The sequence below is a fragment of the Clostridium drakei genome, from assembly GCF_000633595.2.
Taxonomy (GTDB): Bacteria; Bacillota; Clostridia; order Clostridiales; family Clostridiaceae; genus Clostridium_AM; species Clostridium_AM drakei.
In genome coordinates this window covers 1-115,343 of sequence record NZ_JIBU02000048.1, presented here as the reverse complement: position 1 = coordinate 115,343, position 115,343 = coordinate 1, and the positions used below count along the sequence as shown (strand labels likewise).

Below are 115,343 nucleotides of genomic sequence, written 5' to 3'. Positions count from 1 at the left end.
ACGTCAATATCTTCTGTTGAAACTTCTATTTCTTTTTTAGTAACATTTTCGGTAGAATTCTTCTCTAAATACCCAATATATGCCGAAAGAGTGATCCTCATTAAAAATGGTGTCATAACTCGTTTAATGTTATATGCATTTTGTATTACACGTACCATCTTTGAGTACAGTTCTGAATCATTAATTCTTACCTTGAATGATGCTGGGAGAACTCCTTTGTAAGTTTCATGATACTTTTTTCTTGAAAGTCCTTTAAAATCAATCTTAGACTCATTCTCAACAAGATAATGACCTCCTCTCTCCAATATTTCAGGATTGCCAAGTCCGTCTGCATCCAGTTCTTTAGCCCTTTTAAAGAGAGAAAGTATCTCCTCTGTAGGTTTTGCTGATGCATATTTTTCGCTCATAATATAAGCTCCTTTCTTATTTTATATTTTGGAATTATTATTCTTTCTAATGTAATTTTTATTCTTAAAAAGATTATATATATAATTTTTTTTAAAATCAATAGCTTTTTTAGAAATATTATTCTTGATTTTAGAAATTTTCTTCCTGTATTAAATAAACAAAAGGCATCTTGAATCGCCTAATGCAGAACAGTATCTTATCTTTACATAAATGTAAAAATAAACTCCATTAGCAGACTATGCTAAAATCAAAACGCATTCAATTTTAGAAAAACAGCTTTCATTTTTTTATCAAGAATAGCGTTAGAGCCTGTTTAAATAGATATCAATCCATTAAAAATGTTCGTTTTATATTAAATACTGATACTTTTTGCAGTATCATTGTTAAAGTCTCGCATCACAAATTAGTTTTTGCACGGCCTGATGGGGGGAGGGGCTTTGCGAAGACTTGAAGCTTGCTACTTCTCCATCTATTACAAATAAATATTCACGATCTCCTAACTGGGCTACAAATTCAAATTTATACTCCACCATTTTTTCATCCTTACTTTTTTCAAAATAGAATCCTACATAGATATTTAAAATATAGAATATTCACAATGAATTATTAAGTATCATATAAAAAACTATGGCAAATCTTATTGTAAGATGTTACTATAATACTTGGAATAATTTTCACATAAGGGATAAGAAAGGAAGGTATTAAAAAATGGAAACATGGAATGAAGGAAACAGTGCAAAGTCCTTAAATGGTAATGCACTAAATAAAAAAATTTATGAGATATTAAAAACTCTACAGTCAAAAGGATATGTTCAAAGTTTTGTGTTTGAACCTAGATATAATTATCCTAACCATTCTTACGAGCAATTTAGCCCAGATTTTGAAATCACCCTGAAAAATGGAAATATAATAATAATCGACAACACTACTACTGCTAGACATGACAGATTCAAGCAGAAACAATGGGATGCCTATGGAACTAAAGTGCATTTTCAAGACAAGGGGAAAAATGTAGAATACTATATAGTGCTACCTGATGATGAGGAAATAGGAAATGATAATAGCAGACAAAAGGAAATTAATAACTTTATACATGAAAAGAATAAAAATAATGACCCACAATACTTTTCATGTATAAATGATATGATACAAGTTTCAGACCTTGTAAATATAATAACTAGCAGATAACAAAATAAAGAATATGGACAACCTCCATATTCTTTATTTATTATCTTAATTGTAATCTTTCTATTGCTCTATATAATTGTTTTGCTAATGCTCTAACTAATAGTACAGGAATTGCATCACCTGTCTGTTCATATTTATCTTGCTCAGGATCACTGTGGAATTTTACATATGGACCCTCCATTAAATACCAGTCAGGGAAACTTTGTAGTCTTGCAACTTCCCTTGGTGTCAACTGCCTATGTTGGAACGGATGTATCATTTCATCTAAACAGTGTGATGTTACCGTAAAACTTGGTTCATTTTCTTTCAAACGTCTATTGCGAGCAGCATATAATTTATTAGGAAAAAACTCTTTTACAACATCTTCGCTGCCTGCTGCAATTAATCTTTCCGCTGCTTTTTTCATTCCTTCACCTTGTTGTATATTTTCAAATCTTCTTATCATTTTTTCACGATGATTTAATGCTTTATGCATAGTTATTTCATTATTGTTATAATGCAAGTGTTCTGGAACATAACTATCTATACCTTCCATAAACTTCATAAAATTATAATGAGATTCTGTAATCCTTCCTTCTTGATAATCCTGTTGAAAAGTTAATTGATTCGGTAAAATATCATCACCTTCCCCACTATTTAGAACAGGAAGATTATATAAAGCCTCTTTTACAGTAACATAAGAATACTGTCTATTAGGACCATGAGTTGGAGTTGGATATTCAAATGTATTTTCTACATATCTGTTATTACAAGCAACAAGGAATACTCTTTCTCTATTCTGTGGAACTCCATAGTCTGCGGCTAAAAGTTTAATTACTTTTTTATCTTTACTCTTTAAACTAAAAGAGGTTCCTGTTTCTTCATTTACTTTTTCAAATTCTTCTAATACATTTATAAATTGACCCCCTTCCTTACCGTCCTTTTTCTTTGTGAATAAACCGAGAACATTTTCAAAAAATATAAACTTAGAATCTACTAAATGTCCTATTCTTAATAAGTTGTGGAATAAATCATTCCTATCATCTTCTTCCCTTCTTTGTCCTGCCATTGAAAAAGATTCGCAAGGAGGACCGCCTGCAACAACATCTACTGTATTAGTATTGAATTTTTTTTGTAGGATTTCCATTATTATATTATTTTCTACCTGTCTTATATCTCCATGTATTAAAACTGTCCTATCGTCTTGTCCTAAAATCTCTTCTAATCTACCTCTATTATTTAAAGCAGTTTGTAGTTCCAATATTTCTGCATTGTGATTTCTTGCATATGTTTTTACTGTCCAATCTGATATCTCAACTGCTATTAATGGTTTAAAGCCTGCATTTTTAAAACCTGTGCATAGCCCACCAGGACCTGAAAACAAATCTATATATGTATATGTTCTAGACATTCTATGACCTCCTGAAATACTAATCTTATGTAGCATTTATATTATAACGTATATGTAACTTTTTCACAATAACTCTAAGTTTACATTCTAATAAACTTTATTTATATCTTATTTTTACATAAGCAACAAAGATTGCTCGTCTCACTTCCAATCTTTGTTGCTACGAGCTAGTAAAAATCCTCTGAGGTAAAGCTCCTCAATAATCGGTGCTATAAGTGTAATAATGAAGAAGTCTACTAAAATTGCTATGATGATATAATTCTTACTAAACAGACTCAGATCTTGGTTAAAATTATACCAACTTGGAATCCAACAAAATACAGTTTTTAATAAGTAATTTGAAAGTGGCTTTAAATCAATTAAAAGTATCCCTCCTACTATAATCAATGAAAGAGAGTAAAGTATAAATACTTTAACCTTCAACTTACCTTTTAAACCTAGTATTTTAAATATATTAAAAGTTCCTTCTTCCTTCCTTGCTACATAAAATAGATATCCAAGTTCTATAGGAATTGTTGAGAAAATCATAGAAAAGCCTAATTCATACGTCATTTCTCCTTAAATTTTTGATTACCATAATATAGTAGCACTTATCGGCCCACATTCCCAGAGTAAATTAACAAGCCCACCGATAAAAAGCTATCAGTGGGCTTATTTAAAAAAGCTTGATTTATAAGGGATTCAACTTAACAATTTGGTGGTATGTACCGTGTAGAGCCATACTCATCACCTTGTTGTTCTTATATGATTGCAGCAGATGACATAATATACTCTGGAAGATCAGGTGCTATTGTGTTTTTGCCCTCTCCTGCTAAATCAAACATTGTATGTTTTTCATCTTCAGTTAATTTTTTCAAATATTATAACTTATTATTTTTTGTTTGCGTTAGTCCTAAAATAAATATTAAGATACCAATTAGCATAAATGAATGTATAAATCCATTTAACATAATTAATGTAGTTTCTTGGCTAAAAGATATTTCTTCGGAAATATACATTTTTATAAGTTTAACTGCTTCTCTAGCACATTTCATTTGTAAATTACTATCTTTCCAAGAACCTATTCTAGCTACAATTTCATCAGTGTTTATTCTTTTTTCATCTTTGTTTTGCTCATAATAAATTGTCTTATAAATTGATGTTTTACCTGCTCCATTAACTCCTGCAAATATTGTATATGTTGCCATGTTACTTACCTATAACCTTTTGTGCTTCTCTTTTAAGTACTAAATTAGAAAGCATAACATAAAAATCCTGTTCTTCTTTAGTTTTAGCTTTCCTAAATAAATCCATTAAATCACTATAAGAATAATTCAAAAATATATCATATAATTTTTCATTATAATTTTCCACTTTAACATACCTCCAAATCAATAAAAATATTTCACTTTTTCCTTGTTTATATTATATCCTATTTAAGCAGTTTCAAAAATAACTCCTTAAAACAAAAAAACTGCAAACTTACAATCATTGATTTAAAAATACAAGCTTACAGTTTAAATATCAGTTCGTGTAAATAATTTCTAATTTAGCTTTATGACATTGCCCACCGAGTGTAGTTAACAATTTGTTTTGCTAATAGCTTGAAATTCAAAAGCTTCTTTTCTTTGCATAATATCTTCAACATCTCTTTTAATTTCAATCAATACAAAATTACCACTTTCGTCTACTACAGTTAGATCACTTCTACCATTTTCTTTATTTACAACTTGCTTGCCAACCACAAGCAAAGTTTCTTCTTCGAATATAATCTCTATATTCTTCCTTAAAAATTCTTCTATATGTTCTTCTCTTAAATTTAAAGATTTAAAATTTGTACTTTCTATTTCAATCTCTTCAATTTCTATACAATCTTTCATTTTTACTGGAATTAACATATGATTTACCTACCTATTTGTTTTTTATATTTATGATTATAACCATGTAAAACCCTTCTAATCTTAATTGCTAATATCCTGAATTCCTGTAGAACGTTTTACATTTCTCTACAGGTACTTGACCCCTTTGTGAGGACATGCTTTGCTGGACTCACTTGCTACAGGCATATCAATGAGAGCAGTTAAAAACATATTCATCATAAGAGTATCGTTCATAAGATATTACCTTCTTTGAAACAAATAAATCAGGCTAAAATACCACAATTATATCAAAGTATCTCAAATTGTGTTAAAATTATGATTAATATGGCAAGTTTTTATTGAGCTCTTCATAAAAAATGTTCAACGCGGAGGAAAAATATGGATAATGTGATAATAGAGAATAGGACTATTAAAAAGCGCTTTAGATTTGAAGGAAATGATTTCTCATTGGCTAGACCAATAATGTTTGATTGCAAAAATGTCAAGTATATGGACATTCATAATGGGACAACTACTAATTTCGAGCTAAATAGCATTAAAACTCTAATTAAAATTGATATACCATTACTATTACCACTGCAAGATAGAAAAAGATATGATATAAGTTTAAACAGGTTTCAAACCTTTAAGGTATGGCACAGAATAAAGCGAAAAGGAGAAGAGAATTATTCAGCTTTAATAAAAGATCTACCAGAAGTTTTTTCGTCCTTAGAGATATTGGCAGAAGGTATTCCGTTTGAGGATCCTGGAAAAATAGAACCTCCTGGTAGTAAATTCTTAGCTACTCTTTTGTGTGAGAAAATTATCGAAAAGATATTGTACTATATAAATATAGGAAAAGAGAACAAGCTAGGCTTAGAGGATAATCTTATCAATTATGAATTACATTACTTTGAGAAGCAGAAGAATATTTTTTATAATCAACCTGATTTTTCAATTTATATTTTCTGTGATGGCATAATCAAAGTTGAGGGGGATCATTATAAACTAGAAGATACGTATGTAGATAGAAGCAACTTGTTAAAAGAACAAATAGGAATAGAGCAATTCATAATTAATACAAGCCAGACATATACTAACTTCAGGTCAAAATTAAATAATGCAATCAATTTATTTTTATACTATTGTTCTCAACATTCAAGAGCAATTTCAAAGCTAAATGAAGAAGAAATACGTGATCTATTTTTAGTAAATATAAATTCTAATTTTGGAAATGGCGAGGGTGAAGCATTTAATTTTGATGGTAAATTGGATTTCAAAATTAAAAATCCAGAAAATCAGTGTGAGTTTGCTAGTGGTGAGTTTAAGCTATGGACTGGTGAAAAGTCTTTCGATGAAATATACTATCAGGGCACTGAAAAGCATTGCTCAGGCTATGAGTCAGCTGTCTATTTAATTATAATTTCAGATCGAAAGGATATTTTGACAGTTAATAATAAGATCATTGAAAAGTTAAAATCATATGATAAAGTTTTATATGATGGGAGTAACAAACTGACCAACATTGCAATTGAAAAGTCAAAAACATATTTTTATGAAACAGCATTTAATGGCAGACTTGATAACATAAGTTTATGTATTGGAATATGTGATATTTATTATGAACCTAGGTAGCATGAACATTATAATAGAACAAAACCCTGTATGAATATCTTTAGACAGGTCTTATGTTGATTTTCAATCTAGCTTAATAATATTCGAAGGTTATGTAGTGAAAATTTAATGAACCATTAGAGCCTTATAGAGTCTCTATGCAATACTAGAATTGATCATACCTTTAAAAGTTAAGACTGAATTAAACTAATATATAATTTGGTGTGGTTTCAAGAGCGTTACAAGTATTAACAATAGTCTCAAGTTTAGAAATGGGCGTGTGTCAATAGCAAGCTCAACCTTTCAGGTTTCGTAACCACCCCTGGGGCAATGTCATCAACTTATACTTCAAATTATTTACAGTTAGAAGTTCAAATAATCCAGTTTGAACTCCTAGCTAGTTACAATATGACTTGTTGTAAATACTAAACTTGCAATTAGTAAAGATTTTAAGCATTATTAATAAACCTAAGGCTATTTTGAAGCTCAATTTAGATAAGACTTGCAATTGTAGATAAAGTTACAATGACCTTTTAGTATTTAGTGAGTTTTTATTGGCTCGGACAGTCATTCTTCTAGCATACTGTCTTTTAGGACGAATTGGTATAACATTTTTCGATATCTCTTCCATTATTTTATTCAAAATTTCACAGCGTTTTCTGTGGTTTTTTTCTAATAACATAACAACTAATGAAGTTTTTAGTTTGCCTATAAGAATATTAGTATTTACTTTATATTCATGCTTTAGATCCTTATCAGCATTGCTTTTTTCAATGATTGCATTAGCATCCTTTTTAGCTAGAGATACCATATTTGATAAATACATTGTTGCATAAAAATCTTGCTTTATTGCAATTGGTGTTTCACCACTAAAATTCTCTATTTGTAACCTACTTTTTAATTCATTATATTTTACTTCTATCCCCCAACGTCTAAAATATAGTTTTTTAAAGTCATTTACTGTAAAAGTTTTATTATATATATTTGTTATTAAGATCTCATTTGTTCCTGAATCTAATTCAAATTTAAGAACTCTAATTTTTATAATTTCCTTCTTACATTTCACTTCTACTATTTGATCTTCATCTTGTACATTAACTACTGCTTTCAAAAAAGCAGCACATACACGCATTAGATACTTTATATTCTTACTTTCTATAAAGCTAATAAAATCTTTTGAAGGATATCCTCTGTCAAATAAAATTAAATCATTATAGGAACCTAGTGATTCTAACTTATTTATCAACTCTATAGCCGATGCTCTTTCTCCCGTTCTGTAATGATCTATAGATGATGTTATAATCATATCATTCTCTACATCATATAGTCCTGTTGCTCTAGCACGAGCAACTTTTATAGTTTGATTTTCAATATAACCAAATTCTTCTCTTAATTTCTCTGTATTATTAATTTCTAATACACTTCCATCAATACTAAGCAATCTATATCCTTTATAATGTTTGAAATCAGTGTCTTTATAAAACCATTTAATTATTTCATTACTCATTTTTACAAATGCCGTAGGTTGTATTTTTTTCCTTGCTTTTGAAAATGCTTGTTTTGTAACATAAGACTTTGTTCCATCCACATTAGCAAAAAAATCATCCAATTCTATTTGAAGACTTCTCTTTACAAAATTTAAAATAAAAATTAATATGCTCTTAAATGTCATTATATTACTCCCTACTCTTGAAAAATATGTTTCCTTACTTCTTGATTCAAACAAGAATATTATATCATCAATAAGTGAGTTAGTAATTCTTATTCCTTGTAAAAAATAATTTTTTTCTTTCATTAAAAATACCTCTATAATTATTAAGTCATATCCAATAAAGAATATATTAATAATTATAGAGGTGTTTTGTTTAAAATCCTACTTTTCAATATTTTTAAAACCTTTTTCCAATTTGTGTATTTATAAGTTGATGACATTGACCCCTGGGGTCGTTACAAAAACTGGAAGTTTTTTGTTTGTTATAATAGTTGCAATAAACATTAACGAATTTGTCTTCATTTCATAGCAAACACAAACTTCCAATTTATGTAATGTTACCTGGGATACTAAATAATTCTAAAGAGTAATCACCCTTTAGTTCTTCAATAATATAGCAATTTATGGTTTTACTTAAAATTCCAAAGTCGTTATTATCAAAATTTACTTTAGTAGTTTTCTTATCATGGATGCATATCATTCTATCACTTCTTCGGCCTAACTTCAGGCAATAAAAAAACTAGCTTACTATAGGAATAATAAGCTAATTTTATATTTATCTATTTGATTCTAGAAATATTGTTCTAACTCTTCTATTGAATTCAATTCAAATATATCTGTTGCAATCAACTCTATTGTTTCTTCTGGAAGTACCTTTATTTTCTCTTTATATTCATTAGGTATTTTTTAAACTTTTTCATCAACATTTTAATTAAAAGTTCGGTTTTTCCTTCTTCTTTACCTTTTTCAATTCCTTCATTTATTAAGCTTTTACCGAGTTCAGTCATTCTCAATTTCTCCTTTCGTCGAAACACTGGGTACTTTAAAAGACAGCTTGCTCACGCTCGCTAAAGTACCCGTAAAAGTCCATTTAGGGCTTTTACCTCCTTTACTCTTTTTAAATCTTTTCCGCTTAAAAATTTACTTGCAAAAGCATATATTAGTAACAAAGATTGCTCGTTTCACTTCCAATTTTTGTTTCTATACCAAATGAAGTTTTTATGCAGTTTCTTTTCTCTTTATTATTCATTCAATCATTTACTATACTCCACACATCCTATATAATTCAATTCATTATGTCCATCTTTATAGTTTTCTTCTTTGGAATCATATTGAAAATCATATAATAATACTATTGAATTATACATATCACCATTATATTTTTCGTTTAATTTAGGTATTATCTCATAATCATTAGAAAACCCCTCTAATAAAACTTGTAAATCATTTGATCGCTTATCAATATAATCTATTTCTGAGAAATCCATATCATAATAACCAATTTGAAATTGCTTTTTAAATTCTGATGGTACAGAATCTCCATCATCAGTATATTTAATCTCCATAAATTCTCTGAAAGTCTTTTCATCGATAAAATTCCCCAACCATAATGATACCTTTCCTTCTTTTTGCATATCTATCTCTCCCTTCAATTTATTTTAGTTGTAATCCCTTAGGTAAAGATTCTATCCCTCCATCTAATCTATAATTTGCCCAATTATTTAATCTTCTTATAAATGTATCATAATCTGGTGAATTATCTATTATCTTTAATAATTCATTATGTGCAGTTGTTGAACCTCTACCTCCATGAATTCCTTTAGGATTCACAAATTTAACATCTTTGGTTAAAGTTCTTAATTCTTTAATTTGCTCTGCTGTTACATTCCAATTTTTAAACTGAGGAGTTCTTGAAACTAAATGCCATTCATGTAACCCACCTGGTTGTCTCAATTTATCCTCTATTGTCTGTCTCAACTCAGGTTCTTTCCACATTTCATCTAACTCTTCAGACGTTAAAGAATTAAAGAATTTATTAAATTCACCATTTCTTACAGATGGTATATCCTTAGATGTTAATCCGTAAGGATTACTTACCCCCTCTGTAGGTGAAACAAAAACGATCCCTGTTGATATCTTTGGTTCATTAGTATAAACAAGTTTATAGCCATACGTTTTAGTGCTAATAACTTGACCATCTTTTGTTATTATATCATCATTGGGAAGTTCTACTCCATTAAATGTAGGTGGAGAATTTTCTGTTAAAACATAAGTATAAATATATCCACCTTTTCCATAAGTTATTTGGCTAGGCAAATTAGATATCTCTTTTGACGAATATGTCTTAAGTCCCACATTAAACCCTAAAATATCACACTTAATATATTTTTCTGCTTCTTTATATGTAAATACAGTTTCTTTTATTTTCTTATATTCATCTTCTCCCAAAACAATCTTTGCATATTCTAGTATTTCCTTTTCTTCTTTCGTTAAGTACGCTGGATTCTTTAACATTAACTGCATTACTTTATTTTTATCTACTTGTCCACTTTCTGAAATAATGGACATACCTCTGATTTGGGATATTCCTTCAGTCATTCCTGATATTTTTGAAAATACTGAGCATGTATTTTCTTCCATATCTTGTACACCATTACAATATGCATTAAATGAATTATCAAACTCTGTCAAACTCGTTGTTTGGTCTCTTAGTGAACTTTGTAAATTGATAACATCACCTGCAATCGGAAATGTTGTAAAACTTAAGCTGTTTGCTAAATTTAATATTTCTACAAATTTAGAATTCATTTGTCTATAATAATTATCTGTACATTCACTAACGTTATTATTTATTGGAAACTGTCCTCCATATTGAAGTGAAATAATCCCTGTATCATCATTTGTAAGTGCTGCTCCACCTGCACTTCTTTTAATGCAATTTTCGAAGTCCTCACACCTTTTCTTTAATTGAATTGCTCTTGGCTTTTCTTCATTTTCTAAAGCATTTTTCTCATATTTTATGTCTTCTATTAACTTTGTATAAAACTCCTGCTTTTTAATATGAATTTCTATAAATTTATCTTTTGCTTCACCTGACCAACCTAAGTCAGTAAGTTCTTTAATTACTTTGTTTATGTTTTCTTTTTGTTCTTCTAAATCTTTTATTACATTTTCATATTCCCTTATTGTATTAGTTAACTCACCAATATCCAACTCAAAATCCATTTATTTTCTCCCATGTACTAATCGCTTTATCATTAATAATATATATCCAATTTTTACATTAGTATTTATAATATTACTTAATTTTAATATTTTTGTATGTACATGTCAATATTTGCTCATTTTTACTACATTATCAAAAACATTTAAGTTATTTGTACTTAGCAAAGGAATTAACAGCAAGCATAAACTTCTAGTTTTTGTTGCCAATAGCTTTATCTTAATAAATCACTTTCAATATAATTTAAATTTTTTCTGAGTACAGATGCTATATTCCAACTAATCTCTCCATTTTCAAATAACAATTGTATAACATTCCTTTCTAATTGCATTGCCTTAATATCAGCTTTTTTCTTTTCATATTTATTTATTTTTGCTAATCTAAGCCTGTTTGATATCAAATACACCCCTTGATAATATAAAATTATTTCCTTAAGCGTTTCTTCATTTTCAGATGTAATATTAGATTTAGCATATTCTATTATGTATTCAGCATTAGTGGAATGAAGTTCTTTGAGCGCTATATCCCTTAAATGCTGCTTACTTTTCTTTTTGTTTTGCATTTCTCTTAATATATCCCTAATTCTCCTTATATTAAGTATATATAGGGAGATTCTTTCCAATGTTTCTTTTACTAATAGTGAAAAGCCTTCTACAGATGATATTAATTTTATTTTATTTCTAACTTTTTTTTCATAAGCATGTGCAGTTGACTCCTCTATTTTTTCTTCCTTTAATAATTTTTTAGTATTTTCAATTTCCTTTTTATAGCATAAGATCATCCACTTCTTATATTCTTTGCTACTTCTATTCCAGTTCTTATAATAAGAATTTCCATGTTTTAATTGATTAATACGATACCTATATTCATCTATGGTAAAATGAATATATTTTTTGTTATCAATTTCTAATTTTAATTTATTTATAGTATCAATCCAAACCTTTATTTGTGCTTTATTCAAGGCTTCGGACCAATTTATGTCTTCAGTTTTATCTTTTTTAGCAAATATAGGCAATATAAAAGTTGCAATAAGAAGAGTAGCTAAAATTACTCCAACAGCCAAAAATAAAATAATTGTTCTTTGTGGAAATTCTTCTCCATTATCCAATATTAAAGGAATTGAAAGAACTGTAGCTAATGTAACTCCTCCTCTTACTCCTGAAAGTGAAGTTAAAAGAGCAGCATGAAACTTAAACTTATCTTCTTTCACATCACATTTTTCTCCCCCAAATTTATACATAAATATAACCCACAAAAATCTAATTACAAGTAAAGCCAATGTTATTAATAAAACATCTATAATAGCCATCATGTTATTTATTGAAGTTTCTTTAAAAGCAGTTTTAATTATACTAGGTAATTGTAATCCAACTATTATAAATATAAATCCATTTAGAATATATACTATAACAGACCATGTATTGGATGATACTGCATTTAATTTTGCATTTTTGGTTCTTAATCTTTTAGATGATAATGAAAATACCATTCCAGCCACAACAACAGCTAATATACCTGAAACTTTAAATACTTCTTCCGATATAATATATATTATATATGGAGTTAGAATTTGAAGTAAAATTTCAACTGTAGTGTCTTCCATTCCAAGATTTTTTATCCATCGTTCAAAGTTAATTAGAATGTGTTCTAAAACTAGTCCAGCAATAATTCCTCCAATAGACACCATTAAAAAATTAGTAGTTGCATTAAACAATGAAAATGTTCCAGTTACTGCTGCTGCTAATGCAAATTTAAAACATACAAGTCCTGATGCATCATTCATAAGGCCTTCACCTTCTATAAGATATATTATCCTCTTTGGGAGCGAAATCTTTTTTGAAAGTGCACTTACGGCAACATAATCCGTTGGTGATAAAGCTGCTGCAAGTGCAAATGCTGCTGGTAATGAAATAGCTGGTATTAACTGATTTATAAGTAATCCAACTAATATTACTGTTACAGCAACTAAAGCTAATGCCATCAAAAGTATATTTTTCTTTTGTTTCCATAATGACCTTTTATCTGCTTTTTTCCCATCGCAGAAAAGAAGCGGAGCAATGAACATTACTAAGAATGTATGTGGATCAAGCTCAATTTTGAATTCAGAATATATTATTGAAATTAATGCTCCCATTGCAATTTGTATGATAGGCACTGATAAGAATGGTATAAACCTACTTATTATATTTGAGCATAAAATAAATATTAATAGTATTAAAATATATGTAAACATATTACCCCCTTGCTTTCTTATGTAACTTGATTATTAGATCTAAATATTATGTTCTAATTATAGCATAATATTTAATTTTCCCATTAATTGGTATATTTTATTAAAAATATACTTGCTGGTTATTTCTCATATCTGTCTTATGATATAAAATGTTTATTCTAGACCTTACGTAGTTTTATATACAATCTGTAGCAAGCTCAACCTTTCAGTTTTCGCAACCACCCCTAAGTTCGTTACAAAAACTGGAAGTTTTTTTGTTTGCTAAAAGTTAATCTTAAAATCAAATATAAGAATCCTGATTTACATTGCATAAGGCATAGAAATTGTAAATTGACTTGCAAGAAGAAGCAAAATGTTGTAAATTTTACATAGATGTAATTTAAGTAGATAACATATCAAAAATTACTAAAAAATGTTTTGACAAGGATGTTATAGATAAAACTATGAAAAATTTGACTGAAGTAGCTGGAGGATTAATATGCCTAATCTTTATACACGAAATTTAGAAATTGTACATAAAGCTAAGGAAGGTAAAACATGTAGAGAATTAGCTAAAGAATATAATATATATTATTCAACAATTAGTCGCATAATTAAAAAGCATAAAAAATTTGAGGCTTACTGCAATGAGATGGACACTTTAAAAGCTAAAAATAAAATAAATGAAGAAACGAAGTTATATGATTTATGTAATCTATTAAAGTTTGATACTAGAAGTATTAAGGCTTTAGTTTATAAAAATATTAAAAGTATAGATAAGCTTTTAGCATTAAGTGAAGAAGATATTTATGCAATAAGAAGTCTTGGTAAAATGAGCCGAGAACATGTAAAAAAATGTATAATTGAATACAGAGAAAAAATGAATCAACATAATAATTTATTGGGGATAGATATTAATAATACGGAAAAAGTTACAGACAATATCGAAGAATCATCAATTGAAAAATCATTAATTGAGCCAGAAGTAAGTATAAAGGCTAATAGAGAATATATTTATAAACTTATTAGAGCTGTAGATAATGGACAAGTTGATTCAAGATTTTTAGAAAAGGAAATAAGTAAAGAATTTGATAGAATAGAAAATATAAATAAAGAATTATTAAGGACTTTGATAAATTTGCAAAAGTCTAGAAATATACCTTGGTTTGGTGAAGATAATCGGTATAAGGTAGAAATGGAATGTAGGCTGGAGGAGATTTTAAATATGTATAAATAATGACTTGTTATATTCTTCCTCCATCTCCTTCTTTTCTAGCTTCATAGCTGTATATAAAAAACTATCTACTCTTTTGAAATCACAGCTATTTCCATGGTTATCTACAAATTCTTGAATTTCATCTAGCGCCTTTATTCCTAGGTTATATGACTTTATTATATTCTCTATACTTGTATATTTCTTTAGCTCCATAGCATTACTATCAAGCTCATATTGAAGTAATGCTGTTGTTATGCAAGTACTCCCATGGCCTATTCTTGATTTCTCTAAAATAACGCAATTAATATTATTTTTACTAAAATAGTATCCTAAAATTGCTCCAGTGACTCCCCCTCCTATTATTATTACATCTGTATCATTTGGGCGATCTTGGCTTTCACCGCAAAGCTAGGGAGCTTAGAGATCCGAAAAACAAATACCCAGACATAGCAACTGAGTGCGAATGGTCCAAATAGTTTGCGGATTTGGGTTCCATCTTCTACTTGAGAATCCGTGGGTTTACGGAATGGCGCCTGCTATATTACGCTATCATAGTCAACTTGGAGGTGAGTAGTTGGGGGCCCTCCAAAACATTTATATAAAAATTTCCATTCCGGACTTAGGGTGTCAATTGCTGTGTATGTAAATTTGTCACTTTTCGCCATCGGGTGGCTCTGCTCCCCATTCATACAAATCGTGGAGAATTTTTTTTAAACTTTCACCACGAGAAGCAAAGGAATACTCAACTCGTGGTGGAACCTCGGGATATATTTTTTTGATAACTATCTTATTTTTTTCGAGTTCTTTCAAACGTAATGAAAGAGTTTTTGGACTAATTCCTTTCAGTGATTTCTGCAGTTGGGCAAATCTTTTAGTCCCACTAGAAAGCTCTCGTAAAATTAAAAGAGTCCATTTACTACCAATAACTGCAATGCTTTTTTCTAGCTGGCCAATACAATTTTCATTACTTGACTCACATTGATTACTCACAAAACTTTCCTCCAATATACTAACTATATAAAATGTAATTACTTCCTTTTTTGAAGTAATGGTATTATACTTATTGTAACACGGTGTAATAAAAATATCAAACATATGGAGGGATAACTAATGAAGGTTATTGCATTTAATGGAAGCCCACGAAAAACGTGGAACACAGCTACACTACTAAATAAGGCCCTTGAGGGTGCAGCATCACAAGGAGCCACAACCGAACTGATTCATCTTTATGATCTGAACTACAAGGGATGTATCAGCTGTTCTGCATGTAAAATCATAGGCGGAAAAAGCCATGGTAAGTGTGCAGTACGAGACGACCTGACAGAAATCTTTAGAAAAGTAGAGGAATCCGATGTCCTTATCTTCGGCTCTCCGATTTATTGGGGAAGGGTAACCGGTGAAATGGCTGCCTTTCTGGATCGTTTACTGTATCAATACCTTGAATACAATAAATCCAGTCTATCGCTTTTTCCTAAGAAAATTAATACCGGATTTATTTATACCGGGAATACGACAGAAGAAATGCTAAAAGAACTTGGTATGGATAAACACATTGAGTTTAATGATTTTGCAATGCGAATGATATTCGGAACTTCTGAGTCACTCGTTAGTTATGATACGATTCAGTTTAAAGATTACTCCAAGGTGGATGCAACTGCACATGATGTTGATGCAAAGTTCAAGAGAAAAGCAGAAATATTCCCCATTGATTGTCAAAAAGCATTTGATATGGGAGTAAGATTTGCAACTGAGGTCATTTAACTAGCAAAGAAGAATTAGATAGCGCAGTTCCATAAATTCGTGGAGCTGCTTCTTTCGCATAACATACACAAGTCTGCAACAACTCATAAATAAATCATACCACTTAATCCCATAAAGCTAAACTAATTATATTAATCAAAAAATATAATATGTTTCAGAAGGCTATACCTAATAACATAGTACAAAAGTGTTTCATTAGGTTTTAAAAAGGTTAACATCTTTATTATAAAAGATAAAGCTACCAATGCTTCATGTGCATCTCTAAATAATAAGTATTCACATTTGAACATATAAAAAAGCAGTAGAATTGACTACTGCTCTCGCTTAAATATAATCTTCAAACCCAAAATATTAACTATACTCCTTCAACTTTTATTAAACAGTCTTTCCTATAAAAAGCCATGCCATATTTTATTATGTCTTCATAGCCTTCTTCCTTCAGCTCCTCTTCATACTTCATTTTTTCTATCTGTTCAAGAGCCTTGTCGCACTTAGTAAACAGCTCCTTTGGTTTATCACATACCTTTATTTCTATAATTACTGCACGCTGAAATATAGAAAGGGGACGTATATAAATATCACTTCTACCATCTCCTGACTCCCTATTAGACTTTACTATATATCCATCAATACCTGATAACACTCCAACAACAAAGCCATGATAGAAGTTTTCATAGGCATCATTAAAACTTATGGTTTTTCTCAAAAGCCTGTTTATTTCTGTTTGAAAGACTTCCACATCTCCTTTTAATACTGAGGTATACACTTTTGATAAATCTTCTGCTTTTATCTTAGCATTAAACCATTTTAAAACCTTTTCTCTGAAAATATATTTTATTTCTTCATTTGGTATTTTAAGCTTCAAATATTTTACTTTTGTTCTTTCATCAATTCTTTCATCTATTTTCTTAAAATAGCCAGTAAAGAACATAAAATTATACAAATTATCCATAGTATCATATACTTCATCATAGGTTATATCTTCGTGAATTGGTTTTTCTATGGTTTTTCCTTCAATTAATGTTTCTATTTCTGCCTTTGTTTCATCATCTGCTTTTTCTATAAGACTTTTTACTATACTGTTTGAGCTGGTATTTGCCCAATAAGATGACGGAAATACATTTATATTGGCAAGTAAATCATATATAAATTTTATAACACTCCAGGGATTATAGACATTAATATTTCCAAATATATATCCATTGTACCACTCTTTTATTAATGAATATTTTTCTTCCATATTATAATATTTAGTAAGCTCTTTAACTTCATTATCAGAGAAGCCAAAATACTCTGCATATCTATCATTTAATATTGAAATTATATTTAAATTATTTAATCCTGTAAAAATACTTTCTCTAGAAATACGCAAGCATCCCGTAATCACTGAAAACTCCAAGGAGGAGTTAGTCTTTAAGGCTGATTCAAAAAGTGATCTTATTAATTTGATCATCCTATCATAAAACCCTTCAAAAAAGGCATTTTCAAGGGGTACATCATATTCGTCTATTAATATTATTACTTTTTTATTATGGTATTTTTCTAAGCACTCACTTAAAAAATATAAAGCATCAATATAATCTCCTTCTTCTCCCTGCTCCTTTAGGATTTTTAAGTATCGTTCCTTTTCATGCTTTAATTCCTGATGTTCTAAAATATATTCATGTCTCTTGTATTCTTCTGCTATCCTTCTTCTAATAGAAATATAGGCAAGCTCAAAGGTTGGCTGCTTTGCAGATTTTAAGGATAAATTAATTACAGGATACTTCCCCATATGAGAGGTATATTTTTCTCCCGCATTCATTATATTTAAACCTTCAAAAAGGTAACTATTATCTTTTTTGCTGTCTTCAAAAAAATATTGAAGCATACTCATGTTTAAGGTTTTTCCAAACCTTCTTGGTCTTGTAAATAAATTAACATCCGTTTTATTATCTAACAAATCTTTTATAAGCAAAGTTTTATCAATAAAGTAATATCCTCTAGTTATTAACTTTTCAAAATTATCTATACCTATTGGCAGTGGTTTAAATTCCATTTCATCACTTCCATTTCATTTTTATCTTTAGTTCTATTATAACCTAAATTACACTATGCTAAAATAATCTTCTCCACAGCCACTTTCACAGGCTGTTTTTATGAAGTGAAGTTTCCTGATTATTATACAAGATTAAAAGTATTAGAAGAACAAGCTAAGGCCTATTGGTCAAATCACTAGGGTATTTATAGAAAGTAAACTGGCAAAGCTGCCTATTGATAATAATTTTTAATATAATTTATCCATTCATTATATATATCTTCATCAGATTTTCCAAATACCTTTTCATAATCTTCAGTTTTAATTATCATCATTAATTTTTCCCATCCATATTTTTTATCTATATACTCTATATAAGTATTAGCAAAAGTATAACCTCCCATTTTTGAAAATTTCACTGAATTACTAGTTTTGATTTCTGAAAAAGTTGGAATATGCCTATTGTAGGTATATTTTTTGTAAAAAGGTTCTGCATTGGATAAATATAAAGCCATTCCTTCAGTTAACCATAATCTGATATGTGGATTTATTATGCTTACGTAGGCATGAACCATTTCATGTAAAGCAGCTTGCTTATTATCATCATAGTCATGAACCTTTCCTGGATTTGCAGGCGATGTCAGTATAACATTCGTTCCTATATTGTCACCAATATACCAGTCTAACCCTAACATTGTCCCTATTAGCCCATATTTTTTCATTTGCATTGTAGACTGATGATCATAAATATAAATATTAATATTTTCCTTTTCACTAAATCCTAATTTTTTAGCTAATTCACCAGCTCTTGCATTAGCTAACTGAAAAACATCCTTAGCTGCCGACTCTTCATCTTCATAATAAACATTCACCCATTTCCCTTCAATAATATGCATATTTGATGTTTTTAATCTAAGAGTTGGAATAAGATTAATAAAAATAAGTAATGCGGCTATCACAAAAATAATTCCAAATACTTTAACTGATTTATTTCTTTTCATTTCTTTTTCCTCATTTCTTCTTCATTTTCTATAGAATAACTAAAATATCATTCATAAAAAAGTAACCAGAGTCATTATTTCATATGACTCTGGTCATGTTTAATTATTAAGAAAATATTTTTGCAAGCTTTAAGGCTAACATAGTCCTATCCTTTATTCCTGTTTTATCATAAATAGTACTTATATAATTTTTTACTGTACCTTCAGAAATATATAGGAATTCTGCTATTTGAGAATTTGTATATCCATCAGAAAGCAACTGACAAATCTCTATTTCTCTTTCGGTTAAATTTTTTAATAAGTCAACGTTATGATATTTGTTTTTATCTGTATTTTCATTTGAGCATTTTGACATTATATTTGCTAATGCAGTCATTACTTTACTATCAAGCATGCTTTGGCCATTCATAACATTGAAAATTCCTTGGACAATGACTTTTGTTCCTGCATCTTTTAATAAGTATCCATCTGCCCCATGCATCACTGCCTTCACAATGTTTTCTTCATCATAAAAAGTTGTCAAAACAAGTATTTTCATCTTAGGATATGTTGTTTTTACCTTTAATATCAATTCCTGTCCCGACATTCCTTCCATGTTTAAGTCTACTAATGCTATATCTACTTGTTCTTTTTCTAAAATATCTAATGCTTCTTTTCCATCATGTGCTAATCCTGTTATTGCAAAAGATTCATTCATAGATAAGATTAACTCAAGGCTTTCCAAAAGAAGTTTTTCATCATCTACTATCAATATTCTAATTTTATTCATTCTTATCACCTGCTCTTGTTGGAATTTTTAGCATTACCAGAAGTCCTTCTTGATTTTCTATTTTTAAAATCCCACCTATAGAAATTAAGTAGCTTCTGATTTTTTTAATTCCAAATCCAGAGTCCAATAATTCCTCATAATTTCTCATACTTTGTATACCTGTTCCATTGTCCTGAACTATTATATTTATATTATTTCTATCTACATTTATAATAACAATAATAGCCGTTGCATTTCCATGCTTTACACTATTTGTAACTAGTTCCTGCAATGCTCCTATTAAGAAATCAATTCTTTCTATACAAATACTCTGCGTTTTTAATTGCTGTTCACTATAATCGATTTTGGCTCTTATTTTAATATTAAAATCCTCTTTTAATTTATCAATATTTACATTTATTAATTTCATCACATCTTCTATAGTTTGTCCATTTTCTTTTGTGTTTACCCCACGTACTGCTTTTCTAATGGCTTCAAGACTCTCACGCATTCTTATATTAGCAAATTTTATTTTTTCCATTGCTTTTTTAGAATTCTTATTGTAGACCGCTTCTGCCGCATCCAAACTCATAATCGCCGCCATTATTGTATGACCAACGCTATTATGTATATCTCTGCTTACCTGCTCCCGCTCCTCATATTTTATCTTCTGCAGAGCAATAGATTTTTCCAGTTCAAAAACCTCTTTATCTTTTATAAACTTATGGTAATTAAGCATGAGTCCAGAAGTACGATTACATAATATATAAAACAAACTTCCACAGCATAAATATTGAAGTATTCTTGGCACAGCTCCATATAGCATTATATTTTTTAATCCAGTAAAGGGTTCAACCCATGGTTCCATCAAAAAATAAAAGCTAAGTAAATGGGCTATTAATATATTAAATACTGATTCAATAATTACCACTATAAGCTGTTTCTTTCTAAAATACATAGATGCTAATATTGTTGGAATAACAAACATTAAAACTGTTTGAAAGGTCAATAATGTATAACATATTCCTGTAGAAATCACAGCACAAGTAAGTATCAAATACTTTGTCCATGCTTTCTTAAGTTCAAATATATCTACTAAAATTGTTGGCAGCAAAAGAGGAATTATAAGTAATACATTCATTTTTACCATAACATTCTGCACGGCATCAAATACATGAATTAAATTTAAAAATCCTGCTACAAAGCAAAAATATAAAACAATACGCATGGCCTTTGATACTGTTTTATTTGTCTCTATTTCATTTTTCCATAATAATTCATCCACCTGATTCATCTTATCCCTCTTGTCTATAATATTAATTGCATAAAAATATTATTAGCTTAAAAGCTTCATTTAAATATCTTAAAATTCTTCAAAATTATTTCTATAATTTTATTCAATACTTGGATATTCTTATAAAATTAACTCCATCACTTGTTAAATATGAATTATAATTAGTATAACATAAATAAAATCCCCTATAACATAGTCTTGGAGAACATAAAACACACTTCAATTTTTACTTAAAATCCTTTAAAGCCTTTGATATAACCCTATCTGCATACTATTTTCACCACTGTCTCCACGTGGTGGAGGCGAGGCACGATGGATGAAATCCACTATCGTAATAATGTAACTTTTCACCTAAACTATAATAATATATTATGTAGACAATTTTTCTAAGTATGCCAATGATATAAAATTGGATACATATACATCGCTACAATTTTTCTAAATTTATTGATATAAGATAGAGATAAAAATCCACTGTTGTAAATTAGAAGAATTATTAGTTTATGTATATAAATTACTAATTTTAAAAGGAGAATAAAAATGACATCTTTAGGCAAATGGATTCCCGTATCATCAGGTACTACTATGGGTTTTTCCAGAGTATCATTTGGTAATAATACTCTGGTTGCAATTGGTGGATATAGTCTCTGTTTTACTTCTAGTGATTATGGACAAAGTTGGAATCAAGGTGGTTCTACTGGAATTTGGGCTAGAGACATTTCATTTGGGAATGGTACTTTTGTAGCAGTTGGAACATCTGGCACAAATATTTCCATTTCTAACGATAATGGAAACACCTGGAGTGCAACAACTTCTGATGTACCTACCCAGTATTCTATCGACGGAATTACCTATGGAAAAAATATCTTTGTTGCAGGTACAGATTACGGTTATAATATTAGTTCTAGCAACGGAAATACTTGGACCCAGGGTACAAAAGTTACAAATACTATTAATAGAATTTCTTTTGGTAATGATACCTTTGTTGGAGTTGGTGCCTCAGGAGGTGTTTATACATCCCCTGACGGAAAAAACTGGAGTGAAAAAAACACTGGTGATTCTAGTGGATATACAGCAATTTGTTGGGGAAACAATACCTTTGTTATTGGTGGAGATCAAGGAAAAATATTTACATCTGTAGATAATGGAGAAACTTGGACACCTAGGTCTTCTAGAACTTCCAATGACTTACTTGAAGGAAGCTTTGGTAATGGAATATTTGTCTTAGTTGGAGATAACGGTACTATAATTACTTCTCAAGATAATGGTGTAACTTGGACCACTAGTTCTTCTGATACTTCCTATGTATTGTCTGGAGTTTCATATGTTAATAATAAGTTTATTGTAGTTGGAGATCACGGTACTATTCTTCAGTCAACCTTATATATTCCACCATCACGCGGAATTAATTTATTTATACAACAATGAATCCGTTGAATTTCTAACTCAACGGATTCAAAAATGTGTTTTAAAATTATACCTAAACAAAACTAACTTTCATGATTAATCATCAATGGTAAACTTTGAAATATCATCAAAACTGTAATCCCAATGTTTGTTAGAGTATAACTCTTTAACAATATTATTTACTTCATCCTCAGTTAAATCATAGTTAACTGTCCAAATAATATTTCTTAACCCTCTTGGAGCTACTATAAATTGTCCAGGGGGAACATTTTCAAAATTGATATTCTCATCCAATTTCTTGTTACTCAATATATTTGTCCAAAAATTATTTTTAGAAAAACTTAATTTATAATAATATGGTAAAAAATATTCTATGCCCGCTTCTCCATATTTTTCTCTAACAACAATATTAATTAGTTTTTTATTATTATAATTTATAATCTTAGAGTGAATAATTAAAGATGATATTTTATTTTTCAGTTCTTCAACATATTTCTGATTTATGTTATTGCTATTTGTAAAACTAGATAAAACAAACGAGGGCATTATATCTTCATTATTATTTAGGCAATTATATGCTAATCTACTAACTAAATATTTAATTTTTTTTAATTTTTCATGATTTACCTTTATAGCAACTAAATCTAAATTTAAGTTTTCTACAATGTTTTTTAGTATAACATTTACATCATTTTCAGTATTTGATTTGGAAATGCAGGCTATTATTTTACTATAAGGCATACCTATGAGTGGACCTCTTTCTATATAAGTAAGTATATTTTTTGTGGTATTTACCTTATTTTTACCCAATTCATATACTATTTCAATAAGGTTCATATAACACATATCAAGTACTAATATATCTATATCAACACCAGTATCAGCTTTAACAAGATTTATTGCTTTACACATTTCCGATACACCCATCATACAAGGCTTACTTTGACTTAAATCTGGAAGGGTTGCAACAAAATATGCACCATGACCCGAAAGTATAAGCATGTATTTCCTAGCCTTATAGGTATTAATTCCCCAAATGATAAAATCATATAAAGTTTTATAATCTGCCATATTAACTTTTCCTAAATCTTTAAGTAACATGGATTTATCTTTTAAAATATAGTATCTTCTTACACCTGCCCATACTTCATTATCAAAAGAAATATTGCAAGTAGGTCTTATTATCTTAACAACATCTCTCGATTCCCTTCCTATTTGCATCACTACACTTATATTAGAACTTGAACCTACTTTTTCTGCATCTAATTTTGATTCCCATATTTCTGGTTCTAGCTCGTTGTTACCATTTGCATATATAAGTATAGTCCATTCTTTTCTTTTCATATTTTAAATACCTCTCTTTAAATAATTAGTTATTTAAAGTTTTCTATAATCACTGTTAAGTAGAGTTCATTCTAAATATTTTATGAATGGAGATATTTAAATGTTACTGTTAAAAATATACTAAGTCTAATTGATAACACTGTGTATTTGGCGGAGGCAAGGGGTGTTGAACCCCTGTCCGAAACGATAATACCTAAACATCCATAAGTGTATTTCTTATTTTAACATTCCCTACACCAGGCATCCATGAACAGGATTCCATTATCTTTAGTTAATAAATAGAGATAATTAGAGTCATTAATAAATTGTTAACAATTTGTTTTATACCAAAACACATGCTGTATTTTCATATATACTATGCTAAAAAATTCGGTAAATCTTCTATCCATGTTTTAAAACTATCACAATATTCTTCAACTTCCCTTTTATCATCATAGTAATAATATACTTTTGAATCCAATGTACTTATACAAAAATAATCTCCATTTCCTATTCCATAGAATGGTATCATATTTGCATTACAATTACCATTTTTCATTTCATGATTATATATATCTTCTATTGTATCATTAAAATAATTTTAATATAGTTCTTTCCATATCGATCAATAATTCTCCTTTATAGACTAATTCTAGGCTAATAACTTTATAACTTATTGATTTTATTTTTTCTTATCTGGATTATCCTCAAAGTTATACCTACATGCTTGAAATATTGATTTTACTAGGTTTCATCTGTCCAAGTGACACCCAAATTATACCCAAATGCATCCAACTTTAACCCTAAAAAAGAAAACTTCAACAGACACCATTTCAGCATCCATTGAAGTTTTGCTATTAGCTTAAATCAACCACCAAAATGAACTTTCACTGAATATCCTATGTTTCCCATAGTAGCAGATAACAAAATCCTTTTGATGCTTATTTGTTGTTTTTAGAGTGTATTTGCTTTGTGGTAGATTGTAACTCACTGCATTATGATAATTATGCAGTATAGTATATGCCTAAATACGTATACAAGCTTTAGTAAATACTTGGTTGTGATTTCATAAATATTTTTTGTAGCTAAATTCACCAAATTTTTCAGTTATATTATTCGCTCAGCATTTTCAAAAATGCAGCAAAACTATCTGCTACTTTAATAGTAACAGGTTTGAAATCATCTGATTCTTCATGAAACCATACAGAAATAGAAGGTTTTTTATTATCCCTGAAATCTAAACATACAAAGTCACCTGCAAATAATGCTGCAAAAGGAATGATATTCGCTCCAACTAAATTTTCATCATCAGTTAGCCTTGTATCTATTTGATTCTAGAAATATTGTTCTAACTCTTCTATTGAATTCAATTCAAATATATCTGTTGCGATCAACTCTATTGTTTCTTCTGGAAGTGCCTTTATTTTCTCTTTATATTCATTAGGTATTTTTTTAAACTTTTTCATCAACATTTTAATTAAAAGTTCAGTTTTTCCTTCTTCTTTACCTTTTTCAATTCCTTCATTTATTAAGCTTTTACCGAGTTCAGTCATTCTCAATTCCTCCTTTACTCTTTCTAAATCTTTTCCGCTTAAAAATTTACTTGCAAAAGCATATAGTATTGATTCTACGTCATACTTATAGTCATTGCTTATATCTTTTACTACGTTTATAGCATTAATTATCTTGTCTACTATGCCTATCTTTCCACCCATAATAGGCGTGAATGTTAAAGATATTATATCCTGTTTTGTAATATCCTTACCCGATTTTATTTCTTCTACAATATCATTATAGATCTTATCTCCGTCTTTATCAGCCATAGATATAGAATTTACTTTGTATTCATTTATTCCTGTCTTTAAAGTATTTGCTGGATTTTTTATATTACCTGAATAAACAACATATGTAAGCACATCTTTTCCAGTCTGATGGCTCAACATTGATTCATATACTCTAAACCTTCTTAAATCTGTTTTTCCTTTATTAGTCGTCTGAAACTCAAAATGTATAAAAGTGTCATCTTCCATTAGGAAAGTGTAATCCATGAACATATTTTTAGTTTCTAGAACTACTAATTCTGTTGGCCCTAATTCCTTAACTTTTTTGTTTATACCAAAGAATTTTAATCCTTCCTCCGCAAAAATATCCATTGCTCTTTTCATAATTAAATCTTCGTAGTTTGTAGGCTTCATTAGTTCACCTTCCTAGCTTTTTATTATACCTCTATTTTAATTCATTAGTATCAATACTTCAATTAAAAGTAAATTTTTTAGCAAACATAAACCTCCAGTTTCTGTATCTTATTTTTACATAAATGCAAGCAAGCTCACCCAAGGCTTCGCAAACACCCCTGATGCCATTACAAAAATTAGAAGTTTTTTTATTCGCTATTCGTGTTGTAGTTAACAAACTTACTACAGAATTATTATGCACTTAATTATTTTTAACCTAATATTGATATTATTTATATTAAAAAAATTAAAATTGTTAAGCAGTAGGTTATTAATTTTGTATTCAGTTTAGTCATTAGATATTAGTTTAATATAATTCTAGTTGTTGTTTTTGTTCCTCTGCAATTTTTCTAAAGGGTTCAAATAAATCATGCATACTTTTAATAAATAATGGGTCACTTATTAATTCATTATCTTTATTTATTTTATCAAAAATAATATAGAAATTTTCCTGTTCATGTATTGATGATTCTGCTGATATATCATCATCATCACTTAATCTATCAATTAAATCATATAGACTTATTCTTTTTTCTATATATAGCATATAATAGTATCCAACCACAGCATCATATTGTGAAAATTCATTATTCTCATAATAACATTCTTCTATCTTTTTATCATACACTGCTGTACATAATTCATCTATGTCTTTTGCTAATGAAATTTTATATACCCATTCTTCAACATCATTATTGTTTAATATTTGTTTATCTGCCCACCCTTGCCAGTCTGATTTAGAATAATAACCACTTATAACTGCTATATATATAATTTGCTATTGTCATTTAATCACCTCTTTCATGGTGTATCAGGATGCAATCCTGGAACACCATCACCATGTTTCCATTATAATTCATATCTAGCTGCTTCTGCAGGCTCCATCATATCAACAAAAGTTTTTTCAATATTACCTACCCCTTTGAAGCTGAAACTGTAGCTACAAAAGCAAATGGTAGTAATATTTTTTACCTATTACTACCATTTTAACATCTATTCTATTTTTATTCATCTACTCACTGCATAATGATAATTATACAGTTAAGTATTTTTTTAAAATTTGTTGATATTCCTATACATTTGAAAATTTATTATTATGCATTTACATATACTATAGTTTTTTCAGTATATGTTTTATTCTTCAAGTAACTCTACACCCATTTGTGGATAAAATTTCACTCTTATTTTTTTCTCATCTTCACTATTTATAATCATGTCTCTATCACTCTTATTAATACTTACTACTTTTTTAAGTTTACAATTAAAAATAATATTTTCTTTATATGACAATGTTAGTTCAGCTAGTTGAGCATAAACATTTATAAATAGTGTAATAGAAAAACCTTGGTTATCCTTATTTGAATATATTAGCTCACCTTCTTCAATACTCCCAATACTAATTGGCTCACTATTGAATAATTCAAGCAATTCATATTCATCGTACTTTATATACATATTATCCCTCCATTATTTTGGTATTACTGTAATTACATCTCCATTTCCGTTTACAACCACTTTCACACTTTCTGTTTCATGTAGAAAAGTGTCTGGTCTGTTTCCTGGAATAGGCTTTGCATTTTTAATAGCATCTTCAATTACGCTTGGTGGTATATTTCTAGGATCTATATACTTATCAACAAATGTTGAATATCCTTTAGTCTGAGGAACTAATCCTTTTTCTTGAGCAAGTTTTGTTGCTCTTTCATACAACTCTGCCTTTACTTCTGGCGTATTCGGTGCCATTCTCTCCATAGCATGTTGAGAATAACTTCTTCCATTGATAGTTCCTCCACCAACTGACATCTCCCACTTAGCTTCAGCCGCCCCCTCTATAGGTGAAACAAAAATAATCCCTGTTGATATCTTCGGTTCATTAGTATAAGCAAGTTTATAGCCATATGTTTTAGTGCTAATAACTTGACCATCTTTTGTTATTATATCATCATTAGGAAGTTCTACTCCATTAAATGTAGGTGGAGAATTTTCTGTTAAAACATAAGTATAAATATATCCACCTTTTTCATAAGTTATTTGTTTAGGCAAATTAGATATCTCATTTGAAGAATATGTCTTAAGTCCCACATTGAATCCTAAAATATCACACTTAATATATTTTTCTGCTTCTTTATATGTAAATACAGTTTATTTTATCTTCTTATATTCATCTTCTCCCAAAACAATCTTTGCATATATTTATAATTAGCAAAGGAATTAACAGCAAGCATAAACTTCTAGTTTTTGTTTCTATTGATTTTTCGTTAAATTTCAATAATGCAACAAATCTTATTTACTATTTATAAGCTTAATTATTGATTGATTAATTATCTATAGATTTAAATAAGTTTCTCAGGAGTAAACTTAGAGGAAATCCTCTTTATCAAAACATAATCAAGTATAAAAAGTATACATCCCCCTATAAGCATTACAACTTTACTAATCAAAAGTAAGCCTGTCATTTGAGCTACTAATATAAGGATCACTGGAATGACAAGGAGACCACTTACTTGCTGTGCTTCCTGGAAGGTTTCTGACTTTGCGGATACCATAACAGTAAATACTAGCGATAATAAATTGATTGCTGGACAAATCCAAAATATTGTTATAAGCCATTTTATATCTGGAAAAATTAGTCCTCCAAAATAGACAAAGCCACCTATATTAAATATGATTCCAAAGACTATAAAGGAAACTAAAGTCACGATGTAAGAAGGTACAAAGACCCCTAAAATCTTGGCTCTAAGCAATTGTTCCATGGATATTGGTGTATAAAGCAGAGATTCCAGAGTTTTATGCTCCTTTTCCCCTACAAAACTGCTGGCTCCAATAACTCCTGAACACATTATTGGAATTATAAGAAAGTAGGATGGGAACATAAAGTTTACAGCTATTTTTATTAAGAGTTGTGCTGGAGTATAGGTTGTATATTCATAAGGCAGTTTTTTTATAAGAGGAGCCATTTTTGTGAACATATCTGAATCATTTCCAATATATTTAGCACATATTAGTATTGCTATTGGTATAACTACAACCAAAATAATAGGTACAATAGTCATAGGCATAATAACCCTTCTTGAACTTGTTATTTCATTTATATCTTTATATATCAACGCTTTTTCATTTCCACTCATATTCTAGCCACTCCTTAACTCTAAGGTTATCTCTTAGTATTTCCTTTTATATATTTAAAGTACAATTGTTCTAGTGACCATTTCTGCTGCATGGCCTCATAAATTTCTCCTCCACCTGTCAGTATGCCTTGTATCAGACTATTTACCTCTTTGTCACCTGAAATAGCTTTGCTATATATATCATTACCTTCATGGGTAAATCCAAATTCTTTAGAAACATTTCTTCCTCTAATTTTCAATTGAAGAGCCGCATTTTTCTTTGAAGCAAGCTCATCAAAGGTACCTAACCCAAGGATATCCCCATTGTTAATAAAACCATATAGTGTGCAAATATCTTCAGCATATTTTAATTGATGGGTACAGAGAAAGATTGTAACCTCGTTTTCCTCTGCAAGTTCTTTTATAAGCCTTGTAACATTCAGCGCATTTTCTGGATCTAAACCAGAAGTAGGTTCATCAAGGAATAAAATCTGAGGATTGTGAATCAGTGCTACAGCTAAGGACACTCTCTTTCTCATTCCTGTACTAAAAGACTTTACCTTTTTATTCTTTACCTCCAGTAACTCCAGCCTTTTCAATATAAAATCAGTCCGTTTATTAATGGATTTTTCATCCATTCCATGCATTTTTCCAAAGAATATTAGATTTTGCTCAGCAGTAAGGTTCTCATAGCATGATGAACTTTCCGTCATAACTCCACATAATCTATGAATCTCAAGATTATTTTCTCCTACAGGTATCCCTAAAATTTCAGCATATCCTGATGTTTTCGAAAGAATTCCATTGAGAATCCTAACTGTAGTGGTTTTCCCTGAACCATTAGGGCCAAGAAATCCAAATATCTCTCCTTTTGATATACTTAAACTTATGTTATTCAAAGCATTAGTCTGACCATCATAAGACTTTTTAAGATTTTCTATATTTATTGCATTCATTTTTTTCACCTAATTTTTCTTTTAGCTTTTTAACAAGCAAACTATACCGTTCATCTTCTCCAAGCGGTGTAAATGCAGGATTTTCAGCAACTATATCGACAAGATTTTTCTTGATTGTTATGTCATCTATCGGTGTGTTTGTTCCAATACAGTTATTATCTTCAAACCATTTATCTATATGAGTAAAATATTCATTTTCTTTAAAACTCAATGGAAATCGGATACTACAAACAGTATTCACATATTGCTCTAATGCATCTATCGCCTTTTCTTTCTTTTCTTGAATCAAATACCCTTGCGCTGCAACTATATGAATTCCAAAAACATCATTTGTCAAGATCTCTTTTAAATTAAAGCAATCAATAATCTGAATACCCTGCGAATAAATTTTTTCAAACAAAGCTGGTTCCATCATGTTTAGGGAAAGATAATTGTTTAAAAGCGTTAACGTGTTTATTATATTATTATAAATTAGTATTTGGTTCACTTCCTTTGCCTTATCAACTTTCCCTTGCATCCTATATGCATTAATCAATATAACGTCATCTCCGGTGTATGGATCTAATTTATTATCCATCAAGCAAATAACTTCTTCGCTATTCCCTAATGCCATCTCTGCCAATGCTTCCATAGTATTTGCTTTTTTTATTAAAGAAATATTCTCTGATTCATCTTTTACTCTCTTACTTAGCAATATGCATTTCTGAAAAATTTCTTCCTTACTTTCATCAGTTTTTGATAAAGTTGAATAGTTTAATAATAACTGAATCATAGAAATCAAAAAGGGAAAACAAGAATTATATTTTTTTATTAATTTATTACACTCTTCTATTACTTCCTCAAATGACTTTACTGCAAATTCATGTAAAAGCTTATTATAGATTTTTTTAATCTCTTCCTTTGTAAGTTGAGGAGAATATCCCAATAATTCATCCACTGAAATATTAAAATAAGTTGCAAGCTCAGGAAGAAGTAAAATATCCGGATAACTTAATCCAGATTCCCATTTAGACACAGAAGCTTTAGAAACCCCAATATAATCTGCTAGCTGTTCCTGTGTTATCCCCTTCTCTTTTCTCTTTTGAACAATGCATCTACCTATGTTTAACTCCTTCATATCTATCACCTCTAATAATATTTTATGCAATAGATTATCTCTCGTAAATGGATTTGTAGTTGACATTAGTAGAAAAAGTTAACCAACAGGAAACTTCATTTAGATTCCAATTGGGAACGTGACCTAAAATTCCATCCTATGCTAGTTTTTTAGATCTTCCTAGAAGCTAAGAATGAATTTCTTCTCTAATTTTAAAGGATAATAAGACATTTTAGATTTTCTAAGTCCATCAATGCCCAAGTCTTGTTCCCTATTTATTATTTCTGCATCATTAAAACATTTATCTATCAATGTTTTTGCGATAAAACTATATATACCATTTATATTTTTATCACCTTTTTCAATATGAATCACAGCAAGTTTTTCATTTAAACTTTCACCAATACTAAATGCCGCTACTTTTCCATCAACATATACTGCTACCCCCTTAAGGTTTAATAAACTCATATTATTAACTATATTCTTTATTGCCAGGAGTTCATAATACAGTTTACTATCTTGTTCATCCGTTTCCTCATACCATTTTTCAGCTGCAAGGATAACATCTTTAATTACTTTTTCATCGTTTATTTCAATTACCTCATAGCTGTAGTTCTTGGTAAAAGCGTTGTAGTGATTCTTTTTGGAATGAAGCTTTTTACCTGATAAAGTCATAAGCTTTTTTGCTTCATATAAATAATCAAAGTTATCTCTATCTTCTTTTATATAAAACCCGTTTTTTTCACTAAGCAAAACATTTAATTCTTCTATAAAGCTCTCCTCTAAATCTTTAAATAAATATTTCATATGATTTTCTTCTCTATATGCTTTTAATTCCTTTATAATCTCTCCTAGGTCTTCTCTTTTGTATCCTAAAGGTTGCATGAAATGATAGTTTCCATCAAAGTCCTTCTTTTTTAGTATAAGAGCCTGCTTATGTATGGCGTACTGAACATCACAGGCATCTTTCCAAATATATAAACTTGTAAAGGAATATTCACAACTGAAAAATTTATATGGATAAATATATTTGTCTATAATCTCTTTGTCTTCTAAACATAATTTTTTAAATATCATAAATCAACCATCTTTCTATATTAATATTTATTTTTTTGAAGATGCCTTACACATCTTAATAAATAAGCAGCCGGACAGTATCTTATTATCTCTCAATACTAAGATACTATCCGACTACTAATCATTAGCCATTTTTTGCTAGTAAACTTTCTAATTATACACCTATAACTTCTTTAACTCCTATAACTTCCTTTTTTAGAGTTTGTTCTATAATCATTTTTATAGTCATCATTGCTGAAGGGCAATTTCCACAAGCACCTTTCATTCTTACTCTTACAATTCCATCTTTATTAACATCTACAAGTTCTACATCCCCACCATCTCTTTGAAGTATTGGGCGAATTCTATCTAAGGATTTCATTACTAATTCTTTCATATTTTTAATTTCTCCTTCTATATATAGTATACAAGGTACTAAGCCCCATTGTCATGGCTATGTCTATTTACGACATTTATCTATACTTGGAAAGATACCTCATCAGATACCTTTTGATTGAACATATGATCTATTCTAGGTAAGGAAATTCCTAAAGTTTCTTTAAGCACATCTTCTATAGTATCTACAGGTATAATTGTAAGTTGCGTCTTCACTTCTTCCGGCACGTCTTTAAGGTCAATTACATTGTCCTTTGGAATTAATACTTTTGTTATACCAGCTCTTTGGGCTCCTAATAATTTTTCCTTTAAACCACCTATTGGTAGTACTGCACCTCTTAAAGTTATTTCTCCTGTCATTGCAATTTTGGAATCCACCTTAATGCCTGTGACTAAGGAAGCAAGGGCAGTAAATAATGTAATACCCGCAGATGGACCATCCTTAGGAACCGACCCTGATGGAACATGAATGTGTAAATCTCTTTCCTTAAAATTAATTGAATTCATTGGTAATCTTGACTTTAATAAGCTTAAAGAGATTCTAGCTGATTCTTTCATCACATCGCCTAATTTACCAGTTAATGTAACTTGTCCATTTCCTAACATATCAGTTGCTTCAATAAAAAGTATTTCTCCTCCAACAGGAGTCCATGCAAGCCCAGTGACAACTCCTGGTGGATTATCTAGCTCAGCCTTATCATGCCTTGAAACTTGTCTTCCTAATAAGTCCTCTAATTCCTCTATTTTAACTTTATAAGGTAATTCTACTTTATTAGATACTATTTTCTCGGAGGTTACTCTTGCTATGGCAGCCAATTGCTTTTTTAGTCCCCTAACTCCAGCTTCTAAAGTGTAATCACTAATTATTTTTTGTAACACATCATCCTCAACAACTAATTGTTCCTCTGATAATCCATGCTCTTCAAAAACTTCTGGAACTAAATGATTTTTTCCAATATGGAACTTTTCATTTATTGTATAGCTGGAGATTTGAATGACTTCCATTCTATCCAATAATGGGCCTGGAATACTTTCAAGAGAATTAGCTGTAGCAATAAAGAAAACCTCTGACAAATCATAAGGTAGATCTAAATAATGATCTGTAAAGCTGTTGTTCTGTTCTGGATCAAGCACCTCAAGTAATGCACTAGCAGGATCTCCATTATAACCAGTCATTAGCTTATCGACTTCATCTAAAACCATAACAGGATTACTTTCTCCTGCCTTTTTTATGCTTTGAATAATTCTTCCTGGCATAGCTCCAACGTAAGTTCTTCTATGTCCTCTAATTTCTGCTTCATCTCTAATTCCACCTAAACTCAAACGAATATACTTTCTGTCAAGAGCTTCTGCAATACTTTTACCTAGACTTGTCTTTCCTGTTCCAGGAGGTCCTACAAGTAATAGGATTGAACCTTTCTTGTCTTTCTTTAGCTGCATTACAGCTAAATGCTGTATTATTCTGTCCTTAACCTTGGATAGTCCATAGTGCTCATCATCTAAAATTCGTCTTGCTTCCCCTAAATTAATAGGTTTTGCTTCACTCTTTTTCCAAGGCAGTTGTACTAATAGGTCTAAGTAATTACGTATAATATTATAATCTGAACTATTAGCACTTTGAGATTGCAATTTATCTAATTCATCAAGAGCAGTATTCTTTATATCAGGTGGCATCTGCGCTTCTTCAATTTTACTTAAATAATCTTTATTCTTTTTAACACTTTCTCCCTTCCCTTCATTTAGTTCCTCTTGAATAACTTTTAATTGTTCCCTAAGCATTGATTCTCTATAATGTTTATTTGCTTTTTCAGAAACTTTCTCTGCCAGCTTAAGCTGTAATTCAAGGGTTTCTTTTTGTTTTAGAAGGTAGTCCATAAACTTTAAGCTTCTCTCCTTCAAGGATTGTGTTTCAATCAAATCATACTTTTCAACCTTTGATATTGGCATGAATTGAGATAAATGGACAATGAATGAATTTAAGTCCTTTATCTCTTCAATTACCTTCATGTATTGCTCTGACCCTTGGAATTTCTTACTTATTTCATGGGTAACTTTTTTCATATATCCTAGCATTTCTTCCTGGCTTTTTTCATTGAGATCAATATTATCAGGTGAAACATCATATTCAGCATGTATAAAATCATTTTCAATACTGAGAGTTCTTACTTCAACTCTATCTAAAACTTTAATCTTAAGCTGGTATCCCTTTTCTATTTTCTCCACTCCATCAACTTTAAAGGAAACACCTACCTTGTAAAAATCCTCTTCTTTTAGTTCTTTTTTATTAAAGTTTTGCTTTAGGGGTAATGCAATATTTGCAATATCTTCCCTTGCTAAATTTCTTAGTTCCTCTTCACTAAGCTTACTTATTCTAAGTATAAAAATTACGCCTGGCAATAAAACTGTATCAGATATAGGAATAACTATTCCTTCTTTATTGTTTTTTTCTAAATTTATCATAATATTTTTCCTTCCTTCACGAGTCTTTATAAATGAACGTTCGTTTAATTATTTATTAAGTTATAGCGAGATAATTTTGTGCTAATAGATTTAATAAAATTATCTCGCTTTAAATTTTTTTATGTTAGCAAAGCATCCTGTATAATCTCAATCATCTCTTGGAGCAATTCTGCTTTTTCCGCTTCACTTTTGTTGTTATTAATTGCAATTGCTTTTACTGGATAAAATATAATTGCTAGTAAATTATCATTATTATAATCCTTGATAATATGGTTCTTTTTCATCTCTGCTATCAAATTATTAATATTGCAAATGCCTTTTTTTTCTGAACAACCACAAGCTAATGATGGACAATTTGAAAACTGATCTACGAAGTGAAAAATTTCTTCATGTTCTTGAATATAAGTGTAATAACTTCTCACAAGTGTTTCTATAAGTTGTTGTCCTTTCATTCCTTGATGTACTCTATTTAAAATATAATTGAAAATTTCTTCTGAGTACTCGCGATAAATATGCTGCAGCATGGTTTCTTTGTTTTCATAATATATATATACCGTTGCTGGAGAAACCCCCGCCGTTTTAGCAATTTTTGAAATAGAAGTACCATGAAACCCTTGTTCAAGTATTAACTTTATTACTGCTTCTTTTATACTTTTTTCTTTTTCATCATCTTTTTTTCTCATATGACCACCTCTATCTATATTTGTATAATAAACGATCATTCATTTATTGTCAATAGTAATGGCCAAAATTATTAGCAAGTTCAGCCAAGGCTTCACAACCACACCCATGGAAGTTAACAAATTGTTACAATTTCTTTTGCTAATGCAAAGGAAAAAATTCTATCTATCATAAATTTACAATAGATAAAGCATATTTTTGAAGTACGACATAAAAACACCGTAAAATTCAGTTTGATATGCTCCCCTTAAGGTAGACAGATTAAAAAATAAAAATTTGAATATGGTCCTATAGGATTTGCAGCTTTTTCAGTTAAAATAACCTTTTTTTTCATGAATAACATCTCCTTACAGTACTTAAATTATATAAAACAAATAGATTATTTAAATCTTAAAAACAAAAGCATAATAGGTATGGTGATTATAGATAGAATGTGTGTAGCTAAAACACACTTTGAGGCTAAAATCGCATTATAATTATACTTTTCACAGAACAGCACTGTAATAGTAGCTGTTGGAATCACCTCTGCTGCTATGCAGATGTTTTTTATTAAAGGTGTCCAATTAAGGAAACTTATCATAACAAACATTATGATAGGAGCAATTATAAGCCTCATAAATGAACAAAAGTATACATCCTTATCAAATATAATTTCTTTAAATTTCATTGAAGCAACCTTCTCACCTATTATCATCATAGATAAAGGCATGGTAACAGCTCCTATATCACTAAGTGTTTGTTTTATTATGAAAGGTACTTTTATAGATAACATAAATATGAATAACCCCACTACTACAGCAATTATATTAGGATTATTTAAATACTTCTTTAGAGCAATGCCACTTGATTCATGAGAAAAAAGCCCTTCCCCATATGTCCAAAATAGTATCTGATAGGGGATTAAAAAAATTGATAAGTAGAGAACTCCAATTTGACCATAAAGTCCATATATTAAAGGCACTCCCATTGCCCCACCGTTAGGAAATATAAACATAAATTTAATTATTTGCTGTTTATCAATGTTATATTTACCTAAAACAAACTTACTAAGTAGTATGATAGCAACATGAAATATAACTGATATAATAAAAATCTCCAGCATGCTACCCAATAATTCTTTAGAATAACTTATTATAAAAGAACTTACTACTAATGCAGGTAATGCAATATTCGTTAATATGTTAGATAACCCTCTACTTAGTTCATCATTAATTAAATTCTTCTTTCCTGAAAAACAACCAACGCCCATTATCAAAGCTAAAATTGCAACTTGATTTACAATATTAATATAATTATTCAATTTATTAGCACCTTTCAAATTATAAAATAAAACTGAATGATGTGGATTTATAACTACACACCATTCTTAATTGAATTATTTATCATTATTTAATATTTTTTCATAGCAATAGAATGGTTCTTCCTTTCCTAAAAAACTCATCTCTCCAACTAAGTCATAACCACATTTTTTAAATAATGCGTTCATTTTAGTATTTATTGAATAGGTATCTGTTTTTAAATATCTTATATTGTTAGCTAAAGCTAATTCATCAACAAATTTCATTAATTCAGTACCAATTCCACTTCTTCTGTAGTTCGGATTAACTGCCATTCTATGAACAACCATACATTCTTCTTTCAATGACCAGTTTAGCCCATTATACTCAACTGGTTCTACTTTATTAATGCATACGAAAGCAACCAACTTTCCTTCTCTTTCTGCTACATATAAGTCTCCTTTTTGAATATCCTTCATAAAATCTTTTTCCTGAGGGTAATTTTCATCCCACTGCGTATTATTGTAGGTTCGCATTTCTGCAATAGTTTCCTTTATAATTTGCATAATTTCTTTTGTATCTTCAATAACTGCTTTTCTCATTATAAAATCCTCCTAAAAATTTTTTATTTCTTTCCAATCACTTTCAATATTTTCTCTCATTTTCTTAACTAATTTACTGACCAGTTCCTTTTCCTCACTGTTAAAATTCTTAAAGCAAGCCTCAATATTTCTATTTTCTTCTTCAATAATAAATGTGTATACTTCCAGTGCTTTTTCCTTTGGATAAAGTCTCCACATTCTTTTATCAATGTCATCTCTTTTTTTATCTATATACCCTGCTTCAATAAGTTTCTGTATAGCTTTTGTTGTGGTAGTTTTATCTACTTTTAAAAGGTTTGATAAATCAATTTGATTAATTCCTTGATTTTCACATATCCTTGTTAAAAATGTAAATTGACCTTTTTGTAGATTTATTTCTTTAAATTTTAGGTCGCTTATAGAATGAATGCAGCGGGACAAAGTTCCTATCTCTCTTAATATATGGCTATCTAAATCTTTAATACGACTTCACCTCTTATAAACTTAGTTGAAAGTTCAACTATATTGTATTTATAATAGCATATATTAGTTGAACTTTCAACTAGTATATGCTATATTCTTTCCCACCAAAGCTACATAATTCATAAAATCTTCTTAAACATTAAATTTTAAGAATCTGTTAGCCTTTAGTTTTATTTGACGTAAAAACAATTCGGGTATTTCCACCATACAAGTACCAAATCACTTTAATCAATATTAAAACTTTCTCTCACCAATTGCATAAACAATAACATTGCAGGACTAATCCACTTGTTCTTATGATAAGCATATATTGCTGTAATTTTAGTATCAGAGCAGCCTATCTCTAATTCTTTTAACTTACCATTTTCCAGTTCTTCTTCTACTGTAAAACGAGGCAAGAAAGAAATGCCTAAATTGCTTGCAACACATCTTTTTATTGCTTCAATGCTCCAAAGTTCAATTGTGTTATTTAAAAATATCTTGGGTAAATGATTATAAGGAACAGTATAGAGAATATATTTTCGATGCTTGTAACGATAGTAATGCAAAGGTACGAGAAATGGCGAAGTGGGCAATTCAAAAGCTGAATCTGCTTTAAGTACTTTACTTTCAATTATATATTTTATGGAGGAACAATTTTATGAACAATTTAGCAGTATTTTTCACCTATACACTTTTAACTGCATTTACACCAGGTGCAAATAAAAGTCGATCATGTTCCCAATAAATACAACATTGTAGTTACATTTATGGCACGGAAATTGTAAACCAAATTTTATCTCTTGAAATTCCTAATATATTCATAGAAGAGTGTCATAGATTAGCTGGAGAATGGTGTCTATTACTAAAAATGAGAGCGAGTACGCCAACAGATATTTCAAACTTTATTGATACTCTATGGAAAATACAGGGTATCAAAGAAACGTCTACTACTCTTGTTTTATCCACTATATTAGAAAATGGAATGCGCAAATAGTACATAAATAAATTTTGAATGGAGAAACAAAAATGGAACTTAATACAAAAAAAGAACACAGAAATGCTATTTTAGCCTATTTCGCTGTCTGTATTTTCTGGGGTTCTACCTATCTTGCAATAAGAATTGGCGTTGGTGAGCTTCCGCCAACAATTTTTGCTGGAATTAGATTTATTATTGCAGGCGGCTTAATGTTTGGATATGCTGCCTTTAAAGGACTGCCTATGCCTAAGAATTTATCAGAAATCCTAAAAATCTCTATTGTAGGAATATTTCTTCTTGTTGGCGGAAATGGAGGAGTCGTTTGGGCTGAAACCAGAGTTAGTTCGGGTATAGCATCTTTAATGGTTGCAACAGTACCACTCTTCATGGCACTTATTGAATCCTTGCTACCTTCCAAAACAAAAATTAACGTTAAGGGTTGGATAGGATTATTAATTGGTTTTGCAGGAGTTGCCTTTCTAGTACTTTCAGACTGGCATAAAGCCCCCATAGATATTATAGGCATAACCTTATTAATTGCATCAGCTTTATCCTGGGCACTAGGTTCAGTATATTCTAAAGGCTTTACTACTTCTGCATCAACTATATCAAATATTGCTATACAGATGCTTGCTGGAGGATTTTGTTTATCATTAATCGGAACTTTTTTTGGAGAATTTTCAAAAATGCATGTTACTACTAAAGGCTTAGAAGCATTATTATATCTAGTGGTTTTTGGATCCATGGTTGGTTATAGTTGCTATATTTATATATTAAAAAAATGGCCTGCTGCCAAAGCTGGTACTTATGCCTATGTAAATCCACCAGTGGCAGTAATTCTAGGTGCTATTTTTCTAGGAGAAGTTATATCATTAAAGATAGTTATAGCTACAATAATAATCTTAGCAGGAGTAATTTTAGTTCAAAGTTCAAAAACAGAAGCTATTACAAAATCTATAAAGAGTTCAGGTTACACAGCTGAAGCTGCTGAAATATCAGTAGAAAAAGTTGAAGAAATAAAAAAGAAAATAGCTAACTAAATTATAATCAGTTCAGAGGAATAGTGTAACAGCTATTCTTCTTTTTGGAGTCAGACACATGACCATGAAGTTTACAATATTTTAAAAATATAAAATGTTAAATAAGGTTTGCTACACTAAACTTTCAATACAAAATATAGTAAATTCTAATATCTTTTCATCCATAAAAAACATCATCTTATATAATATTATAACCCACCATTTCTTATATCTTTTAACAATCCTTCAAACCATTGAACATTTACTAAATGATGAGAACGTGAATTTTCTAACATTTTTTTAAAATAAGTAGGGATACTCTCATTATGCCCAAGAGATTGATCTAATAAAAAAATTTTCTGTTTAGTTTGTTCGATTTGCATTTCTATTAGTTTTGTTAGCCCCTCACCTTTATATTCATTAGCAAATAGCATTGCTGCATAAAAAGATAAATTTATATATTCTGTCTTAGAACCATACTTATACATCAATTTTTCAAATTCTTTGTTCCCTAGTTCAGTGATAATATAATTATGTGTATCTCTAATATTGTCTACTTGGTCAACTTTTTTAATATATTGTTTTTCTTCTAATTGTTGAAGATTATAATAGAATGACCCTTTAGTGAAATTTACTATATATTTATAGTGTCTCTCTTCCATTAAGGCTAATAATTCGTATCCATAAGAACCTGGGTTTTGTTTTAATAAACCTAAAATTAGTAATGGTATCAAAAAAACACCTCCTTTATATTATTCATCAAAATTATGCTAATAGTTATTCCATAATTATAAAGTTTAACCATTGTTGATTTGTATGAGTTGAGATTCAAATTCATCATATGATATTTTTCCTAATGCAAAATCCATACTCTTTACATATATCTTTTCTATTTTGGTATGTGTTCTAGCATGATTAAGATTTATCAACTCATTTTCATTAATTAATGGCTTCAATACATGTTGCTTATTAGAAAAGGCTTCAAAATATCGTAAACCAAATTTTCTCTGAGAAATTGCATCAATATGAATACCATCAGGATTAGAAGTTAAACCTGATGCTGTAACAAAGTAACAATTATCTTGTTCAAAAGCAAACTTTTGTAACTCTTCATTAATAAATTTATATTCAGTGCAGTGTTTTCCAAATCCTTCTTTGCCTAAAAAATCTCCTAAACCTCCAATGATGATGGGGATATCTGGAGCATTCAACTCCTTTCTAAGAGCCTGAATAATTAAAAGTAATTTTTTGTAATAGACTTTGTAGTTACCATTAATACTATCATTTTCTCCCTGATGCCATAGAATTCCTGTTAACTCACTACTTTGCATAGCAAATTTAGCTTCAGTTATTGCATGTCTAAAAAGTACTTCGTCTACAGCCCATTCATCCAGTGAGCTTCCACCTTCAGCACAAGGAATTAAGCCAATAGTATCTTCTTGATTTTTATGACACCATGCATCTGCAAATGAACTAGCCAGACTTATTCCTGAAACAGGACGGTCATAATTGATGGGCTCAGTCATCATTTGCCATCTGCCATTACGCAACATTTGTATTCTTTCATTATAAATCGGTGTTACTTCATGAATAAAACCTCTTCCTGCCATATTTGACTGTCCTAACATTAAAAACGATTTAACCATTTTTTTATCCTTTCTTTTTTAAACATTAATTCATTACTTCAGTAGATTTTCCTATATATCAAAAACTACTAAATTTATTACTAGTCTAATTAGACTAACAACACTTAATTATTATAGTCTAATTAGACTATTTGTCAACTACTCGTTTAAGGATATCATCTCCATTACTTTTGTCTTTCCATTTAGTCATTTTTCCTTTGCCTTATTTAGAAATTCCTCAACAATTTTAGCAAGCTCAACCTTTCAGGTTTCGCAAAAACACGCAGTGCTTTTGCTCTGCGTGTAAAATCATTAAATATTATCTTAGTTCTATATGAATTTCTTTTCCTAGTCCTTTTGCAAGCTTACTTAAAAAATCTAAAGAAGGATTGTAGTTTCCACTTTCAAGCCTGCTAATATTTGATTTTTGAGTTCCTATTCTAGAAGCTAATTCTTCTTGTGTTAAATTTAATTCTCTTCTTGCTTTTATCACCTCAGAAATCAACTCATATCGAGGCTTTAGCTTATTATATTCTTCTTTAAATTCGCTATCCTGCATAAGCTCTTCTTTGATAACAGAGAAATCAACACTTGCTTTACTCATTTTCACACCTCTTTTCAAAATCTTCCTTATATCCTTTTGCTTTTTCAAGTTCTAATTTTGGCGTTTTATCTGTCTTTTTAAGGAATCCATTCAGCAATACAAAAGTATCTCTATGATAAGTGAAGTAAAATATTCTTGATGCATCTGATCCTAATTTTATTCTTAATTCATATATTCCCTTGTATTGTTCCCCTTTAATAGGTTTTACATAAGGCTCTTTTAAATAAATGCCATGTTCTTGTAAAAGTTCTATTTCACTATATGCTTTTGCTCTCATTTTAGGTGAAAGTGATGATAAAAATTCCATTACAGGAATGTTACCATTTTCTCTTTGGTAGAATTCAACCGTTGCCAAAACCTTATAAAACCTTATAAAGCTTGTTTAATTCCCTGTTCAACGTGTCCGATTTTGTATCTCAAAAGAATATACTACTTTCGTTTGATATAACACTCCAAGGGCTTAAATTCCCATACAACGCATGGTACATATTAGTAGTATCGTTCAAGTGATTAAACTACTAATTCATATCTGCTTAGATTAATACTTGCATTATAATCTCTATCTATAACACAACCACATTCCTCACAGATATATGTCCTTTCAGATAATGAAAGCTTTAGTTTTACATGACCACACTCACTACAGGTCTTTGATGATGGATACCATTTATCAGCTTCAACAAATTCAATTCCATTAAATTCACATTTATATTGAAGTTGTCTTTTAAATTCATACAACCCTTGCTGTGCTATAGCTTTCGATAAATGCTTATTTTTCATCATTCCTTTAATATTAAGTGTTTCCATAACAACTCTTGATGGTTTGGTTTTCACTATCTTATTCGTTGATTGGTGACTATGATTACTTCTTATATCAGCTAATTTTCTATAAAGTAATTTAATCTGCTTTTCCATTTTTATAATATTACTTGTTTTGACAAACTTACTCCCTTCTTTATTTTTTAGGTATTTGCAAGATACCCTACGCTGTAATCTACGTAGCCTTTTTTCAAGTTTCTTAACTTTTTTAGTTTTATTAATATTTTTAAATATCATTCCATTAGAACATATAGCTAAATCTTTTACTCCAACATCTATACCAATTGATTCATCAGTTAATTCAATTACTGGTGGTTCTGTTTCTATCCCTACAGATATATACCAATACTTACCGTCAAAACTTACTCTTGGATTAGAATACTTAACACCCATTGGTATTTGCTCTGCTGTTTTAACCCAACCTACTTTTTCAATTAAAACTATATTAGGCTTAACTTTTAGCTTTATATTGTCATTATAGAATGATGGTTTAGACTTTCTTCTACTTTTAAATCTTGGCTTATCTGCTAATCCTTTAAAGAACCTTTTAAAAGCTTCACATCCATCTTTAACAGCTTGTTTTGCCACATTATTAGATACTCCACTCAGCCATTTGTATTCTTCTGTTTTCTTTAAGATAGTTAATTCTTTTCTTAAATCACCATCAAATATAAATTTTCCACCATTTCTATAATTTTCTTCTTGTCTTGCTAAAGTCCAGTTATAAATAAATCTTGCTGTACCAACAGATTGCCATAGTTTTTGTTCCTGCTCTATACTTGGAATAATTCTAACTTTTTTCGCCAGTATCATTCTCTAACAACTCCTTAATCATTTTCTTTACTTTATTGGCTCTCTTCCCTTGAAGTCTACAGCTAAAAACTGTAACAATTTGAATTAAATCTTCAACTAATTCCTGTTCTTCTGTTTTTTCAGTATTGTCTATAATTTCAATAGTTGTTCCATATTTATTGCATAGATTTTCTATGATTTCAAAACCAAACCTTAATAATCTATCTTTATATAGAATTACTACCTTTTCAACCTCTGAATTAGTTATTAAGTCTATTAGTTGATTTAACCCTTTTTTATTGTAATTAATTCCACTTCCTATGTCTTGAATAATTTCAAATTGATAACCTTTAGCATACATATATGTTTTAACATTCTCAATTTGTCTTTCTAAATCGTCTTTTTGCTTGTGAGAACTAACTCTACAATATCCAATTACTTTTTTGTTTAAGTTATTTTCTTGCTTTAACCCTAAAAAATGATTAAGTTGTTCTTGTGAATAATACCTGTATCCATTTTGTTCTACTCTTATAGATTTTAATGTTCCTACTTTATCCCAGTTTCTTAATGTTTTAGTTGTTTTACCAATAGCTTTAGCAAAGTCACCTATTGAATAATATTTCAACAGAATCACCTCCTAAAACTATTATACTATACATTGTAATAATAATATATACTTTTCTAATGTTTTCTAATGTTTTATTTGCTATTTATTAACCTCTTCAATACTCCCAATACTAATTGGCTCACTATTGAATAATTCAAGCAATTCATATTCATCGTACTTTATATACATATTCATGAATTTAATTTCTAACCTCCCCCACTTAAGTTGATAATGAATAAGTATTTTTTAGTAAAAATTTAGATATGCACTCCTTACAATAAATTATCTATTTAGATCTCAGCTTCATTTAATCTATCAATATAGTCACTTTGTTTTTCTACTCACTATTTCATTTTTCTTTTCCATGTTAAACCTCCAATAATAGTATTATACATTACTTATCTAAACTACTCTCTATCAGGTTTGCTCTGCATTTCCAATAAGCTGATCTGAAATTATTGTATTGCTTATTTAAAACCTCATCACTTCTAAAACTTGCTCTTTTTAAATTACTTCTTATTTTTCTTATTTTTTTAATTTCTTCTAAAGATTTATTTCTCAAAGGAGTCAAATCTTTTATTACATTTTTACTGCTTTATTAAAAAACATTTAATTTATCTCTAATTACCAAAGGACATTCATAGTAAGCATTAATTTACAATAGATAAACCATATATTTGAAGTGCAACGTAAAAACACCCCAAAATTCAAATTCATGAATAATGCGGTGTCTAATTAGTTGTTCATTTTTTTCAGTTGTTGCGTTAAATAAGAAGAATGTGAATTAAAAATTATTGTCAAAATAATTATCTTTCTCTACCTTACAAATTCGTATCATATATTTTGAATACCACATCTTTTTTCCCATTTCCTTTGCTTTCATATGCGAATTATTATCTTTCCATTCATTAATACTATCTAAAGAATCCCAGTATGATATTGTCACTCCAAAGCCCTCTTCATTTCTGACACTTTCTACTCCTAAGAATCCCTTTTGCTTAGAAACAATATCAACTAAATTGTCAGAAACTTTTTCATATTCGTTATCAATTGAAGTTCTTATAGAAGTAAAAATAACTGCATAATAAGGTGTTTTAGGTGTTTCTATTATTTTGTTCACGTAAATTCCTCCATTAAAAATTTAATAGTATTTATAATTAAAGTGTAATATTTAATAATAATATTTCAGTGCTTTTCTAATAATTACTTGATATAGTTATCCGATGACTACCCACTCTAATACCCCCTCTTCTCAAAGAGGGAGTAAAGAGCGGCTACGTCCCTGGATTCGTTCAACTAAGAATCAGGTGGGGTTTGAAACCCCATCAGATTCAAGTTTCCACTTCATCGTGAAAATATTTTATTAGCTGCTTCGTAAGAAAAATCATGATTAAGTAATTTTGAAATTTTGTTGTCACCCTGTATCTCCTGTACAGATTCTATCAGGCTCGAATAAGCTTTTCTAACTGAAGAAGAACCCAGGCTTAATCGTCTAACTTCCAACTGTTCCAAATCTTCCAAATTGCTTGTTATAGGTGTGGCAAGAACATTAATTGGTGCAGGAATATTTTCTACTAATTTTGAAATTATGCTTTCTTCAATTGCACCAGGAACAAAAACGCAGTCAGCACCTGATTTATGGAAAGCATTGCCCCTTTCAATTGCAATAGATAACCTTTCCTCACTTTTTCCTGCTTTAATAAAAAACACACAAGTTCTGGCATTAATAACAAAAGGAATGCCTAACTTCTCCTTAAGTTTGGATATGGCTTGAATTTTTTTAATTTGAATATCTAGATCTTCTAGATAAGGAGTTTTAGCAGAATAGCCATCTTCAATGTTGATTCCAACTGCTCCAGCTTTAATAATCTTAGTTACATTTTCTACTATTCCATCAATTGTGCTCGCATAGCCTAATTCAATATCTACACTTACAGGGATAGATACTCTTTCAGTTATTCGCTTTACTGTTTGAACAATATATTCAAAATCAATTTTTTCTCCATCAGGATATCCTAGACTATAAGCAAATCCAGCACTTGTTGTTCCAATTGCCAGAAAATTAGACTTTTCATATATAACTGCACTACCAACATCCCACGCATTAGGAAGTATAAACATTTTATTGCCATGGTGAAGTTCTTGAAATTGTTTTGCTAAGTGTAATTGCTTTGTATTATTCATATTTACCTCATTTCATAAATATTTTTGTTATCTATAGAATTTGCAATTTTGTTATTAATAAACTTATTACTTGTACAAGCAATATAAACTATTATATACTATGAATATATCAATATTCATCGATATATGAAATTATAGGAGGTATTTATGACTGGAAATCCACAAATATCACAATTAGCAGAAATTTTAGCTGATAAATCACGCTCTACTATTCTTATGGTAATGATGGATGGTGAATTTCACACTGTTAATGAGTTAGCTAAGACCGCTGGAATTAAACCTCATACTGCTTCTTATCATTTAGCAAAACTTACTGAATTACAATGGGTAGCTATGGAAAAGCACGGGCGATTTCACTATTATCAAATAATTAATAAAGAACTGGCTAAGATGCTTGAAAGCTTTCTCCAGATGTCTCCTTTAAAATCTCCAAGATCATTAAATCAAAGTATTGAAAATCAGATGCTATATTCAGGTAGAATTTGCTATGATCATTTAGCAGGAAAAATAGGAGTACAACTTACTAACTGGTTACTTAAAAAAAATTACATCATAAAATCAGAATCTGGTTGGAGCTTAAGTATTGAAGGAGAGAAATTTTTTGAGTCTAATGGAGTAAATATTGAACTCTTAAAAAAAGGAAAAAGATGTTACTGCCGAATGTGTTTAGATTGGAGTGAGAGAAAGCATCATGTAGCTGGTAGTGTAGGAAAAGCCCTAATGAATATGTTTTTTAATAATCAATGGATAGAGCGTACAGGAACTAGTAGAGCTATTAAGTTAACAATTAAAGGTAAAGAACAACTGTCCAAAAATGGTATATAGAATTTTAAATACAAATCCCATAAAAATAAGAAACTATTCAACAATAACTACGGGTTTCATCTGTCCAAGTGACACCCAAGCTATGTCCAGCTGTATCTAAGTTTGACCTTGAAAAATGAAACTCCAACAGACATTACGGCATCCATTGGAGTTTTGCTATTAGCTTGAATCAGACACCAAAAGGAGTCTTTGCTGAATCACCTATGTTTCATATAGCAGCCAGCATTAGAACCTTCTTTGGGTGGCTATTTGCAGTTTTTAGAGTGTATTTTTCATTTTGTAGTTAGTTTTTATTATTTTTTAATTTTGTTAATTATATTATTTATACCTTCAAATAATGCATCTCTAACTACTTCAGTATAATTACTATAATCCTCATTCTTCTCTACTATTATATCCATCACTTGCTTTAATTTTCCCTCAACAATAATAGTTAATCCTTGTACCTTTTCACCAGTTTTATCATTTTCAAATTTCTCATTTAGTATAGTTACTACATTTTCATCGCTCATACTATCAACTCCTTATCCATTATATCAAAAATAAATTATTATTAAACTCATCTATCCATTCAATCCAAGGTGCTGGTAATTCATAAGAATTACCTGGAGTTGTTTGGTCAACTATTTTTCGTACTGTACCTCCTTGATTTAGTGGAGCTGAAGGCTGTGTAAACATTGGTCAGAATGAAAATATCCGGCTAAAATTTTTTGACTTAGCTGATTTGCTAATTGCAAATAAATAGGATCATTATCATGGAAAACCCATGTTGTATTTTCTGACATTCTCAGATAATATGTGGAATTACAACGAAAACCAAAATGCCCACAAGGTACAAACTATTCACTCCAAGAGAAACCTTTGTGTCCGTATCTCTTAAACGCTTTTTGGCGAACAGAAACAGCGCGTAGCAAAAGCTAATCGCGACAAAGATAAAATAGCCAATGAGCAAGACAGTTGCGTTAGGGTTATCAGGCTTCCAAAAGAAAACAACCGTCAGTGGGACAAAAATAGTAATCAAAGCAATCGTGCTTAAAACTTTATCTTTCATATGGTGTATCACCTCTTTCATTTAATTTCTAATTTGATGGATCGGTAAACCCATCTCCATCTATGACGATGTAGTTGCCAACGGGCAGTTCAATCGTTTCAGAATAGTCACCAGTGCTTTCAATCAGAGTTTGAGGGTCATCCGACCCAGATTACAGAGCTAATTTAGCTGTTCCATCCATAATATTCAGCTTACAAGTGATCTTAATTTCATTTTCTGCTTCATGGTCAATGGAAGTTCCTCCAAAGACCAATTTCCGATCAATTTGCCATCACCAGCCTCTTGGATGGCATGTTTGCATGTGTCGATAATTTCATCTTTTGAACAGCCCGCAAGAATTCCCATAGCCAAGAGGACAACCACTGCAGCCATAAAAAGCAACCTTTTCATTGAAATTGCCAACCTTTCCTTGCTTGTATATAAGTCATCGACCTTTTTGCCCTTGTCTGAGGAACATACCGGCTGTTTTGCGCTTTTTACGCTTGGAAGCTGCTTGCGGTGGATTTGTGAATATTACAATCGCAATTGTAAGCAAAATCATGACGGCCAAAGATACCATGGACAAAGTGAGATTTCCGGGTTCGGAAGTGTTCATGAATGTTTCCGTGTCAAATCTCATAACCGTCAGTCCAGACAATATTGGATACATACTGCGCATCGTAGCATTTTTGATAAACATGGCGCTATACCCGAATAGAAAGGATACGATAACGCCGCCCATGAAAATCCCCGGCTTCCTGCTTGTAAAAGCGATGATGGGCAGAATTGCAGTGTATGTTAAAGCCGCTGTTCCTAACATCTGCAAAAGCCCAGTGAATAGAACTGCAGCACTAAGCCCTGTAATACCGAACAGTAATCCCACAACCAGCGTTACTGCATAGCTATATAACCCGAACAGTACACTTAAGATTCCCATTGCCAGTAGTTTTCCTAACAACAGGCGCTTAAAGGTTATCGGAATGGTCAAAATGATTTTTAAAGTATTATCTGTGTATTCCCTGTTGATTAAATAGCCACCAATCAAGGTGAAAATTACAGGCATGAAAATCGTTGCACTATTCCATATGGTACTGTTAAAGAGAGCGGAAAAATCAAATTTCTGTATTGTGACTTCCGGAGTGGCAACTGCTTGCGTGAATACAGACAAAATTGCAGGAATAGTCATGCCGATAAGGCCAATGAGCAAAATATGAAATCGCTTTAATTTTAAAAATTCGGTTTTTATAATACGAAGCACTAAAGATACCCCCTTTCTTCAAATTTCTCTGCGTCGATATATGCGAATCATCAAATAAATGCAGACTGCCGCTTCCAACAAAAGCACGCCAAAACATACAGATGCCGGTGCAAAGTATTGGCTAAAACGATTGTAAAACTCTGTCTGAATTTCACCGGCGGGCGTGTAAAATTGGTATAGCCATCGAAAGATCATGGGGATGGGCATAAGCGTTCCGGCATTAACCCCTAAAGGCTGCATCATAATCGCATCACTAAAATGCATGATATAATTTAACAGTGTGTAAAAGAACACAATAATCACCGAGAGGATGTAGCTTTTGTTGAACCAAAGAACCAGCACAATGCAAGGAAGAGCAGCCACCCACATGAGTACCCCTGTCGATGCTGTAAGCGAAAACTGAAAAACAAAATTATGGAGCGGAATATTTTGAAAAACAGCAATGGCTGTGCCGACTGCAAATCCCATTAATTGAAATGCGATTGAAAAAAGCAGCAGAACCAATAGCTTTACAACAACCAATTGCTTTTTTGATACTGGAATGCAAAGCAGATTTTTTAATGTGTCATTGTCCTGCTCCACAAAAAACAGGTTAGCCGCCAAAATAATCAGCAGGGGCATTAAAAGCAAAAAAGCATTGTCTTCTCTTACTCCGGATTGTATACTTGTAAAGTTGGAATCTGACAATAATACCGCATTGAAAAGAGGAAAAATGAAAGCTGCTAGTATTCCAAAGAAAAACATTTTCTTTCTTTTGAATTTTTTAAATTCACTAAGAAGCAGGTTATGCAATGCCCTCACCTCCTGTTATACGCTTGAAGTAATCCTCCAAAGTATCTTCACAAGTGTGGGCTTCCGATACCTCCAATCCGTTTTCAATAAAAGTACGGTTTAATGCAGCCACAGACAAATTGTTATCGTACAGGCGTAAGCTGTGATCATTTTCCACTATAAAGTTTTTTACACCAAAGTTTCTCTCCATGATTCTGGCTGCCTGCGCTGTGTCAGTAACAACAAAATGAATGTATTTGCCGTTCTTTTCTTCCAGCTCAGCAAGGCTTTCTTCCTCCAGTAATACACCGTGGTTAATGATTCCAATGTCATCCACCAACAGGGAGATTTCTGAAAGAATATGGCTGGAAATTAAAATGGTTTTTCCTTTCACATCGCACAGCTCACGAATAAACGAACGCACCTCGGCAATCCCGATTGGATCAAGCCCATTGATCGGCTCATCCAAAATTAGCAGCTCTGGATCGTGCATAATGGCAAGAGCAATGGCCAAGCGCTGCTTCATACCAAGGGAGTACTGAGAAAACAGCTTTTTATCTCCGTATGGCAGTCCCACAACCTCTAATGCGATTTGAACAGCATTACGCTTAGAAACACCTCTAAGCTGCGCAAAGATTTTCAGGTTTTCTGTACCTGTCAAATTTGGATAAAATCCCGGTGCTTCAATTAAACTACCAATTCGGGGCAAGATTTTCTTCTCGTTTCCCTGAATATTTTTGCCGAAAATCTGAACCTCTCCAGAAGTAGGTGTAGTCAGATTCAGCAACATTTTCATGGTCGTGGTTTTTCCTGCTCCATTTCGTCCAAGCAGACCATAGATGCGGCCTTTTTTTACATGGATATTCAAGTTAGCAACGCTTTTCTGCTCCCCATATTGTTTTGTAAGATTTTTTGTTTCAATTATAAAATCACTCAAGCTAAAAACCTCCTTTTCTTGTTTAAATAAGTCTATCACGCCAACCTTGCATTAACCTTGCATTAACCTTGCACTAACCTTGCAATTGCGTAAAAAGAAATCCCTGCCTGCGGCAGGGATACTTTCACTTAATCAGTGTTAGAAAGACAGTAAAAACAGTATATTGATTTGGCTCACTTTGAACAGTAATTCTGCTGTTCATTTTTCCAACTATCTGCCGAACAATGGACAGTCCCAATCCGCTTCCCTTATCAGAACGACCCTTATCGCATTTATACAGCCTTTCAAAGATATTCTGTAAATCAGCTTTCTCAATCCCAATTCCATTGTCCGATATGCGAATTTCAATTTCTGTTTCTTTTTGTACCATTTCAATTTTGATCTGTGTGGCTTGACTGTGGTTAATGACGTTTTGCACCAAATTGTTGATGATGCGAGCATATCCGTCTAAATCTACTTTTGCAAACAGCGGTCTTTCTGGAATTTCTATTTCATAAACCAAATGATTTTCCTCAAAAATGGGGATCCAATCTTTCAGAATATATCGTGTCTGTTCCGCAATCTCCACCTGCTCTATGGATAAGGCAAATTCACTAGAATTCAATTTGAACCAGTCAAATAGAATATCAATATAATCTTTTAGATCATACGCTTTCCGTCTTGCAATTTCAATATAATCCTCTCGCTCTTTTTCAACAACCACACCTCTGTGAACTGCATCCAAATAACCAATCAGGGTGGTAAGCGGCGTTCTTACATCATGAGAAAGACTGGTCATAAGCTGACGATTGGTTTCGTCCGCTGCTCTGAGTTGCGAGAGCTGTTCTTCATAACGATAAACAATTTCATTCATTTTATAAGAAAGGTCTGCGGTCAACTCATTATTGGGGGCAAGGATTTTTCGGTTACCGTTTCCAGCCTGAATATCATTAAGAGCATCCGTCATATCCTGCAACTGCCTTTTGACACCAATCATTTTTGCTAAGCAGACAATACCGAAAAGGAGGGCAAGACAAAATAATATGCCTAAAGTCACATAAAGAATCATCTCCTACACCTCTTTGTTGAAACGATAACCGATTCCTTTTACCGTTTGGATATAAAATGGTGTGCCGGAATCGGGTTCGATCTTTTTACGGAGGCGGCTAATAATAGCCATAATGTTGCTGTCATCATAAACGTAAGACTCACCCCAAACTTCCTCATAAATCTGTTGCTTAGTCAGAATTCTTCCTTGGTTTTTGGCGCAGAACAGCAAAAGGTCAAATTCTTTTGGCGGTAATTCAAATGTACCGTTCTGTGTGGTTACGCTCCGGCTATCTAAGTCTATGGTCAGCCCTTGGTAGGACAGCGGATGTGAATGCTCTCCCGTCAGATTGAAACGTGTGTATCGGCGTATCAGAGAAACAACACGGGCAATCAATTCATCCATATCAAAGGGCTTTGTCAGATAGTCATCTGCACCAGAGCGAAGCCCACAAACTTTTGATGTATTGTCATTTTTAGAAGTCAGCATGAGAATGGGAATACTGCTTTGTTGGCGTATTTTCTCCATTGTCTGAAAGCCATCCATTCCTGGCATCATCACATCCAAAAGGATGAGCTGGTAGTCATTTTTTTGGAGCATGGTCACCCCATCTACGCCAGAAAAGCAGCTATCTGCATCTATATTTTCAGGCGCCACACTCTGCTTTATCAAAGCACATAATTCCTTATTATCATCTATAATTAAAATTCTATTTGTCATGATTATTCCTCCTGTATCTATTATCTTCTGGCTTGATAACATATTTAGGAATAAGCCACGTATTCCCCATCTTTAACTGCTCACTCAATCCGACCAGCAGTACAATAGTGAAGCACCATTCTGTCAGTAATACCCCCATTTAGCAACAACTTCTTTTGTTGTTATATAGTCCGCACTCATTCCCTCCAATATATTTATTATATTTCTTTTGTTCGAAGTGTACAAGGATATATAGCAGTTTTAAAGTATGATTGTCTTTGTTTGTTTCTGAAAATGAGGCAATAAAATCATAGACAAAGTCGAGCTTCATTTCTTGGAATTCTTTGCCCAAGTAAATATAGTTGATTTTGAAATACCATGACACCTTGATACTAATGAGACGTTTCCTACTTCTTTTACTTCTATTGTTCTTCAAGTTCCCCTGCCTTGATAATCAACAACCTTACCATTAGTTAGTGATTCTATCACTAAGTCCTGGATTTTATCTTGTTGTACGCCTTTTTTTGCAAAATCGTTGGCATGGTCTAAAATATGTTGCATTCCTGCTTTAGAATTACCATTTTCAATTCAAACTATAATTTTCCATCGGCAGTTTTAGTTACAGCTACTACATCATCTGGACTATATTTAACCCCACTACTTGCAAGTTCATCCAAAGCTTCACAACCATCCCATGGGTCGTTAATAAATTGTTACAATATTGTTTTGGTAATACAAAAGAAAAAACTCAACATTTCTATTGAGCAATTTCATTGGTTGCGGTGAGGCACGGTGAAAGAAACCCACTTAGAAAATAATCACACAAACCAATACTACACCGAAGGCTATATAAAGCCCACTGATCACAGTAGATATAATTACAACAAGACTACGGGTTTCTTTTTTACGAATAAGTGTAACAGAAATAAGAAACGCTGCAAGTAAGCATAACATGTTCACAAGAACAACAATTTGTTGGAGAGGATACCCAAGGTTGATTTTCAGCAGAACAGGCAGCATCCCTGCGAATGGGACAAGGTTTAAAACCAGACCAACAATATCAAGTGTCTTTTTCTTTGATTTCATAATGATTTTCCTCCTTAAAGTTTTACGATTAAAGGGCAACGACGTCTTTCTTCTTTAGATATCCAATAGACAATAGAATAAACAGGACTGTATAGATGAGGCTGACTATCATAATAGAAATTACATCTCCCACCGGAACACTGACGGCATCCGTAGCGCCGACACCGAGAATCAGCAGCGAGTTTGGAAATAACTTTCCAATTCCCAGTGCATATAAAGCCAAGCCGAAAATGCAACAACCAAGGCTAATTCCAATGGGAATTGCAAAGCTCCTAATCCACGTGGAAAGGAAAAGTTGCATAGCTGCCACAGAGATAGCTGCAATCCATCCACAAATTAGCCATTGCACAGCCATCCCCACAGGAAACGCACTTGTAAAGTGGAATAGAAATTTGCCTACACCCCAATAAAGGAACAGTAAAAAAATCTGCACTGTAAATCCGATGGCCACAAGTACCATTAACTTTGACATAAAAATCACTCTTACTGGAATTGGCGCTGTCATTAGTGAATTCCAGTTGTAGTTTGTGTGCTCCATCCGCCAAAGATAAGCAGCACAAATGGCAAGCAGAATCGGATAAAAAAAGTACCCATAAAACAGAGCCACCTGTGTCCACAAAGCCTGCCAGTCTGGCATAGACAAAGCAGCACGATTAGCATTGAAATTTCCTGCTCCGATTAGGACTCCGAGAATTGGAAGCCCTATGCAGGGCAAAAGTATTTTAGAACGTCTGAGTTTCAGACATTCGGCACTGATTGCATGAACTAACATAAATATTCACCTCAACTTTCTGCTTTTGCAAATTGTCTGCGACCAATATAATAAAAAATTACAGCCATAATTAAAGCAATTAGTGTGGGAATTACTGATACAGGCAATTGCTTAATTTCTCCGGTATCTGCAAATGTGGCCGGAGCTAGACTAACATAATATCCCCAAATAAAAATATAACGGACGGCAGATGGAAGGAACATGCTAATCAGCCCTAAAAAACCACCCAACATCCCAACTGCCATAGCAACCAACTGATTCTCAACAGTCATAGAAATCCATTGCTGAATCAAAATGATAACAGCACTTATGGCAAGTGAGCCAATAAAGTAATTCAAAAAGGCAGGGATATGAAATTTTTCTGCGATATGCATGGATGAACCGTATGCAACCAGATAAACGGATTCCAGCACCTGCGCAATGCTAACCAACAGGAATACGCTTAAAAACTTCGCCTTCCAAATAGATTCCCGCCTTTCAGCAGAACTTTCAAGCAGCCTCCAAGTGTTTCCTTTGTGTTCCATATCATTGACACGACAGACTGCTACGGCAATCATGACAGAGAAAAGTAATCCTTTCACCATGGTAACAATCATAATCAAAGCTTCCCATACAGCCTCAGAGGAATCAGATGCTAAAGGAAGAATCAGCCTTCTTAAAGGGAATGTGCACCAAGCCAGTTCCATAAACAGGAGAAACAAGATTGTTAGGAAAATGCCCCTGTGCCGCATCTTGAAAAACTCCAATGACAGATATTTCATTATAAAGTCACCACCTTTCCTGTAAATTCAAGGAATACATCCTCCAAACTGCGCTGGTGTTCCTCCACACGGTATACCTGAACGTAATTCTCACACAGCGACTGTACCGCTTGCCCAATTGCTTCATTATCCAAGTATGGTAACAACAGCCCCTTTTCCGTTAAATTCGGTCCATATTGTTTCAGAAGATTTACCGCTCTGCAATTATTGCTGGTACATAGCAATAGTTTAGGCTGCCGCTGCTGATTCAAATCACTCATCTTTCCCTGAAAAACCAATTTTCCCTGATTAATAATACCGATTGCTGTGGCCATCTGATCAATCTCGCTGAGTAAATGGCTGGAAACCATTACGGTCATGTCGTATTTCTTTGGAAGTTCCTGGATCAATTCGCGAATTTCTTCGATTCCGGCAGGATCGAGGCCATTAGTCGGCTCATCTAATATGAGCAGTTTTGGGAATCGAGCCAGCGCCATGGCAATTCCCAGTCGCTGCTTCATACCCAATGAATAATGCTTTACCTTTTTATTCATTTGCTTTTCCATTCTAACGATATGAACTGCCTCATCAATATTTTTTTGCGGCAAATCAAGCAGCCGACGAAGAACCTCCATATTTTCTCTCCCAGTTAAATGCCCATAATAAGAGGGTGATTCAATCAGGGAACCTACATTCTTTAAAATGTTGATGCGGTTTTCCTGCGTAAAAGGCATCCCAAGAATGTGAACACTCCCAGCTGTTGGATGAGCCAACCCAAGAAGCATTTTCATAGTGGTGGACTTGCCTGCTCCATTTGGTCCTAAAAAGCCATAAACCTCCTTTGGAAGAATTTTAAGATCGAGATCTTTTACTCGATAGGTACCTCCATACTCTTTGGAAAGTCCTTCAGTTTGAATAACAGCATTCATGTTTTCCATTTTGTTCGCTCCTTTCTTATATTTCCTATCATACTATACCAACCTTACAATAACCTTCTCTCTACTTGACTTCTCTTCGACTTTTACTTGACTTTTACTTGACTTTTTTAGTTGCACACTTGACATAAAAAAAATGATGATACAATGTAAATATAGAATATTACAAAGGAGTGTGCCAAAATGGAATATAATTATTATAAAAATAAGAAAATATTGATTGTAGATGACGAACCTGACTTGTTGGAGTTAGTATCCTCCACCTTAAAAGAAGATGGCTATCTTAATGTTGATATAGCATCTACCGTTAAAGAGGCTCGTAAAAAACTAAAGGACAATCCTCCAGATGCAGCAGTACTTGATGTAATGCTCCCAGATGGAAATGGCTTTGATCTCTGTAATGAAATTATGAAGGTGAGGGACATCCCAATTCTATTCCTGACAGCCCGTGGAGAAGCTGAGGATCGATTTCAGGGTCTTGGCATGGGTGCCGACGATTACATCACAAAGCCGTTTTTTCCAAAAGAATTGACGCTGAGGCTATCTGCTGTTTTACGGCGTTGTTACAAAGAAGATGATCCTATGGTTCTGATTGAGTCCGGTGAGATTGATTTTACAAAGGCTATTGTTATTAAAGAAGGTGAAGAAATCCCACTGACAGCCAAAGAATGTGCAATTCTGGATATACTGTACCGCAATGCAGGCCGAATCGTCACTATTGATACATTGTGTCAAGCAGTCTGGGGTGACAATTATTTTGGCTATGAAAGTGCACTAATGGCTCATATTCGTCGCATTCGTGAGAAGATTGAAATGAATCCCTCTTCTCCAGTGACGCTTCTGACTGTTAAGGGGCTTGGTTATAGGCTAATTATGAAAGAAGGAAGATAAATGGATCAATTAAGGAAACTAATCAAAAAATTTACATTGTCATTGTTGGTTGGTGTTGTGGTATTGCTCTTATTCAATTCCATCTTGTACTCTTTTTATATCAACACTGTAGTAAACAACTTATTCAAGCCTTCCATTCAAACGACACTCAAGGAAACATCAGCGGCGCTTAAAAATGAAAACGGGATATTTCAGCTTTCCAGTTATATGCAGCAGACTCTCTCTAAAGGAAACATCTGGGCGATGCTTTTAGATAACCGCACTGGTAACATCCTCTGGAAAAATAACCTGCCTTTGGAAATGCCACAAAGTTTCACTATAACGGATGTTGCCAAGTTCTCCAGAGGATACCTTAAAGATTATCCAGTTTTTGTCTGGGAACATCCAGGCGGCCTATTGGTGCTCGGTTATCCCAAGGGCAGCTGTGCTAAACAGCTTTCCAATGCAACGCCAATTCAGGTATACCGTTCCGCGCCCATTGGGCTTGCACTGATGCTTGTATGTGATGCGTTGCTTCTGTTTCTGCTTTACTATTTCGCTCAATCCCGCACTTTAAAAGCAATTAAACCTTTAGTAGATGGGATTGACGCTTTAGCTGAAGGACAAACCGTATCTATTGCAGAAAAAGAGCCATTCATACAACTAACGGAGAAAGTTAATCAGGTATCAGAACGTCTCAGAAAGAAAGAAACGGCGCGGGCCAACTGGATTTCCGGTGTCTCTCATGATATTCGGACGCCGCTCTCTGTTATTTTAGGATATGCCATCAAACTAAAGGAAAACACATCACTGCCTGAGCAGGCAAGGAAGCAGGCAGCTCACATTCAGTTTCACGGGGAGCGTATCAGCAATCTGGTCAATGACCTAAATCTCACTTCTAAACTGGAATACAATATGCAGCCTCTTCATATGAGAAAAATTTATGTAATAAGGCTGCTCAGACAAATGACAGTGGATTTCCTAAACCGAAATCTTGATGACAAATACGATATTGACTGTAATGTAGAAGGGGTTCCTCCTGATCTATCTGTTGTTGGCGACCTATCCTTGTTGCAGCGAGCACTAGAAAACATTATCTCAAATAGTATTCTGCATAATTCTAATGGGTGTCATATCTGGCTGTCAGCTAAGAGCCTACCGAATCAAGTGGAGCTGATTATATCGGACAACGGCATCGGCATTACAGACGAACAGTTAAAGAAACTCCAGACACAGCCCCATTATATGATGTGCGATAGCAGTACTCACGAACAACGGCATGGCCTCGGCCTGCTGATTGTCAAGCAGATTGTTCAGTCCCATCATGGAGAAATATCTATTGGCCGAAGTGCAGACGATGGGTTTGAGATTAAAATAATATTGCCGGTGAAAGCGATGTGATGGAGCTACCCTCCCCCAACAAAAACATAACTACCTATAAACTGCTTTTTTATCAACAATTAGGAACTAATAATTCTTAATTGTTGTTTTTTTATATTTAATATTAAAAGCAAAGATTGCTCACTTCACTTCCAGTTTATATTGCTAAATTGTTAAACTTTTTTATTCTTAATTATCAAAATTTACTTCAGTAGCTTTCTTATTATAGATGCGTATCATTCTATCACTTCTTCAACCTAACTTCAGGCAATAAAAAACTAGCTTACTATAGGCATAATAAGCTAATTTTATATTTATCTATTCTACCCACTCTAAGCCATTTTATGGATTATTAATATTCAATGGTTTAAGTAAACTTTCATCAAAGGCATCATTGTTTTGTTCTTCAATACTTACCCTAGCATAGCCTATTTTCATACTATGACCTCACTTAGATACTACCAAAAATATTACGCTAGGGTCATTTTAAACTTTGTTTTTGGTATTCTAATTGTGTTGCTTAGGTATTCTACCCTCACAAGGTACACCTATCTGACATTTTCCACAACCATATCTAGGCTTATATTTTTCAGCTGTTTTATCCAAAAACTTAGAGCATATCGTATGATCTTTACCATTTTCTATAGATATTGCATTGACTGGACATTTTTTTACACATGCACCACACATTGAACAATACTCATAGATATTTTCATACTCTCTTTTCTGAGGCGACAAATATAATTCTGTGATAATACTGCCAAATCTTCCAGCTACACCTTTTGAGGTTATAAGACCTTTAGAAAGTCCAAATGTTCCAAGACCACATACAAAAGCTACGTGTCTTTCAGACCAATTGCTTGTAAATGATACTTCTAGGTTTGGTGAATCCGTATTAGCCCAAAACCTTTCATCCAAAGCAGGCACTACACTATTATATCCCGCATTTATCAATTCTGATTTCAGATATATACATAACTTATTTATAAAAGCTTGACCTTCAATACGTGCATGCAACCATTCTTCAGAAGGCCATGATTTTTCCCTTCCATTTCCCTTTTTCACGGCTTCACTAAAGGGCAAAAAAAAGGAGATAACAGTCTTTGACTGTGGTAGCCATTCTTTTGGACTTAAGAAGTGTTTCCCAATTGCAGAGGTTTCTTTTAATAATGTAAAATACTCATCATCTGAAGCACCAAATGCAAAAATTGGTGCTTCAAAAATCTTCATTCCCACAACATTTTCAGAAATGGCAATTTCATTTGTTATATAATTGTCTTTTGAGTTTTCAACAAAGTCTGATGCTATTTTTATTAGATACTGTTTATTCATTTTGACCCTCCTCATATATATTCATTCAAATTATAATGAAGGAGAATAACCAGATAGAAACTACATATAATTCATGTACTATTTTCAAATTTCTCATAAAAATACCTTCTAAATATAATTTTAAATGAACTTATGATATAATTATATAACAAAATTATTTGGATGGTTATAGAAGTAGTATCTTTAATTTTATTCCCCAAAAATAACCACCAAGCCATTAATTAATAATAGACTCGGTGGAATTTCTTGATAAATTATGAAACGAATTAAAAACTAGCAAAATAATCTTTATCATAAAGTATAACAAAATCAATATCACTATCCTCCCTTTGATACTCAGTACCATATGAACCTATTATCCATGCTCCCAAAACATTAGGCTGCTCACTAAAGTATTTTTTTAAGCTTTCTATTTTATTCTCTATATTTAGCACAGTATCACCTCCAGACCATTTTTTATTTTCCTAAACCTTCATTAATGTATACAATTCTTTTATTTATATCAATTCCTTCTTATGTTTTATTTTTTTCTGTTAACAGTGGAATTTTGAGAGTCTGTATGCCGAATTTAATTAAATTCCTTTTATTTGATCTTTAGAACTTATTACTACACGCCAAGTGAAGATAGCTAATATAGGGCAAACCACGATAATAATACCGAGGGCAATGACCATGTTCTGGAATGAAAAAGTTGTAACTGCCATTCCCACAACCGCCATCATATTAAAGCTCATGTTCATTACTGAAGATGAAGATCCTACATCTTTTGGATTTTGAGACAGTATCAAATTGGTTGCATACGGCCTTACAAAATTACTAATTAAATAGAACACAAAGACTAAACAGCAGAATATAACAGGTGAAAATGATCCTAATATAATCATTACTATACCTGATAGTACACAAATACTACAGCTTATATAGATGAGTTTTCTTTTGTCAGAGTTTGCGAAGAATTTAATATATATTGCAGGGCCTAGCATTGAAAGCAGTGATGCAACAGCATGGAAGTAACTGTATGTCTGTTCCGTGCAGCCAAATTGCTTAATATAAATATATGAAGATAAATTTATATAAGCAAATATTGGAAGGAATAACAGTGAGAAAGTTAGGACGATCCAAGTAAAGGATTTGTTTTTCAATACCACTTTCAGCTGCCCGAAAGTACTTATAATACTTCCGGTAAAGCGTTCTTCTTCATATACTGTTTCTGTGTACATCAGCGTCAGAATAAAACCAATGATGCCAAAAATCAGTAAGACAAGGAAAATTCCTCTCCAACTTATAAAATACAATATCCATGAACCAATAATGGGAGCAAAAACAGGAGCTAATCCGGATAAAGTTTGTGCAATAGCCAGAACTGTTTCTTTTGTTTTTCCTACAAAGCAATCGTTGATCATGGCAAAGGAAATTGCAGTAATAGATGCGGCGCCAATACCCTGTAATACGCGGGCAAGCAATAAGATATAAATGTTCCATGCTGCAGCGCAAAACAATGTAGATATACTAAATAGTACAAAACCCACGATCATAGGTTTTTTTCGTCCATATTTATCGCTAAGAGGACCCCATATCAACATTCCTAATGCGTATACAAAGAAGAAAATAGTTACAGTTGATTTTACAAGTGCATCGGTACCTCCTGCCAAATTGTTTCCCATTGAAGGCATTGCAGGTAAATACATATCGGTGGCTAGCGGTATAGCCATATCCATTAAAATGATAAAGATGATCATTCCTGTGACACCTAATTTATTTTGTGGGCGATTTAAAGAAAATTTCTGTTTTGTTTCTGTCATTTTGATACTCCTTTATAGTTTTTCTATTTGCTGGCGGAAACAATCTGCATGTTTTTTCATCAAACGAATATATGTGTTGATTTCTTCCCTTGTCCAAGTATCAAATGTTCGAAGTTCAGCTTCGAATAGCCTTGCTACCGTTTGATTTGTATAGTCTTTTCCTTTTTCGGTAAGGATTATTTTTTTGAAGCGACCCATATACTGTTCCAAATAGAGGATGTCATCGGCCTCTAAGGCACGAATTGCGGAGTTAATTGTTTGTTTAGTTATGCCTGATTTTTTGTAGACATCACTAAGTAAACATTCACCTCCAGCATCATAAATACTATACAATACAATAGATCTGCTATCTGAAATACCAAGTTTTAAAGATGACTGATGATACAGCGCTTTCATTTCAGTAGTCAAATAATTGATTTGATGTGTGTCATTGATTTTTTCTTGATTCATTTTCCACCTCCAAGTACGAAATCGTACTTTTTAATGATAGTATGAAATCGTACTATTGTCAACCTAAATTTGCCGTGACAATAAAATTACTACAAAGGATTTGTTCTCCTACGACTTCAACAATAATGGATTTATGACATGGATTAAGGAACGCAATAGAAATACGATCACGGATTTTGCAGGACTAGTTATAACTTATGCGTATGATACAATCGGATATTTAAGCATAGTTACTAATCCGATGGAAAAGACCACAAGCTTCTCCTGCTATGTGAACAAGTTTTACATAGCATTCATTTGATTTTGATGAGACCGTTTCAATGTTTGTGTAAACATCCTAGTTGGTGTAAGATAACTACATCACCCAGGAAATTTTTAAAATGGCAAGAAGAAATGAAAGTACAGAGGACAAAAGAAGGCGAGAATTAGCAAACATAAGCTTCCAGTTTCTGTAACGACCCCTGGGGTACTTGGGTGAGGAGGAGATTATACCTCCATTTAGGAAGTTGCAACTTATTTACTATGGAAGCATACATTATAATTATGACATTTATAACATTGGAGGTTATGGTATGTGTACCGCTATTACATTACAATCTATGAAAGGTGAGAATTTTTTTGGAAGAACCATGGATTTTTCCCGTCCCATTGAACCTGGAGTTTATATAATACCCAAAGATTACAAATGGCATAGCCTTACAACGACAAAAAAATACATTGATAACTATAGCTTTATCTGTATCGGTCAAGAAACTGATGGAATGTTAGGTTGTTTCGATGGTGTAAATGAACGAGGATTTTCTGGTGCAGTCTTATACTTTTCAGGTTATGCTTATTATGATTTACCCATAAAGGATAAAGAGCAGATTGCTTCACTAGATTTTCTACATTATATTTTAGGACGTTGTGGTTCCGTGGATGATTTAAAGCCTTTATTAGAAAACATCCGTATCGTAGGTATAGAAGATCCAGTTACCAAAAAAGCTGCTCCTTTACATTGGATTGCTACTGATAAAAGTGGCAAATGTGTTGTTATTGAACAAACTAAAACAGGTCTTGAAATAATTGATAATCCCATAGGTGTCATGGCGAATAGTCCTGATTTTAACTGGCATATGACCAATCTAAGAAATTATATGAATGTATCAATTAATCAACAAAAGAAAGCTTGTTGGGGAAATGTATCATTAACCCCTTTTGGTCAGGGTGCAGGAAGCATACATCTCCCAGGAGGCTTCACATCTCCTGAGCGTTTCGTCCGCACAGCATTTCTAAAAACACATGTAACAGTTCCCAAAAACCGCTCCGAAACACTTATGACATGCTTTCATATTATGAACAGCGTTTTTATTCCTAAAGGTATTGTCTTAACTGATAAAGGAACCGCTGATTATACAAAATATATTGCTTTTATAAACACTAATACATGTGAATACTATTTTAAAACTTATGAGAATGATCAAATCATAAGGGCAAGTCTCTGGGATTATTATATGCAAAGTACGCAGCCAATCTTTCTTGGAAGCATTGTATTCCCTGTATAATTTGAACGTAGTTAGTTGTATAAACTCTACTTTAAAAAAGCATAATAACATATTTATACAATTCCCTCAACAGTAAAATCCTTTAATTGCATTTAGCTCGCCACCCTATAGAAAGAGATTCTCCAAGAAGTGTATCCTTGCAGAACCTCTTTCTATATTTTTAGCAACAAAAGATTCCGCTGTTTGCTATACATGCAGCAAGACGATGTTCAAAGGCTGCTGCTCGTGGTGCCAGGTATCCTCCAAAGCTTTCACCCCATAGAACTATCTTTTCTGGATCTACTTCTTCATTCGCAAGGAGGTAATCTACAGCAGGGGTGACAATAGCTTCATAGTCATATCTGAAATATAAATGCTGCTTTTTAACAACTTCACCTTGTCCAGGACCTTCTATGGCAAGACAGTTCATTCCGTGTTCAAGGGCTGTCATTGCTAATCCATAGAATTCTTCCTTTGTACCGTCAAATCCTGTTAAAAGTATCAAAACTGGCTTTGGCTCATTTGTATCATTTAACTGATAATAATGGGCAGGCAGAGTTGTACCTTCATACGGTACCATAACAGACTTAATTACTGGGTGATTAAGTTCCATAACCTTCCAATAGCACAGTTAAAGTCATTGAACATTTTTTCGGCAACTACTTCTGCTCTTTTTTCAAAGTCAGGTTTTACGCTTGATTCCGCAACGTAGGTCCCAACAACGGTAGTTTTGAATTTATTTCCTTTATTTATATCAAAAGCACGTCTGAATATTGTTTGAATACAATCTGCATTGTTAGCTTCTTCACCTCCGCAAGTAACTAGTTCTGCTGAAAGTTTGCCTTTTAACAGATCCTTATTCATTAGACTGAAGTGTCTGTCCATAATTGGTTTAATTTGACCAGACATGCCATAGCAGAAAAGCGGTGTTGCATATATTACACCATCTGCAGCAATTAGTTTCTTAGATAACATATCCCAATCATCCTTTTGAGGACAGCCATGTTCTGAACTTTTACGTCTGCAGGCATAACATTCTTGGCAGTTGTTAATGTTTATATCGATGGCATTAATTCTCTCAATTTCATGTCCAGCTTTTCTCATATGATCTTCGAATAGTGACAATGTAAAAGCAGTTTTTCCGTTTTTCTTTGGACTTCCCATAATAGTTATAAATTTCATTTTTATTCTCCTTAAAAATCTTTTTTAATTCTAGTCAATGCGTTGTCTAAAATTAATATATGTCTTTAAAAATATTTTGTCAACCCCTTGTCTATATGTGATATAATATTTTTATTAACTATATTAATTGGGAGGATTGAAATTGGATAACAAGGATTTTAACGAACTACAATTTATAATGGATCAGACATATGCTAGTCTCATGGCGGTTTCAAACAAACTTCAAACTGCAGGTGACAGTTACTCCGATGATCTAACAAGCAAGCAGTTTATGACACTCATAGCAATACTTCATATACCTAAAGGTGATGCTACAATCATAAATATAGCAGGTAAATTGGGCACGACTAAGCAGAATGCAGCAAGAATTATCAAAAGCCTTGAGAAAAAAAAATATATTTCAGTAATGCCATCAGAAAAGGATAAAAGAGCGGTTAATGTAGTATTTACAGAAGCAGGCATCCGTTCTCTTTCAAAAAATGGAAAGGATGCTAAGAAAAATTTTATGGTTGATATATTTAAAGATTTTAAGAAAGAAGAATTGGAAGCACTATGTAAACTTTTAAAAAAGCTATATAGTTATGATGGTGTTCCAATGGATGGGTTTGAAGAAAGAATGAAAATCCCGAATATTTCTGATGAAGTGTTAGAATAATTGACCGACATATTAAAAAGTTCACGTCTATAAGCCTCACTTATTTATGATACGCTTCACCATAAATAATCCTAAACTTTAAACAATTTATTTATATTCTTTGTAGATATTTATGAGTTCAGCGAATTTCTAAATGAGGTTTTTCATTTTATTCTTATGTATATGTTCTACAAAATTATGGTATAATTTTAAAGTAAAAATTAGAAATTCCGCAGTAGATGGCTGCGGGGGTTTTGAATATTTTATCCCCCACTTGAATAAAGTGGGTGGATATTAGCAATGCTAGCGATCGGATAAAATGTGTTTCAATAATTTATATTATTAGATTAATTTTACAACATAATCATTTTGTATATAACTTAAAGATTAAGGTCAAATTTCTTGGTCTTGATATAGAAATTAAAAGCAAAGAAAAAAGTGCTCCATCCAACAAAGATTAGCACTTTTTCTTCTTAACATATTTAGTTAAAATCCAATAGCCTGTGAATATATAGCTCTATTAAATCTAATTATATCTTGGTTCACATCACCTAGGGATATTTATAAGCGCAGCAAACTTCTATGCTTGTTTTATTTCCTCTAAATATTGAATCATCTCATTAACTGACTCATCATAAGTCAAAAAACCATGCCCCTCTAAATTTAAGCAAACATGCTTTACATTATTTTTGTTCTTGCTATTTTGTCCTAGCATATTACTCATTTTTTTACTTGGCCAGTACCTGTCATTTTCCGAAGAAAGAAGAAATATCTTTCCTTTATAATTATCAATATTTATCAATGCTTCTTGATTAAAGTTTTTCTCTATAGATTTTTCATGAATTTTACAAAAATATTGATTCTTTGTATCTTCAATATCATCTTCATCAAATTCAAACTTGATGTATGGCAGCTCCTTATTATTAAAAGACCATGAAGATTTAGGCGGTACCTGTGACATGCTGTAAAGATCATTTGGTAACCCTTGAAATACATAACAGCTAGCTACACAAGCAATAGTAACTGCCGACTCCATATACTTAGTCAATAATAATGCCGCTTCTCCACCTTTAGAGCATCCAATAAAAATCACCTTATTATCAGCTACTTTATAATTTTCTTTAATATAATTAGCAGCATTTATAAAGTATTCTAATGGAACATTTTCTAGAGATTCAGAAAGTCCAGGAACTCCGTAATATGCTAATCGTAAAACATTATAATCAGGTATTAAATAATCCATTAATTTTTCACTTACGAGTGGAAGTCCAGGCCTGCTTCCTGCTATAATAACAACTAACGGTTTCCCTTCATTTTCATAAAAATCACCATAAATCTCTTTAGTTCTATATTCTTTCATAACATCCATCTCCTTAAATTTAATAAAATTATTAATTGTTTCAAATGCAAAAAACTATTTTTCTTTTCATTTGTTTTATCAAATTTTTTCATGCTCTCATATTTCTATTTGATTTATACATTTATTTATCTCTTCATATGTAAAATCAATGTTAAGTGCTTTTAGGTGATATGTACACAAGGAAAATATTATATCTTTCAAATCATTAGTAAGCTTTTCATTAAGCCAATATGTAATAACACCAAATATACTTTGTGTAAGTAAAACCGAAGTTACATTAACATCATAAATATTTAAGGAATGCTGTTTTTTTAAATGTTCTAATATCTGCCTTAAATATACATTTGTTCTATCTAATATCTCCCAACGTTTCTTTTCAAATGCTTCATTTATTCCCATAGACTTCACGAATAATATCTTGGATAAATTTTTATTTTTTGCATATATGTTAATTACATATGCCATTGCCAAAGTAAACTTTTGAGAAATGCTATCATCCTTATTCATAGAAACTTCAGAAGCTGCCTTTAGACTCATGTTAGAAATTTCTTCATAAATTTGCTCCAAAACCTCTTCTTTATCATTAAAATAATTATAAAAGGTTCCTACTGCTACATTAGCTTCATCTGTTATATTTTTTATAGAAGCTTCAATGTATCCTTTCTCTGAAAAAATTTTTGCAGCTGCTTCAAGAATATTGTTTCTTTTTAAAGAGCTTTTGCTAGAATTAGTATCCTTCATTATATTTCTCTCCTCGTATAAACTTTATTGAATTTGAATTCAAATTCATTTTATTCTTTTTTATATTATGTGTCAATATATTTTTTAAATGTAGTTTGTCCATATCCATTTAATTAAACTTTAGGAAATAAAATAGATATAAAGCAACCCTCCAAACTTTGCGAGCTTGAAGGGTTATAAGCAATTGAAACATATTTTGAGTAATCATCAAATAGTTTTTTTATAGATTTCTAAAAAACTACTCTTCTCTATTTTTAATTATTTTTATCCATGAAATGATAGTATCAAGAACTAATTTAGGATTTCCAGTATTACAATGACTTGCTGCATTCTCTTTCTCAGTAAACATTCTATATGTTAATGATTTTACATTTTTAAGACTATCAATAGCATCTTTATATTTTTCTATACGTATTAAATGATCTTTTTCAGCACCTAGTAACATAAAATCCTGTGTGATCTTATCCGCAACATCCCTATATTCATATTTATTTGCTGCAAGCATATAATCATAAGGGTTATTTACTCCCATATTATAAAAACCATGATGCATTGACCAATCTATTAAAGGTTCCTTCTTCATCTGTTTATACATTATATTATTTATAGTATCTTTATCATTTTGTCTTAGTAATTTTGTTAAAGTCTCTTTTTCTTTTGTAGGAACAGCGTCAAGAAGTAGTTCAAGCATGTTAACACATACACTCCAAGCTACAACTCTTTTTATTCGGTTTTCAAACGCCGCCGCCCTTGGTGCCAGAATAGCCCCCATGGATATTCCTATTATTGTCACATCACTTAAATTATAATAATCTAGTAAAGCTTTTACAGGCCTTTCCCATTCAATTGAAAATTTAATTCCCTGTTTCCTTAAGGGATTTCCCTGACCTGGACCTTCAAATAGATATACTTCAAATCCATTTTCTCTAAGATACAATAATGAAGGAAAGAATTCTTCCATATAGGAATCAAATCCGCCATGTATTAGAATTGTGTCTATACACTCCCCTTCAGGTACGGCATGTATTACTGGAAGATACCCTTGATCATATGGAACATGGTGAAACTTTAATATTCCAGATTGAAACAGTTCATCATGATATTTATAAAACAATTCTATTGACTTATCATATGTTTTTATTTTATCTGGATTACCGTCATACATAAAAAATTCTGTCATTCTGAAATAGGCAATAGCATCTTTTATTCTGTCTTCCTTTAAAGCTTTTTCAGCAAGAGCCATCATTTCTTTTTCCCATGCTTTAATATCAGTTATTTTTTTAGCAAGTTCTAAAATTTCATCAAGATTCCCATTACTTACGTTGTAGGTTCGGTTTAATTGATAATTGAAATTAGGATTAGCATGTAATTGATATTCACCTAAATTGAACTCAACATTATTTTTCATATTAACCATCCTTCCTTTCGTTGTACTCAAAATACAAAATAAAATCTATTATAATCCGACTATTTATCTCTTTTCACAATTTAAGATAAATAAATTTCCTCGTATCATAATCAATACTTTTTACAAAGGTTATTTTTGTATTATATCTTTTGTCAACTTATTAGCTACTTCCTTAGCTCTATCATTAAAATCAGGTGCTTCGCTTAATGGAATAGTATATTTCCCAATTAAATTGCATTTTAGCACATTTCTCATTGATCTATCGAAAATCTCCTTTGCAAGATCTGCATTTCCTTCTTCACTACCCATGCATGTAATTAAAAGAACAACCTTCTTTCCCTCAATTGATGATGTATGGCTTGGAGAACCAAAATTTATTGTAAGACAATAATGCCTGTCAATAAAAGTCTTTAACTGTGAGGTGAAATCATAACAGTAAATAGGAGAAGCATATACAACAGCATCTGCCGATATCATTCGTTTAAATATCGATACCGCATCATCTTTCAAAATACATCCAGGCCCATCGTTATTTGCCATGCAAGCATAACATCCGATGCATCCTTTAATAATATGGTCACTAAGTTGCACCCTTTCTACCTCGTGTCCCTGTGAAATAAGATTTCCTTCGAGCATGTCAAGAGCTTTCGCAGTTTTGCCATTTCTTTTCGGACTTCCCAAAATTGTTATTACTTTCATAAAAAACTTCCTTCCAATCATTATATTCTATTTTTTTTAGCAAATTGTATTCTTCCAAAATTAAATTTAATTACATTCTTTGGACAAACATCAGCGCATTTACCACATAAAATGCACTCATAGTTTTCCATTTTGTTGCAATTAACCATATTGTTAACATCAAGACTCATTGGACATTCGCTATTACATTTTTTACAATTAATACATTTATCTTTTTCAGATTTAATTCTTACTGAAGGAATATTAAAAAAGTTACTAATTTTTCTTCCAATAATCATAAATGGACTCATCCAGCATAAATAATGGCAATTTGCTCTTTTACCAAAAATTATAGAGTTAAGAAAAAATAATAAAATTACAATATAGTATGGAATATACATATATATATTGCTTACTGAAATTCCATGATCCATTGCAAAAAAATAATCTGCTCTTTTATATCCACCTGCCAATAATGCCACAGTTACTATTGTAATCATCCACGGAACCCATATAAAAAATTTAATATAATCAAGCTTGCCAGTTTTAGGATTCTTATTATTTACTTTAAATAATATTTCCTGCATAGCACCACAAGGACACAACCAGCCACAAAATACTCGTCCAAACAATAATGAAAAAAGGAAAAACATTGAGAATATAACAGCACTTGCAGTAATCAGCCCCTTTGAAGCGCCCCATATAATAAGAAAAGGAGAAAAATAAAATTGTGTAATTGGGAATAATAAAAAAGATATTATTAAAAAGGCATTTCTTACATTTTGTCTTCGTATCATTACAAATCCTCCCTAATCATTTATCTTATTTAATAAGTCATTACAATATTTTACTATGTACTTATAGTAACCAAGTCCAAATAAAAATGTAGAAAATTGATAAACATCGAATTGCTCTTTAACTTGATTTTCATATTTTCCAAAAGTGCTTATAAAAGATTCAACTTCTTTAATAAAAAATTTTAAATGTGTTATGGCCTTTTCCTTGGGCAAAAACTTGAAGAAAAATATCTTTATAAGGTGATCTGGCTTTGTCCTCGAAAATTCCACTGGCAGTTCAAGCCAATTCAAAAACTCTGATTTTCCTAACTCAGTTATAGCATATAACTTTTTATACTTCCCTCCTTCAACAATTTCCCGTAAACTTATAAAACACTTAGCTTCCATTCTTTTCAAAGCAGGATATATGCTTCCATAACCTGCATCAAAAAAGTTTGATGTACTTTCAGTCATTTTTTGTTTTAAATCATATCCACTCATTTCACCGCTCATTAAAAAACCAAGAATAATATACTCTAACATTTTTTACCTCCATATGTACTTACGATATATATCGAAACGATATATATATTATAGATATATATTAACTCGTTATAACTATATTGTCAACATATAGAAATTGTTCATCCCACAGCATGGATTTTACCAAGGAAGCTTTTAATAAAGCACTAATCCTTATGAAGGAAGAAATACAAGACGAGAGGGCTGACGAACTATTCTACGATTACTTGATTAGTGCAACCCCTACTCAAGAAGAAAAAGATATTATTACATCCATAAGAAATTATGAAAGAAATATTATAAGTATTGACACTTTGAATTCTAATTGTTAAACTATAAATAGTTAGAGCTCTAATATAATTTCAGGAGGAATTTGAATGACTGATTCTAGATACTCTATAAAAACACCATATTCACAATTAATAAGAAGTATTGCGATAAAAATGAAACTCAGTTCTGATGAAAAAGTAAAAAAATTAGGATTAAATTCTGGGCAAGGACGCATGATAGGTTATATTTATGAACATCAAGACAATGGTATTATTCAAAAAGATTTGGCACGAGCATTTCAACGTACAGAAGCAAGCATTACAAGTATGCTTCAAGGGCTAGAGAAAAAAGGATATATAGAAAGAAGAATACCTAAAGAGAATGAGAGACTAAAATATATATATGTATTGCCTAAAGGTGCCGAATTGATAGAGGATTTTAATAAATCAGTGCTTGAGGAAGAGGAAAATATTATTGCAAGCTTGACTGAACAAGAAAAAGAGACGTTGTTAGCTTTGCTATTGAAAGTAGATAGAAATTTATAAGTTATTAATATAATAACTTATACTCAAAAACTTAGAATTCTAATAGTATGAATTCTAATAATATTTATTGTGGAGGATGAAATTATGAAACAAAAATTTTCAAACGAATATTATTTAGAAAATGCACCAATTACTAAGGCAATTGCACACTTATCTATTCCTATGATGATTGGTATGTCAGTAGGTACAATATATAACGTTATTAATGCTTTTTTTATTGGACTATTAAACAATACAGATATGTTAACTGCTATTACTTTAGGACTACCAATCTTCACTATATTGATGGCTTTTGGAAATATGTTAGGAGCTGGAGGAGGAACATTTATAACTCGTCTTGTTGCAAAGCAAAATATAGAGAAAGCTAAGAAGATAGCAGGATATACTTTTTATAGTAGTATTATCATAGGAATTTTGCTTGGAATAATCTTAATACTATCCCTTACTCCCATTGTTAAGATTATGGGGGCAGATACTTCTGCTATTATTAATTATACAAGAAGGTATTCTTTAACTATGTTTATTGGTGGTTTTGCAATTGTAATGAACTTTGCATTGGAGCAAGTTGTGAGAGCAGAAGGAGCATCAAAAGAATCAATGTTCGGAATGGTTGTAAGTACAATTTTTAGTCTTATCTTTGACCCATTATTTATACTACTATTTAAATTTAATGTTGTAGGTGTAGCATTATCAATGATTTTAGCTAATATAGCTTCATCTATTTACTATGTTTACTACTTGGAAACAAAAAGTGAGAATTTAAAAGGATTCATTAAGAATTTTAATATTTCTCTTAAAGATAAAATAGAGATATATAAAATTGGGGTTTCTGAATTGTTCCTAGCTGGTTTTCTAATTATTACAACTCTTCTTTTAAATAACTATTCAATTAGATATGGAGAAAGTGTAGTAGCTAGTTTTGGGATTGCTTTGAGAATTGTGCAAGTACCAGAATTTCTTGCAATGGGACTGGCACTAGGAATTATTCCTTTAATTGCATATAATTTTTCTAATGAAAACTTTAAGAGATTAAAGGACAGTATAAAACAATCAGCTTTATGGATTTTGGGATTATCAGGCGGGTTTATTACTTTAGTTTATATTTTTAGAAATGTAATTATTCATCTGTTTTCTAATGATGCAGCAGTATTAAGTGTTGGGGTTTATATCATTGTTGCCATGCTTATTTCCGCATTTTTCAATGGATTTACAACATTATTTATAGGAATTTTTCAAGCATCAGGTCAAGGAACACCATCAACAATTATGTCAATTACACAAGGAATTCTTTTTATTCCTGTCATAATAATATTGAATAATTTATTTGGATTACACGGTGTTATATGGTCTATGACCATTACGGAAATAATTACCTTTTTAACTGGAGTAATACTATATATTATTTTTAATAGTAAACTAAAGGAGAATAATGTATAATTTAGTATGTAATTTTTTTGTATTACGACGCAAAAACACCACAAAATTCAATTTTGAATAATGCAGTGTTTTTTGCAAATTGTTCGTTTTTTCAGTTGTTGCGTCAAATGAGAAAGATGCGACACATCTTTTTTAGGTGACAGAGGATAGTGGACAGTATACGATTAGCCCGCAAAAACTATCATTTTGAATTAATTTTACCTAAAAGTAATAAATCAAAATATTTACCTTCTATAAAATCTTCATCCTTTTGTCTCCCCTCCAATTGATACCCATTCTTTTCTAATATTCTAATAGAACTAATGTTAGCATCAGTTACTCTAGCATTAATCCTATGAAGATTAAGTGAATCAAACGCAAAATCAGTAATCAATGCAACACTTTCAGTGCCATATCCCTTTCCCCAATGCCCTCTACTAAAAACATATCCAATTTCAGCATGATTTGATTCTTTATTAAAATTGAAAAGCATAACTGTTCCTATTATTTCCTGAGTTGATTTCAAAACAACAGATGCATATAAATGCGTGCCTGCTAGTTCACGATTTATCATCATTTCAACATGGTTATGAGTTTCATCTAAGTTATGCATCAAATTCCAACCTATAAAACGTTTAACTTCCTTATCTGATGCATAGCTATGTATTTCTTGTGTATCATCTAAACTCAATGCCTTAAAATATACATTTTTACCTTCCAATGTGTGAAATAAACTTGAGTTCATCCTTTTTCCCCCTTAACTTTTAATTTCTACGGTTAAATAATTATGAATATGTCGGCTTAATTTACAATTGTTATTTAGTTCATGTGAAAATTATACCATGATATCTAACTATATTCAGTAATTTGCAGAAAATATAGGTATTTTTGACACTGCATTATTCGATTTTCAAAGACCATCGTTCGCATTTTTAGTTTAGAAAGTTACATCGCATTTTTTTCAAAATAGGTTTCATCTGTCCAAGTGAAATCCAAACTATGTCCATCTGTATATAAATTTCATCTTCACTACAATACATGTTAGGAATCTTTAATTCTTCCTCATAATCTAAAAATCTTCCAGTCATCTCACATAACTTACCCAATTCATAACTTTCATCTGAACTTAGCTCATCATAATCTACTTCCAAATCATAAATTCTTGTAAATCCTCTACAGAATATCTTTAAAAGTCAATAACCTTATATCAAAAAAACGCACTGAATTTCAGTGCGGTGATTATGCATCATAGGTTTAAATGGTAGAAACAAAGCGCAGCCTTTGAAATCCATCAAAAATCTTATCTTTGTCCTTGTTCAACTTATAATACTAAGCTTCCATCTTTATTAAACTTCTTTGTTATTAAATAGTACAGTAGAATTGATGTAGTTGTATCAAATTTACTTTATGTAATATTACAATACTGGAGGTAGTGATAGAGTATCTACCCTGTCACTACTCCTATAACCCTATAGATTTAATCTTCAGCTTTATAAAAACTACTAATTATAGTATATCCTAATATTATACTAAATATTATATAAACAAACATACTATTTCCATATAATGATAAAAATAAAAAGCAGAAACTGGATTAACTTCAGTTACTGCCTTTACTTTTGCTTACTATCTGCAATAAATGTAGATTTCTTTTTTAAGCACTGTGAGCATAAACCCTCAAAAACTATGCTTTGCTCTGTAAGATAAAATCCATAATTATTGCTGATTCTATCATTGAAAATACTTATAAAATCATCTTTTATATCTATAATAGCTCCACACTCTTTACATATAAAATGATGCTTATGTTCACTTTTGCTTAAAACCATCTCATAACGAGTTATATTATCGCCAAAGGTTAATTTTCTCACTATTCCAAATTGATATAGTAATTCTAAAGTCCTATAGACTGTAGATACACCAGTATCCGGATTTTTAATTCTAACATAATCATAAAGCTCTTCAACACTTAAGTGGTTATCTTTATTATCAAATAAAACTTGTAGTATAATCTTACGTTGATGAGTAAGAGTAATACCTGCTGCTTTTAATTGTTCATATATGCTATCTAAATAGTCATTCACAATATCATCTCCTATATGATTTCATGAATTCATTATAAAATTCCTATTTAAAATTACTTTAAAAATTTTATAAAAATTTTATAAAATATTTAATAAATCTTCCTTTCATTTAATTCTCCTTAATCAGTCATTTTCTTTAATTCATCAAACTTGGTAAGTATAATATCCATTTCATTACTTACTTTAGAAAAGTCACTTCTAGCTTGTTGCACATCATTTAACCTATCCTTTAATTTTTCTATTTCAATACTTCCTTCCTCTGTCAAAGAATATATCTTTTTCAATGTATCATTCATACTCAAGACTAATTCTTTTGTTCCAATAGAAAGCTTTTTAACTTCATCTGCAACTACTGAAAAACCTCTGCCAGCATCGCCTGCCCTTGCAGCTTCTATTGATGCATTAAGTGCCAACAAATTAGTTCTAGATGCAACATCATTTATTTTTGATGAAATATTTTCTATAAATTTTGTATGAGTTAAAAGCTCTTCAAAAGTTGCAATAAAACTGTTCATTGCCTCTCCTCTGCTAGCTACTTCCTCTGAAAAACTTATATTTTCTTTTGTTTCATTTAACAAATTGGATATAGTTTCAATACATTCTTTAACCTGTGTTTCTCCATTATTTATTGTGCTGTTATTCTTTTGCATAATCCCATTCTCCTCCTTAAATTTCACTTATCAAATCATCTAGAAAACTATTTATAATGTTTAATCCTTCTTTATCATATTTACTTAATATTTTAATAAATTTTTCACGTTCAGCTTTATGGAGCATTTCGTGTATTTCAAATACTTCTTTTCCTTGTGCTGTCAGTGCATAATAAATTTCTTTTTTATTATTTTCCAAATGATTTCCTTTTATTAACTCTTTCTTTAACAGCTTATTAGTAATCTTAGATATGGCACCTTTCGTCATATTTAATTCCTTTGCTATAAATGTTGCATTAATCAATTGATTTTTTCCAATACAATCAATTACGTGAATTTCTGAAAACATTAACCCCATATCATAAAGCTCTTTGTGTTTATATTTGATTAACAAGTCCTTTATTTCATCATCATGACTATTTAATGAATTACTTATATGTTCAAAGGCTGATATAAACTTATTCATTGTTAAATCTATCTCAAATTTTACATTTTCTGTTTTCATGATCATAATCTCCTTTTAAAATTAATTTCTTTGGAAATAATCACATTATACCTTATATTACTAATCTATTCAATATTATTTTTCAAAAATAGTTTACCAGGAAATAATATTATGATATTATTTCCTGGTAAATTAAATAGTGACTTGACAAAAGTGTATGGCAGCCATATACTATTATCATGAATAAATTTGTAGATAACAAACATCAAATTGCAGATAATTCTTTGAAGTTAGCACTTGCCTTAGTTGATCTGGATAAAAAGACTCGCAACTACAAAACAGATGTGCCGATTTTTTACTCTGAAATACATGTAATAATGACTATTGCTGAGCATCCCGGCATTCATGTGGGTGGCCTAGCTGATATTCTAGGAGTAACAAAAGGATCTGTTTCGGAAATTCTCAAAAAGCTAGAGAGAAAGGGTCTGGTTTTAAAGGAAGTTGATGATCTTAATCTATCTAGATATTCATTGAGTCTGACTGAAAAGGGTAAAAAAGCTCATAGCAACCATATGCACTATCATGATGTTGTAAACAGTATGGTTGAAGATGAACTACAAAATGCCTCCGAACATGAATTAGAATTTTTATCAAACTTTTTGTCATCCTTGATGAACAAGGTTAAATTTTTCAGTGAAAATTTTGATGAATCAAGTGATTCTTAGACTCAGGTGGAGTTCTCTTGTAACGAATACCTCTCTTCATCTAAGTCTTAGAAGAACTTATCCAGGTGCATAAAGTAGCTATCTACAACTTAAGTAGAGAGACAAAACCTATGATTTTGTGCGAATCACTTACTCCTTCAATAATAGGAGAAGGAGTTTCATATAAGAAAAAGGGAGTATTAATAATGGTAGCTGTGGAATAAAATTTTTAAGCAAGAGTATGGTAACCATACACTTTTCGTATATAATTAAGTTAGGAGGTGCTAACCATCAAAAATAAAAAATCATCAAAGTTATATATGGTTTGTGATAATAGTGAAGTGAATGAGAGAAGGTATAAACAAATACTTGAAGCTAATAAAAGAGCTTTGTGGGCTATTTATAATTCTTTAGCCTCATACGTTCCCTTTGGCTTTTATCCCTATGAATACCCAATATTTGAGCAATTCAATCCTTCCAATAACAAGTTGGAAAATAACAAAATTGATAAACTATTAAAAAAACAAGATAAATAAATAATTGTATCCAATAGTATGGCAACCATACACTTTTATCTGCAATTAATTTAGGAGGTGCTAACATCAAAAAGAACAAACCACCAAATCCATATCTGGATTCTGATAATAGCGAAGTAATTAAGCGTAAATATAAAATACTTGAAGCCGATGGAAGAAGTTTATGGGCAATCTGTACTGCTTTAGCCGCATGTGTTCTCTTTGGTTTTTATCCATATGAATACTCAATATTTGAGCAAATCCATCCTTTTAATAATAAGTTTGAAAATAATGAAATTGATAAACTCCTAAAAAAGCAAGATGAATAAACAATTGCGTCAAAGTGTATGGTATCCATACACTTTTTACCTATGATTAATGTAAGGAAGAACTATATCAATTAAGCAACAAACACGAAAATAGTCTAGATTTATATTCCAAAAGATATATCAATAATACTGATAACCGAATTTAAATTTTATTATTTTTCTGTTCATTAGTAATATACTACAAATCTTATTAATTCCACATGGACGTAAAATATTGCCCTTAATATACAATTATTCTAAACTATTCATGTACAATTCAATAGATGTTGTATATGGGCAACTGGTATCGCTATCCCTTTAAGAAGGGAGGTGATACATATGTACGAAATGTTTATAGTGGTTTTTGCTGCTCTATCATTTTTGGTAGCTTTGATAAATTTAATTATGGTACTTATAGATAAAATAAAAAGGTAGCCCACCGCCGCAATTGGTATGGCTACTTTTTTTATAAGTTTAAGCTTTATCGGTTGCCTAAGCAACTAGAATTGTATACTACAGGATATTACCAGTACCCTGTTTTTATTATGTTCATTTACTACCTCAATTATAACATAGTATAAAATATCATGCACAATATTTTATACAAAATTCAAGTAAAATTTGCACAAAATATTTATTATGTTGCTGTTTTCAATAATGAAAATGCTTCATATAAAGTTCTCTCTTCTCTTATGGTTTCGAATTGAAGTATACTGAATTCCTTTTTAAATTGATTTAAATATAATTAGTATAGAGTTTTTTGACTAGACCTTAAATCTTTCTACTAACACTCTTAATTCTTCTGAAATTGTAGCTAAGCTCTCTCCTGCTTTGGCAATTTCCTCAATTGTAGTAACTTGTTCTTGCACAGCTGATGACGCTTGTTCTGTTCCAGCAGCATTCTCTTCAGAAATTGCAGATAAATTTTGAGTTACCTCAATGATTTTGTTTTTATTTTCTGTCATCTGTCTGGCAGAATTATTAAGTTTATTAACTACAGTTTTTATAGAATCTATGGCTTCTGCTATTCCTTCAAATTTTCCTTCAGTTTCTCCAACACTAGAAGCTTGCTCCTCAATTATCTGCTTAGTCTGTTGCATCAAATCAACTGCATTTTGTGATTTTATCTTTAACTCAGTTATTACTGTTTTAATGTCATTTGTAAAGTTATTTGATTGTTCTGCAAGCTTTCTTATTTCATCAGCAACAACTGCAAAACCTTTACCTGCTTCTCCAGCTCTTGCAGCTTCTATTGCCGCATTTAAAGCTAAAAGATTTGTCTGGTCTGCGATACTTTGAATCATAGTACTAGCATTTTCAATTTTTTCTGCACTTTCATTGTTACTCATGATAATATGATAAACATTGTTTGCGGAATCATTATTTTTCTCAGTTTTTTCAACAAGTTCTTTCAAAATTGAAAAGCCTTCTGATTTTTGCCTTTCAATTTCAACTGCTGCAACATTCAATTCCTCAATATAATTTAAATCTTCTTCTAATAAATTACCTAAATCTTCTACATTATGAGCTGCCATTTGAGTATCTTTAGCTTGATCAGTAGCTCCTTTTGCAATTTCCTCAATAGCCTTACTTACTTCATTTGATGCAGTAGCTGCTTGTTCAGAAGTAGCAGTTAATTCTTCCGATGAAGCTGCAACCTTTTCTGTTGAATCCGAAGTTTTCATGATGAATTCTGATACATTCTCTCTCATACTTACAAAGGCTCTCACCATATCTCCTACTTCATCTTTTCTGTTTAAGTATTTTAGTGCATCTGACTTTTCATTTACTGAAAAATCCAAATTAGCAAAATCTTGTACTCTCTTTGTTACTGCTAAGATAGGCTTTGTTATACTGCTGGAAAGAAAATTAAATAAAATAATTGCCAGTATTAACATGACCACTGCAGAAACTATCATTGTATTTACTATTGCTTTTGCACCAGATCCCAACTCTTTTTCTGTCATAAATGATGCTAATACCCAATCAGTTCCTTCAACTTTATAGGGATTAACAATATACTTTTCGCCATCAACAACAACATCAAATGATTTTATGTCTTTAGCTAGAAGCTTATCTAATCCATTAATGCCGACTTCTCCAACCTTTTTAAAATTGTTTTTAGGATTTTTCCCATCTGCCATTATTAAACCATTACTATGTACAATCATTGAATATCCTGTTTTACCAATTTTCATTTTATTCAACATATCGCTAATATTAGTTTGCTGTACATCGATTCCTATGGCACCTATAACTTTTCCATTTTTATCAGTAAATGTACGAGCATTACTTGTAAGTAGTTGTGACTTATAACTGTACGGAGCTGTTCTAATAACACTTTCCTTTTTATTCATTGAATCATTAAACCAAGGTCTTTTTGAAGGATCAAATCCTGCTGGCAGACTCTCTTCTGGCCATTGTATATATCCTCCATCTTGTGTTCCTAAATATACATAGCTTGTACCTTTATGGCTATTTGCATATTGCTCGAATACTTTATAAATTTCCTGTTCAACTCCTGCCTTAGCTGAAGGTTTCATTGGAGTGTCTTGAGTTGTATTTTTATAAGTTGTAATACTATTATCAGCTGTCATTATCACAGGATTTGTTGCTAACATACCAATATTTTTGTCAATTTGATCATAAAAAATGTTAATTGCTTGAGAAACGACCTTCATTTGCTCGTTAGAATTAGTAAAATAATCTTCATAAGACTTTTTATTAATTTGATAGATTAGAATACTAGTAATACTTACTAAAGTTATCAAAAGAACTATTATTGAAGATAGTAAAATCCTCCCCTTTATTCCAATAGCCTTTTTATTCATAAATATCAGCTCCCTTCTTTCACTAAGTCTTTATATCCCATCATTTTTTGTTTTATTTTCTATATTAAATTAATTCAGACAACTAAAGTCATAAAATTCAAGAACCTAAAGAAATGCTTAAGGATAGTCAATATATTTCAACTAAAGTAAGTGCATACTTATATTATTATTTAAAATTATAATGTCGATATTTGTCTTTGTCAATCTAAATAATGTATTTTTCTGAATTTTCTTTTATTTTTTATAAAAAAATGAAATATGCTTTTATAGGATTAGATGTATTTTTAATTTTCAGCTTCTTCCTACTTGGTACCTTATATGCAATTCATCATATTTTGAATATGTATAGTTCAATATATTTCTAGTAACTTGACAAATAGAAACTAAAGGCATAAAATTTAGTTAGAATTCTTACTTTAAGTATTCTGACTATCTGAAAGGTGATGTTTATGGCAAAAGATGAATTTCAAGAAATACACGACTTATTATTTAAAACTATCGGCTTATTCCATTCAAAATTTATTCGTAAATTTTGCACTGAAAGCCCAAATCATCCGGAACTTAAAAAAAATCATACTGCAATCATTGGGTTCCTTTATCAGTATAAGGTTCTTACTGCAACAGAAATTTCCAAGATGCTTAATATAGAAAAAGGCAGCTTAACTACCTTGATTGATCAATTAGAAGAATTAGATATTGTTATTCGCTGCAATGATGCAAATGACCGACGAAAGACACTTATATCTCTCACAGATACTGGGATAAAGGAAATGGAAAGTATTATGAAAATCTCCGTTTACCGTATGAGCGAAATTCTAAATGCTGCAAATCCTAATGAACTAGCAAAATTTACTGACAGTCTCAAATATGCTGTAAAATTTATGCAAAAATTTTAAGAAGGTGAATTAAAAATGAATAGCACAAATGAACTTAGAAATGGAAAAATTAGTACTTTATTATGGAAGTTTTCATGGCCAGCTGTTATAGCTATGCTGGTAAATTCTATGTATAACATTATTGATCGTATATTTGTAGGTCGTGGTGTTGGCTCACTTGCCATTGCAGCCACAACTGTAGCCTTTCCAATTATGCTTATTCTTATGGCAGTATCTGCATTAATTGGAGTTGGCGCTACATCACTTATTTCCATTAGGTTAGGTGAGAAAAGACCAGAAGAAGCTAATAAAATAGCTGGAAATGCTACAGTATTGTTGGTTTTATTACCTCTTTGTATCAGCATTATTTATTTTCTTTTTAGCACTCCTATTTTAACTTTCTTTGGTGCAAGTGCTGAGGTTTTGCCTTATGCTAAAGCTTTTACCAACATTATAATGATGGCATCATCCTTAGGCTCTATAAGCATGGGAATGGTTAATTTTATTAGAGCTGAAGGTAATCCTAGGATGTCTATGTATACTCAAGTAATCGGAACCATTATCAATGTAATCTTAAATTATATTTTCGTTATGAAATTAGGTTTTGGAATTAGGGGTTCTGCCCTTGCAACTGTCTGTGGTCAGATATTTTCATCTATTTGGGTATTAACTTATTTTCTATTTGGCCCTAGTATTGTAAAAATAAAGTTAAAAAATCTAAAGTTGCAGAAAAACTTAGTTATTAGCATTATGTCTATTGGTTTCGCTCCTTTTGCAATGCAATTAGCTAATAGTCTTCAAAATACTATCTTGAATAAAGCATTGATGAGTTATGGTGGAGATATGGCACTATCCGCTATGGGTATTGTTGGAAGTATAGCTACATTGATGTTTATGCCTATTCTTGGTATTAGTCAAGGTGCTCAGCCAATCATTGGCTTTAATTATGGTGCCAAGGAATTTTCCAGAGTAAAAGAAGCCCTGAAAAAAGCAGTTATTGTTGGTATAATTATAGCAACATTCAGTACTGTAGTAGTTCATTTATGGCCTACTCAAATTGCCAATATGTTCATTAATAATAATCCTAAGCTGACTCAATTAACTGCTCACGCAATTTGTATATTCTTTTTTATGTTTCCTGTGGCTGGTTTTCAAATTGTCTGTTCCCAGTACTTTCAGGCAGTTGGCAAACCAATTCAATCCACAATTCTGGGGTTATCCAGACAATTGTTCTTATTGGTCCCACTATTATTGATATTACCCCACTTTTGGGGCATTGAAGGTATTTGGAGAACTCCACCTATAGCAGATATTCTGGCTTCTCTTATAACTGGAATTGTTGTGTTTTTTGAAATGAAACATATAAAAGAGAAAGAGAATGAGAATGAAAAAGAACAGCTTCAAAGCAGTACCTTTGATAGCGCTATTGGTGAGAAATAACTCAACTTTCGCAGTTTAGGCACATTGCTACGTAAGGGTGCAGTGGAAGTTTGAGTTTCAACTTTTATTCCATGATATATTATAAGGGTGTACTCACGGCTAAATGTTTTAATTATTCTAAAGCTCGAAATTTTTGAAAACCTAAGAACTTTGTCAAACTCGGTTCCCTCAAACAGGACTAAACTTCTAAGGCTTTCAAAAATTTTAAGCTAAGAATAATACTAAAACAATTTAGCTAATGTGAGTACACCCTTATAATATATCACTGCATAAAAGTTGAAATTCAAACTAGCAAATTCAAGTGTACGCACTTAATTGCATTGTTATAGGTAATTTTATAAGCCACAATCATATTTATAACTATAATTTATAACACATAAAATTAAGGCGGAACTTGCTATTAGTCTAATATGTCTAATTTAAAAGTCAGTTGTTTTTTATTTTATAGAAGTACCTTAAAATAGATTTATTATTTAGGTTATTGAAAAATATACAGGTATTATGAAAGCTACGCTTTTTATTTAGAGCCATATTAGAAAGTAATATATATACGTAATGCACTAAGAAGTAACTTTCAACTGTATGGAGACTGATATATGCTGTGAAGTGAGTTTTTCTTCACAGCATATATCATCCGGAATACAGTTGAAAGTTACTTCGCTTACATACGCTTGTGTGTCATAATTTTTAAACTGGGAAAGTTGAGTAATTAAATTATTATACCTTCAAAATGATCCATTTCATGTTGAATTATTTGTGCTGTAAATCCAGTAAACACTTGCTTTTGATTCTTAAAATTTCTATCAAAATACTCCACCTCTATCATTTCATATCTTTTTGTTTTTCTAACACCAATTAAAGATAAACAACTCTCTTCTGTTTCATATGGCTTTTCCTTCTTTAATATAACTGGATTTATCATAGGCACAATAATGTTCGCTGTAGTAAATACCAATATGCGCTTTTTTACCCCAATCATATTACCAGCCAGTCCAACACAACACTGTAAATTTGCCCTTAATGTATCCATTAAATCATCAACTACTACCATATCATTTTTAGTTGCATTTTCAGATTTTTGTCCTAAAAACAATACATCTTTTACAATTGGTCTTATCATATTTACACCTCAACTATATATTTTATTTTTATATTCAATTATTCTCTTATATCATCTTTCTTCTTATTTCATTCAAGATTATTATACATTTCATCCCTATTTTCATAATGGTATTGACCACTTCGTTTTGTACAAAACCTAATAAATTCTTCATCTTCATTGGCAATTGTCCAAAGTAATTTATGGGCTTAAGAGAAATCACCTCAAGAATTATATTCTATATAATTCTTGGTGGTCCTTTATATCTAAGTAAAACATTGTTCTTATTGTATAATTATGTTAAACTGTTTACATACAATTCAATATAGTTGGGTGGGCTACTGGTATCATTCATCCCTCTTTGAAGGGAGGTGGTACTTATAAGTAATGATGTATTAGCGTTATTATTTCAAGCAGGTTTGTTCTTAATAGCACTGTTAACACTAATAGTGCTGCTTATAGAAAAAATCTCAAAAAAATAGTAGCCCCGTGCAAGTGGATACTACTATTTTTAAACTTAAATTTAGTAATGCCAGTTGCCTAAGCAACTAGAATTGTATACTTCAGGGTGCTCTAACACCCTGTTTTTATTATATCTATTCTTAGTTCAATTATACAATACATATTATTAAAGTCAATATAGAATATTATATATACAATTAATTTATAATATTCTATATTTAATTATTTGTTATTCTTCTTGTAATACTTTTAGTTAAATTTTTATTGTTACTCCTACTATTTCTTTTGCTTCCGCATCATTTCAAGTTCTAAATTGATTTTCTCTACTATGGAACAACCCATCTGAACCTAATAATTACTTCCAGTCTTTGTAAGGGGCTGCCTCCATACAAAAACTGGAACAGCTTTTGTTGAAATATTTTAAAACAATAGGTAAAAATACGTATTCCATTTATCATTGCATAAACATTGCTTTAAAAACACTCGTCTTATTTTAATGGTAAAAATTAATTTTCAAACTATATTTTATATAAACAGAGTATTAAGTAAAGAAGGTGAAAAACAACAAACTTTTTAAGGGTTTACAGTTATTCCAAGTGGTAAAACACCTACTGGAATAGTAGCTATGACAATATTGTTAGTTCCATCAATTACTGAGACATTGCTACTTGCATTATTAGATACATAAATTTGATTTGTTGCCGAATTCACACCTATACTACTTGGTTCACTACCCACTTCTATAGTAGCTATAACAACATTAGAAAGCCCACTAATAACTGAAACATTCCTACCACCATAATTCCCTGCATAAATTATATTGGTTGTAGAATTCACCGCTACGCCTCTTGGTTGAATACCTACTGTCACATAAGTTATCACATTATTGATAGTTCCATCAATTACTGAAATATTATAACTGCCCCAATTTGCTACGTAAATTTGATTCGTTAATGGATTCACACATACGCCTCTTGGTTGAGTACCTACTGATATAGTAGCCATAACAATATTACTGTTTCCGTCAATTATTGAAATATTGTTATCTCCATAGTTTGCTACATAGATTTTATTTACTGAAGGATTCACACTTATAGCATATGGTTTGTTCCCTACTGTTATAGAATTTAAAATGCTATTACTCTTTCCATCAATTACCAATACCTTATTTCTATAATAGTTTGTCACATAAATTTTATTTGTTACTGAATTTGCACTTATAGCATATGGTGTATAACCTGCTGCTGGAGAAGTTACGACAATATTGGTATTTCCATCAATTATTGAAATATTGTTACTAATATAGTTCGCTACATAAATTCCATTTGTTGCCGAATTCATACTCACACCCATTGGTGAATTACCCACTACTACTGAAGACACGACAGTATTTGTATTTCCATCAATTATAGAGAGTTCACCACTGCCCCAGTTTGATACATAAATCCTATTAACAGAAAAACTTGCTCTAGCAGGTCCAGTTGAGCCTACTGGACCTGTGGGTCCCATTGCTCCAGTTGCTCCGGATGGCCCTGTGTATCCCATTGCTCCAGTTGGTCCGTCTGGGCCTGTAGCTCCCATTACTCCGGTTACTCCTATTGGGCCTGTGGGTCCCATTGCTCCGGTTGGTCCGTCTGGGCCTGTAGCTCCCATTACTCCGGTTGCTCCTATTTGGCCTGTGGGTCCAATTGCCCCAGTTGCTCCGGATGGACCTGTAGCTCCGATTACTCCTGTTGGACCTGTGCGTCCCATTGCTCCAGTTGCCCCTATTGAACCCTTGCTTCCAGTTGGTCCCACTGGACCTGTGGGACCTATTGCTCCAGTCACTCCAACTGGGCCTGTAAATCCCATTGCTCCGGTTGGTCCCACTAAACCTGTAGCTCCTATTACTCCAGTTGCTCCTTTTGGACCTATGGGTCCCATTACTCCAGTCGCTCCGACTGGACCTGTGGCGCCGATTACTCCTGTTACTCCTATTGAGCCTGTAGCCCCAATTACTCCGGTTGCTCCTTTTGGACCTGTAGGTCCCATTACTCCAGTCGCTCCGACTGGACCTGTGACACCAATTACTCCTGTTACTCCCATTGAGCCTGTAGCCCCAATTACTCCGGTTGCTCCTTTTGGACCTGTGGGTCCCATTACTCCAGTCGCTCCGACTGGACCCGTGACACCAATTACTCCTGTTACTCCTATTGGACCTGTAACTCCGATTACTCCAGTTGCTCCTTTTGGACCTGTGGGTCCCATTACTCCAGTCGCTCCGACCGGACCTGTGGCACCAATTACTCCTGTTACTCCTATTGGGCCCGTGGCTCCCATTGCTCCAGTTGCCCCTACTGGGCCTGTTGGCCCTTCTGTGCTATATTCTATTGCTATTGCAGGTCTTTGCTCCATGTTTGCCCATTTTGATGACCTATAACCTATTATAGTATCAAATAAATTTTCCATTCCAATTAAAGTTATTCCATTATTAGCAATTATATTGTAAAACCATTTGACAACTATGCTTGTTATATCTATGCTAATAAATTGATTAATGTTACCATCTATTACATTGATAAAATGCGACGTGAAACTTATTTCCGGTGCATTATTCCAGATAACTGTTTTTTCTGAAAAGTCACTTGTATTTATATATACGCTGATACGCTGCGGTGACTTAAATATATTAGCTTCATCTTTCCTATAGACAAACAATTCTAAAACAGCTCTTTGTATAATACTTCCTGATGGAATTACATTGTCTAAATTAAATTTTAATAAGCTTCTGTACATATCTTGAGTTTGGTTATAGTTTCCAGTGAACAAAACTTCTGAGTCATTAAAGTTTGTAGTTTTGTAATACTGTGATATATATACATCATCTGTAGGATTTACTTTTGCAATTGGCATACAATCCTCTCCTATTTTTATTTAAATCTATGTTTACAATTTATTGCACTATAGTCTATAAAAGTTTTTAAATACTTTTTATAATCTATTATATAATCTTTTATAAAAGCATGTGTACACTATATATTTGATATTACTTATTAATTCAACTTTCCCACATGCAAAATTTTAAATTAGTATAATAAAAATAATATGACACAACTTTTTTAGTTGATAAGCAAGAATGAAGAGTATTAAATAATTATACATGTGTTAAATTCACATCAAAGCAGCCAATTCATACTATAAATAAAGTAAATAATTTTCTAAAGGTGTGGTTTTCAATGATTACAATTAGCCTTTGCATGATTGTAAAAAATGAATCTATAAACTTAAAAAACTGTTTGGATTCCATAAAAAATCTTGCGGATGAAATAATAATTGTAGACACAGGTTCCACAGATAATACAGTAGAAATAGCTAAAGATTATTCTGATAAAGTATTTTTCTTTGAATGGATTGATAATTTTGCTGCTGCAAGAAACTTTTCTTTTTCTAAGGCATCAATGGATTATATACTATGGCTTGATGCAGACGATATATTACTTCCAGAAAGCAGTGAGAAATTATATCATTTGAAGCACTCTCTTTCTCCTTCTATAGATGCTGTATCCATGCAGTATAACTGTGATTTTGATGATTATGGAAATGTTGCTTTGACTGTGCGACGTACAAGACTAGTAAAAAGATCGAAGAATTATCAATGGGATGGTGTTGTACACGAAGATTTACTAATAAAAAGTTCTGTCTTTTATGACAGCGATATAGTAGTAACCCATAGAAAAATTAAAGGTACCACTAATCCTGACCGAAATCTTAAAATTTATGAAAAGTTGTTGTTAAGCGGCAAGGAATTTACTTTACGTGATGCACTGCACTATGCTATAGAACTCCATCATCACAAATCATACCAAAAAGCCACAGAATATTATCTAAAATTTTTAGAGATGAATGACATTACAGCAGATGACTGTGTATATGTTTGTTCCAAGCTAGCTGATTGTTATTATCAGTTGGGAGATCGAAAAAAAGAGCGAGAATATATATTTAGGTCTTTTGATTATGATTCTCCACGTCCAGAGTTTTGCTGTCGTTTAGGTTATGCATTTTTAGAAAAAAGTCAGTTTTCTCAAGCTGCGTTCTGGTACAATCTTGCTATTCAATTACCTAAACTAAATAATAATTGGGTAATTCAAAATCAAATTAGCAGTACATGGTTGCCTCATATACAGCTCGGTCTTTGCTATTATGAAATGGGTGAATATGAGAAATCTTACTATCACAATAAGACAGCACTATCTTATAGACCCAATGACCAGGATATCATAAACAATATGAAACTTTTAGAAGAATTACTAGCTAAGAAATAAATTGTACCTGCATTTTTCAAAAATACAGGTACACTCTTTTTTTATCTATTTGAATCAAGTAAATTCATATTGAGATTATTAAACAAGTTATTATGGTAACTTCTATTAACTTGCTTTTGTAAATTTGCTTTCTTAATATCTTGTTCAGCTACTTGTGCTAACATTCTATCCTCTGTTTTTATTTGTTCCTTAATTCTCTTTAACCTTTTCTCTAATAATTCCTCAAATCTAGTTATAAATGATGTGCTGTTTTTTGAAGATGAATTGTCAGTTGCAACGCCACCAGCACTGCACATATCACCATTTGAATCAATATAAGTACCAAGACTTGTCATTTTTTTGCCATCCATTTTAGCTCTATTTTTCAACCAATTTAAAGCCATAGGTTCATCACCAAGGTTTTTCTCAAGTTCTGCTGCAACTTTTGGGTCCTTTGCTGCTTTTTTTAGATAAGCTGGATCAATTGTAATGGGTTGATTATCTATATTAGTACTTGTTGCTATCATTGTTCCCTTTGAAAAATGACCAACCATGATGTTTAAGCTTGGAAATTTAGTACAAAGGTTTTTATAATATTCGTCTACAGAATTGCCTGTAGTTTTAGATGTTGAGTTAGAATTAGTAACTGATTTTGAAGCATCAGTTTTTGTATTAATATTGGGTTGATTATAATTGTTTAAACCATAATTAGTATTCAGTCCTAAAGACATAAAAATTCCACCTTTCTAAAATATATTTTTAAAGTTTTTTTAACATTACTGTCACATTAAATACTGTATTTTTTATTTCAATATCTATATCACCAAAGTATTTTCGAGCTACTGTTTGTACATTTTTTAAACCAATACCGTGAATGGATTTATCTGATTTACTTGAAACTGGAAGTTTAGTAGTATTGTCAAATTTAATTTGTGATTGAAAGCTATTTTTTACATCTATAAAAAATAAATTTTTCTTTTTGCTCGAGGTTATGACAATAAAAGATTTTGATTTCAATGATTGTTTTGTGCAGGCATCTAAGGCATTTTCAAGCACATTACTCAAGATAATGCTTATATCAAATACATCCAATTGAAAGCTTGAGGGAAAGGTAAAATCTGATTCAAATAAAATATTATTCTTCAAAGCTTTTCTATAGAAATCATTTATTATTACATCTGTTACGGAGTTCCCAGTTCTAAATTTGAAATCAAGCTTATTTACAGTATTTGAAATGTCGCTAAAGTATTTTTCCACTTCATTATATTTACCTTCTGTAATTAACCATTTTAAATTATTTATATGGTTTCTCATGTCATGTTTTATGCCACGAATACCATTGTACATTTGTTGTATCTGATTAGTATAATTTTGGAGATCCAATACCTGATGTTCTAGAATTACTTTATTTCTCTTTTCCTCATTCAAACTTATCATATTTTGGAATAGTACCGTTGTACCAGCAATTCCCATAAGAGATACTATTCCTATAGCAGGAATTAAAAAAATAAAAGAAGGATATTTATCATAAAGAAAATCTTTTGAATTATTATTAAATGTAGTAAATATTATTTTAAATATCATAAAACTCATAAACTGTGCTGATAAAGCAGGCATAATCAAAAACAAAATTTCTTTTATATTAAAATCATAGTTTTTATATGTGAATTTTTTAGTTATGTAAACTATTGAAGCATACATTAATATAAAAAATAGTAATAAAAATATAATTCCTATTATAATTTGAATATCCTCCATTAATGCAAAATAGTATTTAATTAATAAATGATAGTTTTGAAAATAATTTACACCAATAAGCTTAAAAGAGTTTTTTTGCAAAAAATAAAATATACTATAGGAGGTCAAAAGACATAATTCTTTAATTGCATAAAATGTAACAATTAAAAATACTTTTATAGGAACATTTGTATCATATACTATAGAAATAATACCAAACATTAGGACCATACCAAGTAAATCTATAAGTATATTATCTGGGCTAGGGTATATCCAAAAAAACATAACGCTATATATAAAATAAACAATAGGAATAATTATATCTCTTTGCCTTCTAATTTTATCTTTTAAAAAGTTGTGTAGAAAATAATATAGAAAAATTGCACTAATTAAATATTTTACATTACTTAAAACTTCAAGTACTATTTTTAGTAAAAATTGATCCAAATCTATATCACCTCTGTTTTTAAATAACGAATATAATTTTTTACAAAATCGTTATATTTATGTTGTGATATTATAAGCTTAATGCCATTTTCAAGTGTAATACTTGAAGTATCATATTCCATAATATAAGCCATATTTACGATATATCCACGATGGCATCGAAAAAAGGTACTGCCAAGTTGAGATTCTACGTCATCCATTTTAGCATAATATTCTTTAGTATCATTTTGGGTATACAAAATCACCTTTCGTCTATTACTTTCTACATAGTAAATTTCCTTAAGAAAAACTTTTTTATAAGTTGTCCCAATTTTTATAAGTATATATTTGTTAGATTTTTCATTTGATTTTTTATACTCTAATACTGCATTCTTAAATACTTCAATAAATTTGCTGTTATCTATTGGCTTTAGAAGATAATGAAATGCATGTACATCAAAAGCTTCATATACATACCTATCAAATCCAGTTACAAATATTAATATGGATCTGCAGAATTCATTTTCATTGTTTCTAATTTTTTTTGCAGTAGTTATACCATCTAAATTATCCATTTCAATATCTAGAAATATTATGTCATGTTTTATTTTTGATTTAGATAGATCCTTACCTGAAATGTATTCTTTAACATCACATGAAATTTTCTGTGATAGTATTAATGATTTTATGTAATCTCTTGTGCTTTTTTCATCATCACAAATCGCTATATTTAACATTGTTTTCATGCACTCCTCTAGTGCACTATCGAAGCAAAAAATATATACTTTAACAAAATGTAACAAATTAACGTTTTTTTGTAACGAAATTCTTCATGAAGTGATTCTTAAATAAACAGATTGGAGTATTAGGAGTGATAGGGCTTGATAAATGCATCCCTTAATGCCTGTATACGTTGCAATTACCAAATTCATTAAATATAATAAAATTACAATATGTAGTTTCGATATTGATACAACTATATATTGTAATTTTATTTATAGTATTATAAAGATAGAATAACTTTTTTTGGGGGGATATTATGACATTAGGTGGAGCAGTTCTATTTGTATCTATATTTTCTTTAACGTTATTAATGGTTGATTATGCACTTTACAACGATATTAAAAATATCAATCGTGATTTACATTCCTTGTCAGATAGAATAAAGATAGTGTTTTTTATACTAGTAAATGTGGTATTTGTTGGATTAATAATAGAAGTTATACTTATATATTATAAAATAGACTTCTTTAAATAATATTTTTGTATTATAATACGTTTATGTACAAAACCCTAACTTCTTTTTGAGAATATGCTTTATGAACTCACTTACTACAAACGTGTGTCAGAAGAAATCCTAAAGATGAAGACCACAAGAACTATTTTTGTTGTTCCACATATTCTACAATCATATTAAATCCTGTAGGAGTTTTCTTTACATCTTTCATTATCGTGACATCATTCTCTAATAGAAAATCCTTAAATTCTGTTATAGAGTCAACAATAAATGTTGCCTTTGTGTTTTTAAAAGACTCCAATACTTCATCTGTACCGCAAATAATTAAAATACTTCCCACTTGTACTAATTCCAAATGAAACTGCTTATGCTTAAATCTCATACTACATTTTTCATCTAGTAAGCTTTCATAAAATGCTACTGTCTGATCCATATCATTTACATAAATCCGCTCTAAAATTTGTTTAACTTTCATTTTCGTTTCTCCTTCAATTTTTAAATAAGTCTTTATATTTTTAGGTGACATATTTCATTATCAAGTGTAAATCCCCAGACTATTTGCCCATTATATTCAAATTTGCATTAGATGCCTGCGCCTTTGCAGAATGCTTGATTTCTCCATTCAGCTTTATTGCTAAAATCCCCATGATGATAATCGTTATTATGTCAGCAATCGGTTGAGCAGCTATAACTCCATTTAGTCCCATAAATTTTGGCAGCATCAAAATTATCGGAATAAAGAATATAGCCTGACGCCCTGCACAAAGTACCCAACCACCTAACGGTTTACCAAGTGCCATAAAGAGCATACAATAAATTGCTTCTATACCATAAAAAATGAATGTGATGATATTGATACGAAGAGCAAATGATCCTATTTCTATAACTGATTCATCGTTCGTTGTAAATAAAGAAACGACCGGCTGGGGAAACAAAATCATAAGTAGCGTCATTAAAGCACAAAAAATGGTAGTCCATTTCACTGCAATGTTTGTTGCACTTCCTAACCGATCATATTGTCCTGCGCCATAATTATACCCGGCAACTGGCTGAAAGCCTTTTGCAAAACCAAATACCGCATAGATGCCCATAGATATCACACGGGTTACGATTCCCATAGCAGCAATGACAGAATCACCATAAGGCTGTGCAGCCATATTTGTTAAGCTAATAGCAACACTGGTTGCAAGCTGAAAAACAAGAATTCCAATTCCAACTTTAAAAATTTCCTTGAAGATTGTACTTTCAATACGGATTTCTCTTAGAGAAAAGCTAAAGATACTTTTTTTCTTCAATATGTAAAACAAATACATAATTGAGGTAACAATTTGAGCAACCGCCGTTGCCACACCAGCCCCTATAATTCCCATATGCAGACCAAAAATGAAAGTCGGAGCAAAGATGACATTTAATCCGGCACCAAGCAGCATCGCAGTCATTGAAACCTTAACCGCTCCCTCACTTGAAGCAATATTGTTCATGGTAACATTAAATATGTTAAAAACTGAGCTGGCTACATAGATAATGGCATATTGTTTTGCATAGGGAAAAATTGTTTCCGTTGCACCTAAACCCCATAATACTTTATCTAAGAAACACTCTAACAAAATGATTACAGTAACACCGATAAAAAGGCTTGAATAAAGAGCGGTTGAAGCTACATGAGTTGCATCCTCATTTTTTCTCTCCCCCAATAGTCTGGAGATATACGCCGCTGCACCGCCACCAAACATGACTGCTATACCAACAATTGCTTGTCCAAGAGGGAAAGCAATAGATATTGCCCCCATTTCGCTTGTTCCTAATTCTCCAACAAAGTAGGCATCAATCAGATTGTAAAACCCTGTTACCAGCATACCAATCATTGTTGGCAATCCCATTTTTAATAATAACTGTGGGATTGCGGATTCCCTTAGCATTGTTATACGTTCTTCCTTGTTCATAATAAAAATCTCCTTCAATTTATAATTTGTATATCAATTGTACCCTTACTGTTCCGAGTGTAAGGATGCAATTACAAGATTCAGCTATGTCTACATTTTTAACCTCATGCGATTACTTATAAAGCAGTAAAATTGTTTTGATGTAATCTTATCCTGACTGGTGTAATTTCAAAAATATATTCACCTCCTCATGAATGAATAACTTTATTCATTCATATAATAAATCTTTATGTTGAAAAAGTCAATGAATGAATTTATTCAATAGACTATCAATAAAAAATGTACATAATAGCCAATAAACTTTTCATGTACATCTTCTTTCACTTATATTTAGTCTACCTTAATTCCTAAAACACGTACTAGCATATCTTGTGTAAAATCAAAAAAGGATTTCATATACTCTTTCGCATTTTCCGCTGGCATTTCTGCGTGGAAAGTGTGTATCAGACCTGAAATCAAAAACTGAGCAGTTCTGGGAGCATTGCTGCAACTAAAAGTATTTTCTCTCATCCCCTGTTCTATAATCGGTATCATTACAGTCATCCATTGATAGGCTACATCATCCAGCAGAATCGCCCTAATGCTTGACCCCTCATTATATCTTGATTCAAACTCATGGTGATTAACCGAAAAATCAAACATGCGATTTATGACAAGATTCAATTTTTCAATTGCTGGGATATCCTGTGATATTGGAATTCTCATTTGTTCTACCGCTTGTATTGCATAATATTCTGAGGTTGCTGCAAAGATTTCAGTTTTAGATTTAAAATAGCGGTAGCATAAACCAGGAGATACATTCATCCTTTCAGCGATATCTTGAATTGTTGTATTTTCATAACCTTTTTCGGAAAACATCTCTAATGCTGTTTCAACAATTTCCTGACGGCGTTCATCCGGTTCTTTTGATATACGTATTTTACGGGAACGATCACTCTGGTTTCCTGAGAATTTATTTTTAGACAATGCCATATTTTTGCCTCCGTTTAAAATCATTTTACGAGTGAATGAATATATTCATTATCATCTATTTTTGATTTTTTGTCAAGGCAACAATAAATATCTACTTTTTTATTTCATGTCCAATCATAATAATTAATTTATTACAAGTTAATTATTATGATTTAATCATAATATCTGGAGTCGGAACCAGCGTTTTTATTTTTCCGATATTTCGTTTTAGCTTTGTTACATTGAATGGTTTACCATGCGCCGGGTAAATAATCCTTGAACAATTCAAGATCAATTTGTTCCAACTATTATAATATTCATCCAGATTTTCAATTCCTATCGTCATATACTTGGCTCCTAAAATGTTTACAATTGGGTGGTTCATTACAGAATCGCCACAAAAGCAGTTTCCATCATCAACAACTAATGATATATCTCCTTTTGTATGACCCGGAGTGTATACAATCTTTCCATCCATTCCTAATTTTTTTAATATACTAGTATTATCTCCCTCAACAATAATATCTGTATCTCTAGTTTTATACACTGGAAAAGTACTTGTCCAACTTGATTTTAATTTTTTACGCATAATCATAAGAAAGCGTACTCTCTTATTGGGAACTCCTCTTTTTTCATTTCTTAGCAAATCGACATTTTTGCCTGTTTTTAAAGCTTCCGATGCATACTTGTGCATTATAATACGAATATTATTATTTTTTTCTACCAAGAAATTTATTAAACCGCTGTGATCATTATGATGGTGTGTTAAAAAAAGATAATTAATATCTTTAATGTTTATAGAATTTTTATGTAATTCCTGCTCGAAAACAGTTAAATCGCTTTCATATCCAGTATCAACAAGTAAATATCCATTTTTAATTTTTAATAAGTAGCAATTTGTTGCAGATAATTTAAGACATATTATATCCATAGGTAATTCACTCCTCTTCTAATTTTGATAAAAGCTCTTTTAATGATGATATGTTTGATTTAAAAGATCCTAAATCCTCAGAATTTAATTTTGAAAACATTATTGTAAAATAGCTATGTAGCTTTTTCACATAACTTTCAACAAATTCATCACCTACATTACTTAATTTGATAAAAATAATTCTACGATCATGTGAAGCATTTACACGTTTTACATAGCCCAATTTTTCAAGCTTATCAATTAATAATGTTACATTTGGCTTTGTAACTTGTATCTTCTCACTTAGTTCACTCATAGGGATCTCATTGTTTATTTTTAGCAATCGCAAAATTGCTGCATGTGATCTTACAAGCCCAAATTCTTTTAAATATTCATCAATTTTTGCATACGCTTTTCTAGTTAAATCGTGTACAATAAAAGATACATCTTCAATTAGATTTTCCATTTCGTTGTTTGTCATAGTAATCCTCCTGTTAAAAAACAATCTATTGGTTCATTAATTAATAGTTAAGTGCTTAACTATTAATTAATGTATCACTTTCTTTTAATAAAGTCAAGTTACTATTATTAAATAAATTTCTTAGAGTGAGTTCTTTACCATTAACAGCGAAATGCTCTTGTCACCGTTTTCTCGCCACCGCTGCTCCTTGTATTGTTCCTCATTGCATTTATGTTATGGTTTCAAATCATAATCAATAAAATTTAGAGATTTTCTGTGCTGCCTATGGCTATTTCTCACTTAAATACCAACAGCCGCCATCCCAACCAGTACTTTTTTCTCTCTCACCTCCATATCCCTACCGCTTAACTTTTGCAGCAGAAATTCAGAAACGATATTTCCATCCTTCATAAACAGAACCCTATCAGCCCTAGCCGCAACTTTTGCATCGTGGGTAACAAGCAATATGGCTGTGCCTTCTTTGTTGATGTCCACCAACAGCTCCATGATTTCCTCCGCCGACTTTGAGTTAAGTGCTCCAGTGGGCTCATCAGCAAAGAGAATATCAGGCTCATTCATTAATGAACGGCATATTCCAGTTCTCTGGAGCTGACCACCTGAAACCTCCATAATATCCCTGTTTTCAAGCCCCAAAATACCCGTTTTTTTCATCAGGTTTTTTGCTCTTTGTGTAAGCTTCACTATATCCTTTTTGCCTTTATGCACAGTGGGGAGGATGATATTATCCAAAAGATTTAAGTTCTTTAGCATGGTAGGCTGTTGAAAGACAAATCCCATTTTTGTTCGGCGAACATCCGCAAGCTCATTTTCGCTAAGTTTACATATCTCAGTATCACCAAATTTCACTGATCCACTTGTAATTTCATCCATACCGCTGAGTGCAAACAGCAGTGTTGATTTCCCAGAACCAGAGGGCCCCATTATGGCAACAAATTCGCCTTTTGCTATTTCAATATTTACTCCATTCAACACCTTAGCCTGCTCACCAGCTTTTCCAAAAATTTTCACAATATTTTTACCTGTAATAATGCTATTCATAATATCAAGCCTCCTTAATATACTCTGAAATTTTTAATGTCTGAATACCGGAAACACCCAGCATAGTGCCAACAACAACGCAGCTCGCAATTAGCAAAGGTGAAACAAAATATACAAACCACGGGTTTACTGCAAACTGGAAGGTTGTTGCGCCAAAGGAAGAAATGATTGCCACCCCAACAAGCTCTCCCAGTGTATGTGCTAGAATCGTTCCGATGATTACGCCCAATGCCATCACAGTAATTGAGCGCGTAAGGTACTGCTTCCGAATATCCACACCAGTAAAGCCCATTGACTTCAGTATAGTAATAGGATAACGGTCTTTCACCACCAGCATCTTCATAAACAACACTGTGACCAATAGTGTGCTCAGAGTGGTTGCCCCAATAGCAACAATTGAAACCATTTTTATGGCATCCCGTATAGAGCCGAGCATCTGTCCAATACTTTCGTCGATACCAGTAACTTTAGCGAAGGAAAACTGTTTCCTGTACTGCGATATTGCCACCTCTATATTCTGACGATCACGAAATTTGACTGCAATACCTACGCTCAGAACATCTCCGTTATTTGTGTGAAAAATAGCTTGTGCCGTTCGACCACCATTGGTGACATCAGAGTAAATCCCACAAACCGTCAGATGTTTTTCTACACCATCAATAATTAAAACGATTTCATCTCCAACAGTTTTTTCGAGGTCTTTAGCATTGAGGACAGAGATGGCAAGTTCTGATTCAGCTTGTGGGGCACGTCCATTAGAGTAAGTAATAGGAAATTTAGAATAGTCACCAGATGCCACTCTTAGCTTCTCTATTCTTCCATCATCTGCTTTCCGATCTAGCATCATGCTGGTAAACAAAGTATACTTTTCAATATTCTTATCCTTTTTCAGCATATCAACAACTTCCGCCGTCTTCTCCATAACGTCCTGCACCTGTGTTCGCATCACTCCGATATTAACATCGCAAATTCCCATGCCCATGTAGGTAATGAAACTTTCTTTAGAAATAGTATTGCTAATATTTTGAGGCACAATCATAATAAACGATGAAATTACCAATACCATCAGCATAGTAACGTATATCTTTTTCCGGGAAATAACATCCTTGATTCCCAAAAAAATATTTTTAGAAAAGAGCCTATTATTACTAAGTTTAAATGTTCTGACCGCTTTCGATTTTTCCTGAGGAGCACCAAATCGCACTGCTTGCGCTGCAGATATTTTACGGAAGCACTGCAACACGCTGTTCACATACAGCATGACAACCACGCAGATTACCATAGCCCCCAAAAGTCCGCAGATCAAGCCAGTCAATGGGCTGCCGCTTTCTCCCATGTAGAGGCGAATATTTTTCATAAAAAACGTTTGGATGGGTAATGATGCCAGAAATCCCAGCACGCAAGCCGCACCTGCTATAGCACCATATTTCGCAAGATAGAGTTTTTTAATCTGCGATACCCTCATCCCAACAGCCTTCAATATGCCTATTTCCTTATAATCCTCCTCGATTTTAGCCAGTAACGTAAAACGGATGCACAAAAATGCCACAATGATAACAAGAATGGCTATCAACACCAACACGGCAATCATAATCCCGTCTGTAATGCCGTTTATCATCTTCACTTGGGTATAAGTAATAGCAGGCGGGCCGTTTGCCGGAAGCCCTGCATGGAGATAGGCTGCCTCGAAAACCGGGAATGAAATTCCTTTTACCAATCGGAACTCAATAAGGTGTTCTAACTTTCCAAACTCACGGACTCTTTCAAAATCAGCTTGGCTCACAAGAAACCGCTTAGAGCTTACCATAGATGCATTCATAACAGAATCTCGCAAAAATCCCGCTACAGTAAAGGAAACACCATGTATTTTCACTCTATTGCCAATTGCCACATTTCCTTCCTTCATGTAATAGATGGGGACATAGATTTGGCCGTTGGCAGGATGGATGACTTCACCATTTAAGTTAAGGAGAAAGTCGAATTTCTTACTTTGCACTGAAAGGCCGTTATCCTGTACGCTTTTGGCAAGAGAATCGTTTCCAATGACAATATTCGCACCCTCAATGTTAAGGAACTCCAACACCTGATAATCCTCTACACTTTCATTGGCAGCAGCGAAGCTTTGCAACTGACCCATATCTACGTTGCCTGTGTGCATCTGCATAAAGTGAAGTGACTTTGCTGAAAGAATCATATTTTCCATAGCGCCAAACAGGTTTACTGTAAGTGATAAAGATAAAGAAGTAAGCATGGCCGCAATGAGTATAAATGTTGCAATGGTGGCGGTAATCAACTTACTTTTGCGTATATCGTTTTTAATAATTTTTTGATACATATCCATCCCTCCATCTTTTTGTATCCTTAAATTTGGGGAAAACTTAAGACAAACATCTTTGTATAGGGATAAGGTGCATCCAATAGCATAACCTGGCCAGAATGCTGTTCCATCACCTTTTTAACAATAGCAAGTCCAAGTCCAGTTCCACTGCTGGTACTTCTTGAATCACTGCCAGATACAAAAGGTTCGAACAGATTCCCAACGATGGCTTCAGGGATAGCCACTCCGTTATCAGCAATTTGTATCTCGATACCATCGGGCTCATTCGTAATTCCCACAGACAATAGACTGCCCAACGGATTATGGCGAATTGCGTTAGTCAACAAATTCCCAATAGCGCGGTTGATTTCTAATGAATCCACCATGAAGAATATAGGTTTGTCCGGTAACCGCAGCTCCAATTTCATCTGCCTGCTTTCCATTTCACCAAACAAAGTGGCACAAGACACACGAAGTAGTTCTACAAGGTCACCTTTCGCAAAATTCATCTGGTATTGTGGTGTACCCAACTTTGAATAGGAAAGTAACTGGTCAATTAATTTGTTCATCTGTGCAGATTTCGTTTTAATTGCCATATGGTATTCTCTTTGCTTCTCCGGTTCCTCCACCATACCGCTTTCTAAAGCCCCAGCGTATCCATAAATTGTTGTCATGGGAGTTTTCAAGTCATGGGCAATGTGAGAAAAAAGCTGCATCCTTTCATTTTCCATTAGCATTCGCTTTTCTTCGGAGTCTTTCAGCTTTCGTGCCATAAAATTGAAAGCATCTCGCATTTCCTCAAATTCCGTTTCTGTTTCAAAGTCCAGTATAGTGTCTAAATGGCCAGCAGTGACCTCCTTGAAACCTTCTTGCATTTTCTCCACAGGCTCCATGATTTTCCTGCTGATTCCACGCCCAAAAAGAACAATACCTATAAAATATACCGCAACTGTGATAAGATTCCAGAAAATCGAAAGTATGATTTGCAATTTTTTTGTCTCTTTAGCCAAAGGAGAAAACGCTAGTTCCGAGAAGTTCATCCCGTTATTTAATGTAAACAGACTAAATAGAAGCTCTAATATCAGAAGCGTCAATGCAATTCCTATGGTATATCTTATAAAACTGCGCATGATAACTTTTTTGAAACTACATTTTTTCTTCATGTACGCACCTCCAGGCGATACCCTAATCCCCGTACAGTTCCGATGAATACCTCACCATCTCCTGGAAGTTTGCTTCGCAACTTGCTAATAGCTACCATCACTGTATTGTCGTCCACCATGGCTGTCTCCTGCCATGCAGCTTCATAAATCTGTTGTTTGGTGTATACACGTCCAGGACTTTGCATAAATAACTTCATTATATTAAATTCCGTGGCAGTAAGAGGGATTATTCTGCTTCCAAATCTAAGAGTACAAGCACAAACATCCATACACAATTCACCTGCTGTTAGTAAAGCTGCTTGAGAATCCACCGCACACCCGTCATAACGGCGTAATTGAGCTTTGATTCTGGCAGTGACCTCTAATGGGTCAAAAGGCTTTGTCACATAATCGTCCGCACCAAGGTCAAGTCCCAATATTTTCTCATGATTTTCCGTTTTGGCACTCACGATAATAATAGGAATATTGCTATGTTCTCTCAAACTTTTCATAAGCTGATAACCGTTAAGCTCTGGCATCATAATGTCAATAACAGCCAAATCAATCCGTTCAGATGCTGCTTGTTTAAGCGCTTCCAATCCATTTTCAGCCTGTATAACACAAAATCCTTCCTTTTCTATATACAATCGCATAAGCTCACGAATTTCTTTCTCGTCATCTACAATAAGAATATTTTTCTTCATGATTTCCCTCCCCTATTCTTGCTCCTCATAACTTCGAGCTGTAACTTCATTATAATTACCATACCTTTCAGTTAAACATGGTCAACCTTAACATTATCTTAAGATTTCTTCTACAATCACATTTATGGATATGTTCTCAAATCCCTTTAATACAGAGCTGTCCAGTATTTACCTATTAGATCAATATCATTATATTTTAATTCACTTAGAGGGTCAACGAAAGATTTAATGCTTAATTTGCGCTGGTTCGTGATCCCATTATTTCTTACCATAATCCTATTAACTTCTCCATGAAAAAAGAGCTAAGATTTTACTCTCAGCTCTGGTTTTTGTTTAATGTTTATTTCTTCTATTTTTTAGACAATATCTTTGGTTTCTGAATACTCTTTCATTACCAATTGCCTTTTAGCCCCTATTATAGACTCTTTTATATATTTCTATTCCTCCGATTATGACGAATATAAATAATATAATATAGAGGTTTTTATAAAAAATAAAATTATAGTTTAAAATTTCTGAACCAAGCATTTTAATAGCTACAAATCTGACAAGAAATAAACCTACTATAACAATAAAAAAAGGATGGCTTTTATTTATGTTATTAATTTTGAAGTTAATCTTTTCGCTTATAGGAATATATACTTTCTCATAACTTTTATTTTTAAAAAACGGAAGAATAAATAAAGAAACCGCACTTCCAAGTATAAACTGGTCTACTGTAATACTTGCTGGAAGAGAATAGTTCTTAATTAAATTCCCTAATACCATCATCATTAAAATTAACATAAGGGATACCATATATTTTTGTATGTAATTAAATACTTTATAAATTATATTTCTACTATTGTTAAACTCCTGAATAATTGATTCGCAAAATGCCTCATAATCCTTACCGATGAATATATCAATAGATTTATCCTCTGCTTGTGCTTGTAACATCATATCCATAATTTGTTGTAAAACTTCTTCTTTTTCATTTTGAGTTAAATTACTATCTTTAATATAAGAAGTTATATTTCTATACAAACATAAATTTTTCTCATTGAATTTTTTTTGCTCTCTTATTCTAATTTTTCTTAACTTCATTCCAGAAAACATTATCTATCCCTCCAATACATTATCAATATTTTTCTTTATTTTATCCCAAGATAATATGAAGTCTTTTAATTCTACAACACCTTCCTCTGTGAGATAATAATACTTTCTCATTGGTCCTAAAGATGATTTTTTCATAATAGAGTATAATAGTTTTTTCTTTTCTAATCTTATAAGTATAGGATATACACTACTCTCCGAAATAGCTTCAAACCCATAATCTATTAACCTTTCACATATCTCATAACCATATGTCTCCTCTTTATTTACTATTTTAAGAATACATCCTTCAAGTAGTCCTTTTAATATTTGAGTATCATTAGCCACTAAATCACCTACTTTGTATTACGTAATAGTTGTTAATTACATAATATATCTACTACTACGTATTGTCAAGTAGTATTTATTCGATCGCTACCATTGCTAATACCACAACTTTTTTTATATGAAACTCCACCTGAGTCTAAGAATCACTTAATTTCGGACATAAAAAAAGACCAACCAAACTCCCTCATTCTCCGATAAAATCAGAGAAATCATTGGCATTGTTCTTGCAAAAAAAGCCTGCTGACTTCAATACTTTTCTGCTTGAAATGTAAACCGCAGGCTATTAAATAAAACAAGGCAGCACATATCTTTTTTAGGCAAAGAAAATAACAAAAACAAAGCGAGAGTTGACCGTGGAAAAAACGACACCGCTTGAAGTTGAAGTGCAAAATTTTATCGCAAAATGTAAACAGTAAACATAGTTAAAAGAAGTGTGACAGCTTAAAGCAATCCTACTCTTTTATAACAACGCTCATTAGTGATTTTTGGGGTTTTTATAGTATGTTCTTCACCTTTATTACCCACGATTAAGGCTTGACAAAACAGATTAACCGCGTTATACTGAACATGTTCAGAACATATTCAGTATAAAGGAGGTGTTTTGTTTTTAATACTGCCTATTCATTTCATTTTGAGTACAGTACCAACCGTCATAGTTGTTGTCCGTGTAGCATTAGCTTTATTTTCATCCTGTATTCTCTTACTTACCAAATATCATGATGCAAACCGTAAAGGCTTGTTCAGCTATGTTGACGGGAAGTTTTTTATTCGCTATACTGAGCATGTTTTGAACTAAAAACAACTGAAATATGGAGGTATTGAGAATGGCTAAGAAAGAGCAGGATGCAAGGAATCGGATTATCCGAGCAGCAATAGAAATTTTGAATGAAGTTTCAGATATAGAAAAGATAACCGTTCGACAAATCGCTGAGCGAGCGAATGTTGGAGTTGGCTCAATAAATTATCATTTTAATTCTAAAGATAATTTGTTAAGCATGGCTGTTGGCGATGTCTTAGCAAAAATGGCTACGGGCTTTTTAGAAGATAAGCCTAACTTAACTCTAAACCCAGTTCAAAAATTAAAGGGTATGCTAAAGGCATTATGCAATGTTGCTACCTCAAACAATAATCTTATTCGATTCATGTTAACACAAGGAATACTAAACGGAGATATGCAAACTCCACTTTATTTAACCCCTATTCTCAAAGAAATTTTTGGTGAGGAAAAAGAAGAAATCAAATTGCGAATTATTGCATTACAGATTCTGCACCCTATCCAAATTGCTGGAATATCTCCGGCTGCATTCCGTATATACAGTGGCATTGACTTGTATGATACTGAAGATAGAAACAAATTTATTGATATGTTGATTGATAACTTGATCAGCTAAAGAAAGGAGAATTTCTAAATGAAGATGGCAACTATGATTAGTTCAGTAATAACACTCTTACTTATGTTGTCAACTATGATTTGTGGCTTATGGCTGAAATCAGGTCAACCCGGTTCCATTAACTTTCACATAAATTGTGGTATAGCATCGTTTGCTTTTTGCTTTGTTACTTTGATATTATTGGTTGTTACCCTGCAGAATATAAAGAAAGGAAAATAAACCATGTCAACACTGATTTTATACTCGACTAAGTCTGGTGCAAGCCAAGAGTGTGCGGAGCTATTGGCGAATAAAATAACAGACTGTGTGGTTTGCGATATTAAGAATTCAACACTCAAAATTGAGTCCTTTGATACAATAATCATTGGTTCTGGTGTGCGTATGGGAAAACTCTATAAGCCAGTTATTAGTTTTATTCGTGAAAACACTACCTTGCTATTATCAAAGCAGTTTGCCATTTATCTATGTAATGCGTATCCCAATACATTTCAAAAGGTGATAGAAAAAAATATACCGCAAGAACTTATTAAACACTCAATTTGTATAAAGTCCTTTGGTGGTAAGCCACCCTTTACATCTCCGCAAAATTCAGACTGGATAATGAAAGTAAATATTGATACCTTTGTCAATGAAGTAACCCATATTGTATGATATCATGGATAGTAAGGAGGTTGTAGCGAGTATTGACAAGTAGCTACTATGCCCAATATGCAATAGTAAAATGCTATAAAACGCAGAGCCGATAACGTATGAGGTAGACACTCCCGGTTATTAGCTCTGTTTTTTATTCTTTGGGTTGGCTTTCCAATGCAGCTTTCACAATTGCTTTGATAATCTCCATTGACCGTTCATCGCAGTTGTAGATCATACGGATAAGGTCTTCTATCTCGGTATCCTTGCCGGTCTTGTCAGGATAGAAAATTAAATCCGAATTAATTGCTAATGGTCGAATTATCTTGTATAGCACTCGGACATAAAAAAGAGCCAAGTTTCTGCTCTCAGCTCTAGTTTTTTTGTTTGATTTTTAGTTTGTGCATAATTCCGAGATCACTTTAGCGGATTCGTTAGATTTATCATGATTTAATTGTTTAATACATTTACTTACTTAGTTTAACCACAGTTTCAACATGGGCAGTATGTGGAAACATATCCATAATCTTAACCTTCTCAACCTTGTAACCAGCTTCTATAAGGCCTTTTAAGTCCGTAACCAAAGTTTTAGGATTGCAGGATACGTAAACTATATCAGGAGCATTAAACTTTATAACATAATCTAAAGCCACTGGATGAACTCCTGGTCTTGGTGGGTCTAATATTATTACATCTGGTTTTTCAGTTACAGTTTTTATAACCTTAGCCACATCACCAGCTATAAATTCACAGTTGTTTAAACCATTTAATTTAGAATTTTCATTTGCAGCTTTAACAGCCTCTTCTATAAGTTCAATACCTAGAACCTTTTTAGCATTAGGCGCTACTATCTGACCAATGGTACCAGTACCACAATAAAGGTCAAAAACCACCTTTGAAGAAGCATCTCCTAAAAATTCCTTAACTATGCTATATAACTTTTCTGCACCTTTTGAATTAGTTTGAAAAAAGGATTCTGGAGCTATTTTAAATTTAAGGCCCATAAGTTCCTCAATTATATAATCTCTGCCATAAAGTACTTTTATCTCATCTGCCTGAACCACATCTGAAAAACTATCATTTATAGTGTGTAGAATTCCTTTTAAATCTCCAGCATAAGTTAAATTTAAAAGACTTTCTTTAAATTCTTCTAAATTGAAGTCTATCTGTGATGTCGTTACTAAATTTACTAATATTTCACCTGTATTTTTACCTTTTCTTATTACTAAGTTTCTTAGATATCCTTCTCTTTTCATAACTCTATAATAGTGAAGTGGATTTTTTCTAAAATAATTTACTGTAAAATCCAAAATTTTTCTAAAATCTTCATCTACTATTTTGCAATTATCCACATTAACTATTCCAAAACTTTTTCCTTTTATATGCATTCCAAGGGTTAGTTCTCCGCCCTTTTCTTCATCTCCAAATGTAAATTCCATCTTATTTCTATACTCAAATTCTTCAGGACTTGTTTCTATTCCTAAGAATTCATAATTCTCAATACCTGCATTATGAAAAAGATCTAATACTTGCTTATGTTTTAATTCAAGCTGTTTTTCATAAGGCAGAAATTGAGTTGTACATCCACCACATAAATTAAAATGAGGACATGATGGCTCCACTGCATAATTTACATTTTCTATTACTTCTAATAATTTTGCTTCTGCTGTATCTTTTCTCTTCTTAGTAATTCTAGCTAGTACCTTTTGTCCTGGAATTCCATTCTTAATAAGTACCTTTGTACCATCCTGAACTGCCACTCCAGTGCCAGGGAATTGAGTTTCTTCTATGTAAAATTCGTATTCCTTGCCTTTTTTCAATTCTTATTCTTTCCTTTCTTGAACTTCCTTTTTACTTAGTTTCTGTCCTAAAGTTTCTTTTACTTTTGTATTTTCCATTATCACTGGATATAAAATCAATAATACTATCATAAATATTATGAAAAATCCTTTGTAATCTACAATATAATATCCAAATATAAGTCTTAATATAAGATCCAGCAAACCTACACCTGCAATTGAAACAACTCCTACTACTACTGTGTCTACAAGACTTGCTTTTAAACAATTACAACTGAATTTTGTATGAGGTTTTTCAACTTCATTTACTGCAACGCTCTTATCTTCAGCAACAACCACATCTGTTTCTTCTGATTTATATGCTAATGCTTTAGCTTCTTCTAGTACTTTAGCTTCTTCTGCTAATTTTGCTTCTTCTGCCGCTTTAGCTGCTGCCAATTTTGCTTCTTCTTGTTCTATTAATTTTTTTTGTTCTTCTTTGTTTTTATTTTTAAGCTCTTCCAAAAATTGTTTTTTCGCTTCTACTTCATCTATCAACATTTCTTCTTTAATCTCTTCTTTATTCTCATCCATTTTTTTATTCCTCCTAAAAAATTCTGTTTCTGTAACAAGTATATTATGCTATACTATTCTCTTTATGTAAATAGCTATTTTACTAAATGGAAAATATATAACTTAACATTTTTATTTTTATTTAATAAAATTCCAAAATATTTACACATTAACAATAAAGCCTTATAATAACATTTGTAAATAAATTTAAACCCCTTTTAATTATAATACAATTTTGTCTAAATGGAACTCTATTTATAACTATTAAATTTTTTGAAACAATTTGTTAATATATTATTTTAAAATTATACACATATTAGTTCTATAATCATTCATAATGTGTTTTACGCTTCGGAGGAAATGAAATGGAAAAAGCAAAAGTACTTATTAGTACATATATAGATGTAATATTATTTATAATTTTGGTATGTGCAAAATCACTCATATATGGAAGACAGTTAGAATCTGGATACTTTTCATATACTTCATTACTTTACCCAATATTCGCCTCTGTTATAATCCTTGTATCATTTTCTTTAATTTTAAACAGTAAAGCTCGTACTAAATTTCTATACATATGCAATTTAATCATAACTATTTTTTTTATAAGTGATTTAAATTATTTTAGATATTTTAAAGATGTAATATCAATACCTGTGCTTATAAATGGCTTTCAACTTGGCGCAGTAAAATCCAGTGTAAGCAGCATTATAAAGTTCACTGACTTTTTTTATGCTTTAGATCTCATATTTATACCTATAATAATTAATAAATATAAATCTGAAAAAGCTGAAATTACGAATAAGCTTTCAAAAATATTAATTTTTTCAGTATTATTAATTCTAGGCATAATTATAGATACACATAACTTTTATTTTCTCTCAAAAGATCAACCAAAACTTTTAACTACCATGTACAACAAAGTATATATAACAAAAAAATTAGGAAGTATTAATTATCACTATTTAGATTTTTATAATTTTGTTTCCTTTAATATAAGTCGAAAATCTCCTGTATCTAAATCAGAAAAAACAGCTATACAAACTTTTTTTCAAGATAACTCTTCCCATAACAATAATTTAAATGGAACTGCAAAAGGTAAAAATCTAATCATGATTCAAGTTGAAGCCCTTCAGGAATTTGTTATTAACTCCAAAATAGATGGAAAAGAAATCACTCCAAATTTAAACAAATGGATAAAACGAAGTGAATACTTCAATAATTTTTATTATCAAATATCTGCTGGAGGAACCTCTGATGCTGAATTTATGACTAACAACTCCTTATACCCAGCTTCATCTGGTGCTGCATATTTTTTGTACTGCGGCAATGAATTTAATGCTATGCCTAAAAGTTTTAAAGACTCTGGTTATAATACAGCTGCATTTCATGGATTCAGAGAAAGCTTTTGGAATAGAAATGTAGTATATAAAAAATTTGGGTTTGATAATTTCTATGGTGAAAAAAGCTATAATATTGATGAAAATGTTGGATTAGGTTTAAGCGACAAATCTTTTCTAAATCAATCTATAGATAAAATAGAAAAAATGAATAAACCATACTATTCATTTTTAATAACCTTAAGCAGTCATTTTCCTTATGATGATGTTGATAATTATGGTAATTTTAATGTAGGATCTTTTGAAGGTTCTCTTTTTGGAGATTATTTAAAATCCATACATTATACAGATGAACAATTAGGAGTGTTCTTTGATAAATTAGAAGAGAAAGGAATTCTAAAAGATTCTGTTGTAGTACTATATGGTGACCATTATGCCATTCCTAAAGAACATGAACAAGAATTATGTAAATTTTTAAATAAAAGCTCTCTATCAGATATAGAATGGTTGAAACTTCAAAAAGTTCCAATGATGATTCATTTTCCTGATGAATCCATTAAGGGAGTAAACACTATATATAGTGGTCAAATGGACATATATCCTACAATGGCTAACCTTTTTAGTTTATCTGATAAAAGTTTTATGGGAAAAGATCTTTTTAATTCTTCACAAGGAAATATTATATTTAGAGACGGTTCTTTTATATATAATAACTATTATTACGTTAGCCAAAAAAATTCTTACTATAATATGTCTACAAATCAAGAAATTGATGAAACTGATTCTCTAAAAAAGAAGAAAGAAGATGTATTAAATCAGCTCCAATATTCGGATGAAATATTAAAGCATAATTTGCTAAAAAAATTTAAATCCAATTAATATAATTTTTAGCAATCATGCTTGATATCTTTGCACAAGCTAATCCTAAAATTGCTCCTACAAGTACATCTGAAGGATAATGAACAAATAAGTATAATCTTGAAAAAGCAATTAAGCTTGCTAATAATAGGGCATATAAACCATACTTCTTTAAATTAATCATTAAAACCCCTGCTGCTGCAAAGCTAGCAGCCGTATGTCCTGAAGGAAATGAATAGGACTTAGGAATTTTTACAAGCATTTTCATTGTAGGAACATCTACACATGGTCTTGTTCTTTGAACAACATGCTTTATTATTCCTTCTCCTAAAATAGTAACTAATATTAAACTCAATGCCATGATCATTCCAACTTTTTTATATTTATTACTTATTAAAAGTAGTATGGTTATGATCACCCAAACTAATCCTCCACTTCCTAAGGACGTTATTACAGGCATTACTTTGTTCATTAATGCTGTATGCATTTTTTCTTGTATAAAGATTAATATATTTATATCTATGTCTTGTATTAAATTCATGCTTAAAATATTCCTTTCATAAGTTAAACAACGTATTACACTATATACATTGTACATGCAATGATACATAATTGTAATAAGATTCATAGTAAATAATTTGTAAATTATTATCTACATTGAATTTAAAGCTTTTATATTAGTTAGAATAATTTATTATAGATAGCATGATTAACTATAAAATATATTTATTATAGTTATAATTGTAATAAATACTTTACAACTGTAAATATTTTTTTACAGTTTAACTAACAAAACGGTTTAAAACGTTTACACAAATTATTATGGTTATATTATTTTATTAAAATTCAAGCTATTTCAACTTTTAAATATATTGGCATAATAAATGCTATTATAAATTAGTATGTCAACGCTTGCATAAAAGCATAAAAGGGAGGTATTTAAAATAATGAATGAAAAAAAAGGCAATGCTCTAGCTCTACTACCGTTAGGTGTATTTATGGTTCTATTTCTTGGTGTATCAATTATAATGAAGGATTTTTATAAAATGCCTGTAATTGTAGCATTAATAATTGCATCCACTATAGCCATACTTCAAAACAGAAAAGTACCTGTAGAATTAAAAGTTGAAAGATTTTGTAGAGGTGCTGGAGACTCTAGCATAATACTTATGTGCTTAATTTTTATTTTAGCAGGTGCTTTTGCTGAAGTCAGCAAAGCTATGGGCGCTGTAGATTCTACTGTAAATTTAGGACTATCTGTTTTCCCACCTAGCTTCATGGTTGCTGGTATTTTTATAATTGGTTCTTTTTTATCTATGTCACTTGGAACTTCTGTTGGAACAATAGTAACTCTATCACCTATTGCAGTTGGAATATCACAAAAAACAGGTTTGCCTATAGGATTTTTAATTGCTGCTGTAGTTAGTGGTGCTATGTTTGGTGACGGTCTATCTATGATATCAAATTCTACTGTAGCTGCTACTAAAACTCAAGATTGTGAAATGGTAGATAAATTTAAAGCTAACTTTAAGATAGTTCTTCCCCCAGCTATTATAACATTACTTATATATGCATTTTTAACTTTTGGTATGAACATTAATCATTCAGGAGATTATAGTTATCAATTTATTAAAATATTACCTTACATAGCCGTACTTGGAGTAGCTTTAACTGGCTTCAATGTAGTATTAGTACTAGTTGGCGGTATTGTACTTGCATCAATAATAGGACTTATTTATGGATCTTTTGATATATTCACAGTATTTCAGCTTTGTGCAAAGGGTATTGCAGGTATGGAAGACATATCTATGATATCTATATTAATTGGAGGTATTGGTGAATTAATAAAATTCAACGGTGGAATAGACTATTTATTAAATATGATACGAAAAAGAGTTCATTCTAGAAAAGGTGCCGAATTTGGTATAGGAGTATTGGTTAGCTTGGTAGATTTATGTACTGCTAATAATACCGTTTCTATAGTTATAGTTGGTTCTCTAGCTAAAGATTTATCTGAAAGTTATGGCGTAGATAAAAGAAAAACTGCCAGTCTTTTAGACACTTTTGCTTGCTTTATACAAGGCTGTATACCTTATGGAGCTCAACTTTTAGTTGCTTCTAGTCTTGCAGCAATTTCACCATTCTTGATAATGAAGTATCTTTGTTATCCGTATCTTTTAGGCATAGCATCAATATTTGCTATAATACTTGGAGTACCGAAATTTAAAACTCCAGCTAAAAGTGCATTAAAACTAGAAGATGAAGATCCTTCTATTGGTGCTTAACAATACATAAATTATATACTTTTTACTTATAAGCACTGAACTTTTTCAGTTTAAAAATATTGCAAAATAACTTTTTTAGTTAATAAAAATGAAGAGTTAATAGTTAATGTAGGTTTTTTATGACAGTAAAAAATCATCTTTCGCTATTAACTCTTAATTATTAGTTCTTACCGTGTTAAGATTCACTTGATTAAAGCTATTACTCTGTTCATTAATGCTGTATGCATTTTTTCTTGTATAAATATTAATGCATTCATATCTATGTTTCGTATTAATTCATGCTTTAAATAACCTAGTCAAAATAAAAGCATTAAATTCCATGAAATACATATAATTTTTTATAATACCTCTTATCTTTATTATAAAATATAATTATTATACTAATAATTGAATGTAATAAGTGATATTATATATCTGCTGCATTAAAACATGCAAAAATATAAAGGGAGGTATTCAAATTAATGAAAGAGAAAAAAGGTAATGCTATGGCATTATTGCCATTAGTTATATTCATGCTGCTATTTCTTGGTGTTTCAATTATAATGAAAGATTTTTATAAAATGCCTGTAATTGTAGCATTAATAATTGCATCCACTATAGCTATACTTCAAAACAGAAAAATACCTATAGAATTAAAAGTTGAGAGATTTTGCAGGGGTGCTGGAGATTCTAGTATTATACTGATGTGCTTAATTTTTATTTTAGCAGGCGCTTTTGCTGAAGTCAGCAAAGCTATGGGAGCTGTAGATTCTACTGTAAATTTAGGACTAGCTGTTTTTCCACCTAGTTTTATGGTAGCTGGTATATTTGTAATTGGTTCTTTTTTATCCATGTCACTTGGAACTTCTGTTGGAACAATAGTAACTCTATCACCTATTGCAGTTGGAATATCACAAAAAACAGGTCTTCCTATAGCCTTTTTAATTGCTGCTGTAGTAAGTGGTGCTATGTTTGGTGATGGTTTATCTATGATATCAAATTCTACTGTAGCCGCTACTAAAACTCAAGATTGTGAAATGGTAGATAAATTTAAAGCTAACTTTAAAATAGTGCTTCCTGCAGCTATTTTAACATTACTTATATATTCATTTCTAACTTTTGGTATGCATATTAATCACTCAGGACCTTATAATTATCAATTTATTAAAATACTGCCTTACATAGCTGTATTTGGTGTAGCCTTAACAGGCTTTAATGTAGTGTTAGTATTAATTGGAGGTATTGTACTTGCATCTACAATTGGTCTTATTTATGGATCTTTTGATATATTTACAGTATTTCAGCTTTGTGCCAAAGGCATTGCAGGTATGGAAGATATATCCATGATATCTATATTAATTGGAGGTATTGGTGAATTAATAAAATTCAATGGCGGAATAGATTATTTATTAAATACAATACAAAAAAGAGTTCATTCTAGGCGAGGTGCTGAATTTGGTATAGGATTATTAGTTAGTTTAGTAAATTTATGTACTGCTAATAATACAGTTTCTATAATTATAGTTGGTTCTCTAGCTAAAGATTTATCTGAAAGCTATGGAGTAGATAGAAGAAAAACTGCTAGTCTTTTAGATACTTTTGCTTGTTTTATACAAGGCTGTATACCTTATGGAGCCCAACTTTTAGTCGCCTCTGGTCTTGCAGCAATTTCACCATTCTTGATAATGAAATATCTTTGTTATCCGTATCTTTTAGGCATAGCATCAATACTTGCTATAATATTTGGAGTACCAAAATTTAAAACTCCAGCTAAAAGTGCGTTAAAACTAGAAGATGAAGATTCCTCCATCGGAGCTTAAGAATACATAAATTATATACTTTTTAATTATAATCACTCAACTTTTTCAGTTTAAAAATTATGCGATGTAAGGATGCATTGGAAGTTTGGATTTTAACTTTCATTCCGTGATATATGATAAGGGTGTCATCACGGCTAAATGTTTTAATTATTCTAAAGTTCGAAATTTTTGAAATCCTAAGAACTTTGTCAAACTCGGTTCCCTCAAACAGGACTAAAGTTCTAAGGTTTTCAAAAATTTTGAACTAAGAATAATATTAAAACAATTTAGCTAATGTGATGACACCCTTATCATATATCACTGCATAAAAGTTAAAATTCAAACTAGTCACTTCAAGTGTATGCATCTAATTGAACTGTTATAGGTAATTTTAATAAGCCCAAATTATATTTACCTATAATGCATTATATGTACACGTAATGTACTGAGAAGTAACTTTCAACTGTATGGAGACTGATATATGCTGTGAAGGAAGATTCGAACGAATTTTAGAAGTTCTTTGCTTGAGATATTGAAAAATATCGTAATTTTTGCCAGGAAGGCAAAAGCTCCGAAAGCGACAGGACGTCGCATTTGAGGAGGTAGATATTCTTCAATATCTCAAGCATTAGAACTTCTTAATGAAGTGAGTTTTCCTTCACAGCATATATCA

119 protein-coding genes and 3 pseudogenes (1 of these 122 running past the window's edge) are annotated in these 115,343 nt (G+C 31.5%); 28 read left to right on the top strand and 94 right to left on the bottom strand.

The genetic code is table 11. The features are described from left to right. On the bottom strand, nt 1-407 hold the 5' portion of the coding sequence (locus EG57_RS0220705; RefSeq protein WP_032078997.1) for a hypothetical protein. 88 nt of this gene lie to the left of the window's left edge; only the first 407 of its 495 coding nucleotides appear in the window; it begins with the start codon at nt 405-407; its stop codon lies beyond the left edge, outside the window. A 709-nt stretch (nt 408-1,116) separates the two neighbouring features. On the opposite strand from EG57_RS0220705, the gene EG57_RS0220700 reads away from it, so the two are divergent. Beyond that, complete coding sequence (locus EG57_RS0220700) at nt 1,117-1,596, top strand: hypothetical protein (RefSeq protein ID WP_032078996.1); 480 nt, start codon at nt 1,117-1,119, stop codon at nt 1,594-1,596. A 40-nt stretch (nt 1,597-1,636) separates the two neighbouring features. On the opposite strand, the gene EG57_RS0220695 is transcribed toward EG57_RS0220700, so the two are convergent. The 5 genes and pseudogenes from EG57_RS0220695 to EG57_RS0220680 form a co-directional block, all read right to left on the bottom strand. Continuing rightward, nucleotides 1,637-2,986, bottom strand: a complete 1,350-nt coding sequence (locus tag EG57_RS0220695; protein ID WP_032078995.1) for a DNA cytosine methyltransferase — start codon at nt 2,984-2,986, stop codon at nt 1,637-1,639. A 141-nt stretch (nt 2,987-3,127) separates the two neighbouring features. Then, nucleotides 3,128-3,538: a hypothetical protein gene (locus tag EG57_RS0220690; protein WP_242859894.1), complete on the bottom strand. Its 411-nt coding sequence runs from the start codon at nt 3,536-3,538 to the stop codon at nt 3,128-3,130. A gap of 401 nt (nt 3,539-3,939) precedes the next feature. After that, nucleotides 3,940-4,173 (bottom strand): annotated as a pseudogene (locus EG57_RS0220685) (ATP-binding cassette domain-containing protein); the annotation flags it as partial. A 1-nt stretch (nt 4,174) separates the two neighbouring features. Further along, entirely contained in the window at nt 4,175-4,339 is a 165-nt protein-coding gene (locus EG57_RS26830; protein WP_007060949.1) for a hypothetical protein, read from the bottom strand. A gap of 206 nt (nt 4,340-4,545) precedes the next feature. Further along, nucleotides 4,546-4,863: a PDDEXK family nuclease gene (locus EG57_RS0220680; RefSeq protein WP_032078994.1), complete on the bottom strand. Its 318-nt coding sequence runs from the start codon at nt 4,861-4,863 to the stop codon at nt 4,546-4,548. Nucleotides 4,864-5,223: 360 nt separating this feature from the next. Between EG57_RS0220680 and EG57_RS0220675 the strand changes: the two genes are divergently transcribed. Beyond that, nucleotides 5,224-6,459, top strand: a complete 1,236-nt coding sequence (locus EG57_RS0220675; RefSeq protein ID WP_032078993.1) for a hypothetical protein — start codon at nt 5,224-5,226, stop codon at nt 6,457-6,459. A gap of 499 nt (nt 6,460-6,958) precedes the next feature. Here the strand turns inward: EG57_RS0220675 and EG57_RS0220670 are convergent, their stop codons facing one another. From EG57_RS0220670 to EG57_RS0220645, 5 genes are all read right to left on the bottom strand, one after another. Then, a complete protein-coding gene (locus tag EG57_RS0220670) occupies nt 6,959-8,233 on the bottom strand; it encodes an IS4 family transposase (protein ID WP_032078992.1) in 1,275 nt (424 codons plus the stop codon). 572 nt (nt 8,234-8,805) lie between these two features. Beyond that, nucleotides 8,806-8,937, bottom strand: a complete 132-nt coding sequence (locus tag EG57_RS27350) for a hypothetical protein (RefSeq protein ID WP_278246488.1) — start codon at nt 8,935-8,937, stop codon at nt 8,806-8,808. A 246-nt stretch (nt 8,938-9,183) separates the two neighbouring features. Then, a complete protein-coding gene (locus EG57_RS0220660; protein ID WP_032078991.1) occupies nt 9,184-9,564 on the bottom strand; it encodes an immunity 22 family protein in 381 nt (126 codons plus the stop codon). Between the two features lie 19 nt (nt 9,565-9,583). After that, nucleotides 9,584-11,155 carry a hypothetical protein gene (locus tag EG57_RS26825; RefSeq protein WP_200880589.1) on the bottom strand — a complete coding sequence of 524 codons (1,572 nt, stop codon included), beginning with the start codon at nt 11,153-11,155 and terminating at the stop codon, nt 9,584-9,586. A gap of 212 nt (nt 11,156-11,367) precedes the next feature. Beyond that, nucleotides 11,368-13,386, bottom strand: a complete 2,019-nt coding sequence (locus tag EG57_RS0220645; protein ID WP_032078990.1) for a Na+/H+ antiporter — start codon at nt 13,384-13,386, stop codon at nt 11,368-11,370. Between the two features lie 478 nt (nt 13,387-13,864). Between EG57_RS0220645 and EG57_RS0220640 the strand changes: the two genes are divergently transcribed. After that, nucleotides 13,865-14,602, top strand: coding sequence for a helix-turn-helix domain-containing protein (locus EG57_RS0220640; protein ID WP_032078989.1), 738 nt, complete (start codon nt 13,865-13,867; stop codon nt 14,600-14,602). Nucleotides 14,603-14,611: 9 nt separating this feature from the next. Here EG57_RS0220640 and EG57_RS26035 read toward each other — a convergent pair. Further along, nucleotides 14,612-14,959 (bottom strand): annotated as a pseudogene (locus EG57_RS26035) (FAD-dependent oxidoreductase); the annotation flags it as partial. Nucleotides 14,960-15,232: 273 nt separating this feature from the next. After that, a complete protein-coding gene (locus tag EG57_RS0220630; protein ID WP_032078987.1) occupies nt 15,233-15,571 on the bottom strand; it encodes a winged helix-turn-helix transcriptional regulator in 339 nt (112 codons plus the stop codon). 120 nt (nt 15,572-15,691) lie between these two features. Here EG57_RS0220630 and EG57_RS0220625 point away from each other — a divergent pair, with 120 nt between their 5' ends. Further along, nucleotides 15,692-16,342: a flavodoxin family protein gene (locus EG57_RS0220625; RefSeq protein WP_032078986.1), complete on the top strand. Its 651-nt coding sequence runs from the start codon at nt 15,692-15,694 to the stop codon at nt 16,340-16,342. A gap of 355 nt (nt 16,343-16,697) precedes the next feature. Here the strand turns inward: EG57_RS0220625 and EG57_RS0220620 are convergent, their stop codons facing one another. The 4 genes from EG57_RS0220620 to EG57_RS0220605 all read right to left on the bottom strand — a co-directional run bounded on the left by EG57_RS0220620 (nt 16,698) and on the right by EG57_RS0220605 (nt 21,402). Then, nucleotides 16,698-18,380, bottom strand: coding sequence for an AAA family ATPase (locus tag EG57_RS0220620; RefSeq protein WP_032078985.1), 1,683 nt, complete (start codon nt 18,378-18,380; stop codon nt 16,698-16,700). Between the two features lie 212 nt (nt 18,381-18,592). Next, complete coding sequence (locus EG57_RS0220615; protein ID WP_032078984.1) at nt 18,593-19,360, bottom strand: hypothetical protein; 768 nt, start codon at nt 19,358-19,360, stop codon at nt 18,593-18,595. 106 nt (nt 19,361-19,466) lie between these two features. After that, entirely contained in the window at nt 19,467-20,129 is a 663-nt protein-coding gene (locus EG57_RS0220610) for a response regulator (RefSeq protein ID WP_032078983.1), read from the bottom strand. Then, a complete protein-coding gene (locus EG57_RS0220605) occupies nt 20,122-21,402 on the bottom strand; it encodes a sensor histidine kinase (RefSeq protein WP_032078982.1) in 1,281 nt (426 codons plus the stop codon). Before EG57_RS0220605 ends, EG57_RS0220610 begins: the two co-directional genes overlap by 8 nt. Before the next feature lie 540 nt (nt 21,403-21,942). Here EG57_RS0220605 and EG57_RS0220600 point away from each other — a divergent pair. Next, the gene (locus EG57_RS0220600; protein ID WP_052038025.1) at nt 21,943-22,830 is read left to right on the top strand and encodes a WD40/YVTN/BNR-like repeat-containing protein; all 888 of its coding nucleotides are present in this window, start codon (nt 21,943-21,945) and stop codon (nt 22,828-22,830) included. A 75-nt stretch (nt 22,831-22,905) separates the two neighbouring features. Here EG57_RS0220600 and EG57_RS0220595 read toward each other — a convergent pair whose 3' ends face one another. The 18 genes from EG57_RS0220595 to EG57_RS26020 form a co-directional block, all read right to left on the bottom strand. Next, nucleotides 22,906-24,153 carry a clostripain-related cysteine peptidase gene (locus tag EG57_RS0220595; RefSeq protein WP_032078981.1) on the bottom strand — a complete coding sequence of 416 codons (1,248 nt, stop codon included), beginning with the start codon at nt 24,151-24,153 and terminating at the stop codon, nt 22,906-22,908. 355 nt (nt 24,154-24,508) lie between these two features. Further along, complete coding sequence (locus EG57_RS25245) at nt 24,509-24,715, bottom strand: SMI1/KNR4 family protein (protein WP_278246489.1); 207 nt, start codon at nt 24,713-24,715, stop codon at nt 24,509-24,511. 529 nt (nt 24,716-25,244) lie between these two features. After that, nucleotides 25,245-25,460, bottom strand: coding sequence for an SMI1/KNR4 family protein (locus EG57_RS26030; protein WP_084572289.1), 216 nt, complete (start codon nt 25,458-25,460; stop codon nt 25,245-25,247). Between the two features lie 6 nt (nt 25,461-25,466). Continuing rightward, a complete protein-coding gene (locus tag EG57_RS0220585) occupies nt 25,467-26,327 on the bottom strand; it encodes a DUF4351 domain-containing protein (RefSeq protein WP_052038024.1) in 861 nt (286 codons plus the stop codon). Nucleotides 26,328-26,673: 346 nt separating this feature from the next. Further along, nucleotides 26,674-26,994 (bottom strand): hypothetical protein, encoded by a 321-nt coding sequence (locus tag EG57_RS0220580; RefSeq protein WP_032078980.1) that lies wholly within the window; start codon nt 26,992-26,994, stop codon nt 26,674-26,676. Nucleotides 26,995-27,500: 506 nt separating this feature from the next. After that, nucleotides 27,501-27,821, bottom strand: coding sequence for a hypothetical protein (locus tag EG57_RS0220575; RefSeq protein ID WP_032078979.1), 321 nt, complete (start codon nt 27,819-27,821; stop codon nt 27,501-27,503). A gap of 12 nt (nt 27,822-27,833) precedes the next feature. After that, nucleotides 27,834-28,448 carry a hypothetical protein gene (locus EG57_RS26820; RefSeq protein ID WP_084572276.1) on the bottom strand — a complete coding sequence of 205 codons (615 nt, stop codon included), beginning with the start codon at nt 28,446-28,448 and terminating at the stop codon, nt 27,834-27,836. Nucleotides 28,449-28,699: 251 nt separating this feature from the next. After that, the gene (locus tag EG57_RS0220565) at nt 28,700-29,494 is read right to left on the bottom strand and encodes an ABC transporter permease subunit (RefSeq protein WP_032078978.1); all 795 of its coding nucleotides are present in this window, start codon (nt 29,492-29,494) and stop codon (nt 28,700-28,702) included. Between the two features lie 26 nt (nt 29,495-29,520). Next, the gene (locus EG57_RS0220560) at nt 29,521-30,429 is read right to left on the bottom strand and encodes an ABC transporter ATP-binding protein (RefSeq protein ID WP_032078977.1); all 909 of its coding nucleotides are present in this window, start codon (nt 30,427-30,429) and stop codon (nt 29,521-29,523) included. After that, a complete protein-coding gene (locus EG57_RS0220555) occupies nt 30,401-31,546 on the bottom strand; it encodes a helix-turn-helix domain-containing protein (RefSeq protein ID WP_029160345.1) in 1,146 nt (381 codons plus the stop codon). Before EG57_RS0220555 ends, EG57_RS0220560 begins: the two co-directional genes overlap by 29 nt. Before the next feature lie 159 nt (nt 31,547-31,705). After that, nucleotides 31,706-32,602, bottom strand: a complete 897-nt coding sequence (locus tag EG57_RS0220550; protein ID WP_032078976.1) for a DUF2156 domain-containing protein — start codon at nt 32,600-32,602, stop codon at nt 31,706-31,708. 154 nt (nt 32,603-32,756) lie between these two features. After that, a complete protein-coding gene (locus EG57_RS0220545) occupies nt 32,757-32,978 on the bottom strand; it encodes a NifU family protein (protein WP_032078975.1) in 222 nt (73 codons plus the stop codon). 80 nt (nt 32,979-33,058) lie between these two features. After that, nucleotides 33,059-35,437, bottom strand: a complete 2,379-nt coding sequence (gene lon / locus EG57_RS0220540) for an endopeptidase La (protein ID WP_032078974.1) — start codon at nt 35,435-35,437, stop codon at nt 33,059-33,061. Between the two features lie 119 nt (nt 35,438-35,556). Continuing rightward, on the bottom strand, nt 35,557-36,120 hold the full coding sequence (locus EG57_RS0220535) for a TetR/AcrR family transcriptional regulator (protein ID WP_029160349.1): 564 nt from the start codon (nt 36,118-36,120) through the stop codon (nt 35,557-35,559). A 377-nt stretch (nt 36,121-36,497) separates the two neighbouring features. Then, nucleotides 36,498-37,418: an AEC family transporter gene (locus EG57_RS0220530; RefSeq protein WP_032078973.1), complete on the bottom strand. Its 921-nt coding sequence runs from the start codon at nt 37,416-37,418 to the stop codon at nt 36,498-36,500. A gap of 75 nt (nt 37,419-37,493) precedes the next feature. Continuing rightward, nucleotides 37,494-37,997, bottom strand: coding sequence for a GNAT family N-acetyltransferase (locus EG57_RS0220525; protein ID WP_108849435.1), 504 nt, complete (start codon nt 37,995-37,997; stop codon nt 37,494-37,496). Nucleotides 37,998-38,009: 12 nt separating this feature from the next. Beyond that, on the bottom strand, nt 38,010-38,417 hold the full coding sequence (locus EG57_RS0220520) for a MarR family winged helix-turn-helix transcriptional regulator (RefSeq protein WP_349675072.1): 408 nt from the start codon (nt 38,415-38,417) through the stop codon (nt 38,010-38,012). Between the two features lie 266 nt (nt 38,418-38,683). Beyond that, complete coding sequence (locus tag EG57_RS26020) at nt 38,684-39,007, bottom strand: LysR substrate-binding domain-containing protein (protein ID WP_242859904.1); 324 nt, start codon at nt 39,005-39,007, stop codon at nt 38,684-38,686. Nucleotides 39,008-39,186: 179 nt separating this feature from the next. On the opposite strand from EG57_RS26020, the gene EG57_RS27500 reads away from it, so the two are divergent. Together EG57_RS27500 and EG57_RS0220515 are read left to right on the top strand one after the other, a co-directional pair. Continuing rightward, complete coding sequence (locus EG57_RS27500; protein ID WP_084572275.1) at nt 39,187-39,435, top strand: Lrp/AsnC ligand binding domain-containing protein; 249 nt, start codon at nt 39,187-39,189, stop codon at nt 39,433-39,435. A gap of 32 nt (nt 39,436-39,467) precedes the next feature. Next, nucleotides 39,468-40,457: an EamA family transporter gene (locus EG57_RS0220515; protein ID WP_084572274.1), complete on the top strand. Its 990-nt coding sequence runs from the start codon at nt 39,468-39,470 to the stop codon at nt 40,455-40,457. Between the two features lie 188 nt (nt 40,458-40,645). Here the strand turns inward: EG57_RS0220515 and EG57_RS0220510 are convergent, their stop codons facing one another. From EG57_RS0220510 to EG57_RS0220475, 9 genes are all read right to left on the bottom strand, one after another. After that, on the bottom strand, nt 40,646-41,170 hold the full coding sequence (locus EG57_RS0220510) for a PadR family transcriptional regulator (protein WP_032078970.1): 525 nt from the start codon (nt 41,168-41,170) through the stop codon (nt 40,646-40,648). A gap of 63 nt (nt 41,171-41,233) precedes the next feature. Then, nucleotides 41,234-42,082 carry a sialate O-acetylesterase gene (locus EG57_RS0220505; RefSeq protein ID WP_032078969.1) on the bottom strand — a complete coding sequence of 283 codons (849 nt, stop codon included), beginning with the start codon at nt 42,080-42,082 and terminating at the stop codon, nt 41,234-41,236. 298 nt (nt 42,083-42,380) lie between these two features. Continuing rightward, a complete protein-coding gene (locus tag EG57_RS0220500; protein ID WP_029160357.1) occupies nt 42,381-42,665 on the bottom strand; it encodes a helix-turn-helix transcriptional regulator in 285 nt (94 codons plus the stop codon). Beyond that, on the bottom strand, nt 42,658-43,020 hold the full coding sequence (locus tag EG57_RS0220495; RefSeq protein WP_032078968.1) for a type II toxin-antitoxin system RelE/ParE family toxin: 363 nt from the start codon (nt 43,018-43,020) through the stop codon (nt 42,658-42,660). Before EG57_RS0220495 ends, EG57_RS0220500 begins: the two co-directional genes overlap by 8 nt. Before the next feature lie 155 nt (nt 43,021-43,175). Beyond that, a complete protein-coding gene (locus EG57_RS0220490; protein WP_029160358.1) occupies nt 43,176-44,297 on the bottom strand; it encodes an RNA-guided endonuclease InsQ/TnpB family protein in 1,122 nt (373 codons plus the stop codon). Next, the gene (locus EG57_RS0220485; protein WP_032078967.1) at nt 44,275-44,901 is read right to left on the bottom strand and encodes an IS607 family transposase; all 627 of its coding nucleotides are present in this window, start codon (nt 44,899-44,901) and stop codon (nt 44,275-44,277) included. Before EG57_RS0220485 ends, EG57_RS0220490 begins: the two co-directional genes overlap by 23 nt. A 376-nt stretch (nt 44,902-45,277) precedes the next feature. Then, entirely contained in the window at nt 45,278-45,445 is a 168-nt protein-coding gene (locus EG57_RS27495) for an HNH/ENDO VII family nuclease (protein WP_161782723.1), read from the bottom strand. Between the two features lie 222 nt (nt 45,446-45,667). Beyond that, entirely contained in the window at nt 45,668-46,003 is a 336-nt protein-coding gene (locus EG57_RS0220480) for an antibiotic biosynthesis monooxygenase family protein (protein WP_032078966.1), read from the bottom strand. A 224-nt stretch (nt 46,004-46,227) separates the two neighbouring features. Next, nucleotides 46,228-47,067 (bottom strand): isocitrate lyase/PEP mutase family protein, encoded by an 840-nt coding sequence (locus tag EG57_RS0220475; RefSeq protein WP_032078965.1) that lies wholly within the window; start codon nt 47,065-47,067, stop codon nt 46,228-46,230. A gap of 147 nt (nt 47,068-47,214) precedes the next feature. Here EG57_RS0220475 and EG57_RS0220470 point away from each other — a divergent pair, with 147 nt between their 5' ends. After that, nucleotides 47,215-47,892, top strand: coding sequence for an ArsR/SmtB family transcription factor (locus EG57_RS0220470; protein WP_032078964.1), 678 nt, complete (start codon nt 47,215-47,217; stop codon nt 47,890-47,892). Nucleotides 47,893-48,185: 293 nt separating this feature from the next. On the opposite strand, the gene EG57_RS0220465 is transcribed toward EG57_RS0220470, so the two are convergent. The 13 genes from EG57_RS0220465 to EG57_RS0220410 all read right to left on the bottom strand — a co-directional run bounded on the left by EG57_RS0220465 (nt 48,186) and on the right by EG57_RS0220410 (nt 57,141). After that, nucleotides 48,186-48,404 carry a hypothetical protein gene (locus EG57_RS0220465; protein ID WP_032078963.1) on the bottom strand — a complete coding sequence of 73 codons (219 nt, stop codon included), beginning with the start codon at nt 48,402-48,404 and terminating at the stop codon, nt 48,186-48,188. Nucleotides 48,405-48,423: 19 nt separating this feature from the next. Further along, nucleotides 48,424-48,570 (bottom strand): hypothetical protein, encoded by a 147-nt coding sequence (locus tag EG57_RS26815; RefSeq protein ID WP_200880588.1) that lies wholly within the window; start codon nt 48,568-48,570, stop codon nt 48,424-48,426. 109 nt (nt 48,571-48,679) lie between these two features. Further along, entirely contained in the window at nt 48,680-48,943 is a 264-nt protein-coding gene (locus EG57_RS0220460; RefSeq protein WP_032078962.1) for a hypothetical protein, read from the bottom strand. A 186-nt stretch (nt 48,944-49,129) separates the two neighbouring features. Further along, complete coding sequence (locus EG57_RS27110; RefSeq protein ID WP_032078961.1) at nt 49,130-49,333, bottom strand: hypothetical protein; 204 nt, start codon at nt 49,331-49,333, stop codon at nt 49,130-49,132. A 34-nt stretch (nt 49,334-49,367) separates the two neighbouring features. After that, nucleotides 49,368-50,180: an ABC transporter permease gene (locus EG57_RS0220450; RefSeq protein WP_032078960.1), complete on the bottom strand. Its 813-nt coding sequence runs from the start codon at nt 50,178-50,180 to the stop codon at nt 49,368-49,370. Nucleotides 50,181-50,198: 18 nt separating this feature from the next. Beyond that, nucleotides 50,199-50,981, bottom strand: coding sequence for an ABC transporter permease (locus tag EG57_RS0220445; protein ID WP_032078959.1), 783 nt, complete (start codon nt 50,979-50,981; stop codon nt 50,199-50,201). Then, nucleotides 50,965-51,888 carry an ABC transporter ATP-binding protein gene (locus tag EG57_RS0220440; protein WP_032078958.1) on the bottom strand — a complete coding sequence of 308 codons (924 nt, stop codon included), beginning with the start codon at nt 51,886-51,888 and terminating at the stop codon, nt 50,965-50,967. The genes EG57_RS0220445 and EG57_RS0220440 overlap by 17 nt, the downstream gene beginning before the upstream one ends. Nucleotides 51,889-52,012: 124 nt before the next feature. Beyond that, entirely contained in the window at nt 52,013-52,936 is a 924-nt protein-coding gene (locus tag EG57_RS0220435) for a sensor histidine kinase (RefSeq protein WP_032078957.1), read from the bottom strand. 3 nt (nt 52,937-52,939) lie between these two features. Next, the gene (locus EG57_RS0220430) at nt 52,940-53,635 is read right to left on the bottom strand and encodes a response regulator transcription factor (RefSeq protein WP_032078956.1); all 696 of its coding nucleotides are present in this window, start codon (nt 53,633-53,635) and stop codon (nt 52,940-52,942) included. 786 nt (nt 53,636-54,421) lie between these two features. Then, a complete protein-coding gene (locus EG57_RS0220425) occupies nt 54,422-54,700 on the bottom strand; it encodes a hypothetical protein (RefSeq protein ID WP_032078955.1) in 279 nt (92 codons plus the stop codon). Between the two features lie 28 nt (nt 54,701-54,728). Further along, a complete protein-coding gene (locus EG57_RS0220420; RefSeq protein ID WP_032078954.1) occupies nt 54,729-55,472 on the bottom strand; it encodes an ABC transporter permease in 744 nt (247 codons plus the stop codon). A gap of 11 nt (nt 55,473-55,483) precedes the next feature. Beyond that, the gene (locus EG57_RS0220415; protein ID WP_032078953.1) at nt 55,484-56,233 is read right to left on the bottom strand and encodes an ABC transporter permease; all 750 of its coding nucleotides are present in this window, start codon (nt 56,231-56,233) and stop codon (nt 55,484-55,486) included. Beyond that, nucleotides 56,233-57,141 carry an ABC transporter ATP-binding protein gene (locus EG57_RS0220410; protein ID WP_032079070.1) on the bottom strand — a complete coding sequence of 303 codons (909 nt, stop codon included), beginning with the start codon at nt 57,139-57,141 and terminating at the stop codon, nt 56,233-56,235. The genes EG57_RS0220415 and EG57_RS0220410 overlap by 1 nt, the downstream gene beginning before the upstream one ends. A 189-nt stretch (nt 57,142-57,330) precedes the next feature. Between EG57_RS0220410 and EG57_RS0220405 the strand changes: the two genes are divergently transcribed. Further along, on the top strand, nt 57,331-58,038 hold the full coding sequence (locus tag EG57_RS0220405) for a response regulator transcription factor (protein WP_032078952.1): 708 nt from the start codon (nt 57,331-57,333) through the stop codon (nt 58,036-58,038). Continuing rightward, entirely contained in the window at nt 58,039-59,418 is a 1,380-nt protein-coding gene (locus EG57_RS0220400) for a sensor histidine kinase (RefSeq protein WP_032078951.1), read from the top strand. A 486-nt stretch (nt 59,419-59,904) separates the two neighbouring features. Here the strand turns inward: EG57_RS0220400 and EG57_RS0220395 are convergent, their stop codons facing one another. The 4 genes from EG57_RS0220395 to EG57_RS0220380 form a co-directional block, all read right to left on the bottom strand. Continuing rightward, nucleotides 59,905-60,729: a DUF362 domain-containing protein gene (locus EG57_RS0220395; protein ID WP_032078950.1), complete on the bottom strand. Its 825-nt coding sequence runs from the start codon at nt 60,727-60,729 to the stop codon at nt 59,905-59,907. A gap of 266 nt (nt 60,730-60,995) precedes the next feature. Further along, a complete protein-coding gene (locus EG57_RS0220390) occupies nt 60,996-61,163 on the bottom strand; it encodes a nucleotidyltransferase domain-containing protein (RefSeq protein ID WP_242859893.1) in 168 nt (55 codons plus the stop codon). A gap of 138 nt (nt 61,164-61,301) precedes the next feature. Continuing rightward, entirely contained in the window at nt 61,302-62,531 is a 1,230-nt protein-coding gene (locus EG57_RS0220385) for a multidrug effflux MFS transporter (RefSeq protein ID WP_032078949.1), read from the bottom strand. Nucleotides 62,532-62,543: 12 nt separating this feature from the next. Continuing rightward, nucleotides 62,544-62,981 (bottom strand): MarR family winged helix-turn-helix transcriptional regulator, encoded by a 438-nt coding sequence (locus EG57_RS0220380; protein ID WP_052038022.1) that lies wholly within the window; start codon nt 62,979-62,981, stop codon nt 62,544-62,546. Between the two features lie 572 nt (nt 62,982-63,553). Here EG57_RS0220380 and EG57_RS0220375 point away from each other — a divergent pair. Further along, complete coding sequence (locus EG57_RS0220375; protein WP_032078948.1) at nt 63,554-64,525, top strand: choloylglycine hydrolase family protein; 972 nt, start codon at nt 63,554-63,556, stop codon at nt 64,523-64,525. A 169-nt stretch (nt 64,526-64,694) separates the two neighbouring features. On the opposite strand, the pseudogene EG57_RS25240 reads toward EG57_RS0220375, so the two are convergent. Together EG57_RS25240 and EG57_RS0220365 are read right to left on the bottom strand one after the other, a co-directional pair. Next, nucleotides 64,695-65,132, bottom strand: a pseudogene (locus EG57_RS25240) (alpha/beta hydrolase family protein); the annotation flags it as partial. Continuing rightward, complete coding sequence (locus tag EG57_RS0220365) at nt 65,096-65,686, bottom strand: flavodoxin family protein (RefSeq protein WP_052038020.1); 591 nt, start codon at nt 65,684-65,686, stop codon at nt 65,096-65,098. The gene EG57_RS0220365 and the pseudogene EG57_RS25240, both read right to left, overlap by 37 nt. A 142-nt stretch (nt 65,687-65,828) precedes the next feature. Between EG57_RS0220365 and EG57_RS0220360 the strand changes: the two genes are divergently transcribed. Beyond that, the gene (locus EG57_RS0220360) at nt 65,829-66,341 is read left to right on the top strand and encodes a MarR family winged helix-turn-helix transcriptional regulator (RefSeq protein ID WP_200880587.1); all 513 of its coding nucleotides are present in this window, start codon (nt 65,829-65,831) and stop codon (nt 66,339-66,341) included. Between the two features lie 559 nt (nt 66,342-66,900). On the opposite strand, the gene EG57_RS0220355 is transcribed toward EG57_RS0220360, so the two are convergent. The 6 genes from EG57_RS0220355 to EG57_RS0220330 all read right to left on the bottom strand — a co-directional run bounded on the left by EG57_RS0220355 (nt 66,901) and on the right by EG57_RS0220330 (nt 71,826). Continuing rightward, nucleotides 66,901-67,680 carry an acyl-CoA thioester hydrolase/BAAT C-terminal domain-containing protein gene (locus EG57_RS0220355; RefSeq protein ID WP_032078947.1) on the bottom strand — a complete coding sequence of 260 codons (780 nt, stop codon included), beginning with the start codon at nt 67,678-67,680 and terminating at the stop codon, nt 66,901-66,903. 96 nt (nt 67,681-67,776) lie between these two features. Further along, on the bottom strand, nt 67,777-68,421 hold the full coding sequence (locus tag EG57_RS0220350) for a TetR/AcrR family transcriptional regulator (RefSeq protein WP_032078946.1): 645 nt from the start codon (nt 68,419-68,421) through the stop codon (nt 67,777-67,779). A 238-nt stretch (nt 68,422-68,659) separates the two neighbouring features. Continuing rightward, nucleotides 68,660-69,829, bottom strand: a complete 1,170-nt coding sequence (locus tag EG57_RS0220345; RefSeq protein WP_032078945.1) for an alpha/beta hydrolase — start codon at nt 69,827-69,829, stop codon at nt 68,660-68,662. A gap of 129 nt (nt 69,830-69,958) precedes the next feature. Beyond that, on the bottom strand, nt 69,959-70,528 hold the full coding sequence (locus EG57_RS0220340) for a flavodoxin family protein (protein WP_032078944.1): 570 nt from the start codon (nt 70,526-70,528) through the stop codon (nt 69,959-69,961). 20 nt (nt 70,529-70,548) lie between these two features. Further along, nucleotides 70,549-71,304, bottom strand: a complete 756-nt coding sequence (locus tag EG57_RS0220335) for a 4Fe-4S binding protein (protein ID WP_032078943.1) — start codon at nt 71,302-71,304, stop codon at nt 70,549-70,551. A 12-nt stretch (nt 71,305-71,316) separates the two neighbouring features. After that, nucleotides 71,317-71,826 carry a PadR family transcriptional regulator gene (locus EG57_RS0220330; RefSeq protein WP_029160379.1) on the bottom strand — a complete coding sequence of 170 codons (510 nt, stop codon included), beginning with the start codon at nt 71,824-71,826 and terminating at the stop codon, nt 71,317-71,319. A gap of 113 nt (nt 71,827-71,939) precedes the next feature. Here EG57_RS0220330 and EG57_RS26335 point away from each other — a divergent pair, with 113 nt between their 5' ends. From EG57_RS26335 to EG57_RS0220320, 3 genes are all read left to right on the top strand, one after another. Then, a complete protein-coding gene (locus EG57_RS26335) occupies nt 71,940-72,137 on the top strand; it encodes a hypothetical protein (RefSeq protein ID WP_152563681.1) in 198 nt (65 codons plus the stop codon). 45 nt (nt 72,138-72,182) lie between these two features. After that, a complete protein-coding gene (locus EG57_RS0220325) occupies nt 72,183-72,620 on the top strand; it encodes a MarR family winged helix-turn-helix transcriptional regulator (RefSeq protein ID WP_032078942.1) in 438 nt (145 codons plus the stop codon). Between the two features lie 84 nt (nt 72,621-72,704). Next, the gene (locus EG57_RS0220320) at nt 72,705-74,057 is read left to right on the top strand and encodes an MATE family efflux transporter (protein ID WP_032078941.1); all 1,353 of its coding nucleotides are present in this window, start codon (nt 72,705-72,707) and stop codon (nt 74,055-74,057) included. A 181-nt stretch (nt 74,058-74,238) separates the two neighbouring features. Here the strand turns inward: EG57_RS0220320 and EG57_RS0220315 are convergent, their stop codons facing one another. The 5 genes from EG57_RS0220315 to EG57_RS0220295 all read right to left on the bottom strand — a co-directional run bounded on the left by EG57_RS0220315 (nt 74,239) and on the right by EG57_RS0220295 (nt 77,275). Next, complete coding sequence (locus EG57_RS0220315; RefSeq protein WP_032078940.1) at nt 74,239-74,781, bottom strand: GNAT family N-acetyltransferase; 543 nt, start codon at nt 74,779-74,781, stop codon at nt 74,239-74,241. A 187-nt stretch (nt 74,782-74,968) separates the two neighbouring features. After that, entirely contained in the window at nt 74,969-75,187 is a 219-nt protein-coding gene (locus tag EG57_RS26650) for a hypothetical protein (RefSeq protein ID WP_052038019.1), read from the bottom strand. A gap of 462 nt (nt 75,188-75,649) precedes the next feature. Next, entirely contained in the window at nt 75,650-76,120 is a 471-nt protein-coding gene (locus tag EG57_RS0220305) for a Fur family transcriptional regulator (RefSeq protein WP_032078939.1), read from the bottom strand. A 119-nt stretch (nt 76,121-76,239) separates the two neighbouring features. Beyond that, a complete protein-coding gene (locus EG57_RS0220300; protein ID WP_032078938.1) occupies nt 76,240-76,770 on the bottom strand; it encodes a methyl-accepting chemotaxis protein in 531 nt (176 codons plus the stop codon). 16 nt (nt 76,771-76,786) lie between these two features. After that, nucleotides 76,787-77,275, bottom strand: coding sequence for a MarR family transcriptional regulator (locus EG57_RS0220295; protein WP_052038018.1), 489 nt, complete (start codon nt 77,273-77,275; stop codon nt 76,787-76,789). Between the two features lie 179 nt (nt 77,276-77,454). On the opposite strand from EG57_RS0220295, the gene EG57_RS0220290 reads away from it, so the two are divergent. Together EG57_RS0220290 and EG57_RS26560 are read left to right on the top strand one after the other, a co-directional pair. Then, on the top strand, nt 77,455-77,940 hold the full coding sequence (locus EG57_RS0220290; protein ID WP_032078936.1) for a MarR family winged helix-turn-helix transcriptional regulator: 486 nt from the start codon (nt 77,455-77,457) through the stop codon (nt 77,938-77,940). Between the two features lie 65 nt (nt 77,941-78,005). Continuing rightward, nucleotides 78,006-78,143 (top strand): hypothetical protein, encoded by a 138-nt coding sequence (locus EG57_RS26560; RefSeq protein ID WP_161782722.1) that lies wholly within the window; start codon nt 78,006-78,008, stop codon nt 78,141-78,143. Nucleotides 78,144-79,506: 1,363 nt separating this feature from the next. Here EG57_RS26560 and EG57_RS0220285 read toward each other — a convergent pair. Continuing rightward, a complete protein-coding gene (locus EG57_RS0220285; protein ID WP_032078935.1) occupies nt 79,507-81,573 on the bottom strand; it encodes a methyl-accepting chemotaxis protein in 2,067 nt (688 codons plus the stop codon). Between the two features lie 449 nt (nt 81,574-82,022). On the opposite strand from EG57_RS0220285, the gene EG57_RS0220280 reads away from it, so the two are divergent. After that, complete coding sequence (locus EG57_RS0220280; protein ID WP_032078934.1) at nt 82,023-82,469, top strand: MarR family winged helix-turn-helix transcriptional regulator; 447 nt, start codon at nt 82,023-82,025, stop codon at nt 82,467-82,469. A 15-nt stretch (nt 82,470-82,484) separates the two neighbouring features. Further along, nucleotides 82,485-83,888, top strand: coding sequence for an MATE family efflux transporter (locus tag EG57_RS0220275; RefSeq protein WP_032078933.1), 1,404 nt, complete (start codon nt 82,485-82,487; stop codon nt 83,886-83,888). 709 nt (nt 83,889-84,597) lie between these two features. Here the strand turns inward: EG57_RS0220275 and EG57_RS0220270 are convergent. Beyond that, nucleotides 84,598-85,008 (bottom strand): peptide deformylase, encoded by a 411-nt coding sequence (locus EG57_RS0220270; RefSeq protein WP_032078932.1) that lies wholly within the window; start codon nt 85,006-85,008, stop codon nt 84,598-84,600. Between the two features lie 350 nt (nt 85,009-85,358). Here EG57_RS0220270 and EG57_RS25990 point away from each other — a divergent pair, with 350 nt between their 5' ends. After that, nucleotides 85,359-85,469, top strand: coding sequence for a putative holin-like toxin (locus EG57_RS25990; RefSeq protein ID WP_242859891.1), 111 nt, complete (start codon nt 85,359-85,361; stop codon nt 85,467-85,469). A 553-nt stretch (nt 85,470-86,022) separates the two neighbouring features. Here EG57_RS25990 and EG57_RS27345 read toward each other — a convergent pair. After that, on the bottom strand, nt 86,023-88,341 hold the full coding sequence (locus tag EG57_RS27345) for a DNRLRE domain-containing protein (protein ID WP_052038017.1): 2,319 nt from the start codon (nt 88,339-88,341) through the stop codon (nt 86,023-86,025). 323 nt (nt 88,342-88,664) lie between these two features. Between EG57_RS27345 and EG57_RS0220260 the strand changes: the two genes are divergently transcribed. Next, nucleotides 88,665-89,750: a glycosyltransferase gene (locus tag EG57_RS0220260; protein ID WP_032078931.1), complete on the top strand. Its 1,086-nt coding sequence runs from the start codon at nt 88,665-88,667 to the stop codon at nt 89,748-89,750. Between the two features lie 41 nt (nt 89,751-89,791). Here EG57_RS0220260 and EG57_RS0220255 read toward each other — a convergent pair whose 3' ends face one another. From EG57_RS0220255 to EG57_RS0220245, 3 genes are read right to left on the bottom strand one after another with little or no spacing between them, the layout of a single operon-like run. Next, a complete protein-coding gene (locus EG57_RS0220255; RefSeq protein ID WP_032078930.1) occupies nt 89,792-90,460 on the bottom strand; it encodes a DUF6033 family protein in 669 nt (222 codons plus the stop codon). A 28-nt stretch (nt 90,461-90,488) separates the two neighbouring features. Beyond that, entirely contained in the window at nt 90,489-91,913 is a 1,425-nt protein-coding gene (locus EG57_RS0220250) for a sensor histidine kinase (RefSeq protein ID WP_032078929.1), read from the bottom strand. 2 nt (nt 91,914-91,915) lie between these two features. Beyond that, nucleotides 91,916-92,638 (bottom strand): LytR/AlgR family response regulator transcription factor, encoded by a 723-nt coding sequence (locus tag EG57_RS0220245; protein ID WP_032078928.1) that lies wholly within the window; start codon nt 92,636-92,638, stop codon nt 91,916-91,918. A gap of 293 nt (nt 92,639-92,931) precedes the next feature. Here EG57_RS0220245 and EG57_RS0220240 point away from each other — a divergent pair, with 293 nt between their 5' ends. After that, nucleotides 92,932-93,150, top strand: coding sequence for a hypothetical protein (locus EG57_RS0220240; RefSeq protein WP_032078927.1), 219 nt, complete (start codon nt 92,932-92,934; stop codon nt 93,148-93,150). 121 nt (nt 93,151-93,271) lie between these two features. On the opposite strand, the gene EG57_RS0220235 is transcribed toward EG57_RS0220240, so the two are convergent. From EG57_RS0220235 to EG57_RS0220185, 11 genes are all read right to left on the bottom strand, one after another. Then, nucleotides 93,272-93,604, bottom strand: coding sequence for a VOC family protein (locus tag EG57_RS0220235; RefSeq protein WP_032078926.1), 333 nt, complete (start codon nt 93,602-93,604; stop codon nt 93,272-93,274). Nucleotides 93,605-93,683: 79 nt separating this feature from the next. Then, complete coding sequence (locus EG57_RS0220230) at nt 93,684-95,072, bottom strand: MATE family efflux transporter (RefSeq protein ID WP_200880586.1); 1,389 nt, start codon at nt 95,070-95,072, stop codon at nt 93,684-93,686. Between the two features lie 330 nt (nt 95,073-95,402). Further along, a complete protein-coding gene (locus EG57_RS0220225) occupies nt 95,403-96,044 on the bottom strand; it encodes a TetR/AcrR family transcriptional regulator (RefSeq protein WP_052038015.1) in 642 nt (213 codons plus the stop codon). Nucleotides 96,045-96,189: 145 nt separating this feature from the next. Beyond that, nucleotides 96,190-96,954: an MBL fold metallo-hydrolase gene (locus EG57_RS0220220; protein WP_032078925.1), complete on the bottom strand. Its 765-nt coding sequence runs from the start codon at nt 96,952-96,954 to the stop codon at nt 96,190-96,192. 7 nt (nt 96,955-96,961) lie between these two features. Next, entirely contained in the window at nt 96,962-97,414 is a 453-nt protein-coding gene (locus EG57_RS0220215) for a MarR family winged helix-turn-helix transcriptional regulator (RefSeq protein ID WP_032078924.1), read from the bottom strand. 279 nt (nt 97,415-97,693) lie between these two features. Further along, the gene (locus EG57_RS0220210) at nt 97,694-98,452 is read right to left on the bottom strand and encodes an ABC transporter ATP-binding protein (protein WP_032078923.1); all 759 of its coding nucleotides are present in this window, start codon (nt 98,450-98,452) and stop codon (nt 97,694-97,696) included. Nucleotides 98,453-98,456: 4 nt separating this feature from the next. After that, nucleotides 98,457-100,787: an ABC transporter permease gene (locus EG57_RS0220205; protein ID WP_032078922.1), complete on the bottom strand. Its 2,331-nt coding sequence runs from the start codon at nt 100,785-100,787 to the stop codon at nt 98,457-98,459. 26 nt (nt 100,788-100,813) lie between these two features. Beyond that, nucleotides 100,814-101,932, bottom strand: a complete 1,119-nt coding sequence (locus EG57_RS0220200) for a sensor histidine kinase (RefSeq protein ID WP_032078921.1) — start codon at nt 101,930-101,932, stop codon at nt 100,814-100,816. Further along, entirely contained in the window at nt 101,929-102,615 is a 687-nt protein-coding gene (locus tag EG57_RS0220195) for a response regulator transcription factor (protein ID WP_032078920.1), read from the bottom strand. Before EG57_RS0220195 ends, EG57_RS0220200 begins: the two co-directional genes overlap by 4 nt. Nucleotides 102,616-103,020: 405 nt before the next feature. Next, entirely contained in the window at nt 103,021-103,713 is a 693-nt protein-coding gene (locus EG57_RS0220190) for a DUF1048 domain-containing protein (protein WP_032078919.1), read from the bottom strand. A gap of 3 nt (nt 103,714-103,716) precedes the next feature. Next, nucleotides 103,717-104,037, bottom strand: coding sequence for a PadR family transcriptional regulator (locus EG57_RS0220185; protein ID WP_029160711.1), 321 nt, complete (start codon nt 104,035-104,037; stop codon nt 103,717-103,719). A gap of 824 nt (nt 104,038-104,861) precedes the next feature. Between EG57_RS0220185 and EG57_RS0220180 the strand changes: the two genes are divergently transcribed. The 3 genes from EG57_RS0220180 to EG57_RS0220170 are packed head-to-tail and all read left to right on the top strand — an operon-like array spanning nt 104,862 to nt 106,079. Beyond that, nucleotides 104,862-105,428 carry a TetR/AcrR family transcriptional regulator gene (locus tag EG57_RS0220180; RefSeq protein ID WP_032078918.1) on the top strand — a complete coding sequence of 189 codons (567 nt, stop codon included), beginning with the start codon at nt 104,862-104,864 and terminating at the stop codon, nt 105,426-105,428. Nucleotides 105,429-105,446: 18 nt separating this feature from the next. Next, nucleotides 105,447-105,647: a hypothetical protein gene (locus EG57_RS0220175; RefSeq protein ID WP_032078917.1), complete on the top strand. Its 201-nt coding sequence runs from the start codon at nt 105,447-105,449 to the stop codon at nt 105,645-105,647. Nucleotides 105,648-105,650: 3 nt separating this feature from the next. Further along, complete coding sequence (locus EG57_RS0220170) at nt 105,651-106,079, top strand: flavodoxin domain-containing protein (RefSeq protein WP_032078916.1); 429 nt, start codon at nt 105,651-105,653, stop codon at nt 106,077-106,079. A gap of 446 nt (nt 106,080-106,525) precedes the next feature. On the opposite strand, the gene rlmD is transcribed toward EG57_RS0220170, so the two are convergent. Continuing rightward, nucleotides 106,526-107,878, bottom strand: a complete 1,353-nt coding sequence (rlmD, locus tag EG57_RS0220165; protein WP_032078915.1) for a 23S rRNA (uracil(1939)-C(5))-methyltransferase RlmD — start codon at nt 107,876-107,878, stop codon at nt 106,526-106,528. Nucleotides 107,879-107,881: 3 nt separating this feature from the next. Further along, nucleotides 107,882-108,430: a hypothetical protein gene (locus EG57_RS0220160; RefSeq protein ID WP_032078914.1), complete on the bottom strand. Its 549-nt coding sequence runs from the start codon at nt 108,428-108,430 to the stop codon at nt 107,882-107,884. 344 nt (nt 108,431-108,774) lie between these two features. Between EG57_RS0220160 and EG57_RS0220155 the strand changes: the two genes are divergently transcribed. Then, on the top strand, nt 108,775-110,628 hold the full coding sequence (locus tag EG57_RS0220155) for an LTA synthase family protein (protein ID WP_032078913.1): 1,854 nt from the start codon (nt 108,775-108,777) through the stop codon (nt 110,626-110,628). Here the strand turns inward: EG57_RS0220155 and EG57_RS0220150 are convergent. Further along, a complete protein-coding gene (locus tag EG57_RS0220150; RefSeq protein WP_032078912.1) occupies nt 110,615-111,148 on the bottom strand; it encodes a phosphatase PAP2 family protein in 534 nt (177 codons plus the stop codon). The genes EG57_RS0220155 and EG57_RS0220150 overlap by 14 nt on opposite strands. Nucleotides 111,149-111,554: 406 nt before the next feature. Here EG57_RS0220150 and EG57_RS0220145 point away from each other — a divergent pair, with 406 nt between their 5' ends. Both EG57_RS0220145 and EG57_RS0220140 read left to right on the top strand, forming a co-directional pair. Then, entirely contained in the window at nt 111,555-112,892 is a 1,338-nt protein-coding gene (locus EG57_RS0220145) for a Na+/H+ antiporter NhaC family protein (RefSeq protein ID WP_032078911.1), read from the top strand. A 461-nt stretch (nt 112,893-113,353) separates the two neighbouring features. Then, nucleotides 113,354-114,691 (top strand): Na+/H+ antiporter NhaC family protein, encoded by a 1,338-nt coding sequence (locus tag EG57_RS0220140; RefSeq protein ID WP_032078910.1) that lies wholly within the window; start codon nt 113,354-113,356, stop codon nt 114,689-114,691. Nucleotides 114,692-115,343: the final 652 nt, after the last annotated feature.

Bases quoted from the DNA above. Each gene is read 5' to 3' on its own strand.
- EG57_RS0220700 (WP_032078996.1), top strand. From the start codon at position 1,117: ATGGAAACATGGAATGAAGGAAACAGTGCAAAGTCCTTAAATGGTAAT.
- EG57_RS0220695 (WP_032078995.1), bottom strand. From the start codon at position 2,986: ATGTCTAGAACATATACATATATAGATTTGTTTTCAGGTCCTGGTGGG.
- EG57_RS0220690 (WP_242859894.1), bottom strand. From the start codon at position 3,538: ATGACGTATGAATTAGGCTTTTCTATGATTTTCTCAACAATTCCTATA.
- EG57_RS0220680 (WP_032078994.1), bottom strand. From the start codon at position 4,863: ATGTTAATTCCAGTAAAAATGAAAGATTGTATAGAAATTGAAGAGATT.
- EG57_RS0220675 (WP_032078993.1), top strand. From the start codon at position 5,224: ATGGATAATGTGATAATAGAGAATAGGACTATTAAAAAGCGCTTTAGA.
- EG57_RS0220670 (WP_032078992.1), bottom strand. From the start codon at position 8,233: ATGAAAGAAAAAAATTATTTTTTACAAGGAATAAGAATTACTAACTCA.
- EG57_RS27350 (WP_278246488.1), bottom strand. From the start codon at position 8,937: ATGACTGAACTCGGTAAAAGCTTAATAAATGAAGGAATTGAAAAAGGT.
- EG57_RS0220660 (WP_032078991.1), bottom strand. From the start codon at position 9,564: ATGCAAAAAGAAGGAAAGGTATCATTATGGTTGGGGAATTTTATCGAT.
- EG57_RS26825 (WP_200880589.1), bottom strand. From the start codon at position 11,155: ATGGATTTTGAGTTGGATATTGGTGAGTTAACTAATACAATAAGGGAA.
- EG57_RS0220645 (WP_032078990.1), bottom strand. From the start codon at position 13,386: ATGTTTACATATATTTTAATACTATTAATATTTATTTTATGCTCAAAT.
- EG57_RS0220640 (WP_032078989.1), top strand. From the start codon at position 13,865: ATGCCTAATCTTTATACACGAAATTTAGAAATTGTACATAAAGCTAAG.
- EG57_RS0220625 (WP_032078986.1), top strand. From the start codon at position 15,692: ATGAAGGTTATTGCATTTAATGGAAGCCCACGAAAAACGTGGAACACA.
- EG57_RS0220620 (WP_032078985.1), bottom strand. From the start codon at position 18,380: ATGGAATTTAAACCACTGCCAATAGGTATAGATAATTTTGAAAAGTTA.
- EG57_RS0220615 (WP_032078984.1), bottom strand. From the start codon at position 19,360: ATGAAAAGAAATAAATCAGTTAAAGTATTTGGAATTATTTTTGTGATA.
- EG57_RS0220610 (WP_032078983.1), bottom strand. From the start codon at position 20,129: ATGAATAAAATTAGAATATTGATAGTAGATGATGAAAAACTTCTTTTG.
- EG57_RS0220605 (WP_032078982.1), bottom strand. From the start codon at position 21,402: ATGAATCAGGTGGATGAATTATTATGGAAAAATGAAATAGAGACAAAT.
- EG57_RS0220600 (WP_052038025.1), top strand. From the start codon at position 21,943: ATGACATCTTTAGGCAAATGGATTCCCGTATCATCAGGTACTACTATG.
- EG57_RS0220595 (WP_032078981.1), bottom strand. From the start codon at position 24,153: ATGAAAAGAAAAGAATGGACTATACTTATATATGCAAATGGTAACAAC.
- EG57_RS0220585 (WP_052038024.1), bottom strand. From the start codon at position 26,327: ATGAAGCCTACAAACTACGAAGATTTAATTATGAAAAGAGCAATGGAT.
- EG57_RS0220575 (WP_032078979.1), bottom strand. From the start codon at position 27,821: ATGTATATAAAGTACGATGAATATGAATTGCTTGAATTATTCAATAGT.
- EG57_RS0220565 (WP_032078978.1), bottom strand. From the start codon at position 29,494: ATGAGTGGAAATGAAAAAGCGTTGATATATAAAGATATAAATGAAATA.
- EG57_RS0220560 (WP_032078977.1), bottom strand. From the start codon at position 30,429: ATGAATGCAATAAATATAGAAAATCTTAAAAAGTCTTATGATGGTCAG.
- EG57_RS0220555 (WP_029160345.1), bottom strand. From the start codon at position 31,546: ATGAAGGAGTTAAACATAGGTAGATGCATTGTTCAAAAGAGAAAAGAG.
- EG57_RS0220550 (WP_032078976.1), bottom strand. From the start codon at position 32,602: ATGATATTTAAAAAATTATGTTTAGAAGACAAAGAGATTATAGACAAA.
- EG57_RS0220545 (WP_032078975.1), bottom strand. From the start codon at position 32,978: ATGAAAGAATTAGTAATGAAATCCTTAGATAGAATTCGCCCAATACTT.
- lon (WP_032078974.1), bottom strand. From the start codon at position 35,437: ATGATAAATTTAGAAAAAAACAATAAAGAAGGAATAGTTATTCCTATA.
- EG57_RS0220535 (WP_029160349.1), bottom strand. From the start codon at position 36,120: ATGAGAAAAAAAGATGATGAAAAAGAAAAAAGTATAAAAGAAGCAGTA.
- EG57_RS0220525 (WP_108849435.1), bottom strand. From the start codon at position 37,997: ATGAGAAAAGCAGTTATTGAAGATACAAAAGAAATTATGCAAATTATA.
- EG57_RS0220515 (WP_084572274.1), top strand. From the start codon at position 39,468: ATGGAACTTAATACAAAAAAAGAACACAGAAATGCTATTTTAGCCTAT.
- EG57_RS0220505 (WP_032078969.1), bottom strand. From the start codon at position 42,082: ATGGTTAAATCGTTTTTAATGTTAGGACAGTCAAATATGGCAGGAAGA.
- EG57_RS0220500 (WP_029160357.1), bottom strand. From the start codon at position 42,665: ATGAGTAAAGCAAGTGTTGATTTCTCTGTTATCAAAGAAGAGCTTATG.
- EG57_RS0220490 (WP_029160358.1), bottom strand. From the start codon at position 44,297: ATGATACTGGCGAAAAAAGTTAGAATTATTCCAAGTATAGAGCAGGAA.
- EG57_RS0220475 (WP_032078965.1), bottom strand. From the start codon at position 47,067: ATGAATAATACAAAGCAATTACACTTAGCAAAACAATTTCAAGAACTT.
- EG57_RS0220470 (WP_032078964.1), top strand. From the start codon at position 47,215: ATGACTGGAAATCCACAAATATCACAATTAGCAGAAATTTTAGCTGAT.
- EG57_RS0220465 (WP_032078963.1), bottom strand. From the start codon at position 48,404: ATGAGCGATGAAAATGTAGTAACTATACTAAATGAGAAATTTGAAAAT.
- EG57_RS26815 (WP_200880588.1), bottom strand. From the start codon at position 48,570: ATGTTTACACAGCCTTCAGCTCCACTAAATCAAGGAGGTACAGTACGA.
- EG57_RS0220460 (WP_032078962.1), bottom strand. From the start codon at position 48,943: ATGAAAGATAAAGTTTTAAGCACGATTGCTTTGATTACTATTTTTGTC.
- EG57_RS27110 (WP_032078961.1), bottom strand. From the start codon at position 49,333: ATGAAAAGGTTGCTTTTTATGGCTGCAGTGGTTGTCCTCTTGGCTATG.
- EG57_RS0220435 (WP_032078957.1), bottom strand. From the start codon at position 52,936: ATGATTCTTTATGTGACTTTAGGCATATTATTTTGTCTTGCCCTCCTT.
- EG57_RS0220430 (WP_032078956.1), bottom strand. From the start codon at position 53,635: ATGACAAATAGAATTTTAATTATAGATGATAATAAGGAATTATGTGCT.
- EG57_RS0220425 (WP_032078955.1), bottom strand. From the start codon at position 54,700: ATGAAATCAAAGAAAAAGACACTTGATATTGTTGGTCTGGTTTTAAAC.
- EG57_RS0220420 (WP_032078954.1), bottom strand. From the start codon at position 55,472: ATGTTAGTTCATGCAATCAGTGCCGAATGTCTGAAACTCAGACGTTCT.
- EG57_RS0220415 (WP_032078953.1), bottom strand. From the start codon at position 56,233: ATGAAATATCTGTCATTGGAGTTTTTCAAGATGCGGCACAGGGGCATT.
- EG57_RS0220410 (WP_032079070.1), bottom strand. From the start codon at position 57,141: ATGAATGCTGTTATTCAAACTGAAGGACTTTCCAAAGAGTATGGAGGT.
- EG57_RS0220405 (WP_032078952.1), top strand. From the start codon at position 57,331: ATGGAATATAATTATTATAAAAATAAGAAAATATTGATTGTAGATGAC.
- EG57_RS0220400 (WP_032078951.1), top strand. From the start codon at position 58,039: ATGGATCAATTAAGGAAACTAATCAAAAAATTTACATTGTCATTGTTG.
- EG57_RS0220395 (WP_032078950.1), bottom strand. From the start codon at position 60,729: ATGAATAAACAGTATCTAATAAAAATAGCATCAGACTTTGTTGAAAAC.
- EG57_RS0220385 (WP_032078949.1), bottom strand. From the start codon at position 62,531: ATGACAGAAACAAAACAGAAATTTTCTTTAAATCGCCCACAAAATAAA.
- EG57_RS0220380 (WP_052038022.1), bottom strand. From the start codon at position 62,981: ATGAATCAAGAAAAAATCAATGACACACATCAAATCAATTATTTGACT.
- EG57_RS0220375 (WP_032078948.1), top strand. From the start codon at position 63,554: ATGTGTACCGCTATTACATTACAATCTATGAAAGGTGAGAATTTTTTT.
- EG57_RS0220365 (WP_052038020.1), bottom strand. From the start codon at position 65,686: ATGAAATTTATAACTATTATGGGAAGTCCAAAGAAAAACGGAAAAACT.
- EG57_RS0220355 (WP_032078947.1), bottom strand. From the start codon at position 67,680: ATGAAAGAATATAGAACTAAAGAGATTTATGGTGATTTTTATGAAAAT.
- EG57_RS0220350 (WP_032078946.1), bottom strand. From the start codon at position 68,421: ATGAAGGATACTAATTCTAGCAAAAGCTCTTTAAAAAGAAACAATATT.
- EG57_RS0220345 (WP_032078945.1), bottom strand. From the start codon at position 69,829: ATGAAAAATAATGTTGAGTTCAATTTAGGTGAATATCAATTACATGCT.
- EG57_RS0220340 (WP_032078944.1), bottom strand. From the start codon at position 70,528: ATGAAAGTAATAACAATTTTGGGAAGTCCGAAAAGAAATGGCAAAACT.
- EG57_RS0220335 (WP_032078943.1), bottom strand. From the start codon at position 71,304: ATGATACGAAGACAAAATGTAAGAAATGCCTTTTTAATAATATCTTTT.
- EG57_RS0220330 (WP_029160379.1), bottom strand. From the start codon at position 71,826: ATGTTAGAGTATATTATTCTTGGTTTTTTAATGAGCGGTGAAATGAGT.
- EG57_RS26335 (WP_152563681.1), top strand. From the start codon at position 71,940: ATGGATTTTACCAAGGAAGCTTTTAATAAAGCACTAATCCTTATGAAG.
- EG57_RS0220325 (WP_032078942.1), top strand. From the start codon at position 72,183: ATGACTGATTCTAGATACTCTATAAAAACACCATATTCACAATTAATA.
- EG57_RS0220320 (WP_032078941.1), top strand. From the start codon at position 72,705: ATGAAACAAAAATTTTCAAACGAATATTATTTAGAAAATGCACCAATT.
- EG57_RS0220315 (WP_032078940.1), bottom strand. From the start codon at position 74,781: ATGAACTCAAGTTTATTTCACACATTGGAAGGTAAAAATGTATATTTT.
- EG57_RS0220300 (WP_032078938.1), bottom strand. From the start codon at position 76,770: ATGCAAAAGAATAACAGCACAATAAATAATGGAGAAACACAGGTTAAA.
- EG57_RS0220295 (WP_052038018.1), bottom strand. From the start codon at position 77,275: ATGAAAACAGAAAATGTAAAATTTGAGATAGATTTAACAATGAATAAG.
- EG57_RS0220290 (WP_032078936.1), top strand. From the start codon at position 77,455: ATGAATAAATTTGTAGATAACAAACATCAAATTGCAGATAATTCTTTG.
- EG57_RS0220285 (WP_032078935.1), bottom strand. From the start codon at position 81,573: ATGAATAAAAAGGCTATTGGAATAAAGGGGAGGATTTTACTATCTTCA.
- EG57_RS0220280 (WP_032078934.1), top strand. From the start codon at position 82,023: ATGGCAAAAGATGAATTTCAAGAAATACACGACTTATTATTTAAAACT.
- EG57_RS0220275 (WP_032078933.1), top strand. From the start codon at position 82,485: ATGAATAGCACAAATGAACTTAGAAATGGAAAAATTAGTACTTTATTA.
- EG57_RS0220270 (WP_032078932.1), bottom strand. From the start codon at position 85,008: ATGATAAGACCAATTGTAAAAGATGTATTGTTTTTAGGACAAAAATCT.
- EG57_RS27345 (WP_052038017.1), bottom strand. From the start codon at position 88,341: ATGCCAATTGCAAAAGTAAATCCTACAGATGATGTATATATATCACAG.
- EG57_RS0220260 (WP_032078931.1), top strand. From the start codon at position 88,665: ATGATTACAATTAGCCTTTGCATGATTGTAAAAAATGAATCTATAAAC.
- EG57_RS0220255 (WP_032078930.1), bottom strand. From the start codon at position 90,460: ATGTCTTTAGGACTGAATACTAATTATGGTTTAAACAATTATAATCAA.
- EG57_RS0220245 (WP_032078928.1), bottom strand. From the start codon at position 92,638: ATGAAAACAATGTTAAATATAGCGATTTGTGATGATGAAAAAAGCACA.
- EG57_RS0220240 (WP_032078927.1), top strand. From the start codon at position 92,932: ATGACATTAGGTGGAGCAGTTCTATTTGTATCTATATTTTCTTTAACG.
- EG57_RS0220235 (WP_032078926.1), bottom strand. From the start codon at position 93,604: ATGAAAGTTAAACAAATTTTAGAGCGGATTTATGTAAATGATATGGAT.
- EG57_RS0220230 (WP_200880586.1), bottom strand. From the start codon at position 95,072: ATGAACAAGGAAGAACGTATAACAATGCTAAGGGAATCCGCAATCCCA.
- EG57_RS0220225 (WP_052038015.1), bottom strand. From the start codon at position 96,044: ATGGCATTGTCTAAAAATAAATTCTCAGGAAACCAGAGTGATCGTTCC.
- EG57_RS0220220 (WP_032078925.1), bottom strand. From the start codon at position 96,954: ATGGATATAATATGTCTTAAATTATCTGCAACAAATTGCTACTTATTA.
- EG57_RS0220215 (WP_032078924.1), bottom strand. From the start codon at position 97,414: ATGACAAACAACGAAATGGAAAATCTAATTGAAGATGTATCTTTTATT.
- EG57_RS0220210 (WP_032078923.1), bottom strand. From the start codon at position 98,452: ATGAATAGCATTATTACAGGTAAAAATATTGTGAAAATTTTTGGAAAA.
- EG57_RS0220205 (WP_032078922.1), bottom strand. From the start codon at position 100,787: ATGTATCAAAAAATTATTAAAAACGATATACGCAAAAGTAAGTTGATT.
- EG57_RS0220200 (WP_032078921.1), bottom strand. From the start codon at position 101,932: ATGAAGAAAAAATGTAGTTTCAAAAAAGTTATCATGCGCAGTTTTATA.
- EG57_RS0220195 (WP_032078920.1), bottom strand. From the start codon at position 102,615: ATGAAGAAAAATATTCTTATTGTAGATGACGAGAAAGAAATTCGTGAG.
- EG57_RS0220190 (WP_032078919.1), bottom strand. From the start codon at position 103,713: ATGTTTTCTGGAATGAAGTTAAGAAAAATTAGAATAAGAGAGCAAAAA.
- EG57_RS0220180 (WP_032078918.1), top strand. From the start codon at position 104,862: ATGGCTAAGAAAGAGCAGGATGCAAGGAATCGGATTATCCGAGCAGCA.
- EG57_RS0220175 (WP_032078917.1), top strand. From the start codon at position 105,447: ATGAAGATGGCAACTATGATTAGTTCAGTAATAACACTCTTACTTATG.
- EG57_RS0220170 (WP_032078916.1), top strand. From the start codon at position 105,651: ATGTCAACACTGATTTTATACTCGACTAAGTCTGGTGCAAGCCAAGAG.
- EG57_RS0220160 (WP_032078914.1), bottom strand. From the start codon at position 108,430: ATGGATGAGAATAAAGAAGAGATTAAAGAAGAAATGTTGATAGATGAA.
- EG57_RS0220155 (WP_032078913.1), top strand. From the start codon at position 108,775: ATGGAAAAAGCAAAAGTACTTATTAGTACATATATAGATGTAATATTA.
- EG57_RS0220150 (WP_032078912.1), bottom strand. From the start codon at position 111,148: ATGAATTTAATACAAGACATAGATATAAATATATTAATCTTTATACAA.
- EG57_RS0220145 (WP_032078911.1), top strand. From the start codon at position 111,555: ATGAATGAAAAAAAAGGCAATGCTCTAGCTCTACTACCGTTAGGTGTA.
- EG57_RS0220140 (WP_032078910.1), top strand. From the start codon at position 113,354: ATGAAAGAGAAAAAAGGTAATGCTATGGCATTATTGCCATTAGTTATA.